Consider the following 107,054-nt stretch of genomic DNA (forward strand, 5'->3'; position numbering starts at 1 on the left):
GGAATAAAATTCATCTCTTGTGGAAGGTAACAGGCAAGATGCCTGTTCCACAGGAATAAAATTCATCTCTTGTGGAAGGTAACAGGCAAGATGCCTGTTCCACAGGAATAAAATTCATCTCTTGTGGAACGGGCATCTTGCCCGTTCTTAAGAATAGTGCAACATCTCAGATTCAATAAATATGGCTAACAAAAAGACCAATAAAAGTGAACAAACCCTGCAATTTCACGCTAAAGAAATGCTGTCTGACTACGTAACTGCTGTTACTTGGTCGCCGGATGGTACAACTTTAGCAGTCTGTTCTGCGGCAGGCGAAGTGATGCTGGCGGCAGTAGGGGCAGTTAATGAATTGTCCTTGCAAACGCTACAAACTGCCACGGGTAAATCAGCCGATTGCTTGTCTTTTTCCCGCGACAGTCAATTCCTAGCTGCGGGCGGACAAGACGGAAAAGTGCGAATTTGGCGCGTTAATTCTGGGGAATTGATTGCTGATTTGGATAACCAGCGTGTCTGGGTTGACAAGTTAGCTTGGAGTCCCAACTGCAACCAGTTAGCTTTCAGTATGGGCCGCTACGTTCAAGTATGGAATGCTGAGGATAAGGTTGTTGAAGTAACGCTGAATTTCGATTCATCATCTATCTTAGATTTAGCATGGCATCCTATGGTTCAATATCTGGCAGTTAGCGGCTATCAAGGCGTCAAAGTTTGGCATGGCGAAGACTGGGACGAAGACCCGGAAATTTTATCAGTACCCTCTGCAACAGGTGCAATTGCTTGGTCGCCACAAGGGGAATATTTAGCTTGCGGCAATATGGACAATACTCTAATTGTTAATGAATGGGGCAATTTTGAACCGTGGGTAATGCAGGGTTTTCCGGGGAAGGTTCGGGAGTTAGCTTGGTCGGATAAAACTAATTCTTTGGGTGCACCTTTGTTAGCTGCTTCGAGTTCTCAAGGCATTTCTGTCTGGGAAAGAGACGCTGATGAAAGAGTCGGTTGGGATTCTTGGGCGTTAGAGGTGCATGAAAATGTGGTAAATGCGATCGCGTTTCAACCTAACACATTTTTATTAGCTTCCGCAGCCGCAGACGGTCAAGTTTGTTTGTGGTCTGAAGCAGAACAATTGCTGCAAATTCTAGAAGGTGCAGAGGGCGGTTTTTCCTGTCTGGCATGGCATCCCGAAGGCCAGTTTCTGGTCGCGGGCGGCTGTGGAGGTGAATTGCTGGTTTGGTCCAAGTCTATGCGCGGCCAAGGCTTCGGGCGGCGCTAAGTTGGCATAACGGGCGCACCTGTTTGACCAAAAGATAAAAATTGAAAACTTGGTCTTGACAAAATGCTAAATTACAATACCATTTTAGTGGCTGCACTATCCTCAAAGGCGATCGACAATTATCACCCAGCAGCAATTTCTCGAACAACTCAACACTATTATCGACCAAAACCACCTGCTGAAACACCCGTTCTACTAAATGTGGAACGAAGGTAAACTAGACCTCGCAATCGCACAACAGATAGAGTGCGTCTAGGACTGTTATCCTCTCTTTCTTGTCAAAATTCCTTGACTGGGGCTGAACAGCAAAGCCCCTAAAAATAACCCAAAAATAACTAATACAATTGCGGCCCCAGACGGCATATTAAAATAATAGCTGAGATACATACCAGTTACGCTAGCTGTAATTCCAATAATTGCTCCCAATCCCATCATTAAATGTAGCTCTTTTACCAACAAATACGCCGTTATTCCCGGCCCGATTAACAGAGAAATTACTAACAGCGCCCCCACAGTTTGCAAACTCGCAACAATCGTCAGCGTAATCGCCGAAATCATCCCCAAATAAATCCAGTTTACAGGCAAACCGGACGCTTGCGCCCCCAGCGGATCAAAAGTATAAAATAGCAATTCTTTGTAAAGGAGTTTAACCGCTACCAAAATAATCAAAGTTATGACAAAAGTCTGCTGCACGTCAGCAGGTGCAACTGACAAGATATTCCCGAACAAAAAGCCGTCTAAGTCTAATTTGGTTGTCCGCAACAGGCTAATTAGCGTGACGCTAATTGCTAAGAATGTAGATAAAATTAATGCCATCACAGCATCAATTTTTAGACGAGATTGGGATTGAATCCACGCCATAATTACCGCGCTGATAATTCCCGATATAAAGGCGCCGATTGAAATATTGAAACCTAAAGAAAAAGCTACTGGCAATCCTGCTAATACTGAATGGGCAATCATGTCAACCATCATTCCCATTTGCTGTACAATCAAGTAGGAGCCGACAACCGCGCAGAGAATTCCTAGCAAAATGCCGACGCCGATCGCATTTCGCATGAACTCGAATTTGAGTGGCTCAATTAGTAGGTTTAACATTGAATTAGGTCAATAATAGGATTTTTTCAGCTACAATCAACTGCACAGGCGGGACGCCCGTTCCACAATCAACTGCACAGGCGGGACGCCCGTTCCACAATCAACTGCACAGGCGGGACGCCCGTGCCACAATCAACTGCACAGGCGGGACGCCCGTTCCACAATCAATTTTAAAGATAAATCTTTTTTTGCTTACGCTGAAACTAAACTTAAATCGTATCCATAGGCTTTTTGAATATTGGCTGCGGTGAGCACTTCCCGGCAGGAACCAGTTGCAATTAACTGCTTATTTAGCAATAATAAATTGTCGTACTGTTTTAACGTTTCGCCTAAATCGTGGCTAATTACTAGCAATGTTTTATTTTCAGCTTTGAGTTCGGCAAAAATATCGAAAATAATCTCTTCTGTTGCTTTGTCGATCGCGTTAAAAGGTTCGTCGAAAAAGAATAAATCGGCTTGTTGGGCGATCGACCTTGCTAAGAAAATCCGCTGCTGCTGCCCGCCAGACAGTTCGCCAATTTGCCGATCGCGCAAATCCCACATTCCCACCCGCAGCAAAGCAGCTTTGACCAATTCTTGCGACTGCTTCGACGGCGATCGAAACCAACCAGTCTGGACAGTTCGCGCCATCATCACCGAATTCCACACCGTAATCGGATAATCCCAGTCAATTTGCGATCGCTGCGGCACATAAGCCACCCGCGACAACTGTTCCTTCAGCAGTCGCCCCTGATATTTGACCAAACCCCGACAGGTGGGGATCAATCCCAGCATCGCTTTCACCATCGTGCTTTTCCCCGCGCCGTTGGGGCCGAACACACCGGTTAATTGTCCGGGATCTAACTGGAAATTCACGCTGCTGAGGGCCGCAATTCCGCGATAATTGACAGCCAAGTCTTGCACTTCTAGCATAATTAGAGATTTTGAGAACGATTCTTGTTCGTAGCTACTAGAATAGGATAACTCGAAAAAGCAATAACGATTATCGTTCCAAAGGTGAAAATGTTAAAGAACTTGGCTGGAAAAACCGGCAGATTGTGGGGTACGGCTGTTTTGGCAATTGGCTGCGGAGTGGTTGCGTGCAGTGGAGGACAGAACGCCAGCAATCGGGCGCCAGAGAGTCCCGCCACAACTCAAACTCAAGCCAGTCCCGGCGGCAACTTGCCCAAAGTCGTGGCTACGACGGGTGTTATCTGCAACCTAACTAAAGAAATCGCTCAAAGTTCGATCGACACCACCTGTCTGATCAAGCCGGGAGACGACCCTCACGCCTATCAAACCAAGCCGGAAGACCGCAAAGCGATTGAAACAGCAAATCTGATTTTATACGGTGGCTACAACCACGAACCCAGCATCATTAAATTAATTCAATCCAGCAGTAATCCAGCGCCCAAAATCGCCGTCCACGAAGTCGCCGTTGCCAAACCGCTGATGAGTCAACACGAGCACGAACACGGTGAAGAGAAAGCGGAAAATACACCCCACGCAGAAGGCGAAAAAGTCCCTGACCCTCACGTTTGGCATAATCCTCAAAATGGTCGGCGCATGGTAGAAACAATTCGCGATGAATTGATCAAAGTTTCCCCCAACAATGCTCAACTTTATACAAAAAATGCAGCAAGCTTAACAGATGAGTTGCAAAAAATAGATACTTGGATAAAAGCTCAGATTGCGACTATTCCCGCAGAAAAACGCAAGTTAGTAACAACTCACGATGCTCTGAGTTACTATGCCGATGCTTACGGTTTGGAGATTGCTGGAGCTTTGCAGGGTGTGACGACAGAGGAACAGCCCACCGCCGCAAGAATTGCGGAATTGTCATCAGAAATTAAGACCGCAGGAGTGCCGACAATTTTTGCCGAAACTACAACTAATCCGAAGTTGATGGAGACTGTGGCGAGGGAGGCCAATGTCGAAATTTCCGACAAGGAACTTTACAGCGACGAGTTGGGCGGCCCGGGCACTGGCGCTGATACATATCAGGGAATGCTGAAAAATAATACTTGCGCGATTATTTCTGGCCTCGGTGGCAATTGTACTTCCTTTGCAGGAGAAACAGCACCAAATCCCAAACCATAGAATTTCTAAAGTGCAGCAAGCACCTTACATTTGCGGGGTACACAGCAAAACGCAGCGCTCCCAATCGCAGGGGTTTTCGATTCCAAACGCTGCGTTTGCAGCGATAACTTTAAGGTGAATTTGGCTCCTCGGTACTGGGGGGTTTTTGGCCAATTCCCAATTGCTTCTTAGAGGATTTTAAGTCTTTCCAAAGCGCCTTAATATCTTTATAGGCTTTCTCAGCGCTAATTTTTCCCCCAGTTTCGAGCGAGCAAATATAAGTTATTTTCTGAGCAAACTCCTGCAAGTTGGCATTAAACGCCAAGTTTTCTGGCGTGAAATCACCGTAGTAACGATTGCGAGGATGTAAAAAATCTTCCCGCTCTTTCATTGCCCCCTCCTAATTAAACTTTTGGTAGTCAGCTTTTGGTTCGGTCTCTGTTTTTAATAGCACTATTGGTACTCAGTATCGCGGCGCTAACTTGCTTCTATTGTATGGCGTAAGTAGCAATTGTGCTTTTTCGCTCTGTATTGAGTCTATTAATGCAATCTTAACCTTAATTTAGCTTTATTTTAACTTTTCTTTAACCTAAAAGCAAAAAAATGGGAAATGCGCTTTTCGCATCTCCCTTTCGATATATCTTAGAGTAGTTGATTAATCTTTTTTGCAGCCGAATATTTATTTGTGGCATTCGCAGCCGGTGTGGCCGCAGCCGCTGCCGTTGGGGTGGCCGTCAGCGCAAGCGCTGGAACAGTATGTTTTGCTGTCTTTTTCAATGGCTTCACTGGGGCTGACAACGCACGAGCATGAAGGACAGGCACATTTTGTTTGGGTGGCGGTAGTCATTTTAAATTCTCCTGGTGGGGTTGTTTGTCTATACTAATATCTGAACATATATTCAGATATTAGTCAAGGGAATGTAAAAGTTTTGTTACAAAAGGTTTGTCGATCGCACTAAAATGAAAATGAGAATTAAAACCAGGCGGGAAAAGATGTCACCCAACTCTGCTGTTAATGGAGCGATAAGTCAGCCTCACGCACAAAACGATACACCAACGTGCGATCCATCGCACCTAGTTGACTGTTGGCGGGCCGGGGACATCCAAACACAAGTTCTCAACACCGCAAAAGCCCAGCGGATGGCTGAGTTTTTCAGTCTTTTGGGAGATGCGAACCGCCTGCGGCTGCTATCTGTATTGGCAAAACAAGAACTGTGCGTGTGTGACTTGGCTGCGGCGTTGAGTATGAGCGAGTCAGCAGTATCGCACCAGTTGCGGGCGTTGCGGGCGATGCGGTTGGTAAGTTACCGCAAGGTTGGGAGACAAGTTTTTTATAGTTTACTCGATCGCCACGTTTTTGAACTTTACCAAGCAGTCGCCGAACACTTAGACGAAGCCGATTAAGCTTTTGGGCGAGGGGCAGTGGCCAAACAGGGCATTGATAATGGATTTCAAATTGTGTAGGGGCGGCTTTTACCAATAATTTCGGCCTAAGACCAATAATCTCGTAAACCCGCCCTCACCAAACTCAATATCAATCTTGGACGGTGTGGCCCGTAGCAACAACCGCCTGTGAAATTGACTCTTCAGAAGCTTGAGCTTCAACTGTAACAGTCTTAGCTGCGACATCCACATTGACAGTAGCATCGGAGTCAACAGTTTTGATGGCTTTGGTAATTGTATCAGCGCAGCCGGAGCAGACGATCGAGGGAACGTTAAGTAGTATTGCCATAATTCAGCAAATTTTCGTAGATGACAGTATTATTTTTTATTTTAATCTAAATTCGTGAAACACGCGCTTTTCCCGATTGAGGCAGGGGTTTAAACCCCTGCCTCAAAGCTCAATTCGCTTAAAACCGACTTGAGAGTTTGACGTTAAAAGTTATACATTATCTCCTACAAATATCACTTCAAACTTAATACCTGTGAAGGCAAATTAATCTCGGGTATGCACCGCCCAACGGCTGCGGCTACAGGCCGCAAACTCGCAACTAAATCTACCATATCTGGCAAAGAAAGAGCTTGTCGCGCGTCAGAAACCGATTTTTCGGGTTGCGGGTGACACTCAATAATCAATCCGTCTGCACCGCAAGCAACCGCTGCTTTGGCTAGTGGTGCGACTAATTCTCGCTTGCCGACGGCGTGAGAAGGGTCTACAATTACTGGCAAATGAGTTAACTGTTTCAGCGCTACCACTGCACCTAAATCTAATACATTGCGGGTGTAATTGTCGAAGCTGCGGATGCCTCTTTCGCAGAGAACTACATGAGGATTTCCGTGACTGAGAATGTATTCGGCGGCCATCACAAATTCTTCGATTGTGGCTGACAAGCCGCGTTTTAGCAGGACTGGTTTTCCGGCTTGACCGATCGCCTTTAGTAACTCGAAGTTTTGCATATTCCGACTGCCTAGTTGCAGCATATCAGCATAGGTGACAACTGGCTCGATTTGGGCGATCGACATTACCTCTGTCACGACGGGCAAACTGTAACGCCGGCTGACATCGGCTAAAATTTCTAGTCCCTCAATTCCCATCCCTTGGAAAGCATAGGGAGAAGTGCGGGGTTTGTAGACTCCGCCTCGCAAAGCTTGCACCGATGCGGCGGATAGTTGGCGGGCGACTGTTTCCATTTGGGCGGAACTTTCGACGGTACAGGGGCCGCCGATGATTAATAATTCTTCGCCGCCGACTGAGACTGTTTCTGAGAGTTTGACAATTGTTTGGTGTTCGGGATGAGATTTGGTTACGAGTTTGGCTTCTAACATGATGGTATTTTCCTGGAAATTTATGTGGGTGGTTGACAACAAAAAACCCGGAACTTTTAGGAGTTCCGGGTTGGTGCGAAAAGACAGCGCGACAATTTACCCAGAACTTTTGTTGGGCCAAAAATAAAAGCTGTAGTACCAGTTACTGAATAATGTCATTGCTGTTTTCGCTTGTACTCGATTGGTTGTTGGGAAAAGAAGTAGAAAAAACAAAACCGCAGGTGTTAATCTGCGGTTCGCCCGGATGTTCACAGTGAATTGCCAATTCACTCCGGGCGAACTTGGCTGTACCAAAAATAAAAATAGCTGTTGGCTGTGAACATAGTTGAGGTGCTGCGATTTGTGGATTAAACACAATACTATTGGACAAGCTAGCACAGGGAGAGGGGGATGTCAAGTTATTTTTTCCAAAAGTTTTGTAGAGTGGGCGCTCTTGTCCCCCCCTTGTTAAGGGGGGCTAGGGGGGATCGAGGGGCTAAGTAGTAAGGTGGAGTTCGATCGCTCTTTTGGCCCCTTAATCAGGAATATGTCTTGTTTATAGCTTCGTTTCAATAGTCCCTAACGGCTCTTATTAAGGGGGGCATGAGTATTTAAAGTCCTCATCTATATCTCGTTTCTAGCGCAGTTTAGCTCCCCCCTAACCCCCCTTAATAAGGGGGGAACAAGAAGCACTCAAATTTAACCCGTTATCCCCTTATTAAGGGAGATGCGAGGGGGAACGATACTGTGATGCAAGGGAGAGAGATTGATTAATCCCAGCCGAAATCTCGATCGCACAATTCGGCTAGTCTTTGGTTGTGCGATCGAAAATATGCTCTCAATTGCTCGTATACTGTCTCGCTGATGGGGGGATATTCGTTGGAGTTGAGCTTTCCGTAGGTTTTTAGTTGGTGAGGCGGTAAGCCTAAAAATTCGAGGACGCTGTTGAGGATTTCCGCTGGGTTGCTATACAAGTCTTCGCTTTTGATGATTGAAATTTGTGATTTGGGAAAAAGTTTCATCCAGGCTGGGAGTTGATCTGCGTAAATGCCGCGGGCTAGATAGCTGTGGTGTTGGTGTTCGTAACTATAGTATTTGGGGTTGGCTAGGAGTTTTTCCATTTCGCCTTTGAGTCTTTCGGGCTCGGCGGCGATCGCCTCTTCTAATGAGAGAGATTCGTATTTTATTCTGATATAATGATAGTAGTGGGATATGGCGCGATCGACTGGGTTTCTCAGCAGGGCGATGATTTTAACTTTGGGACATAAATCATAAATTCGCTGGGGAACGTGGGGGTGAAATATGTAGTAAGGACTGGCTTCTCCGGTGATTTTTTTGGGGCCGTTTTTGGGCAGGGGAAATTGGGCATAGTACCAGTCTGGGCTTTTGTCGAAGTTTAAGTCAAAATAATGTACTTCTTTTTCGGTGGCATGGGCGATTTGGGGATGTTCGGTGAGATAGGCATAAAGCGATGTTGTTCCGCCTTTTTGGGCACCGATGATGATGAAGTCTGGGGGTTTGGGAGTTTGTTTCATGGGTTGTATGTTTTATATTTTGCAGTTGTACTGACAGTGCCCCGGAGGGCATTACCGAAATTCGATCGCACTTGGGGGAATTACGGAAATTCGATCGCACTTGGGGGCATTACGCCAATTCGATCGCCCAATTTAGATTGGATTGCACCGATACGCCTAACCATAATTCCATTGCCCGATCTTGATTGTAGATTGCGGTGATTGAAACCGCTAGCAAGGCGAGTACACAAATAAATTCTGCAAGGGCTGGGCAATATGTCGGATAAGATCGCGATCACTGTTTTGGGGTGATCTAATTCACTCTCCCTCTTGTTACTGACATTTCAATTTAACTCGATTAGAGTAGAGTTAGGGAACTCTCATCCTTGCTGGGCAAATCTTTCGCTGAGAAATATATGATTGGCGGTGGTTTTGGTTGGGGGTTTGTGGGTTTTATTTTTCAGCCAAAGTACAGATTTAAATTTTTGCAACAGGGTGATATGCAAGTTGCAAAAAATGGGAACAATAAAGATGGGATTGTACTGTCGAGCAGTAACTACCTGCAATACCATCACTGAAATTATTCAGGAAGGCGTCAATGTTTAAGAGCAAATTATCCAAAGTTATCGTGTCCCTGCTGCGGCGGATTGCTGGTGTTACCAGATCCGGGGCGAAGCGGCTGATGAGAGCAATGCTGCAAGCGCTGATGGCTATGGGCCGCAGGGCAAGACTACCGATGGCGGGGTTTGTGCTGCCGACGGTGACGATGGTGTTGTTGGTAGTGATTTTGTTGACAGTCGCGATTACGCTGCGATCGTTCGATCGGGCGAATACGGCGCGTAACGTGCGCGTGAACCAGCAGGTGCTGGCGGCCGCCACTCCCGCGCTCGATCGGGCAAAAGCGAAAATTGAATATGTGCTGGGTGAAGGCCGGCCTGTGACGGGTACTCCCTCCGATCAACAATTGTACCTGGCGATGTCATCTTACCCAGCCACCCCAACTCCTACAAACCCAGATTTGTATACATTTGGGGGCGAAGAGCGCCTAAAACTTAAAGCTAACCTAGACTCTGCTCCAGCCATATCTCCCGACCTTAAAGTTACAGATCCAGGTTTTAATCTCGAAACAAATGAATCTATAAATACTGCTTGGAGATATCCTGTCGATACAAATAACGATGGTAAATTTGACACTTTTACCCTCTACGGCATATTCTTTCGCAGCCCCCCCCGGATTAAAGGAGGTGCTAATGCAGGCGACTTCACGAGGGAAAGAAAACCGCTGGAAGCAAGAACGCCACCGATGTCGCTTGGGGTATTGAAAGAAGGATGCGAGGCGGCGGCAGGTAATAGTGCTAGTTTGGTAGGTGAATCTGGCTGGTACAGAATAGACGGCAAACTTAAAAAAAGTTTCTTTGTTTACACGGTTAATGTACCGATTACATCGACCGATATATCAGGAAACGGCTTAGACACCAGCAAGTATCAACCGTTCACAGGAACTACCAGCATATCCGCTCTGGAATACCAGCAAGACCAAAGTCTCCTTCCCCTCAGCAACAACGCGGTTGTATATGAAGACGACTTGGATATATCGCCTGGGCCTGAGTTCAATCTAAACGGGCGGATATTCACAAATAGTAATTTGTTCGTTACCAACTTAAATGGGCTAAATAGGACACGACTATATCAAGTCAGCAGTAAGAAATCTTGTTTTTACGAGCAAGAAAATAGCAAAATAGTGATTGGAGGCAATGTTGTTAATGGATGGATGGGGAATACTACCAACACTTCCCAGATCAATGCCGTGGATGTACATCTTTTCAAAAAAACTAGCGACCCGGAACCAAATGTAAGCCCGCCAGCAATTGCAACCGCAACTCAATCTGTAAAAGAAAAGAGCCTTCAGGTACTTTACAACAGCGACGCTTATTCCAAGCGGTTAAATGCGCTAGTAGCAGCTCAAACGCTAGCAGCTCCAACAACTGACCCAGTATCCGTTCAACGAGCGCAGCTTTCTCCTACGAACCTGTCGCGCAAAGATGCCTTAGAATCCTATTTTAAAGATCGGCTGCGGAAAGTTACTTTTGCAGAAGCACCCCTCGGAAGTGACGGAGGAGTAGTGTCTGGGGGTTCTTACCTTCAAGGCAGTGGGGACACTCTCAGACCCCCAGATGACTGGAGCTTTCCTACCCAAGGAACTGCGACGGTAGGTGCTGTCGCCGGAGCGACTGGACTTACTCTGGAACCCAATCTGCCGCCAGCCAACAACCCCGCAAACGTAGAACCCACTGACAGCGAACCGGAATTGGGCAATCGAGTCATTATCGGCAACAACTTGCCAGCACTGCGGTGGGACGGCAGCAAGTTTCTCGGTAGCAATGACACACAAGAAGTTGACGGCGCAGCCACATGGAAAGATGATAATACCGTAAAACGCACCCGCACAACACAAGTGACCAAACTTGCTGACGTGGGGGCGACAGACCGCGGCAACGGTTTAGGGGAAGATAACCCCGCAACTCCTTTCAAAGACGGTTTCTGGGAAGCATCAGCAGCCCAAATACCTAAAACAGCAGTCGATGGCACTGGCGGTTTGCGCGTGATCACCAGTGCAGGAGTTTACGATCGCACTAATTCCTTCCTACCGCCGCCTAAGTGGATAGATGCTGGTGGTAATTTGGTAACAGCTCCCGCTACTTACGACGACCCGGCAACTGGTGTTGAAGAGAAGTACCCAGTCGTCTGGCCCGACTCCATGCCAATGTCACCGCTGGGTCCGGGGTCGCAAGTATATAATAATGGCACCGGGGCCCCTGGTTGGATGGCTTGGCCGACAACAGCAACTGCAGACGGCACGAACTTGCCAGACCCAGACTCAAGTCCTAATTTTGTTGTTGAAACCAACACTAAAAAATTTGCCAAAGGCGACTTGCGGATGCGGGCAACAGCAGTGTATCACTACGAACACAGCGCCTACGACCCACTAGCAGCAACCCAACCAAATCAAGAACCCTATGCCTGCGTCAGCAGCTACTACGACCCCAGCAACGCTTCCACAGCAAAAAACATCACAACGGGAAGCCTACCCGATGTCAGCGGACAGGCAGGAGTGGGTTCACAGCAGGCATTTATCGGCTCCAACAACGGCATCACCTACACATTCCCTCCAACAGCCAGACCGGGTGTTTCCGCTATCGGGGCTAATGGCTTGCTGAGTGGTGGCGATGCAGTTTTGGCTAATCAAGCCAACTTAGTATTCCCCGACGGTCGGTTTGCCAACGGGCCTTTGAGATCGGCTCTCCAAGTGCCCGAAGCCAGTCGCACTTTGGCACAAAAAGCTGCTATTGACTCAACGATTTGTGCCCTAAAAATACTTGAGGGTGACGCCTCGTTCACTCCCGATGCCACATTGATTCCTCACGGGGCTATTCAAGAAGTAGCATTTGTGAACGGGAGAGAAGTCAAGGCGGTCGATCGGGACGACCCGACTACCATCGTCAACGAAGCCTTTACCCTCAGCAGTCCAGTGGGTACAAGCGCAGCAGCAAAATTAACAGGGAATTACAACCAATCTCTAGAAGAACGAGAACCTCTAGAAATTCGTGCTACTCAGCTAGATATCGAACTCTTGCGCGGCAACAGACCTAAAGGTAGTACGACCGAGTGGTTGTTGCCGAACAGCGGGATTATTTATGCTACCCGGGACGACGCATTGCCCGATCGCAGCAATAGAGAAGATCCTGACAGCAGCAAAAGAAAAAGTCCTACAGACAGCCTGTTAGATCCCACGCGCAAGCCTAACGGCATAGTCCTGATTAATGGTCAGAAGCTATTTCGCGGTGGCGCCACCCCCACAACACCAACGAGCATAAACGATATAGTCAGAGAAAAAGGGCTGATTTTGGTATCGAATTTGCCAGTTTACATCAAAGGATTCTTTAACCTTCACGGCACCATCCCGACTCCTCCTCCAGGTGGTACACCCACTTTGGTCAAAGTGGAAGAGTTTACTGATGAGCTGACGCAACCAAGTTGGGGAAATTTTTACTCCCGCGCTGCCCTAAACGACAACTTTGCCTGTCGTGCGGGCGATCCGAGGCTCCCGAAGTGTAAGGACGGCGACTTTTGGAGACAGGCAACTGTGCTGGCAGATGCAGTCCACCTTCTATCGCAAAGTTACCGTTTTGGCTTCCGCAACGAGGGAGATTTTGACCTGAGAAATAATGCGGGCGCTGCTGCTGTATTGCCCCGCAGACAGCAAGGATTTTTCAACAACAACTTTGTTACTAACGGACTGTCCAGCGGAGCGTTTTTAGCTAATGGCAATTTAAAGGCGCCAGCAGATGCGGTAACTGTGACAGACGCTACCTACGCCAGTACCACCACCTCTCCCCCCATTACAAGTTCTTACTTCAACAACTTTGTCACTCCCGTCCAGCGGCGGGGGCCTTTCCCAGAGTATTTGATGGAAGTTTGTACAAAACTGCCAGTTTCTGAGTGTACGGATGCCGACTGGTTTGTCGATCTGACACCGGGAGCACAGCGAACGGCACCCACTGCGCCCAGTACGCCTTATGTCGCACCTAACCCTATTGGCGCTTCTTTTCAAGCTGGCTCGACGGTAGATCCCCCATTGCCGGCATTGCAGCGATTCGCCCGCCGCGTGGCTTTTCAGAGACCTATAAACCCCGCCAATCCACAGCCTCTGGGGATTAATGGAGGAAATATCGCACCAGGTCTCGGCGCTGTCAGAGGCAATAACGCTCTGTGGTTTGCTGCAGTGAATAGTGCGAGTAATGTGGTTTACAATGCTACCAATCTTCCGTATCGGGTCAACACCAACACTACTGCTGCCGGCGCTACAGACGGCAACAAAGTACCTCTACCAACTCTCGCAGCAGCAAGCACTGTACCATTACCAGCAGTAACAGTACCGCCAGCAACGTACAGCTATCGGGGGTCGCAGCCGCTATTGGTGCCAGTTCCGCAGCTCATGGGGGTAACAGCAGTAACAGGCTCAGGCCCATCATACGACCCCCGAGGTACTAAACCCGTACAGGAAACAGGGTGGATACCCAAGGCTGTAGAGACTACATTCAATCTGATTGTTGGAGCAGGCGACACTCCTTCGAGGGCGCTAGACACTGCGTCGGGTGACTTTAACGGCGGTTTGCAAAACTTGCCCCGATACTTGGAACTCTGGCGCACCGGACCAGCAGCTTCTTTTACTTCAATTTCTAATAACGTCCAAGGGTCTTTCATTCAGCAAAACCGCAGCGCTTATAGTACCGCACCCTATCAGCCAATTTTGCCTGATGGCTATCCGACAGCGGCAGTCGATAAGCTCGCCACTTTGTTTTCCACATCCGCCAGTCCTACTACAGCACCTACTCGTCTTACTGGTAGTGAGGAACTAATTACATATAACACGACGAACGGCCCAGCTAGAATTCCATACTTCACCCCGCCCACCCGGAACTGGGGTTATGACGTGGGCTTGCTATCTCAGCCACCTGACTTATTTACCCAAAAGTTCACTACTCCTCCCAAGACTAAGCCGACGGAGTATTTCCGCGAAGTACCTCGCAATGACGATTGGGTAAAAACTTTGATGTGCGGAGTCACGGACAACACTGCTGCTACGCCGGCTACCCAAACCGTCGATCCTACCAATACAACTCAATGCCCCGCTTAACCCTCTAACTTTCCGCCGTGCAATTACTGGAGTCCTATTTATGACTAAGCAAAAACAACACCAAAATTTATCCCAGTCACGAGATGGTGGCTACACGATTATCGAGTCATTGGTAGCGATGATTGTAGTTTCGGTGCTGATGATCGCGATCGCCCCTGTGATGGCTTACTCAGTAGCGACTCGCGTACAAGCGCGGCGGATGGAACTGGCCACCCAGGCGGCGAGATCTTACATCGACGCTCTCAGGACGGGGGCGATCAGACCTAATGATCCAAAAAGCCCAGCAGGTTTTCCTGTTGAAAATTCTGCGCCTCCTACAAGCTCTAGTGGCTTGTATTGCGTTGACTTGGATGGTGGAACTCCCCCCTGTAGTGATGGTAGTAAAAAAGACTTTTACGTTCAGGGTGTTCGTCCCACTGGTGTTAAGCCCACAGACACAGGCTATGCTTTGACTGTTCGCGTTTACAGAGCCGATGGGTTCCCGGGTACGATGACAACTAAACAGCAATCAGTCGCTAATTCCGCTCTTGGGAATCCCCAAGCGCCTTTGGTGGTAATGCAAACGGAGATTCCCCCTACTACACGAGGAGGTACCTCCGCCTATCAATCATTGTGCGATCGGACCGGTGGCTGTAAGTAATAATCAAAGTCGCCGTTATTAAATTTAAAATCGCTCCCCCCCATTTGACAAAGGAAATAGTCAAAATGAAAACTTTACCCAGGTTGCTTCTCAAAAGTCAGCACCAGAAAAACCGCTCCGGGCCAGCTCAAACAGAAAATGGCATGACTCTGGTTGAGCTATTAGTCGGAGCAATTATGGCGTTTTTAATCATTACGCCGATGCTCGGTTTTGTAGTCGATATGCTCAATACCGACAGGAGGGAACAAGTCAAGTCAAATACCGAGCAAGACCTTCAGGCGGCCGTTGATTTCATCGCCCAAGATTTGAGCCAAGCTATTTATATTTACGATAACGATGGAATTACGGCTCTTAAAAACAGCAACAGCCTGCTTCGACCTACTACCGAGCCTGCAGGAACTCCAATTCTCGTATTTTGGAAGCGACAGCTTCAGCCAAAGGCTCTTCCCGTTAGTCCAACAGCCGCGGACACTCCTAACCCAACTAATTGCAAGACTAATACACCATGTAATGACGCCTATGTTTTATCGTTAGTCGCCTACTATCAGATTAATGATAACAATCCTGCATCTATTTGGTGTCAACCATCAGGAGCCAATTGTCCTACCCGTATAGTTCGGTATCAAATTCGAGACGGGCTGAAAGACCCTAAAGCAGTAAGTCCAGCTACCGATCCTTACTATGCTACGGTAGAGCCAGGACAAAAACGCAGTCTAGCTTACAATCCACGTTTTGACCTCAGTAAGCCCCTGGAGAATGTGACGGCATCAAACGAGGATTTGGGGTCTGGTGAAGTATTAGTTAATTACCTCGACTACGGCAAAGAGCCGAAATTAATAGGGGATGAATGTAGGACCGCTTTGGGGAACCCCACTACCCAAACAGGATCTACAACCTCCCCAATTCAAGAAGACACTCTAAAAGTAACAGATAGAACAAACGAGATCAACAGCTTCTACGCTTGTGTTGATACAGAAAGAAATGTAGCCAGAGTTACTATCCGAGGAAATAGCCTGCGCCGCATTCAAACTGATGCTGATTATGACGCCAAGAAATCGGCATATTTCCCAACAGCAACCGTGCAAGTACAAGGGCTAGGTTCGTTAGGAAAGTAACTTAGGTATGAAACACATTTCCCAATCGCAGTCGGCTGAGAAACAATAGGAGATTACCATGAAAACCCCACCAATATTATTAAAACTTTTGCATAACTCGGCTGCCAAGCCCAGCCCTAATTTCAACAAAACTGCATCCAGAAAAAGCGATGGAGGATTCACCCTTTTAGAAGTGCTCGTGATAGCATTAATCATAGGTATATTCAGCTCGATCGCCGCTCCAAGCTGGGAGGCATTCATCAACAGACAAAGAGTTCGCACTGTGAACGATCGCGTTTTCCAATCATTACGACTGGCACAAAGCGAAGCAAAGCGAACTAAGAGCAGTGTCACAGTTACATTCCATTACGATCCTAATCCGGCAGCTAATCCGGTAGCTGACCCACCAACAGTTACATTTAGCCCCCCACTACCTACGGGAGGTAGTACGCAGACGTTAAATGCTGGAGGCGAAATTAAGCCCGGCACTATTGCGCTTACCTTTAATAAACCTGATTCTACAGATCCTAAAAAATCATCGCTCGTTTTTGACTACCAAGGCAATCCCTCCACAACTCAGTTTGTAGTCACAGTTGCTCCATCTCGCGGTGGTGCTAAGCAGTGCGCGAGGGTAGAAACTCTCATAGGAGGAATGAGAACTGCTGAAGGAACAGAATGCAACTAACTGGCTGTCGATGGTAGCTTTCAATAAATTTAATCTTAATCTCTAACAGCAATTCCGCATAAGTTCGGTCTTGCTAAAAAATATTAACTTAAATTATTTTATATTTCAAATCCTCTTAAAACTGTCAAAAAATGTAGCTAGAACTAAAACAAATAATCATCCAGCCAGGAAATTAACTATTACTAAAAGACATAAGCTGGCCGATGTTTAAAACCCTACTAACAGAATTAGGAGAAAGTCACGCATCCCGACTTTCATACAGCAAAGCAACATTAGAAATCATGGTTCCGCTAATGGAACACGAAGTTACCAAAGTCCTGATTAGCGACTTAGTAAAAATTCTCCTTAAAAAATTAGACATCGAATTTTGACCTCTGGGTTCTACCACATTCAAAAATGAAAACATCGCTGAAGGAGTAGAACCAGATACCTGTTTTTACATCCAAAACGAAGCCGCAGTCAGAGGCAAAAACCGCATCGACTTAGAAACAGACCCACCTCCCGATTTAGCCATAGAAATCGAGCTCACCTCCCGCACTCTGTTCAACAACTACGAAGCATTAGGAGTTCCCGAATTGTGGCCCTACAACGGCCGCAACCTGCAAATGGGCGTATTGCAAAATGGAAAATACATACAGTCCGATCGCAGTCTCCAGTTTCCCAACCTCCCCATCACCGAACTCATCCCCCAGTATTTAGAACAAAGCAAAACAGCCGGCCGAAACGTCGCCATGAAAGCCTTTCGATATTGGGTAAAAGCGCAAATTTAGCGGGGCGATGACAAAATTGCAGTAGCGAAACCGCACAACCGTTTCCTTACCCGCTTTTTGAAATTGGTGAGGACGAAGACCAACAGTCACAAATAAAAGTTAAATTTTAGATGTAGTTGCGCTCGATTCGCTCTTTTCTAAGATTAAGAGCGAATCGAGCGCAACAACATACCTTCGGGCGATTTATGCGATTTGGCGATTTATGCGATCGGGCGATTTATGCGATCGGGCGATGACAAAATTGCTGTAGGGAAACCGCACAACCGTTTCCTGACAACCGTTTCCTTACCCGCTTTCTTAAATTTGCATAAATTTTCAGTAAATACCGATCTATGCACTCCCCAAACCCAAAAGTTAAAATATAGCCAATAAAAAATAGCTCCTCCTAGCTGTTTTTTTTGCCCGCTAAATATCAGGGAGTGCATCTACGTGTCAATAAATAAAACGCTCAAAGGCAGAGCCACTACACCTGCCGCAGGTTTTACAATGATTGAGCTATTGATAATTATTTTAATCATAGGAATATTTAGTGCGATCGTCACCCCCTCCTGGCTGATGTTCATCAACAACCAGCGTTTAAAGGCATCGCTCGATCGAGCTTATTGGGCAATGGAACTTGCACACAGCAACGCCAAACGTGACAAAGTTTCATGGCAAGCCAGCTTCAAACCAGTAGGAGAAAATGTACAAATAGCAGTTCACCCCGCCGACATTTCCCCAGCCCAAGTCCCAGTCAGTCAATGGAAAAACCTAGAACCGCAAATTCAAATAGATACACTTATCAACGACAAAGGAGGATATGAAACAACACTACTCCCAGTAAATGAAAACAACGAGCAAAAAGAAAACGGTACAATCCGGCGAGTCATGTTCAACCATCGAGGTTGCCCCGTATCCCGAAGCGACCACGACTGCACCCTAACGAGTATAAGAGCCAAAGGAACCCTAACGTTATATCATCCCAACTTAAGAAACAGCCAACGCTGCATCATCATTTCCACTCTCCTAGGCCATAAACGCATCTCCCAAAGACAACCCAAAGCTCAAGACAAAAGATATTGTTACTGAGTCACTGATGTAGGGTGCGTCAGGGAAAACGATATTACCCGAAATCAGAACACGGCAGTGCCCAAGGCGTGTCAACCTCAGCCAACCATCTGCCAGTCCGCGAGTCCGCCAGGGAATGAATTCCACCGGGCTTATAGCTAAAGTCCTCTCAAAGAGGACTGAAGAACTCATGAGTCGTCTTCAGACGACTTTAGCTTTGAGGCAGGGGTTTCAACCCCTGCCGGACTATTGGTTGTACGTTAATTTGACAGCAATGGGCATTGCCACGTCCTCAATAGCCCTGTTGTTGATCGTTATCTTCGAGGTCAATTCCTGACGCCACATCTCAGATATAATCAACTACTTCTTACTCGGCGCAATCTTCTCAATAGAAATCAGCGACTCCATCACCGACTCCACAATCGGCGCCGCCACCGTCCCCCCCGAACCGTCCTTAGGCTCGTCAATCACCGCCAAAACGACATACCGAGGAGCCTCCACAGGCATAATCCCCACAAAGCTAGTAATAATCGCCTTGTCAGAATAACCCCCACCAGCATTAGCTTTTTGAGCCGTACCCGTTTTTCCAGCAATCCGATACCCAGGAATTTGTGCAGCTTTCCCCGTACCACCATCAACCACAGTTTCCATCATTTCTAACACCTGTTTAGTAGTTTCCGGCGAAAAAACCTGCTTCGGAACCGGCCTCGGAAGCTTCCAATAAGCTTCACCGTCCCTATCAAAAAGTCCCCGCACAACGTGAGGAGTCACCAACTTGCCACCGTTAGCCAAAGCGCCGTTAAGCTGCACCAACTGCATCGGAGTAATCGAAAAACCTTGCCCAAAAGCCGTAGTAGCAACTTCCACCGGAGAGTTAATAAATTGCTCTCGATTTTTAAGCTGACTGGTTACTTCAAAAGGCAAATCAGTTCCCGCAGTTTGTCCGAGTCCGAGTTTTTCTAAAGCTTGATAGTAAAGAGAAGCTTTCATACTTCTCATTACGTGCACCATCCCCACATTGCTAGAATGTTTCAAAATCTCAGTAACAGTCGAAGGGCCGCGCGCCCCTGCTTGTTTGTAATCGGAATTTTGGATAGTCCAGCCATCCATGAAAATCCGACCTTCGTCTTTAAACACACTATTAGGTTTCACCGCACCCGCTTCCAGAGCGATCGCCACATTAATCGCTTTAAAAGTCGAACCAGGCTCATAAACATCAGTTACAGCCCAATTTTTATAGCGCGACAAATCGAAATTAAAATATTGATTCGGGTCATAAGAAGGTTCCGCTACAACTGACAGCAATTCCCCGTTACGGGCATCCATCACAATCACCGTGCCCCGCTTCGCATCGTGTTCCTTCATTTTTTCCTTAAGCGCAGTTCGGGCAGCCCGCTGCAAGCGAGTGTCGATCGTCAATTGCAATTTCAAATCATCAAGCTGCACAAATCCCGCCGTCAGCCGATCGGGAACCCAACTCCCATTGCTCGACCTGCTAAACTGAATCGACGGCATCGATCGTTCCAACAAATTCTGCTGGCTGTATTCCACCCCAGCTTGTCCCTTCCGTTCCCCGTCCACATAACCGAGGATATCCGCCGCCAACTCCTGCTGCGGGTAAAAACGCTGCTGCTGCCGCAGCAACTCCAAGCCATCCACCAGACTATCTTTAATTTGCATCTGAGCGACGCGATCGGCAACCTCTTGAGGCAGAGACTCCGCAATAGTAATACCGCTTTCAGCAAGATTAAACCTGCGTATCAATTCAGTTTCCGACGTAGTGCCCGGACTCAGTTCGAGCGCCAGCATCGGAGCCAATGTAGCAGCAATTTCCGCCTTGGAGTGGTTAAACAACTTCGGGTGAGCGTAGAGCGTGTACACCTCTCTGTCGATCGCCAAAACATTCCCTGCGCGGTCAACTATCGGGCGTCTCGGTACAAACGGCTTCGTTTTGAGAGTTTGCTGCTGCTCGGCCTGTTTACGCAGCGCCGGAGCTCGCGTCACCTGCAAATAAAACAAATTCACAGCCAGCCCCAGCCCCCCCAGCATCAACACGGCCCACACGGCCCACAAACGGAACTTGCTGCGCTTTAAACGCTCCACCGGCCGCCCCCAAGATGCAGCCGTCTGTTGTGGCGATCGGCCGAAACTGCCCGAAGATCTAGGTTTGGCTGGTTTTTCCCACCCTGTGCGAGCGCCTGCCTGTTTTGTGCGTTTGAAATTCGGCGATCTGTAGCGGTCAAAACGGGGGTCGTAGCTCATGGCATTAAAAATTCAATAGCAAGTTAGAGCGTTTTAGAAGTTATAATTTATAACTTAAATCTTAAAATATAAAATTCACGACTTGGGAATGAGCAGTCCCTATCAAGGTTGGGCTCACACCTACAGTTGCATTCTGTTTTTTGAAGTGGTGTTAATTATTTTTAATTTGTAACTTCCGGTTGGAAGCAGAAAATCGATCGCGACTTGCAAAAAAGTCAAAAAGGAAATTAGATCCTGGAATTTTCAGGCCCGCGGACACTCAGGCCCTCGGGCGCTCTACGCTTTGACACAGGTTTAATAGCCCAGCGGTGTTTCCACACCGCCTCCCTTCTTGAGAGCGGGCTCAGAATTTGGTGCCGCAACGGGCGATCGAGTTTCAGGGGCCGGCTGCAAGAAAATTGTGTCCCCAGGATTCTGCGGAGCCAAACCGGTTTCTGGATTTTGGGCTTCTTTAGCAAGTTGGTGTTTCAAGACTTCACTAGAAGCACTCAATTGCTGTTCCCGGAGGCGCAGAGTTTCCAGCTTTTGATACTCCTGGCTCCAGCGCTGCTCGCCGTAAACTGTCAAGCCGTAGAGACTCAGAGCACCGCCCAAAAGCATAAGTGCTGCCACTGAGGAGGCGCGCTGTGCCTGCAGGAGCGATCGCAACCACACTGGCTGCTGCTGGCGAGCTGGCATGACTTTCAGCACCGATGCGGACTGCCGAACCTGAGCCTGTTCGTCTGCTGGCGAGTAGTTGGGCAATACCGGCCCTGTCTTCGCCCGCCTAGCCCGGGCAATAGAAGTAACTTTGCTTTTGGCTGGGCCAGCAGAGGGCTTGCGGGTCGATCGGGAGCGGGGAGAATCCGGGGATCTGATAGCAGCGGTCATAGAGTTCACCAATACGTAAAGTGGGGTAGCTTCAGCTTGATTGAGGTTAAGAGTTTTTTGTCTCCAGAGCCCCAGTTGTGGCAATCTGGGTTCGATCGGTTATCCTTACCAAAGATACCTCACAAGCCAACCAACCCATCCTACCACTGGTCTCTTTGACTTCAGGATTTGCCAAAAAAAAAGAAATCTTTGCTGGTTAGCGATAATCTATGTGAAATTTATGAATAAATGCAGTATTGTAATCAACGAGCGAATCGTTGAGCTATTCGTGCCAGCATTGTTTCTGAAGTACACTATTCCCTTCCTTGCGATGGGTTTTCAGTCTTAAGGAGTTTTTATGAACAAGGGATTAATTCGTTTGACTTTGGTAGTGGGCTTGGCAGTAGCCCTCGGCGCCTGCGGCGGAGAGGGCGGCACTGGCGGCGGTGGCTCTAGCCCCTCTCCGGGCGGCGCTGGCGGCGCTGGCGGCACTGGCGGCGCTGGCACTACTACTTCTCCTACTTCTTCCCCATCTCCAAAGTCCACTCCTGGGAGTGGTGGAGCTGGGGCTGGTGGGGCTGGTGGAGCAGGGGCTGGTGGAACAGCTTCCCCTTCTCCTAAAAAGTCTCCCTAACTAGGGCGATCCGAGAGTGTTTGCCCAACGAGCCTAGCCTCCAGGTGAAAAATCGTTCGCTCCTCGCATTTTTTCATCTCAGGGGTCTAGGTCTCAAGTTGGGTGTTAGTTGTAGTCTGATGCTTTTACTAAAGTTTCAGTACGTCCCCTTAGTGCCGCAAAGTCCGCTTAGCGCTGGGTTACAAGGGCTTTAGCTTTCAAGTGGAAAATTTGACTCCCGGGGCATGGAGGTTTTGAAACTCAAGCCTCTGACGGGAGGTTTGAAGACAGTGCCAGTGCTGCTGCCTCAACTCGAAGGTCAACCGGAGGCGATCGCAGACTTGAGGCAAATTTTGCACTGTCGATCGAGTCTCGCTTTCTTTCCCCGCCACTGTGGCTCGCAGACGAGAGGAAAGCAAGTTGAGCTTTGGATGCTCGTCGAAGACTTCCTCGATGAGAGCATCCGCATGGCTACTCGATTTGTTTACTAAGAGTTTCGCATCGGTGCGGGCAAGCAAATCGACCCGTCTGTTTAGAGCCAGTTTAGTGATTCAATTGGCGCCGCGCCACTTCGGTATTAACCCTGCCTCGCCAAAACTCGCTCCAGTTGCGCCTGAGTGCTGCTTTAAACCTATAGCACCGTCGCTGGTAGGATGGTGCTAGTTTGCTAGGCGATGCCTTGAGCATGGCTGATATTCCTTGCTGCTGTCGCCATGCTGAGTCCTTTAGCTTTAATTCCTCAATACCGAGTTGAGCATCCTTGGCTGTTTGAGCGTATTGCCCCAATTCACCGAATTTGTGGGGAAACCCAGCCTCCGTGAGGTGAAATTCTACCGATCGGGCGATCGTGCCTGCCTGAAAATTCCCGGTAAACTATTAACTGCTGCCCAACACTTACAGTGTTGACCCTCCTGCAGTGGCAAATAGACAATAGTTTAAAAAAATTTAATATCACATTTTAAATAAGAAGTCAAGGACATTTGGGAGAGAAGATAAATTTTTCAATTTGTTTTAATATTTCTATACGATGTTAGCAGTAAAACCCCAGCTCGGCGGCCGGCAAGGCAACAGCCGGCTGTGTGTGCAAGGGCGCGCGCTGGATCAGCAGCAGGCAAGATCGTGCTAATCAGTGGTAGGATCAGCGATCAAAAATGTATCGAAATGTAAAGTGCAGTGCCACTCTAGGTTTTGAAAGCCATTTAGTTAAAAGATTGAGGTAAGTAGTTTTATGCCCGCGACCGTCCCCTTTGAACAGATTGACCGCATTGTTGGGAATCAGCACCACGATCCATTTGAAGTGCTAGGTCCTCACGCGATCGAAGAAAATGGCAAAAAAGTCTGGGTCGTCCGAGCTTATCTGCCGAATGCGGATGCGGTATCGGTAGTTGTGCCGGAGGCCAGGGCCGAATACCCGATGAAATCAGAGCATCACCCTCACTTTTTTGAATGTACGATCGAAACCCCAGAACTAGCAAACTATCAACTGCGGGTCAAAGAAGGAGAACACGATCGCTTTATCTATGACCCCTACGCCTTTCGATCGCCCAAACTCACAGAATTTGACATTCACTTATTCTCAGAAGGCAACCACCACCGGATTTACGAAAAACTGGGAGCACACCTCACCGAAGTAGACGGCATCACAGGAGTATATTTTGCCGTTTGGGCCCCGAATGCCCGAAATGTATCAGTTTTAGGAGATTTCAACTATTGGGACGGCCGCAAACATCAAATGCGGAAATCGCAAAACGGCATCTGGGAATTATTTATTCCGGGACTATCCGTGGGAACTTCCTACAAATACGAAGTGAAAAACCAAGACGGACATCCCTACGAAAAGTCCGATCCTTACGGTTTCCAGCAAGAAGTGCGGCCGAAAACAGCATCAATTGTCACCGACTTAAACACCTACACTTGGAACGACAGCGCTTGGATCGAAAAGCGGCGGCACACAGACCAACTGACGCAGCCGGTTTCGGTTTACGAATGCCACATCGGTTCTTGGCTGCACGCCGCTACTGACGAACCCGCCGTGCTACCAAATGGGGAAATACAACCCGCCGTGCAAGTTTCGGAACTGAATCCCGGGGCGCGCTTTCTGACTTACCGGGAATTGGCCGATCGGCTGATACCCTACGTCAAAGATTTAGGATTCACTCACATCGAAATGCTGCCGATTGCCGAGCATCCTTTCGACGGTTCTTGGGGCTATCAAGTCACCGGTTATTTCGCCCCAACTTCCCGCTACGGCACACCTGAAGATTTCATGTATTTTGTTGACCAGTGCCACGCCAACGGCATTGGCGTACTCGTGGACTGGGTACCGGGACATTTCCCCAAAGACGGCCACGGTTTGGCTTTCTTTGACGGAACTCACTTGTACGAACACGCCGACCCCCGCAAGGGCGAACACAAAGAGTGGGGAACCCTAGTATTTAACTACGGCCGCAACGAAGTGCGGAATTTCCTAGTATCAAACGCTCTGTTTTGGTTTGACAAGTACCACATCGACGGGATTCGCGTAGATGCGGTAGCCTCGATGCTTTATTTGGATTACTGCCGCGAACCCGGAGAATGGCTGACCAACCAATACGGAGGGCGTGAAAATATCGAGGCGGCGGATTTTCTGCGTCAGGCGAATCACGTCATTTTTAGCTATTTCCCAGGTGCGCTGTCGATCGCCGAAGAATCTACCTCTTGGCCGATGGTATCTTGGCCGACCTATGTAGGCGGTTTGGGCTTCAACCTGAAGTGGAACATGGGTTGGATGCACGATATGCTGGACTATTTCCACATGGACCCGTGGTTCCGCCAGTTCCACCAGAACAACATAACTTTCAGTATGTGGTACAACCACAGCGAGAATTTCATGCTGGCTTTGTCCCACGATGAGGTAGTCCACGGCAAAGCCCACATCATCGGGAAAATGCCAGGGGACGAATGGCAAAAGTTTGCAAACGTGCGCTGTTTGTTTACTTTTATGTTTGCTCATCCCGGAAAGAAAACGATCTTTATGGGCATGGAGTTCGGCCAGTGGCACGAGTGGAACGTTTGGGGAGATTTGCAGTGGCAGTTGCTGCAATTCGAGCCGCACCAAAAGTTGAAGCTGTTTTTTAAAGATTTGAACAATTTGTACCGCAGCGAAACGGCACTTTACAGTCAAGATTTTGCTGAGGATGGGTTTGAGTGGATTGATTGCAGCGACAACCGGCACAGTGTCGTGGCATTTGTGCGCCGAGAGAAGGATGGCGACGAGTTTGTGGTGATCGTGTGCAATTTTACGCCCCAGCCGCACTCTCACTATCGCGTAGGAGTGCCGGAACCAGGTTTCTATACGGAGTTGTTTAACAGCGACGCCCGGGAATACGGCGGCAGCAATATGGGGAATTTGGGGGGCAAGTGGACTGAGGAGTGGTGGTTCCACAACAGTGCTTATTCGATCGACTTGTGTTTGCCACCTTTGGGGGTGTTGATTTTAAAGCTCGATCGGGCAAAAACAACCGCCAAATCTCAAGAGTTTTAAGTTGTGAGTCGTGAGAGTTTTGAGTTAAGAAAAATCAAAACTTTATCAAACCTAAAAATTTGAGGGTATTCAGAAACCCGGTTTCTCCAAGAAATCGGGTTTTTTTTGTTTTGTTGTTGTGGTGAATATCTCGACGGGGTGACAAACCCGTCAAAATACCTACTGAGGGCGGAGCGTTGCATAATAGCGGGAGGATTTTGATTTTTTTTGTAGGTGTGGCCATACCCCCGAAGGCGTGTATTTTCACAGCAGGCGGGACGCTTAACCCATACTCCCCACAAGAATCATCCTCCAATTGTGCCAAGCCGAATTAATGATAATTAGGCGCAATAAACTACCCTTTTTTCAGATGTGTATCAGGGCTATGTTCTTGATTATATCTATGTTCTGACGGGGTTGTCATCCAGGGAAGTGCGTAAATCATGTTCTTTTGTAAGTGGTATTAATTACCAATGCCAATTTTTCATGCCCAATTTTTACTTCTCAAATTTTAATTTCGAGTATCGGAAGCGCCAAGATTATAAGAAACTTTTGACGGCTCAACTGTTACAACTTCCGAAATAGATTGTTCTGCCACTGCCTCTAAAGTTGGCAGTGGTAGATGCTTCATTTCCCAAACTTTCAGCAAAATTAGATATTCATAAAAAGCTTGCAGCGTGCACCAAGCCAATCCCGCTTGGCCGTCAAGAAATCCGCCCAGTAAAATATACATATAGAAAAAGCGCACCACAGGCCGCAAAGGCAAGCGCAAAGAAAAATCTTTCAAAGCGCGGCGCCTTTCCACCTCCGACGCGCCAAACAATAAATCCCACCAATTTACTTGGCCCGCTTCTAATTGACGGAGAGTTTCAGCCGCCTCGTCAGTCGAGTAGCGGTTGTGCTTTTCAATCCAGCGGGAAAGACCTTTGCTGCAAGTATAGTGAGGGTAAGTTTCCTTCAAAAAGTGAGTGGGCCCGTTGCAGACTTCCCGTTCAGTGTGACCGTAGTCAGTAAACCACACTCGGTCTTTGCGAAAGAGACGCATTTGATAACGGGGATATTGAGTGCTGCGGCGAATCCAGCGCTCCATAAATATTACTTTTTCAGCTACGTAATAGCCGATATATTCTTGACTTTCGATCGCCTTTAAGCATTCAGCAAACAGTGCAGGCGTCATCCGCTCGTCTGCTTCGAGGATGTAAACCCATTCGTACTTGCACGGGACTTCTTGGAGCATCCAAGTCCGCTGGCGTCCGTGAGTTTCAAAGCGGTGCTGCACTGTTTGCACGGCATAGTTCTGAACAATCTCAAGGGTGCGATCGGTGCTGAAAGAATCAACTACAATGATATCGTCACAAAGCAGTGCCGATTCAATGCAAGCGGCGATATCAATCTCTTCGTTGTAAGTCAGAATATAAATGGAGAACATTCCCAGCTTTCAGTAAGGGCAAACTATTGGGTAAACAAACTATTTCTCAGGGATGTCTCGACCAGCGCGATCCCTGCCAGCGCCGGTCAATTTTTGCGGCGGCCGAACCGCATAATTCCCATACTTCTCAATCCCGTCCAACCAACAGTAATGTAGCCGATCGCTAACAGCAAACTGGTGATTCCCGTCTGCAAACTCGAATTTCTCGATCGAGTTCTTAACTCTTTCTCTTTTTGTTGCTTGCGGGTGCGAATCTCGTTGCGAGCTTGATTGGGCAGTTCTTGGGCTTGCTGTTCGAGGAATTTGTCGAGGGCTTTCGGGTCATTTTTCGACTCCTGAAGCACAGCTTTCCATTCCTTGGGAACCTCTGGACTCTTGAGTGCTTGTTGCAGCTTCCCGTCGTCTTGTAGCAGTGCGGCTATCTGGGTGCGACGCTGGCTTTTGAGCTCTTCTACCTGAGTTTTAAATTGAGCGCTTTTAAGTTGCGCCTCAAGTTGACCTTCGGCTTGTCCCGCTTCTTGATCGACTTGAGCCAGAGCATCCTTGAGTTCCAAACGAGTATTGTTGAGGTGAACGGGAACCAGAGATAGGTAAACTAGACCTAACAAGCTGGAAATCAACAGCGCCCAGAATCGCAAGTCCAGCCCAACATTGCGTCGCTCAATAGAGACTCCACTGCTGCTGTCTACCCAAAAGCCAGTCATCAGCAGGGCGATACCGATCAAAGGAATAATGCCCCTGTCAACTATCTGAGTTGCAGCAGCCAACTGCCAGCCTCGATTGAGAAGGTCTGAACTTTCTCCCGGCAGCGACAGAACAATGCAGTCAAGCAAAGCAGAGAGAATCAAGATAATCCCGACTACTTTTAGAGTTCGAGCAGCTACTGAAGAAAATTGACGGCTATTACTTGCTTTCATAATTCGTGTTAGATAATTCTACACCTTTAGATTCAAGGGGGTAGTTGAGTGGATTTTGTTGAAGGAGTTAAGCTATTTTCCACCAAAATAGCTGCTTCGGGTACCGAACTCGACTTTCCTCTGGGTTTTCACAGACTGCAGTTGCGAGCCAAAAGGTCGAGTTTCTGAGCAGCTATGCAGAGTGGGACACAGGAGGCTGTAGGCTTCTGGGCTGGCTGTAAAGCTTGGTCAAGATAGCGTCCAGAAACTCCAGCAAGCAACTGCTGGCTTCTTCTATAGTCTGACGAATCCAGCGTAAAGATGAGCTCTACACACTTGGGTTCCTGGTTTTAACTAGCTTTCGCTCGCGCGGCCGTGCCAGAAATAATAGACACAGGAGGAGCGCGTTTCGTTGGGTTTCACCCCCTAGGGCTCCCACCACCCGATCGCCTGCCCGAGGGGGTGGAACTACATCCCTTGTCTTATAGTAATTGATATAAGAGAGGGCGGGAATAAATAATTGTTTACCAACCTTTTTAACCTCCAATTACCAACAGCACGATACCGCAGTCACAAATACACGAGTAGCGGTTTTTTACTTGGGAATTCTGTTTACTATATCACGTTGTTGCAGGTAATTTTTACTTATCCCTTCTTGCTTAATAGTCACAAATTACTAATCACTATTTACTCATCGGCAACTATTAATTATGGTCAGGTTGAAGAATTTATTATTCAATAGTAAAAGTGCAAAGCTTCACATTTTTTGGTAGGATAATTTTGACCGCTGTTCAAATTGGGTGGTAATGACTGCAATGATTTCTGATGTTTACACGTTGAGAGAACTGGAAAGATCGATCGCATCCGATCCGGACAAGTGGCGTCCGATCGTGTTTACTAACGGCTGCTTCGATATCCTGCACTGCGGTCACGTCCGCTATTTGCAGGCGGCAAAAAATTTGGGCCGATCGCTCGTTGTGGGTTTGAATAGCGACGCCAGCGTGCAAGCTATCAAACCGCAGCAGCCGGGATTGCCGCCCCGCCCGATCGTACCGGAAAATCAGCGAGCCGAAGTGTTAGCCGCTCTCAAACCAGTAGACGCCGTAGTAATTTTTTCGGAGATTACAGCAACTAAACTGATAAATATCCTGAAGCCTGATATATACGTTAAAGGAGGCGACTATCAAGTCGAAACTCTGCCGGAAGCACCGGCCGTTATCGCCGGAGGTGGCAAGATTTCCTTGATCGAAATAGAAGTTCCGAGTTCTACCAGTGCGATCGTCAAACGCATTTTACAATTAGGTACTTAACCCTTGATCGCAAACAGCAAACAGTGAGCTAAACTCAGAAGTTGCCCCATCAAAAAACACGCTTGGTGCGATATCTCGTACAACTTCATCCCAATTGCTAAGCAGGAGATAATTTTAATGGAACTCACAAGCAATAACACGATCGCGGAAATCATACAAAGACACAAAGCAGAGTTACTAGCAGACTGGCTCAAAGAACTGCAAAATACCGGGCTGCGGCGGGACGACTTGATGAGAGCCAAAGAATTGCGCTCTGAGTGTCAAGAGTTCTTGCAATTGCTCCACATTGCAGTCGGACACGGTAACTTTAGCGACATCCAGACACCCGAATGGGAAAATATGCGGGTGTTGCTAGCAGAAGTTTCGCGATCGCGCGTTCAGAGAGGCTTTACTCCCTCAGAGATAGCGAGTTTCATTTTATGCTTCAAAAAGCCATTGTTCGATCGGCTTTGTCATGAACTGACAGAAAACCGCGACGCACTTGTCGAGCAACTTTGGCTTTCCACCAGTTTATTAGACCAGCTTGGCCTTTGGGTGACAGAAATCTTTCTCAAAGCTCGCGAAGAAGTCATCGAACGCCAGCAGCAAGAAATGCTGGAATTGTCAACACCCGTAGTCAAACTTTGGCAAGGCATTCTCGCTTTACCCATGATCGGGACTCTCGACAGTGCCCGCACTCAAATAGTAATGGAAACTCTGTTGCAAGAAATCATGGAAACCGGCTCAGAATTTGCGATTTTAGACATTACAGGCGTGCCGACTGTTGACACTTTAGTTGCTCAACATTTATTAAAAACTGTAGCAGCCGCCCGTTTAATGGGTACTGAGTGCATCATCAGTGGCATTCGCCCGCAAATAGCTCAAACCATAGTGCACTTGGGAGTTGACTTGCAGGATATTCTCACAAAAGCTACTTTAGCAGATGCTTTTAAAGTCGCGTTGCAGCGCCAAGGTTTAATTATAAAAAATCTTAAAGAGGAAAAGTAAAAATATTGCTATCTGACATGATAACTCAAGTAAATGTTAGCAAGTAGGGGAATTTATGGAACGAATACCGATTCTTCAAATGGGAGAATTTTTGCTAGTAACAATTCAAGTAGATATGCACGATCGCTTAGCAATGACGCTGCAAGATGACCTGACGAACCGCATCGTCAAAACAGGTGTCAAAGGTGTGTTAATAGAAATTTCTTCCCTCGAAATTGTTGATTCTTTTATCGGTCGCATTATCAACAATATCGCTAGTATGTCGCGAATTTTAGATGCGGAAACAGTTGTGGTCGGGATGCAGCCAGCGGTTGCTATTACCCTCGTTGAGTTGGGGCTTTCCCTGACAGGAGTTCGCACAGCTTTAAGCGTTGAAAAGGGCATGATTTTGTTAAGAAAATCCTTGGGTTGGTCTCTTGACGAGCAAGGGTAAGCAATCGATTAATTGTCCCCTGACTGAGGCACAGGCAGTCAAGAAACCTAGTTTGTTTGTAGATACCTTGTTGACAAACAGAAGATTTCTTACGAAAGGGCTTACGCACTCAAGGGGGTTAAATCAAGGGTTTAAGATTCCTGCACTATGTTCTATTTTGAGAGAAAATCGTAGTAAGTGCGTAAGTCCTATTAGGAGAAACTAAGTTGATGAGCGTAAGTCCTATATTTTGGGGAGAAGTTCTATTTTGGTACAGTAGCCGCCATGTCAAAACGTGAGATACTAGAAATCCGATCGTCATCCGATATAGTCCACGTCCGACAGCAAGTGCGAGCTTGGGCTGTAGCAATGGGATTCGGTTTATTAGACCAAACGAAAATCGTTACCGCAGCCAGCGAACTCGCCCGCAATACTGTAGACTACGGCAAAGGGGGAACTGTAACTCTCGAAACGCTCCAATTAGGAACCCGCAAAGGGCTGAGGCTGATATTTGAAGACAAGGGCCCGGGAATTCCAGACATCGAATTGGCAATGACTGACGGTTATACTTCTAATCACGGTTTGGGTTTGGGACTCAGTGGTTCTAAACGGTTGATGCACGAATTTGAGATTGTTTCCAAAGTGGGTAAGGGAACTAAAATTGCGATCGTCCGCTGGCGCTGAAGAAGTAATACGATTTGAGAGTTGAGATTTTAGATTAAAAAATTGGGAATGAGTGAGGACGATCGGGGTTTGGAGCTTGCGTATAGTTGTATTATTTTTTAAATTGGTATAAAGAGTAACCAGCAAAGCCAAGAAGTGATTCTTGGAATCCCACACCATACCCGCAGAGGGTTGGCGTATGGAGGATTTCATTATGAGAACTGATAAAAAATGATAGATGCCGTAGCCTTGCCCGTAACAGAAGAAAGTCAAGTCGGAGAAGCGCGGCGAATCGCAGTCGCCCTGGCGGCCGAAGTCGAATTTAACGAGACCGATCGCGGTAAAGTCGCAATTGTTACCACCGAAGCAGCAAAAAACGTGGTCAAGCACGCCCGCGAAGGAGAACTTTTGCTGCGAACATTAAAAACAACGGCAGGATATAGCATTGAAATAGTAGCGCTAGACCGGGGGCAGGGCATGGCAAATGTCGCGCTGTGTCTGCGGGACGGTTTTTCTACAGCGGGAAGCCCTGGAACAGGACTGGGGGCAATTAAACGCCTCTCTAATTTTTTTGATATTCATTCTGTACCAAAACTCGGGACAGCCTTATTAGCGCGGCTGGAACCGACCCAAAATAGCCGGGAAGCCTTCCAAAACAGCAATTACTTGGAATTTGGGGCGATCCACTTGCCGAAAGTAGGAGAGCAAATTTGCGGGGATTCGTGGGCGACAGAAAATCACCTTGACAAAAACCTGATTTTAGTTGCAGACGGGCTCGGCTACGGGGATTTGGCGGAGGAAGCGTCTCGCGAAGCAGTGCGCGTATTTCAAGAAAACGCCAAACTCGGGCCGAAAGCAATTTTAGAGAAGGCGCACGCTGCTTTAAAAAATACCAGAGGAGCGGCTGCGGCGATCGCCCAAATAGATCCTACCCAACAAACAATTTGTTTTGCCGGAATTGGCAACATCAGCGGTGTAGTTGTCACAGATAACCAAAGCCGCAGCATGGTTTCCTACAACGGCACAGTTGGACATATGATGCGAAAAGTAGCAGAATTTGTCTATCCTTGGTCGCAGCAGTCCCTACTCATCATGCACTCTGACGGTTTGGCGGCGCAGTGGAATTTAAACCGCTACCCGGGTTTAGCCTCCAGACATCCTGCTTTAATCGCAGCCGTGCTCTACCGGGATTTCAAACGCACTCGCGATGACATGACAGTTATAGTAGCCAAGGTGAGAGAAGCAGCGTGAGTTACCCAATCCTGACGACGGAAGTCCGCTTTGAACAAGACATCGTACAAGTACGCCAAAGAGCTCGCCAAATTGCTAAAGGGCTGGGATTCGATTCCCAAGTACAAACCCGCATCGCCACAGCAGTTTCCGAAATTGCCCGCAATGCTTTCAAATATGCCGGCGGTGGCAAAGTAGAATTCATTGTGGAAGGGGAATCGCCCCAAATTTTTCGGACTCGGATTTCCGACACCGGGCCGGGAATTGCTGATTTACCCGCTGTGTTAAGCCCCAATTTTCGATCGCAAACCGGCGCGGGACTCGGTTTAGCAGCAGCGAAACGGTTGATGGACGAAGTGAAAATCGACTCTGCGCCCGATCGCGGAACGGCTGTACAATTAATTAAACAGTTTTCCAAACATATGCCCGCGCTGAGAGCGATCGAACTAAATCAATTAGTTGACAAACTAGCGCGCCAAATTCCTGAAGATCCCTATGCCGAAATTCAGCAGCAAAATCAAGAATTACTACGCACTTTAGACGAACTCCGCCAGCGTCAAGAAGAACTCGTACAATTAAATCAACAACTAGAAGATACCAATCGCGGAGTCCTGGCACTTTACGCTGAATTGAACGACAAAGCCGAATCTCTCCGGCGCGCCAGCGAACTCAAGACCAGCTTTCTCTCTAATATGAGCCACGAGTTTCGCACTCCGCTAACGGCCATTATGAGCCTTTCGGAAATATTGTTACATCGCCTCGACGGAGAACTTTCCCCTGAACAGGACAAGCAAGTAAATTACATTTACAAATCCGCCGAGTCTCTCGCAGAACTTGTCAACGACTCGTTAGATTTAGCCAAAGTAGAAGCCGGAAAACTAACTGTTCGCGTGGCTGATTTTGAAGTCGAAGATTTGTTCAGCGCGCTGCGAGGAATGATGCGCCCCCTGGTTCCCCAAAACTCTGCCGTTTCTATAATTTTTGAAGATCCTCTCGAACTTCCAATCCTTACAACCGACGAGGGCAAAGTTTCTCAGATTTTGCGAAATCTGATTTCTAATGCCCTCAAATTTACCGAAGCAGGTGAAGTTCGAGTTGCTGCGGAAATAGGAGAAGAGGGAACAGTTACTTTTTCAGTAGCAGATACGGGCATCGGCATTGCCCCAGCCGATCAAAGGCGGATTTTTGAAGAATTTGTCCAACTCGAAAATCCCTTGCAGAAGGGCGTCAAAGGCACAGGATTGGGATTGTCTCTGTGTAAAAAACTGGCCGAATTTCTGGGGGGAAGCATTGAAATGACAAGTTCACCCGGAGTGGGTTCGACTTTTTTTGTAACACTGCCGATTCTGTATCCTGGAGAGGAAGAAAACCCTTTGGAAATGTCCCCTGCTAAGGGAGATGAAATATCGCTGGCAAGCGCAAATTCTCGTAGCTTGCGGGGTTCCGGGGCATCGCCAGCGGCGGATTCAGCAGCCAAAGTTTTGATTGGGGAGGATGAAGATAATTTTTCGGTATTTGCTGAAAAAATTGCCACCACTTCATTGTACTGCGATATAGGTCGCCAACGGCGCTGAAGGTGGGTTCGGCTGCTCTTTGAGCAACCGCAAGCAATTTTTACCGACATTGTGATACCGGAGCTGACCGAATTTGAGGTTTGGGAAGGGTTGAAATGCGATCGGACTACTTGTCAAATACCTGCTATCGTGATGAATTCAAAACATTTTGGGTTACATCACTTTTTTGCTGTGCGGGATGCTAGGACTGCACGGTTAAAAATATTATTCCGATGCAAAGGGAAACAATATCAGGCCTTGTAGCTTTTGAGAACTGAAGTCCGATGCTGCGAACCTAATTATATTTTTTTCAGCGCATTTTATATTGTTCGTAAGAGAATTAATTTATCGCAGGCAAGATTTATTTAATTTGCAACAGCATTTAACCTTTGTGCTGTAAAATGTAGCAGTTCTCAGTGGCCGACTGTATAGTAGGAACTTACCGAGGGCCTATTTTCGTGTCGGCTATCGGCTAAAATCCATGATAAATCTTGTTCTTAGCAAAGTCTCGATTAATAAAAAGAATGCAACTGTAGGCGCGTAATCCAAACCCATACAAAAAAAGCCATTCCCAATTCCCAATTCTAAAATCTAAAATCTAAAATCTAAAATGGTATGACTTTCATCTCCCTTCAATATGCCCTGTTTTTGTTAGTTTTGTTCGCGGCTTACTGGTTGGTTCCGCTGCGGTGGTGGCGGCTGTTCATCATGTTGGCAGGTAGTTTGATTTTTTACGCTTCGCTGCAAATTTGGTACATTCCTCTGCTGTTAGTCGGTGCTTTGTTTAATTACTGCTTGGCGATGGCGATTGGGGAACCTCTGGATTGGCGGATTGCTAATGAATCTTGGAACCGCCGCCGTTTGTTGCTGCTGTGGATAGGCATCTGCCTGAATGTGTTGCTGCTTCTGGGCTTTAAGTATGTGCCTTTTTTATTGAGTTCGATCGGCACTTTGTTCAATTGGCCTTTAGCTATCGACGGGGCTGACTGGGTGAAAAGTCACGTCATCGCACCTTTGGGATTGAGTTTCTTTTGCTTTGAGTGCATTGCTTATTTGATTGACGTGTACCGAGGCGCGCCTGCTGCTACTTCGCTGCTGCACTTTGCTGCTTACAAGTTGTTTTTTCCAAAACTGATTTCCGGCCCGATTACTCGGTATCACAACTTGATCTATCAACTGAAAACCCAGGAATTTCCGACGCCCGATCGCATTTCTGAGGGACTTTGGACGATCGCCTTTGGTGCAGTAAAAAAAGGTCTTTTCGCAGATAACTTGGGAATTTATGCCGATTTAAGCTTTACCAACTTGCAGCGGGCGGGTAGCGAGGATTTGTGGCTGGCTATTTTTGCTTACGGGCTGCAACTTTATCTCGATTTTAGTGGCTATGTTGACATGGCGCGGGGTACTGCTTTGCTGCTGGGTTGGTATTTGCCACCAAATTTTGATTTTCCTTATTTTAGTGCCAGCATAGCTGATTTTTGGCGGCGCTGGCACATGACTTTAGGCGATTGGCTACGCAATTATTTGTATTTTCCTTTGGGCGGTTCGCGAGTCGGTTTGTGGCGCACTTGTCTGAATTTGTCGATCGTCATGTTAATTGCGGGAATTTGGCACGGGGCAGCTTGGGGATTTATTGTGTGGGGAGGTTTACACGGTTTGGCTTTGGCGGTTCACAGGCTAACTGATGTGCTGTTTAAGCGGTTGCGGATCGAGTTTTTGTGGGAAAATCCGATCGGTATTGCGATCGGTTGGCTGTTGACTCAGGCGATGGTTTTTGCTAGTTGGATATTTTTCCGCCTTCCCGATTTAAAGGATTCGGGATGGGTGATTTCGCATTTGTGGGGACACACTGCTGACGTGCAGTTTGCTGAGAAAGTTTATGGCGAAGCTTTGGGTTTGGAAAGAGTGCATTTAACTTGGATGTTGGCGGCTTTGGCGGCGGCGATGGTGGGGAATTATGCGTTGAGTCGGGGTTTGAAATTGGAGTTAAATTGGCCGCTGAAATTGGTTTTAGTGCCGCTTTGTTTGTATGCGGTTTGGGTGTTAGCTCCCGAAGGGGGTTTGCCTTATATTTATTTTGATTTTTAGGCTATTATTTAATTCGCTGTAAGGTGCAGCGCACCCTACAACTACATTGATGGGCGCGGAAGTGATTGCCAGCTACCTATTAGTGTCAACTTAAGCTTTTAGTTCGCCAGTCCTCTCGCTCACCCAACAGTCTGCCAGGGAATGAATTCCCTGTCTCATAGCTAAAGTCCTCTCAAAGAGGACTGAAGAACTCATTAGTCCTCATAGCGAGGAATTTCGCTTTGAGGCTCTTGTTTCAACCGCTGCCGGACTGAGGGTTTAAGGTTAAGTTGACACGAATGCCCGCTACCATAAAACTCACAGTCAACAGTCAACAATCATTTCGCTCCTGGGCCCTACAACTGATAAGAACACCAGTCACTCCAACTACCGACATAAAGTTTAGCATCGGGAATTCCGGCGATTTCTAAAGACAGTAAATTAACGCAAGCCGTCACCCCGGAACCGCAATAAACAATAATTTCTTCGGCTTTTTCTAATTCCGTCCACCGCTGTTTTTGTTCGGATGCCGATCGCACTTTTCCAGTTTCATCCGTCACCCCTTGCCAAGGATAGTTAACCGCACCCGGAATGTGACCTGCAATGGGGTCGATCGGCTCCCGCAAACCTTCATATCTCTCGCTTTCTCGCGAATCAACCAAAACCTTTCCCGGCAAGTCTTTACGCTCTTTTACCGCCTCAATATCTACCGCCAAATCCTGCTGCAAGTGGGTCACAAATTTACCCTCCCGGGGTTCTGGCAAAATATTTGTTACGGGATAGCCCGCCGCTTTCCAGCCGCTGAAACCGCCGTCTAACAAAGCCACTTTGCTGTGTCCCATATATCGCAGCAGCCACCACAAACGAGCGGCAAAAGCCAGCCGTGAATCGTCATAGGCGACGACTAAAGTTTCAGGTGAATTAATGCCGAGCGCGCTCAACTTCTCAGCTAATTCTTCAATATTTGGCAGCGGATGTCTACCGCCGTGTTTGCCCACTGAACTCGCGAGATCGCGGTTTAAATCTAAATAGAAAGCTCCCGGAATGTGACTTTCTTGATATTGTTTTTGTCCCAATTCAGGGTCGGCAAGGGAAAACCGACAGTCAATGATTACAACTTGCGGATTGTCGGTATTGGTGGCTAACCATTCAGGAGAAACGATTAAAGTGTTGTCAGTCATAATTTTTCCAATCTATATTTGAACATTATCTAGATGGAGATTTTTTCTCGGGTTCTGCTTTGTCGGAAGGAGATTTCTCTGAAGCTCTATTTTCAGAATTGGATTTTTTAGGAGTTGCTTTTTCCGGAGTTTCTTTGGGCGAATTGGATTTTTTAGGAGTTGCTTTTTCCGCAGGTGATTTTTCGGCGGGTGCGGGAGTTGGAGTTGGCAGAGGGGGAGTTACTGCTGCTTCTTGAGCGTAAAGCAGATATTTCTGATACTCGATTACTTTTGCTTGAGCTAGTTGATGGTTGGGGCTAGAGACTGGTACTCTTCTCATTAATGAGACGGCTTCTTGCCAACGATCGGTAACTGTAGTCCAATCTTCCTTGGTTTTTGCCGCTCGGCCTAATTCTGCTGCTTTGAGTGCGCTGTTAACGGCTTCTCGAAAAGTATCTGGTGCAGTTGCTAAATTTGCTGTTTCATCGGGATTCTCCCCCGCAGTTGCTGCTGGCTGGTTCAAAATTTTACCGACAAACGCCACCACGGCGATCGCCAACATACCCGTTACTAGCCCGACTACAATGAAAGTCGATCGCAGCCGATTCTCAAATGCAGCAAGTTCCGGCGGTTTTTCCTCCTCCTCAAAATTGTTCTCCATCTCTGTGCGATCGTCCATATTAGCAACCGCAGTATTTGGCACAGATTCTCCCCCAAAGCTCTGTGGTTCAAAATTGCTGTTCTCCCAACTAAACTCTTGACTCCAAGCAGCAGCAATCTGACCGCTTTCTCGGCCCTCAACCTTCACTTTACGAATCGAATCCGGCTGCAAATTCGTCAGCTCGGTGCGGACAAAATCAACTAATGTATTTTCTATGGGTACCTGCTCGGCCTCAAGAATTACATCCAAACAGTCGCCGTCGAGATTCGCGGAGGCGGTGATGCCTTCAGATTGCAACTGGCTGTTTAGCCAAGATGCGATCGCCTCCGGGTTTCCCTGCTTGGCAAGTTCCTGAAAATTAAGCTCTGTCATAGCTAGACACCTGATAATGCAGAAGGTAGAAGGCAGAAGGAAGTTCGGTAACGGATTACGTAACAGATGTAACGGATGGAAGAAGTCAGAAGGCTTTAGTTATTTAGCACAGAAGTCAGAAGCAATATGATAGCTCATGTTTCAGCAATTAAGAACATCTTAACCTTCGGGCGCGGTTGCTATAGAAGGCAGAATTAATGAAAAAGTCAGAAATAATTTTTTTAAAGTTGAAAACACCCTCACTGAAATTCAACAAATAGTATAATGTATCGTGGCAAATCCCAGCTCAAAGACGCAAATTATCACTCTCGCTCCGCCTCCGAACCCTTGGGAAAAGACTCGCAGTCCTGACTCCCAAACGAACTCAGGTTTGTAGTGAGGAATGCAAGCCGTCTTGCTCAGCCGCCAAATACTGCTGCTGCAACCAGGTTTTTGATACCGGGCGCGCCAGTCCAGATATTGCAAGCATCGCCCCTACAACCAGCATCCGCCTGGAAAAATCCTCGATCGCGCGGGTGCGAGATGAGAAATTTTAGAGAAAAAATTTGTGCGATCGCAGTGCCATCGGCGGACAGCGAGTGATATCATCAGTTAGTCAATATTCAAGTTTTTATAGCAAATAACTCGATCGCACAATGGTAGCAATAGCAATTTTAGCGGCGGGACGCGGCACGCGCATGAAATCTGACTTGCCCAAAGTTCTACACGAATTAGGCGGTCGATCGCTAGTTGAGCGAGTCCTCCAAAGTTGTCAAGAAATTCAAATTACCAGGCGACTTGTCATCGTCGGTTATCGAGGCGAACTCGTTAAAGAATCTCTGATTCGAGGTCAAGAAATATCAGGGAAAAATCTTCAGTCTCCTCCCCTAGAATTTGTAGAACAAACTGAACAATTGGGCACCGGTCATGCCATCCAACAATTGCTGCCTCACTTAGAGGGATTTCAAGGAGACTTGCTGGTCTTAAATGGGGATGTACCTTTGCTGAGGGCAGAAACTATCAAACAATTGATGGCAATTCACAAACAGCACCAAAACTCTGCTACTTTATTGACAGCTAATTTACCTAATCCTCAAGGGTACGGCCGAGTATTTACCGACAGTCAAAACTTAGTCCAGCAAATTGTCGAAGACCGCGACTGCACACAAGCTCAAAAGCAAAATCACCGCATTAATGCAGGTGTTTACTGCTTTCATTGGCCGGATTTAGAGAAAATTTTGCCAGAATTGAAGGCAGATAATGACCAAAAAGAATATTACCTAACTGATACGGTAAATTTCCTCAGTCCGGTGATGGCGGTAGATGTGGAAGATTATCAAGAAATATTGGGAATTAACGATCGCAAACATTTAGCCACAGCTTGCGATATTTTGCAAACGCGGGTAAAGGACAAGTGGATGACGGCGGGAGTGACGCTGCTCGATCCCAACAGCATCACCATTGACGATACAGTAGAGTTGCAGCCGGATGTGGTAATTGAACCGCAAACTCACTTGCGGGGAAACACTTCGATCGCCTCTGGGAGTCGCATCGGCCCCGGCAGTTTGATCGAAAACAGTCAGATTGGGGAAAATGTGACTGTGCTTTATTCGGTGGTTTCTGACAGTATGGTTGCTGAAAATTCGCGGATTGGCCCTTACGCCCACTTGCGGGGACACGCAGAAATTGGGGCGAACTGCCGCGTCGGCAATTTTGTAGAATTGAAAAATACTCAAATAGGCGATCGAACTAATGTCGCTCACTTGTCTTATTTAGGCGACGCGACTTTGGGAGAAAAAGTCAACATCGGTGCTGGGACAATTACGGCAAATTATGACGGAAAAAACAAGCACAAAACTCAAATAGGCGATCGGAGTAAAACGGGTTCTAACAGCGTGCTGGTTGCACCGGTAACTTTGGGGGAAGATGTTACTGTAGCGGCGGGTTCTGTGGTGACAGAAGATGTGCCGAATGATTGTTTAGTAATTGCCCGTTCCCGGCAAGTTGTCAAACCAGGTTGGAAGTTGAAAGAACCTAAAAAGTGAACGAGTGTTCAGTTTTTAGATGATGAGTTTCCACCCGCGAGTTTCGCATTCGATACCACAGAAACGGGGTTTTTATAACGGGGGCGATCGCGCTCTAGGAGAGATTTTGGTAAAAAACCCCGTTTCTGCATAAGTCGGCAAGCTTGAGAAATCGGGCTGATGGCGATCGGCTATTTTTTGTTATTTTTGCTGGTGCAGATAGTTGTTAATCGCTTTGGCGATTTTTTCTTGCTCGTAGGGACTCATAGTGCGGGGTAGGGAGATGCGAGAGCCTCCACAAACTAACAGTCTGACTTCGTACCAAATGTCCTTATCCAGATCTTTTGTTCGATCGACTTCCACGCCATAAATCTCGCACAGAGAGTATTCAACTACTTTACGTCCCAACAAACCCTGCTGTTTAACAGTCAAGGTGTTTAAATTTCCATCGAAGCTGTAGGTTTCATTATTTCTCAAGACGATCACTGCGGCTGCTGCGAGCAAAAATATGCCTCCTGTCCATCCCAACCAGCGATCTTCTTGGCTTAAGCGCAGCAATCGCTTTTTTGCATTGTTAACAAAAAAATTGATGTCAGAAGCCACAGCGTCTTGGGTTCCCCAATTAGTCGAGTTAGCAGTGAAAGGAACATTGCCAACAGAAGTCAGAAGTACAACTCTGGTTTTATAGCCGCATCTTTGAACTTTAGCTCCCTGCAAAGAAGCCAGCTCAATTTCTTGAATTTTTGAACCCAGTAAATTCGATCGCACAATCTGGCAACTGCCTTGTTTTGCCTGCAATCGCTGGCAGCTCAGGGTTGCTTTATGATAATCAAAAGCCAGCCCGAACAGTCCAAGGGCTATGAATAAACAACTAGCCAACCAAAAATCAAATATGCTTTGAGTCTGAATTATTAATTCACTTGCTGTTTGCTTGATTATTTTCATTTATCTCGCCTTAAATTCCAAAAATGATGTTACAGATGCCTTACTAACCCCGATCGGCAGCATTGTTAACTTATATATTATTTGAAGTCGTCCTCTGCGATGACCCCTTTTATTTTGGTAATAGGTTACCAATAAAATTTCTGACAGACACCAAATGTCGCGCGTTTACCTGCTGGGTTTAAGATAGCTTTCCATTATTTAAAATAGATGAATCTTAAAAATATATTAATTATGTTATGGGGAATAAAACCTTAGTTTCGCGCTCCGTAGGAAAGTAATCACCCAGGTGATTACAGGTTTACATTTTGTTACATTTAGGTTTATTTGCGCCTACTTAATTATCGTTAGTTATTAACTTGGGGGATTCCCTACAGGATAGCTACGATTCACGGACTTGCAGGGCAAATACATTGCTAAGCGTGCGATTATCGCTAATCGATATATAGCTGCGAATCAAGTCAGCCATTTGGTGTTGTTCTGTTAGTGAATAGCTTCTTAAACAGATGATATCGCCCCCTAACATCCACAAATCAACATAATAGCTACGATTTCCCTCGCTATCTCCTATTTCCTCTAATTCTACCGCAGAAATCTCGTGCGTTGGGCATTCGGTAACATCATGAAGCCATACACCCCGTCGTTTAATGGTCATTTTGCTAAAAGTTTTATCAAAAATGTATGTTTCATCTATCGCGCCGTCCAACAAAGACAGCGAAAATAACAGAAATATGCCTCCACCTATCCAATTTGAAGCTAAAATAATCTGCAATAGTCCAATGACGATGAAGGGAGAAATTAATAGCAAACCATCCCGGGCGCTGGAAGTTTGAATTGTTAGTTGAGTTGGTGTTTGCGTGAGAATTTTCATCAGTTTATTTGGGATTTTCACAAACAAGGTGAATTACTTATCTATCCGCTGTATGCAATTTTTAATGCACGGATTATTATTTGACAATGCTTTGGACGATCGCACTTTTGGTGTTGTCAACAGCCTTGACAGCATAAGCGTCGCCCGGACGTAGCTGTAAAGCTCTGTTAAAATTGATTAAAGCCGTTTGATAGTCTCCCTGCCCGTAGTAAATATAACCGAGTTTCATCGATTGTTTGAAGTCATCTTTTTGAGCAGCAACAGGTGCTGCGGAAGCAGGAGATGACTCGGCAGCAGGAAATGGCTCGAAAGCAGGAGATAACTCTTGATATGGTGATGGAGAAGTATTGAAATCAGAAGGAAAAGAAGAGGGCGATTGCTCGTTAGACCCCTGCTCTACATTAGGCCCAGAGTCAGAAATCTTTACAAAATTTTTGCCATAAAATACTGAAGTAGTAATGCCTCCCAATAAAAGCATTAGCAATCCAGCACATTGAATTAAGAATGTTTTTCGGATTTTTTTATTGCTCCAATTTTTGATATAAAAAACCAATGAGGCACATGGGACAAGCAAGTAAAGCACTCCCCAAAGAGTTTCCTGTCCAAAAGCTTGAACTAATCCCCAAAAATAGCCAACAAAACTTAAAACTAAACCTAGGATGAAAAATAAGGCGATCGCAATACCAGGCATTTTCTATTTCTCCGATTGATGTATAGTTATTTTGCAAACTGTAAAGGAGCGGATTTTCTACCTGAAACTCATTCCCCTGTTTGCTGTGTTAAAAATAGATTAGCGGTGAAAACAGTTCGATCGCGCACAGCGAATGTTAGGATTTTGGTTAGGAATTTGACTAGGAACTCGATCGCGACTGCCGCAAATGATACCCTCTACCCTCGATCGACCAGAAGAACCATTTGCACAGCCAAGCAACGGCTGGGACATCCAAAAGCTTTATACCGACTTGGCAAATGCCAAACAAGAATTAGCCCCCCACACCAGAAGATGGCTGACACCCGTAGAAAAGCGGCATCTCTGTGGCTTGTTGTGCGGCTACAGCCCAGCGGAAATTGCGGTTTTTCTCAACAAACAAATCAAAGGTGTCGAAGTTGATTTGTCAAAAAGTTTGTACCGATACATAGAATTATTGACAAATCGGCCGCGAAATGCGCTCAAAAATTGGAGAGATGCGATCGACTGGCTAGAAATAGCCGGGTATAAAACGCAGCCAAAAACCTCAACCGGCGCCATCTTAAAAGCCACTCTTCACCATTCAGACAGGATTTTGTCTGCAGCTATCAGTCCCGACGGACAATTCCTCGCAACGGGATCAGAGGACACTACAGTGAAAATTTGGAGTTTGCACAGCGGGGAACTGCGGCAGACGATTTTCGGACATTCAACAGCGGTATTGCTAGTGGCTTTCAGTCCCGCCAGCAAAACGCTGCTGACACGATCGCGCGCGGGCACAGTCAAACTCTGGAACCTGCAAAACGGCCAACTGCTGAAGCGTTTGGCAGACGTGCACCGCCACGAATCTGTCGCCGTTACGCCATGCCTATGGGTTTTATCTAGCATCTATTGGTCATGACACCAGAGCTATTCAGGCTTATCTGGGACACAAGAATATTCAACACACTATTGGCTACACGGAGTTATCGCCAGACTGCTTCCAGAATTTCTGGCTCGACTGAAACTATTTTTGGTTCAAAATCTCTACAAATCAATGGTTTCAACTGCCTTGCTTTACAAAATTTTACAACCTGTCCTCTTTTGCGCGTATCCCGGCTGAACCCCATTGAGACTGTGGTTTAATTAATGTCTAAAAAGTTACACAAAATTTTTTTGGTTCTAAAAAGCTTTCACAGCAATGGTTTTAGCCTATCTTGCCTCTGGTAACAGCTTCGCTAGCTTCTCGCCACCCTGCAATTTTCTTGACATCTTCCTTAAGGAGGAAGTATATTTATTTATGTTGTAGTAAGTCTACTTCGGTTTTTGCTCATATCCCTAACTAGGCTCTGATGATGAAAAATCTATACAGCTTCCCTTCCTTGACAATGAATTATTCAGTTCCAATGGCTAAAATCCTTCAGAGTTTAATGGTTGCTACGGCCTTAGCCTTACCACTATCCGTAATGACAGCAAAAAGTGTTTTAGCTGAAGCTTTGGGGTTTAATATTATTAACAAGACGCGTACTAATATAACACAATTTTATACCAATCCCACAGGAATAGATAGTTGGGGGGAAGACATTCTTGGTATAGATATACTTAGACCTGGAGAATCTGCACTCATAACTATTCGAGACAGTCAGAATGTCTGTACTTACGATATCAAAGCTGTTTTTGATGATGGGGAAGAAAGTATAAAATATAAAGTTAATCTTTGTACACTAGAAAACTTTACGTTCAACGACTAATAACGCAAGTTGCTAGTTATGCGAAGCGGTTTCCGAGCGCGTAGCGCCTGTCGTCGGGCGCTACGCGCTGTCAAGCTGTTCAATAAATCGCGATAAGATGCTTCGATTGAGTCATTTAAGCCATACAATTGGATCTATGAATAGAATTTGGATAGTTAAAGGCTGGCTGAAAAAATTGCTATTTATGCGATCGTACCCCCTTCCCGCTGTCTGATTATAGAATCAGGTTGTATATCTGCTGAATTGTCTTGGCGATTTGACTTTGTGTCTGCAATTGTTCCGTTTCAAATAATTATTTTATTCGTTTTTCTACCTTTTATATGCTGGTTCCCACTGGCAAATGGTGTAGTAGCCTCAGTCTTAGTAAATGAATTAGATATTCTGCTAGATTGAAGTTCGGTGAGTAGGTTGGTGTATAAATTAACTCTACTGTGAGATTTTATTCTATCTCTGATGCTATTTGTTCAGCTATTAAATATTTCTCGATCTTCTTTCTATTGGTCGAATTATTATCCAACAATATCGTTATATGATGCGCTTTTTATTTGATACTTTGTGGGCACAATTCTCCTATATATAATGCTATATCTTCGGTTTGGGCTGTAGGTGATATAGCCTTTCTCAGAAAGATGGAGTACGTCGAAACCCTGTGTTGTCAAGCTTTTGAAGTTTAATTGTGTACCTCATCTACCCAAGAACCGCTATAGTCTGACAAACTTTTTTCCGCTTATAGCATTTACCGCTAAAAGTCCATTCAGCTTCTCTCTTTTTTTCCCTTCATTTGATGCCACTTCTGGTCGCGTATTTTTTTCTGCCCATCCATAGTATAGGCTTGGTCGATTCGTGACTGCAAATTCATCCAAAAATACTATTCTATTCCCACTCTTTCTCTCTGCTATTTTTTTTTAGGACTTCCACATACTCCTTCTGTTTCTCTGGCGATGCCTTTGCCTAATCTCGCTGCGCTTTTTGATGAGATATATTTAGGCTAAAATTTCATAGATTCTCGATGTTTTTAGCTGTACTTTCCACCGTTGATTTATTACCGCCGCCAGGATTTTTCCTGTCCAAATTTCTCGGTCTATCCCCTACTTTGTTGGTTTATCCTCTAAAATCATTCTCTTTAATTCTTGCCGTTTTTCTTTCTCCAGTCTTTATTTTACCTGGTGCTTGATTGGTTGGACTATTCCCTCTAACCCGATTTCTAAGTACGTTTTGACCCATCTTGCCAATGTTATATCTGTGCAGCCTAGTAGCTTCGTCACTTCTGTACGACTTTTTCCTTCAATTAGATGCCTAATTGCCGATAACCTTTGCCTGATATAGGATTGCTGATTATTGTAGTACAGTCGTTGCCACTGCTTTTTCTCTAGCCTTACCAACCGCAATTGTTGGCTCAGATTCATTTCTATTACTCCCTTTTTTTTTCATTTTACCTCTATCTATATTCTTTGGGCGGGAAGGGAGTAAGCATCGCCAGATGAATTGTAGGGAAACGGCACAGCGCCGTGTCCTGACTGTGGATAATATCCATTCTGATGCCCCCAGATTTGATAGAAAACTAACGCCGATCGAGATACCCGAATTCTTCAAAAAGTCAGGTATCTGAACCGCATACTGACAATTTATATCGCTTTTTTAAGCAATAAAAATCAGCTTTCCCTTGCTCATTTCCAAAGTATCGCCCATTTGCATACCGTTGTGAAAAGCACCCAAAATCACCTCGCTAGTTTTGCCGAAAGCGATCGCACCGCTAGCATCAATTCCAATTGCGCCAAAATCCCGTTGACGATCGTCAGCTTCAGCAAAAGAACGCTCAAAAGCAGCTTTCAAACTCAAACCATCCGTTACCCGAATCACAATTCGCGGGGCCAAACACTCGTCCATAATGTGCTCGCCAATCCCCGTACAGCTTACCGCCGCATTTCCAGTCGCGTAATTTCCCGCCGGCATCGCCGAGTCGCTAACCCGGCCAATCCGCTCAAAACCCTTGCCGCCAGTCGAAGTCCCAGCAGCCAAGCGTCCATTAACATCCAAAGCTACGACTCCGATCGTACCCATACCGGCCGGTTCCGCCACCACGTCAGCCATTGCTTTGCTAAAATTGCCTTGGCGTTCCTGCATCCACTCGTGCAAGCGCAAATCCGTCATCGGATCGTAAATCGGCAATTGAAGTTCTCGCAGCAATTCCGCCGAACCAAAATCAGAGAGAACCCGATCGTCCGAATGCTGCAAAAATTGAGCAAGTTCGATCGGATGTTGAACGCGAGAAACATTAATTGCCCCGCTGAAACGCTGCATCAAACCGTCCATCAGCGAAGCACTCATCCGAATTTGACCGTCCGACTGCACCACAGAACCAGTACCGGCATTGAATCGCGGGTCATCTTCCAACAATTGGCAGCCCCGCACCACTGCATCTACGGCACTTGCACCGTCTTTCAGCAGCGGATAAACTTCCTCCAAAACATCGTAAAGCGATTTCCGCACCGCCTCAATTCCGCCTTTACTATGTAGAGAACTGCCCGCACCGCCGTGAATAACTAACTTTGGTTGCACTTGTTGCGATGCCATAATTTATAACCTAATACCTAAAATTTTTCCTTTGCAATCTTAGCTTCGATCGAGCAACTTGCCCTAAATTCTTAATCTTGAGCCGCCAAACGGCGGCGGCGACAACGTTCGGAGCAGTATTTGACCTCATCCCAGCAGTCAGCCCATTTTTTGCGCCAAGTAAAAGGTCGATCGCACACGGGACACATTTTTGTCGGTAAATCAGATTTCGATCGTTGCTTGGCCATGCTAATTTGGACATTACATTAGTTAGTGATTAAATTTTAATCAAAACAAACAAAACAACCAATTTCTGCCTAACACCTCCCCAAATAAAAATGCTCGAAACGGCCGACGCCAACATCCGAATCGTCTTAGTCGAACCTGCAGGCCCATTGAATGTTGGTTCTGTTGCCCGCGTCATGAAAAATATGGGTTTGCACCAATTAGTTTTGGTAAATCCCCAGTGCGATCATTTAGGGGAAGAAGCCCGACTGATGGCTGTTCGCGCCGCCGACATATTGGAAACTACCAAAGTAGTCGAGAGTTTGCCCGCTGCTTTGGTAGGGTGTGTCAGAGCGATCGCAACTACAGGGGATGATTGTCGATCGTTGCCAACACAACTAGAAGAACCCGCAGATGCCTTGCCTTGGCTCCTTGAAGCCCCCAGCGCCCTAATTTTCGGCCGAGAAGACTGCGGCTTGACCAATGCCGAATTAAACCGCGCTCAACGCCTGATCCGCATTCCCAGCAGCGATGCCTACACTTCCCTAAATCTCGCCCAAGCAGTCGCTATCTGCTGTTACGAACTATACAAGTCAGTTGTCAGTTGTCAGTTGTCAGTTGTCAGTGGCCAGAAGGAATCGGCTCCCTTGGAAAATTTAGAGGGATATTACCAGCAACTAGAAACGCTGTTACTCAAAATAGGATATTTGCAGCAGCACACAGCAGCAAGCCGGATGGAAAAATTTCGGCGTTTGTACAACAGAGCCTATCCAACAATTGATGAAGTCGCCATGCTGCGGGGCGTGCTCCGCCAAACAGAATGGGCAATCAAAACTTACCCACGAGAGGCAAATTCTGATACTCTGGATGGGGCGTTGCCGGAAAATCCAACGGATAGCTAGGAGAAATGCTGATAATTGGGGATGTGAGATTGAGGATTTTTTTCACAGAGAACTTTCCTGCCCCCACTTGTCACCTTCATAACAGGGTTTCTTGACTAAAAACCTAAGCTTTGCGATAATTTGCGAGCAATAAACTTGGTTGCTGATACCATGCAGCCTCTGGGGCAAATCTAAAATCTAAAATCTAAAATTGATTGGCTGGCAAGCTGAAAAATCTTAAACTTGAAATTTACAGTAGTGATGAAGGAGTAAGACGTGGCAGAGCGGTTTCCCAAAGGATCGATATTATCGGTGATATCTTCGTCGATATCCTCTCCCAACTCCGGCTCAAAGCAGCCTAAGTCCGGCAAAGCAAGCCAGTCTGGCAACTCGGGCCGCCGTCGCCCTCCGCAACCGCAAAACGGCAATTCAGAAATTCGATCGCCCGAACCTGCGACTTTGCCACTGCAACAGGGCCGCGGCAGCAGAATTGGAGCCAATTCTCCCACATCTTCGGAAGAATTTACTACACAAGACTTTTTATCCGATCCCCGATCGGCAATTAACCCCAGAAAACCCAGAACCAGCAAAACTCCGCAGTCGAAGACTCGCCAACCAGGGAAAAAAGGCCTCGCTGCTGTCGATATGTTCGAGTTTCCGAACCCGAATCTGGAACGGGAAAATGTAAGTTCGATCGCCAGCAATCCCAACACCCAGCTCCCAACTGCCACTCCCCCTGCAACCCGTGGAAGTCGTCCCAGTTCGCCCCCAGTTCGCATTTCAGACACGGTAATCCCCGCAAATGCCAAAAAACCCCCCGTGCCTAAACCGCGCCCACAAACGAGTCCGAGACCGGGTAAACGATCTGCACCTCGGAGCGTACCGCCGTTGGTGTATGCTACTCGCTTGCTGATTTTGGGAGTTGGGATAGCGGTGATTTGCGGTACGCTGCTGTCGGTGGTAAATGCTGTGAGTCGAGCATCGACTGTAGCGACAGAAGAACAAACCACCGCAGGGCAGAACAACCCAGCCGATAGCGCATCTGCGGCACCCGCAACCCCAGAAGTGCTGCAACTGAATCAAGAATTAGGAGCTTTAAAAACGCAAGTTCAGGTTTTAGCAACAGAAAATCCTACTTTGACAGCCGGAATATTTCTAGTTGATTTAGATACTGGAAGCTACCTAAATTTTAATGGGGATACTGCTTTTGCTTCAGCTAGCACAATTAAAGTGCCAATTTTAGTAGCTTTTTTCCAAGCAGTAGATGAGGGGAAAGTGCAGTTAGATCAGATGCTGACCCTGAAGCCCGAACACATTGTCGGCGGTTCTGGGGAGATGCAAGATCAGGCTCCTGGCAAGAAGTATTCCGCTTTGGAAGTTGCCCAAAATATGATTGTTGTCAGTGACAATACGGCGACAAATATGATGATTGAGTTGTTGGGAGGTGCTGAGGTGTTGAATCAGCATTTTGCAAATTGGGGTTTGAGTACCACGGTTCTGCGTAATAATTTGCCAGATTTGGAGGGAACTAATACTACCAGTCCGAAGGATTTGATTAATATCATAGCCCAGGTCGATCGGGGTAATTTGGTATCGGTGAAATCGCGCGATCGCATTTTGCAAATCATGCGCCAAACTCAAAACGCTTCTTTGCTGCCGAAAGGTTTAGGCGAAGGTTCAGTTATTGCTCACAAAACCGGCAACATTGATACAATGCTAGCGGATGCGGGGATGGTGGATTTGCCGAACGGTAAGCGTTATTTAGTAGCGGTGATGGTGAAGCATTCACCGGAAACGGAGAAGCCAGCTCAAACATTGATTCGGGAGATTTCTCGGATTAGTTACCGCTATTTGAACGGTGAGGAAACCCCAGACGATTCACAAATGAAAATTAAAAATTGAAAATTCAACCGGGTTTTTTCGGACAAGTCTCGTAGACTTTATCAAACTATAAATCAGTTTGTATTATGAAACTAAGCATCCGCCTTGCTTGTCTGGTAGCGCTCTCAACTTTATCCGTTGGAGTCTCCCCCTCCTTGAGTAATGCTAATCCTGCTCCTGAATATGAGACGGACGGCGTGAGAGCGATCAACAATAATATCGAACTCAATCGGGCAAAAAACTTAGCTCGTCAAGCAGCAGAAAGGGCTAATGGGGGTTTAGGCAACTATCGAGCTGAAGCTTCTATGCACGGTACTTCTAAGGAATCGCCGTTCGTTGACAATGGCGATGGAACTTGGACTTTTACTTTTAAGGGTTCCAAGCCTGGTTCGTCTGTCTTTACTGTAGAAACGGTTGTTACGGTTTCCCAAGATGGGAGGGTGAGAGTGGATTACAACGGGCAAATTCGCCAGTGATCTCAATTTTGAACAACTTTGCAAAGAGCTAAGTAGATCGACTTGCAAACACATAATATCGTTTCCGGTTAAACGAATCGCACACCGGAATTGATATAACACCGAGATAATAATAGCCCAGTATACCCGGCTATGCAGTTTCAATCCCCGATCGGGATTTAAGTTAACGGCATTTTTTCCGTTTGTTACAATCAAGGGAATTCCCATCCTCACATCAGCACTAATGCAAATTATCCTAGAAGTTCCCGAGATCCTTGGCGAAAAACTGCAACAATTGGGCGATCGTCTCCCGGAAGCCCTGGATCGCGCACTTCGGGAACTCGCCCCCGCAGAAACCATCCCCTACCAAGACGAGCGCCAAATCGTCGAAGTGCTAGCCAGTCAACCCAGCCCAGAAGAAATCCTCGCAATCCGCCCCACACCTGCATTGCAAGCCCGCATGAGCGAACTGCTCGATCGCAATAAATGTGGCACTCTTTCGGCCAGAGAGGAAGTCGAACTCGATCGCTATTTGCTGTTAGAACATTGGGTGCGTTTAGCTAAAGCTCACGCCTACAAACGCTTACAGACAGAAGCATGAGTTATGTACCAGCATCTCTGCGTCGGCTAGTGACCCAACGCGCCGGAGACCAATGCGAGTATTGTCGATTTCCCCAAACGGCTTCACTCTTTGCCTTTGAAATGGAACACATCATTGCTGAAAAACATGATGGGATCACCGAAGCTGAAAACCTAGCGTTATCCTGTCCTTGCTGCAACCGTTTCAAAGGAACTGACCTAGGTTCGATCGACCCTGAGACACGACAGCTAACTCCCTTTTTTAATCCCCGTGTCCAGGAATGGTCAGACCATTTTCGGCTAGAAGGAGGAGCAATCGTCCCACGGACACCAGAAGGGCGCGTAACCGCTAAAATTCTGCAATTTAACCTCCTAGAACGCATCTGCGAGCGCGAGCAACTTATCAGTATTGGGGAATACCCAGCACCCCACCCACAAACCACATAAACAGTAGGTGATTATATGAAATCAACCCAACGATGCAGATTGTAGCAAGGATTTAGAGAATGGGTATTACAAAACAAATGAATAATTTTAATTGTGAAAAAACCTTATAACTGGAATAGTCTTATAAACTCATTGGGAGATTGTAATTCCCCGTATGCTTATATAGTAGCTTATTATCTTTCAAGATTTGATAGAGATGGTTATCAGAAATTGGGATTTGGTAACATGACTGATACCCATGAAAAAATAGGCTCTCTACTTGGAATTTCCGCTAATACAATCAAAAATTTTAGAGATGCCTTTGATCCTTATCATGAAAATAGACGTAGAGGCTGGTGGCAGAGAGAGTTATGGCGTTTTGAGAAAGAAATTTATGAAGGATTTAAAGAATATTCTGAAGAAGAACTCTATGTTTTAGTTTGCAAAATTTTAACCACACCAAAGCTGGATTTTGAACAGCTTTTTGATTCTTTTAGTGTATCAGATGATACGCTAATCTTTCCTGATGAAGTCGGAGAAGTAGAGGAAACTCAAACTTTTAAAGAAGGTTCTATCCGTCAAATACAAGTTAATGCTTATGAAAGGAATAATCCCGCTCGCAAAAAATGTATTGAATATTATGGGCTAAATTGTTATATTTGCCACTTTAACTTTGAAAAACTTTTTGGAGAAATAGGTAAAGGTTTTATTCATGTTCACCATATAATACCTTTATCTGAAATTAATCAAGAATATGAAGTTAATCCTATTCAAGATTTACGTCCACTATGTCCTAACTGTCATGCGATGATTCATAGGAAATATCCTCCATTTACTATTGAAGAAATTAAAGATTTACTTAGTAAAAACTGACTTTGTAGATAGATGTCCAAGATCTTTTCTGAGACCAGAGAGGTTCAAACCCTTGTCCTACAAGCCATACAGCCGAAAGATTTGACCCCCTCAAAAAAACACCTACCCATTCACGGAAATTTTAGGAACCGGAAAGTGATTAAACACTCGCGACGGCTTCGAGTTCCGCCGCCTCTTTCTCGTTCATCTCGTCGAGTTTTTGCCAAACTTGCTGCATCAATTCATCCAATCCAACTCTACTAACGGCGGAAATCAACAAAACAGGAGCGCCGCTAATTTCTTTAAGTCGGCTGATTAAATTACCGATTTCTTCGCTTTCAAGGTCGATCGCATCTACTTTATTAAAAGCCAAAATCTGCGGTTTATCGGCTAAACCACGCCTGTAAGCCTTCAATTCTTCCTGAATTGTGACATAATTGGCGATCGGATCTTCATCCGTAACATCGATCAAATGCAGCAACAACCGAGTCCGCTCAATGTGCCGCAAAAACTCGTAACCCAAACCAGCACCTTCGTGCGCTCCTTCAATCAATCCCGGAATGTCTGCAAACACCGTACCGTCGCCAGTCGGTTTTTTGACTACGCCCAAATTCGGGACTAAAGTTGTAAACGGATAATCTGCTATCTTGGGGCGAGCTGCAGACAAAGCAGAAATTAAAGTGGATTTGCCAGCATTCGGCAGCCCGAGAATTCCCACCTCAGCTAATAGCTTCAATTCCAAACGCAAAAATTTGTGTTCACCTTCTTTTCCCGGCATCGCATAATCTGGAGCGCGGTTAGAATTAGTTAGAAAACACTTATTCCCCAAACCGCCTTTGCCGCCTTGGGCAACGCAAAAAGTCTGTCCGGGCGTTACTAAATCTGCTAAGATTGCCTGAGTTTCCGCGTCGTAAACAACTGTACCGCACGGAACTTCGATCGTGCGATCTTCCCCGGAAGCCCCCGTCATATTCTTCGGCGCGCCGCGCTTCCCGTCTTCGGCTTTAAAAATCCGGTTGTACTGAAAATCTAGCAGCGTTTGCAGACTTTCCACCGCTACCATAAACACAGAACCGCCCCGCCCGCCAGTGCCGCCGCTCGGCCCGCCAGCCGGTACATACTTTTCTCTGCGAAAAGCTACCATACCGTCGCCGCCTTTGCCCGCTGCGACTTGAATATCTGCTCGATCGATAAATTGCATAATTTAGTCAGTAGTCAATAGTCAGTGTCAATAGTCATTACTTATTATTATACCAGATGCAAGTACCATATCCCCCTTTTCCTTTAGTCCGCGTCGGCGGACGACAGCCAAGTTTAGTCGTGATTTACAATTGCCGGAAAAATATAATTATACCAATTCTGAAAAGTAGTGCAGAGTGAGAGATGGTACGCGAGCATCTGTAGGGAAACGGCACTGCCGTGTCCGGCTTATAAATATGCGACTTTTAATAATTTGTATAAGATTGAGGATTGTACCAAGACTTTTGTTGAATTAGTATTATCAAAGCCGATTTTATATTAGCCGGACTCACGCACAAAAACTGAATAAGCCGGATTTTTATAAGGAGGCGGATAGCTGTAAAAATATTTTTTGTGCCAAAAATAGGTTTCTAAATCCTCGAAAACACTCTACTGAAACTTAGTAATTGCTACTTATACCAATTTTTTATGAGGCTGCATAGAATCCGATCCCCCCTAGCCCCCCGCGTCCGGGGGGGGACAAGAGTCCGATCTTTCGTCCCCCGACTATCAGGGAGATGCGAGGGGGATCGAGATATGTGCAACTTCACATTAAATTGGTATTACACGAGTTCTGCAAATACTGATTTAACGTGCTAATTATAGCGGTAAGGTGCTTATGGGCGCATCCTACAGATAGAGGTTTTGCGCCCTGGAATGAATTACCAATTAGCAATTACCCATTCCTATTAACAATAGGACGATACATCTTCCTTACATTCATCTGCCAAATAGCAGAGAGCTCGAAAGCGCATCCCGACTAACTGTTCGTAAAGCGGGTTAATCTGGCACATCGCCGGAATATGGACGATTTTGCGACCAAATAACACGACATCTCGCTCAAACGGACACTGGGGCGGAATAATTTTACAGACAAAGTGTGCCAGCTTGGGGTCGTGAATTTCCCACCCGTCAAGCCAGTCTTTGACGGGTTGCAGGACATTTTTGTGGTGAGGTTTAGGTAGCCGAGATGAAAGGGGTGTTCCGGCGACGGGGGCGACATTCGCATCAAAGACGATTTGGCTGCTGGGCCCCTGCGGCTCATCGCACTTGCTGTCTTCGATGGTGTGTCGCAGAGCTTCGAGCGCCTCTACATTGTGCCCCAAAGCTGTGCAAAACTTATAGATTACCTCGTCTTCGCTGAGCGAGTAGGTACCGTCTGCCAAAGCTACCATGACTGCTGTCCTCAAAAAATCTTCGCCTTTGGCGGTGTCTTCCCCTAACACAGCGGCTAATTCCTCTGGGGCAATCGGTTCAAAACCCGCCTCAAAAGATACCGGGTGGAGTTCATCCTCAGTTAGATTTGCAATCATTTTTTGCTCGTCTTCGTCAAAGTTGCCGTCTGCCCAAGCAATTGTCAGCAATCCCCGCAGCCAAGCAGTAATCTCTTCGTTGGTGCAGGAAGATTTAGCGTTACTCATTAGCATTTCCACTTGGATGTACCAGTCAATTTGTTCGTTTACAGCGGGCTCAATATTCCCCTCCCAATAATTTTTACTGGTTTTTTGGTCGATGGATGATCTATTTGTGGAAGGTTGGTGCCCGAAGATTGCTCCAAACGCTTGTAGTGGATGTGTTAAAAGCATATTTGTTTCTCAGCAGCATGGCTGACTAGCGAGCTAATCTATTGGGTAATCCTATTCCCTAAAAAGTCATCTATCGCGAGGAATAGGTTTGTTGAATTCATCTTAACTCTAGTTGCACCAATCGAGATGACGATCGAATTTTATGCAAGCTCGATGGCCCTTAGCAACCCAATTTTTCGCAAGAAATCAAAGGTTGGCAAGCGTTGGATCTAATTAGACACTGGGTTTGTCACCCAGGGGCGATCGAACTTCGCTCTGTTTACATTTTAATATAAATTTTTGTAACTTTTTATGTGCAGGCTGCACAATATTAACAGCGAGTTGGCTTTAAGCTGTTGAAATAAAAATATCTGAGGAAACAGTTACTGCCGATTAACAGTTGTGATTGCTGTGTCCGCCTACAAATGACAAGTTTTTTTAACTTCGGCGACACAAAATCCAGCGCAATTCCATGGGCGGGCGTGCGTTTGCCATTGGGAAGACATCTCGACCGGTGGCCCAACTGGGAAACCAGGGCGTCGGTGGCCAGGCTCCTTCCGGCAGGTGGTGGCGTTCGTACTCAAACACCAATTCATCGGATATTTGGACTAAGGGCAACCCTTCCATTGCGGTGGCGAGTTCTTGGGGCGTAAATAAAGTAGACCAAGAGAGTTGGGCAACTTGTCGCACGAGGGCATCCGGCTGGTAGTCGCCGACGGTTAAAAACGTGCTGAACAGCAACAGGCCTCCGGGACACAGGGAATCGCACATTTTAGCGAGGAAAAGCCGTACTTGATCGCTATCTCGAAAATGTGAAATGACTTCGGCGGCAACTGCCAACTGGTAGCGGGCCGGTTTCATCCGCATTAAGGGATCGAGCACATCGCCTTCAGTCACTGTCACGGGAAGGTTTTCGGCTGTTACTGCCGCTTTCAATTGTTCTGCAAAAGCTGGAGTTAGTTCGATCGCATCCACAGAATAGCCCAATCTCGCCAAGGGCAACGTATTCCGGCCGGTACCCGCCCCCACGTCTAAAATCCGCACTCGATCGGGTGTGCCCAATTTAGCAGCCGTTGCCATCAATTTTGCGTCTGGATGAGAGCCGAAAAGCGGAGGTTCTCTGGTGTCTACCCAGCTTTTGTACTGTTCTCCAACTGTTGAGGTAGTAACAATGACTTTGCAAGCTAAACCGGTTTGTGGCGGCTGCACTGACTCGTATTGCAGAATCAGCATCGATGCTGTGGAGGTGCGGTAGCCTTGTTCTAACTTGGTGGCTAAAAGCTTGCTGAGTTCGTCTCTGCGGTCTTCGGGCAGGGGTCTGTCGAGAGTGCTAAATAGCTTTTCTATCGACTTGAGATAGTGGCTTAGCATTCCCGGTACGCAGGGGAAAATTAATTCTCCGCGAGCGTTTATGCGAGTATTAATTTTGTAGAGGATAGCTTGCTGGAGAATGTCGGGATTTACTACCAGCGGTAGCTGTTCGGTCTGGTTGATTGTACTTTCGGCGCCCATAGATTCCGCGAAGAAGGAAGAAGGAAGAAGGAAGAAGGAAGAAGGAAGAAGGAAGAAGGAAGAAAGAAGTTCAACAAGGAAGCCGTGTACAAGATTTAACGAATTTAACCGATGGATTTTGAGGCTTGAGGTTGGAGGTTCGGGGGAATTACGTTGAGAGCTGACTGTACAATTTAAAAGTATAAAAAAGCCGATTTTAGATTTATTTGGTTTGATTGCTTAGTCTTTTTAGATTGTATTAAATCAGATTTGAGAGCTTTATTTTGGATAAATCTCAAATCTCAAATCTCAAATCGACCAAGCCCCAAACCCGAGTAAGTCCCAAAATCGGAGTTAGTATCAATATAAGCTGTAGCGCATTTAAATTGTATGTTTCACGGCGAGGTGGAAAAAGCGTCAAATCCTCTCGCCTTCTCCCCTCTCTCCTTCCCCTCGTCAGCCATAACAGGCAATGTATATGGGTAGCAACTTAAAGCTGGGCTTAGTTGCTGCCGGTAAAAGTCACTTGGGGGAATCTTGACTGAGCTTCAGTCATCGGGCGCCGTCTGCCTTCTTCTTGCCAGTAGTTGATTACTTCTGTCGCTTGGTTGAGGATTTCGACGCGATCGTTATCAGCAATCCAGTGTTTGGCTTCGAGTTCGTTTTTGAGGTCTTCCCACGCATCTTTGCGAGGCCAGAAAAAGTAGGATGTCAGCGGGCTAGTTCCTTTGCCGACAACTTGGTCAACGGCGAGGGCAACATTCTCTTCTAGCCAGAGAACTTTTAAGATGAACTTGGACAAGCAAACCTCCAGGGTTCCGATCGAACTTGTTAAAAATTTCTACAATCGCTAAGCGTAGCACACTCTGTTCGATAATTGGTCATCGCCCATGAAAAGTTTTGTGGCGCGGCTGGTTTTAGCGCCACTCAGGGGCTGGGAACAGATAAAATTTGGGTTCTCACCCGCCCTAGGTACAAGGATGGTTAAGTTGTGAACAGAGTTATTGTAGTCTTCGACATTGACGGTGTGGTGCGGGATGTGTCCGGTTCCTACCGGCGGGCGATCGCCGATGCGGTGGAACATTTCACGGCGGGTGCTTTTCGCCCGAATTCTCTCGATATCGACTCTTTGAAGTCTGAGGGAGTGTGGAATAATGACTGGCAGGCATCTTTCGAGTTAGTTTGCCGTTATTTTGAGGGGATTGGGCGATCGAGAAACGAACTCGCTCTCAACTATGACGAATTAGTGGCTTTTTTCCAAAGTCGCTATCGCGGGCCCGATGAGAAAAATTGGACTGGTTACATTTGTAGCGAACCGCTGTTGTTAAGTCCGGCTTACCTGGAAAATTTAACGGTTGGGGGCATTTTTTGGGGCTTTTTTAGCGGGGCGATGCGGGATGAAGCTGCTTATGTTTTATCAGGGAAACTGAGTTTAAATTCCCCTGTGTTGGTGGCGATGGAAGATGCACCGGGAAAACCCGATCCGGCTGGACTTTTCGCGGCAATTGAACAGTTGGAAAACCTGCACGGTTTAGAAAAAAATTTGCCCGTGATTTACGCGGGAGATACGGTTGCCGATATTTACACGGTGGTGAAGGCGCGGGAAGTGCAACCAAATCGGGTTTGGCTGGGAATCGGAATTTTGCCGCCTCATGTTTTGGATAATTCTGTGCGCTGCGAGGCTTATGCTGCAGCGCTGAAAACTGCTGGTGCAGCAGCGGTTTTGAGGAAGGTCGAAGAGTTGACGGCTGCGCGAATTGGAGAATTAGTCAGTTGTTAGTTGTTAGTTGTCAGTTGTCGAAATAACCAATAACCAACAACCAATGACAACCGCCAACTTTCCCTTTAAGATTATTTCAAGTGCAAGAATTTGTCTAAGGCGCTGACTACAACTGGCGGCCAGCGGCGGTTATTGGCAACCCAATCGATGTCTTTGTAGCGGGGATCGAGGCCAACCGCAGCTACCCAATTGCTCTCAGCTTCGCCGCGCTTTCCTGCTTCCCAAAGACAAGCGCTGAGGGCGGCTCTCATGTCGGCAAATTGGGGGTATCTGCGGACGATATTTTTCATGTTGCGAATGGCTTCTTTGGTTTGCCCGTTTTGATAAAGTGCGAGGGCATGGTTGGCGCGGGCAAAGGCGTATTCGGGGGCTAATTCAAAGGCTTTGCTGTAGTCGGCAATAGCGGGTTCCCATTTTCCTAAACCGGCTTCGGCGTTGCCTCGGTTGTTGTATGCGGCTGGATCTTTGGGGTCTAGTTCTAGCACGTGATTGTAATCGGCGATCGCTTCTTCCCAGCGTCCTAAACCTTCTAAGGCGGTGCCACGGTTTAGGTAGGGATCGGGGGCGTCGGGAGCTAGTTCGATCGCTTTTTCGTAGTCGGAAATAGCGGCTTGTAGTTTGTTTTGGCTGACTCTAGAATTGCCTCGGTTGCTCCAAGCGGCGGCTTGGGAGGGAAATTTGTCAATAATTTGAGTCCAAAAAGTTTCAGCGGCGGGAAATTTGCCTTCATTTGTAGCTTCAAAAGCTTTTTGAACGAGTTCTCCCAGTTCCTGTTCGGGAGTGGCGATATCTGTTGCTTGTACTTGTGCGGCAACGGGCGCGATATTTCCCAACCAAACTAACCCGGTTACAATTAATACTGTAAAAAATGTCAAAAGTGAGCGAATCATCGTTGTTGGCAGTTTAAACTTTACTAAACATATTATTAACCGAAATTGCGGGCGTTGCTTGGATAGTACCAGTTTCAAAAAAGGATGTGACTGTAGGCAACCTCCCAACCCTTATTTGATCAGTCATTTACAAATTTAAAATCTAAAATCTAAAATCTCAATAAGTTAGGGAGAATTTGGTGAAAAAACGGTTGCTAATTTTGGGCGGGACGGGGGATGCTGCGGAACTGGCGGCAAGAGCGTCTCAAATTGCTGAAATAGAGGTGGTATCTTCGCTAGCAGGACGCACTCAACAGCCTTTTACCCCCAAAACGGGTACGGTGCGAATTGGGGGGTTTGGTGGGGCGGCTGGACTGGCAGCGTTTTTGCTCGATCGCCCGATCGACTTGTTAATTGATGCTACTCATCCGTTTGCGGCTCAGATTTCTGCCAATGCTGCTGTTGCTGCTGCTGAATGTAATGTGCCCTATTTGATGCTGGTGCGTCCAGCTTGGGAGAGGGTGGAGGGCGATCGCTGGATTGAAGTTGCCAGCCACTCGGAGGCTGCAAAAGCTTTATTAGGGCTGTCTCAGCGGGTGTTTCTCACGATTGGTAGGCAGGAATTGGCTGCCTTTGCTGGTTTGGATGCTATTTGGTTTTTGATGCGGGCGATCGATCCTCCTGCACTCAATTCTCCTGTTCCTAACGGTAAATTGTTATTAGCAAGGGGGCCTTTTTCTTTGGAAGACGAGCGTAGATTACTATTAGAATATAAGATTGATGCAATTGTTAGTAAAAATAGCGGGGGATCTGCTACTTATGCCAAAATTGTCGCGGCTAGGGAACTGGGAATTCCCGTGGTGATGGTGCAGCGGCCGCAGATTCCCGATGTTGAGCAGGTTGCTGATGTGGAAGGGGCGATCGCTTGGCTGAAGGAGCAATTGAATTAATTTAATCTTACTCACATCTTGCATCAATTTTAGTAACAGGCAAGATGCCTGTTTCACAAGACATAAATTTTTTTGTGGGGTGGGCATCTTGCCCGCCCCCAAAGGTTACTAACAGGCAAGATGCCTGTTTCACAAAACATAAACTTCCTTCCCGCCTCTGCCTGAAAATACAAATTGGTCGGCACTGCCTCGAATACCCAATTACTTAGATTTTTTGTGACTCTCCAAAGAGTTAAGATGATTGTTCATATCCTGCAAATATTTTGATAAAACCGGATACTGTGAAGTTGCTAGTAGTGCATCTTTTTTCTGGCTGACAGTTGTTTCTAAGGGCAAAACGCGATAGTTCGTTTTATTGTTCTGAGTATAGCGGTGTACCCAAGTTGGAATGGTTTTGATGCTGGTAATTTCTGTAGTTTTTTCGGGAAATGTTTTGCGAATATTTACTTGCAAAATTACGCCTAAGTCTGTATATTTTTTATTCTGACCGGAAATGAAGTTTCCCATTGAATAAATTGCTACAGCTTTGCGAGTTTTGCCATTTTTTCCGGGAAAGTTAAAAATTTTGTAAGGTTGGACGACGTGGGGATGGCTGCCGAGAATGATGTCTGCACCAGCTTTTAATAGGTTTTCCACTAATTGTTTTTGTTGGGGGTTTGGCTGTCGCTGATATTCATCGCCAAAATGCAGGGAAATTGCGATAATATCTGCTCCTTGCTTTCGGGCTTTGGCAATGTCTTTGACTATCTTTTTTTCGTCTATTAGCGAAACTAAGTAGTCTTTGCCTTTGGGTATGGGAATGCCGTTTGTGCCGTAGGTGTAGGCTAGCAGGGCTAGTGAAATGTTGTTTTTGGTGCTGATTAAAGTGCGTGAAGCCTCGGCGGCTGATGTGGCTGTTCCTGTTGAGGCAATTTTGCGATCGCTCAGATTGGCGATCGTCCTAATTACTCCTTTTTCTCCACGGTCTAAAGCATGATTGTTGGCGGTTGTCAAGATATTAAATCCGGCTTTTTTAGTCGCATCCGCTAATTGAGCCGGTGCGTTAAATAGCGGATATCCCGTATATCCGCCCGCATCTTCGCCCGCTAAAGGTGTTTCGAGATTTCCGATGACCCAATCGCCTGTTGATAGGATACTTTTAACTGGTGCGAAGAAAGTGTCAAAATTGTATGTTTTCTTTTTTGCGTCGTAGCCCGATCGCGTTTGGGTACTGTGCATCATGATGTCGCCGACAGCAATTAGTTTCGCTTCTTTGATCTCAGACTGTGGTTTGGGGGGAACAGGGGTTGCTATTGGCGATCGACTTTCTGTAGGCTGTTTATTGGTTTGTGGCGTTTGGATATTGCAGCCTGCGATCGAAAGCATGGCAATTACCGAGAGCAACCGACGAAAATTCATGATTTTTGATAGTGATTTGTCGGCTTATATGGTATCATAAATAATTTACCTACTGCTAAAAAAATGAAAAAAAACTATCTAATTCTTGCCTTAATTGTTTTTGTAGCAATTACGGGTTTTGGGGTTTTAACTTACGCTCAAACTTCGGGTGATAGACCTTTTGAATTTGCCTTAATTGGCGATTTGCCCTACAGTGCCGAACAAGAAGCAAAATTTCCGAGTTTAATTGCAGATATCAATCGATCGCCCGCAGCGTTTGTCGTCCACGACGGCGACATTAAAAACGGTTCTAGTGTCTGCGATGATGCAACTTTTGTCAGTCGCAAGCAGTTATTTGATAATTTTAAAATTCCATTTATTCTAGTTTATGGTGACAATGAATGGACGGATTGTCACCGTTCAAATAACGGCAGTTACGATCCTGTAGAAAGACTCGCTAAACTGCGGGAAATTTTCAACCAAGGTAATCAAAGCTTGGGAAAGCGCACCTTCACTCTCACCCGTCAAAGCGAAAACCCGCAGTTTGCTAAATTCCGCGAAAATGTTCGGTGGACTTCTCATGGAGTTGTGTTTTTCGCGATTAATATGCCGGGAAGCAACAACAATTTTGGCCGCACTCCCGAAGCAGATGGAGAATATGCCGATCGCAATTCAGCTAACTTAGCCTGGATCAAAGAATGTTTTGCTTTAGCCAAACGCAGCAACAGCAAAGGAATTGTGTTAGTTGCACAGGCAAATCCGGGATTTGAACTCGATCCGACGGACAAAAGAAGAAGTGGCTACAACGATTTTATCGCAACTCTGGAAACAGAAACAGGCAATTTCCCAGGACAAGTGGTATTCGTCCACGGCGATACTCACTATTTCCGCATCGATAAACCTTTACCCTATTTTACCGATGAGACTCAACTACCGAGAATGAAAAATTTTACTAGAGTAGAAACTTTTGGTTCTCCCAACGTGCATTGGTTGCGGGCTTTTTATGACCCTACCAATCCTAATTTGTTTGAATTTAAACAGCAGATTGTTCCGGAAAAGGAGGCGATTTAACACCATTTTTATGCAAGATAAATATTTTTTTGATTACACTGAAGATAGGTAGAATCGAGGAATTTATTTATGACAATTGCAACTGAGCGCCTTACTCTTGAACAATTTCTGAAACTGCCAGAAACTAAACCGGCTAGTGAATACATTGAGGGCGAAATTATCCAAAAACCTATGCCGAAAACAAAGCACAGCCTATTGCAATTAAGAACCTGCAACGAAATTAATCAGGTGACGCAAACTCCCAATATAGCTTATGCTTTTCCAGAGTTGCGGTGTACCTTTGGCGGTCGATCGATTGTTCCAGATATTGCGGTACTATTGTGGGAACAAATTGAATTTGATGAGAGCGGTGAACCGTTGGATGATGTGCTAATTGCACCGTATTGGGCGATCGAAATCCTGTCGCCACAGCAAAGCTCAAATCGCGTAACTAGAAAAATTATTCACTGTCTTCAACATAATTGTCAGTTGGGGTGGCTAATCGATCCAGACGATCGATCGATTTTAGCGTTTTTGCCCAACCAACAACCGCAATTCTGCGAAGGTAGCGATGTCCTTCCTGTGCCCGAAATGATTCCCCTGAATATCACCGCTGAACAGGTGTTTAGCTGGTTGAGAATGCAACAATGAATCAGGGCGATCGTCTTTTTTGTACCACTTTTAAAAATCTCCCGGTGTGGTTTGTAGTGAAGACTTTAGTTTTCATCTCAACTAAGGACTGAAGTCCTTACTACAAACTAAATTCCCTATTTCCGCCACCTGTCAAATTGGTCTTCGGAACAGCCATTAATAAATTGATTGCTCACCCAACCGTCAAGGATTGTAAAAGTTTCATTAGGAGGATTCCCCGAAAATCTGGCCGCAATTTTCACCCAATTACCTTGTCTGCTGACAGCCCTAACTCCGTCTCCCAATTTTAGTTTAGCAACAACGGGATACTTAGTGCCCGGGCCTTTGCGAATGTTAACAGCGCCGCCATTACCCGTAATAAACGAGCATTGAGTTTGCTTTTTTAAAGCTTCTGCTTTTGCGGGAGCAAGGTTTTGCTGCTTGCCGAAAACAGGGAAGCTGTAAAGTGAGAAGCTAAAACTTGCAACTACGGCTGCAATAAAAAAGGCTTTTGATTGAGTAAAAATTAGCATTATTTCATTTCCTGGGATTGACCGAACTGAAGTCCTGACTATGATTTTTGGGAGAAAGACTTCAGTCCTTACTACTAACTGTTATTTGACAGAGGCAAACCATTCGGTAACACCTTGGGCGATCGCCTCGGCTAACTTCTTCTGTTCTGTTGGATTCACAATCCATTCAAACTCTTCAGGATTTATGAGAAATCCCAATTCCATTAAAACAGATGGAGCAACGGCAGGACGAGTCATGGCTAAGTTGTTCCAAAATACACCATAGCTCGGACGGTTCAACTTGGCAACTAAATAATTGTGCAAAAAGGTTGCCAAACTGTGCGCTTGCGGGTGAAACCAGAAAGCGCCGACGCCTTTAGTCTTAATGGCGTCGCCGTTATCCGGCAAAGCATTGTAGTGAATTGAAATTGCGATCGCAGGTTCTTCTTTTTGAATCATTTCCACCCTGGGTGGCAAATCCAAATCGACATCTTCTACCCGCGTCATTAGCACATTCGCGCCCCGATTTACCAATTCTTCTCGCACCAATTTCGACACAGTTAAAGCTACTGTTTTTTCTCTAATTCCCACTGGACTCACAGCACCTCCATCCTCCGGCCCGCCGTGTCCCGGATCGATGAGAATCTTAATTCCCGACAGCGGCTTTGCTTGCGAATTGGGCACTGCGCTTGTATTGGCCGGCGGGTGTTTTAAAGACAACACTAAAGTTGTGCCCTCGTATCTCAACTTGTAACCCCACTGCTGGGCGGATTTGAGATTAAAAGTGTATTGTACTTGCAGCGGCGATATTTGTTGCCATTCCAAACGCGAAATTACGGGGTCATCCTGGATGCGAATAATGTCAGTTTGAGCGGTAGTATTGTACAGGGTTAAAGTGAAAGTGCGTTCTCCTTCTTGCACCGTGACGGGCACGGGTATTTCTAAGGGAAATAAGACCTCTGTCCAGCCGGAAACTTGACGCGAACTGGCGCTGCGAATAATCGATCGCGGAGGCACTGCATCCTTGACAACTCGCACTTCTGATGCTTTAATCCAAGCACCGTAATCGAGCCTGAGCCATTCTCCCTCGCGCCCGATAACTGTTGCTCGCGTTCCCTTCGGCAGCGGTGTCATCCGCGAAAAATCTGTACTCGCGCCGGTTCGGGCAACACCTGGATCTGCTGTTACTTCGGCTATTTCTAAGTCAGCCGGAGAAAGAATAGAAATCTTGCCAGTACCCTGCTGGCTGATAGTTTGATTATTCATTGTTAGCTCAAATACAGGCACTCCTAAATCAATTTTCTCTCCTTTTACTAGCGAGGAGTTAGACTCATTGCCCCCCCTTGCCAAGGGGGGGTTGGGGGGGGTTTTACCGCAGCCTTGATACTGTTCGCTGCCGCCTTTTTTGATCGGGGAGTTTTCACCTAACAGTACAGATTTGTTGTCGGGTAGTTCGACTTGCGATCGCGCTTTTAAAGGAATAGTAACGCCCGCCAATTTTACTGAAACTTGAGCATTCGCAGGTGCGATCGCCCCAAAGCAAATATATTCCCCCGGCAAACTCGCCACATCGACTTTCGGCGTCAGGGAATCTTTAGCAAAAGCCAATCCTACAGGGACTTGCGGCTGATTCGACTCGCGCGTCACCTTAATTTTGACTTCCTGATTTTCGTAACGCAAGGTAAAGAGATTTTCGCCGAGTTGCAGCGGAAAAGTTGGGGCGAAATGCCCGGATGCGGTGCGCGAAATTTGGTTGCCATTTACTAACACTTGTCCCGGTGCGGGCGCTGTGCCGATTAAAAAGATGCGATCGGCTGTAGTTTTGTGGTTGGCTGGAGGATAAGAGACGAACAAAGGTTGAGCCGCCACAGCTACAGAGGCGATCGCCATTATCAGCCCAAACACACATAATGCTAAAAATTTTCTCATTCTAAACTGCAACTAATTGAGACTCTGTTGGTTATTTATACTAGGACTTGCGCTAAGAAACCCGGGAGAAATCCGGGAATAAACCGGGTTTCTGAGAATTAGCCGTAAGTCCTATTTACTATACAGGCCCCATTTTATCAGGTTTGTAGTTGCAATTGAGCGATCGGCAACATAAATTCCCGCGTCAAACCATTAAGTTTTAATTAATTCCGAGGTCGTTCTCCACAGTTGATCCAACCGATTCGCCGGCATCGTCAAATACAAAACATCCCCCGTACTCAAACAACAATTCAGTAAATCCCAGCCGTGGAGAGTTTGACACTTAGTTTCCGCATAAAGAGGCACAAAATCCGCAGACTTAGCAGCATCTTGAATGCGCTGACCGCAGAAAGGATGTTTTGGCGTAATCAATGTGGCCAAGCAAACCCACAGACTATCAGCCGTCATTCCGTTCCCCAAAATTCTGCCTCCAATCGCCGCCGCCGCGAAAGCAGGAGCCGCCAATTCCGTCGGGTTCAAAACTCCTTCAAACTCAAAAACTTGCTGCACCATCAAAGCAAAATGTGGGTCTTGATTGCGGACAATAACTGATATTTTTGGTGCCAATCCTTTAGCGCTCAAGGCAATTTCGACATTAGACATATCGCTGCTAGTTACCGCCAAAAGTGCTGCCGCTTGCTTAACATTAGCAGCTTCCAGAGTTGCGGGCAAATTAGCACTTCCCTGAATGACCGGAATTTTCATTGAGCGAGCCGTGCTCAGAAATCGGCTGTTCGGATCTTGCTCGATCGCCACAATATCGTAACCGTTAGTGTGCAGTTCTTTTGCAATTTGGATGCCAATTCCTCCGAGTCCGCAAATAATGTAATGATGGCGCTGCGGAACTCGCGCCACATCCCAATATTCGGTAAAGCGAGTTCCCAATACATAATCGTTGAGCAGTGCGTAGCAGATGCCGATGATGCCCGCTCCAACTAACATCATCACAACTGTAAATAGTTTAATGCTTTCGGGAGCTTGTTCCGCCACTTTTTCATGGCCTCCGGCTCCGGTAATCATCCCTACTGAAAAATAGAGAGAATCAACAATTGAGATATTATCGTCAACACAAATATAGGTAGCAGTAGCAACGGCAATCATTGACAGCAGCGTCAATACAACAATTACTGCTGCTTGGCTGTGCTGCTGAAATCTGTGCAGCCTAGTTAATGTTTTGAGCAGTTTTTGAGTTAAAGTCTTTTGGGGACTGTGGATAGTCGGCTGAGTGGCAACAATTAGCCGATCGCCCTGCTGACACTGCCGATCGGCAAGCACCGCCGATACTAAATCAGTTTTGTTAGCAGCCGGTAGATAATAAATCAACATTCGCGATCGATCGTCCCACAAATCGCTCAGTTTGCGATTTTTCCAAGGATGTGTGTCATCGATATATTCTTCGTGAATCGGCCAAGTGCGATCGAACAAACGCAACTGGCCAATCGCCTGATTTCCGAGAGCCGCAAAGGCAAAAACCGGAGCCGCCAATGATGAAACGCTCATGGAAGCGTGATCGGGCAAAGTGTGGTCAATCCTGTCGCCCAAGCTAGTATTGAACAATCTGTTGATGATGCGAATCTGAGGATTGAGAATCCTCGCTTGCATCAAAATTGCCAAATTCACAGCATCATCGTCTGCTGCAATTACTAAAGTGTGAGCGTTTTGAATGCCCGCCACCAACAAAGTAGAAGCTGCTTGCAAATTGCCGACAACCACATCAGAAGTTTCGCCGCGAATTGGGCGATCGCTAATACCAACCACAATCGCTCCTTGCTGTCTCAACAAACAAAAAATCTTGTGTCCCGTGTGGCCCAACCCGCAAACAATGATTCGAGGTTTCATAAAAAGTTATTTGCCAGCCAATTTCGGAGCTGTCCTTGTAGTTTTACTTACCATTGTTGACTGCCCAGGCTTTGCAGAATGTAGCTAAAAAGACTATCTAGGAAACTTGTGCCGCCGTAACCTGGAAGTTTTGAAACAAGGACACGAGACTGCCGTCTCCCTAAAGCCGCGTTCCAAAGTTTTGAAACAAGGACACGGCAGTGCCATGTACCTACAGATATGAGGTGCAACTAACCTAATTTAATACTGGAAAAATATCCGGGTGTGACAGCCAACCAGCAGAATCTGAATAGGTAGGGACATGACACTGCCCTGTCCCTACAACTATGACTTCCTACATAAATTTAGCTGCCTTAGCGGCAGGAGTTATTATGAAATTGACTGCACCCTTATTAGCATCCGCTTTAGTGTTCGCCGGTACTGTCGCCTTTGCAAGCCAAGTGCAAGCAGCTACCAGCAACTCTGGGAATAGCACTAGAACAACATTTCAGTGAGTTACTTCCGGCCGAAATTTTGTCACAATTGCACGGCGGGGAAATGTCACGACCGATCCAATGATTCTGTGGAAATCTACCGAGTTCGGCCGCGAATATACACCTTGGCAGCGCTGTCAAATTGTTTCCAATAGATTGACCAAAGCTGTTGCCCAGAATGGCGGAAGATTGAGCAACTTGCAGTTAACAACAGGAATTGTTAATAACTTGCCAGTAGTTTGTTACGTGAACGGACGGGGGCGCTGCAACTCTCAAAATCTGCTGTTCACCCTAGACAAGCGCAATGCTAAAAATCCCGGTGATGCTTTAACGAGATTGATTAATTTTGCCCAAGACGGCAGCGGGCCCGTGACAGTGTTCAGAACCGGAGCTCAATCGTCTGCACCGCAGTTTGTTCCCTTTGGAGATATGGTCGATCGAGCTTTTAATTCTCCAAACAATAAACCGTCAATTCCTGTAGCAAAACCGCAGGGCGATCGAGGTATTTAATCTCCAATTCTACTCGTTATCTACTCGTTACCAGGCAGAGCCTGGTAACACCGATCCGGAGGCTCTGCCTCCAATTTTCATGGAAGCTGGCGAGGCAGAGCCTCTGAATATCGGTTCCCAGGCAGAGCCTAGGAACCAGTTAACTAAAAAAACTACACTGTCACCCCTTCAATTTTCTCATCAGTCAACTCGTACAACTCGCGCAACTGCTGCAACTTATCCGCATCGGGCAGCCAAAAACCCCGCCCGTTAGCCTCCAACATTCTGCCGACAATATTGCGAAAAGCTTCAGGATTAGCCTCGCGCAACTTCTGCGCCATTTCCCGATCCAAAGCATAAGTATCAGCCGCCTGATCGTAAACCCAACTATCAGTAAAATCAGCCGTTCCGCCCCAACCAATTAACGCCGTCATCCGCTGCGAAATTTCATAAGCGCCGCCAGAACCTTGATTTGCCATCGCGTTAGCCCACTTAGGATTTAGCAACTTAGTTCGATATTCCAAGCGCAGCAAATCTTCTAAATTGCGCGGAGTGGTATCCTGAGAAAAACTTTCTACAAAACTGGTATTGACTTTTTTGCCGCGCTGCTTTTCTGCGGCTTTCTTCAAACCGCCAGTATTCGCATAATACTCTTGAATATCAGTCAAACCGTATTCAACAGAATCAATTTCTTGAATTATGCGATCGCACCCTTGCAACAACTGAGTCAAAACCTCCGGCCTCGCTTCCCCCTTATCCTTCCTCCCGTAACTAAAAACATTGCGACTTTCCCAAGTTTTCCCCAACTCATCCCCCGATTCCCAACTACCATCAACAACCCTATCGTTAACCAAAGAACCAAAATCACCAGCCGGATTAGAAAACAACCTTGCCGAATAATTCTGCACACCTTGTCCCTGCAAAATTAAAGCGTGTTTGCGAATAAAATTCTCCGCTTCCGGTTCATCAGCATCCGCCGCCCGCACGAACAAATCATCCAACAATTCAATAATATTCACAAAGCTATCTCGGAAAATCCCCGAAAGATTTCCCAACACATCAATCCGGGGATGACCGACATCAGCTAACGGTTTTAATTCATAGCGAACAATGCGGCCAGTGCCCTCTTTCAGAGGTTCAGCCCCCACCAATTCCAGCAGAATTCCAATAGATTCGCCCCGAGTCTTAATCGCATCCAAACCCCACAACATCACCGCCACAGTCTCAGGATATTTATCATGTTCCTCAAGGTGCTTCTCAATAATTTTCCGAGCAATTTCGCGCCCCCTTTCATAAGCCGCCGGAGAAGGCATCCGATAAGGGTCTAAAGCGTGAATATTCCGACCAGTTGGCAACACCCCAGCCCCATCCCGCAACAAATCCCCACCCGGTGCAGGCAGAATATATTCCCCATTCAAACCGCGCAAAAGATTAGTCAACTCATCCGTCGTTTGCAACAACAAATTCCGCACCAGCAACCCCTCCTCAAAAACCCCACCAAACCCCTCTTGCTCTTCCTCTCTGCGCCCTCTGCGCCTCTGCGGTTCATTTTCTTCAACAACCAGTTTTTGCAACTGTTCCTCCGACAACCTATCCCCAAAATAAGCCTCAAGATAAGAGGTCATTTCCTCAGAATTAGGCGGTTCCCCGAGAACGTGCAAACCAGAAGAAAACAAGCGACATTCCACCACCTGCAAATACTCGTAAAGCTTCACCAAATAGCGGTTAAAAGCATCAGGACTGAACATTCCCACATTCTCAAAACTAAAAGCAATCCCCAACTTGCGAGCCTCATCAAACGGACAATCAGCCTCCAAACCGCTATCTAAAATTTTCTTGCAAATAGCCTCTTTCAGCACATAATTCTTTGCCGTATCTTCCCGATATTCCGCAATCAAATCCCGCAAAGCCATCAATTCTTTGTACAAGCCCGCGCGGCCGTAGGGCGGCACGTTGTGAGAAATCAAAACACCGTAACCCCGCCGTTTTGCTAACATCGATTCCGAGGGATTGTTGGCAGCATAGATATAAAGATTCGGCAAACTTCCCAACAAAATATCCGACCAAGAATAGCCAGTATTTCCCAGAGGAGAACCCGGCAACCATTCAACAGTTCCGTGCATTCCGAAGTGAACCACAGCATCAGCTTGCAAATCATTTTGCAGCCACTTGTAAAAAGCAGCGTATTGAGGGTGAGGTGTCAAATCGCGATCGAACATTAAGCGCATCGGATCGCCCGAAATTCCCAGCGGCGGCTGCAAACCTATCCAAACATTCCCCAGTTGAATGCCACCGATTAGGAACTCGTCGCCGTCTGTCTTAATGCCAGTACCAGTCAGAGATTCCCACTGTTTTTCGATACGACTTGTTAACAGATAGCCCAGCCATTTTTCTAAAGTTTTGACATTAACAGTCTCTTTTGTGGTACGGGCATCTTGCCCGTCACAAGTAGCTTCATCCGCCTCTTTCACCCTGCGAATTAACTCCTCACCGTCAGCCGGAATTTCTCCAACTGTATAACCTGCTGCTTGAAGTTTGTGCAGGAAATTTAGCAGCGATTTCGGTACATTTAATAAAGCAGCCGTACCCGCCGCACCGTAACCGGGAGGAAACCCGTAGAGAATAATCGCAATTTTCCTTTCAGATGGCGGAGTTTGGCGCAATTTCACCCAATTATTAATTCTACTTGTCAGGCGTTTGGCGCGATCGGGCACCAGATAAATATCCTCACCCACCAAACCGCCCAGGGGCACTGGATCGATCGCACCATCCAACTCAGGCAAAGCATACAATACCACACTTTGCAAACCCCCAATCCCCTGACGAGTCCAAGAATGGATATCCTGAATCAGCAGAGGTGCGGACACAAAATAAGGTACATTTTTAGCAGTTAAAATGCGCTTAGCAACTTCCACCTGCCTTCCACCCTCCATCGAACCAGCAGGCCCGCCAACCAAAGGAAAGCCAATAGTAGAAACAATCGCATCAACTTCCACAGCATCTTTAGAAAGCGAAAGAGTTTCAATATTGCCTTGTTTTCGCCGCGCAGTTTCATCAGCAGTCGTCATCCAATCCCGCACCGCCACATGGCCTTCAACGCCATTGATAAAAATCGGCAAGGGCACAATTCCCGCATCTTCAAAATAGCGAATTAATTGAGGAATATAAGGCTGCTTGGTGATAACGTGTTTGCGGTAAAGCAAGATGCCCACAACAGGGGATTTTACTTGCTTGAAATTAGGGAACCCATTGGTTCCAAACTTTGTGGATCGGGCATCTTGCCCGTTAGAAACCTGGCCAGAATTTTGAGACCAATTCGTCTCAAAATTTGTGGAACGGGCATCTTGCCCGTTATAACCCTTTGTATCAAGATGTCTAGCCTCTTTTGTGGAACGGGAATCTTGCCCGCCCCTAGCACTTTGATGACTCAGATACCAATCCAAATATTGCCGAGGCGATTCACAATAACCATTATAATCAGGATGCAACAAACCCATATTGGGAGTTTCCACAGGCGGCGGAATTTCTGCAACCTTCAGCCCCAAATACTTTTCGGAAATAATCCAAAACATTGAGACAACATTATCCGCCCCGCCCGCATTCCAGTAACCATAAATAATCAGCCAGTTGCGTAAATCCTGCACTTTTTGCACCGGCACATATTTTAATAATTTCGGCCCCACCTTCAAAAAGCTGATGTAACCAGCCAGCTTATCTTCTTCTCGCCCATTGCTGAACTTATCCAGAATAAACTTAACCGGCTTCGGCATTCCCTTCGGTTTGTCGCCAATTTTAAAAGCGCCGATTTGAGTAAGACTCATCAATTCCAAAGCCGACTCAAAAACCAGGCGAATCGGGATATGTTGCACCCTTTCTCGCAGCCACATTACCGCATCGTAATCAAACAGCAAACTCCCGAAAAACACATCAGCATTCGAGAGGGCGGTTGCTACAGCGTCGGGTTCATCTGCGAGGGCGCGATCGCTAAAAACGCGCACTTCCAATCCCTGACTCCCAGAAACAGCCAACTCAGCAGCTTTGCGGTACAAATCAGCATTAAAAGATTCAAACCCTGCAATTAAGACAATGCGTTTCACAGCCCTACCTCGAAATATTTGCTTCTTTTAATGATAGACTAATTGCAGAAAAACACAGGCAAGATGCCTGTGCCACTTCCAGACAGAACAACACAAAAGATAAACTTCTTCCTTCTCTTTCTTCGCGCCCTTCGCGCCTTCGCGGTTCGTCAAATCTAAGAAAATATTAAAATAATCAGACCAATCCAAACACAAGCATAATTAAAACAGTGAATCGAATTCCTCCCGCAATAGTTATATTAGGTCAAAACAGCCAGCCGATCGCAAAAAAAATCTCCGCACATTTCCCCGGTTCCCAGATTTACGGTTTAATCGATCGCACTTCCGACACAGACATCAACTTTAGCAACTTCGGCGAAACATTGCGGGAATTGTTTGCAACAGAAACCCCCATAATCGCTATCTGCGCCGCCGGAATAATCATCCGTACCCTCGCCCCGCTGCTGTCAGACAAACGCGCCGAACCGCCAGTTTTAGCCGTCGCAGAAGACGGAAGCGCCGTCGTACCGCTGCTGGGCGGTTTGCACGGCGTTAATGATTTGGCCAGAGAGATTGCAGCAGCCCTCGGCGTACAACCTGCAATTACCACCACCGGAGATATTCGGTTTCGCACCGCGTTGCTGAGTCCTCCCCAAGGCTATTATTTGGCGAATCCAGAGGACGCGAAGACTTTTATTTCAAATTTGCTCGCCGGGGCAAAAGTACGCCTAGAAGGGGCTGCAAGCTGGCTTTCCGAGAGCAATTTGCCGATCGCCCCCGACGCCCAATTAACTATCCGCGTCACCGAAAAAGCAATTGCGCCGACGCCAGATTGTTTGGTTTACCATCCGCAAATTGCAGCAGTTGCACTCGCGAATCTATCGAATATTCAGCCAGAAATAGCCCTGTATTGCGTGCAGGAATTACTGGCAAAAACTAATTTAGCAGCAGCTTCTGTTGCTGGATTTTTTGCATTAAAACATGAGATGGGAAATCCGGCACTTGAAGCAGTTTCACAATATTTTAAAGTCCCCATCCGCTTTTTCAATCTCTCCGAACTTGTCGAATTAGACTCAATTGAATTCATCGAAAATAAGGCTGCACAAATTGCCATGACAGCAGCAGGTGCAAACAGTCAGTTAATCGAATGCGATCGCACTTTATCCGTGAATTGCGCGATCGCCCTGGCCACCCAACCCTTTGATGCTAGGGCGATCGGAGTTAGCCGCGGCAAACTGGCGATCGTCGGTACCGGCCCTGGAGGCGCGCCCTGGATGTCCCCGGAAGTTAAGGAAATTCTGCGCGAAGCCACGGATTGGGTGGGTTACAAGTTCTATCTCGACTTAGCCGGAAGCCTGCGCGAAGGACAAAAGCGGCACGATTCCGACAACCGCGAAGAGATCGATCGCGCGCGTTTTGCCCTAGATTTAGCAGCATCCGGCAAATCTGTCGCCGTCGTTTCGTCGGGAGATCCGGGTATTTTTGCGATGGCGGCGGCGGTGTTTGAGGCGATCGACTTTGATGCCAAACCCGAATGGCAAGGCATCGATATTCGGGTGGCACCGGGCATTTCAGCCATGCAGGCGGCCGCTGCTGCGATCGGAGCACCCCTCGGACACGATTTTTGCGTGATTTCGCTTTCGGATATTCTCAAGCCTTGGGAGGTCATAGAACAGCGGATTGCGGCTGCTGCTGCGGCCGATTTAGTTATGGCATTTTACAATCCCATATCGAAAGAGCGGATTTTGCAACTCTCAAGGGCGATCGATATTTTGTTGCAAAGTCGCGATCCTAAAACCCCCGTCATACTTGGGCGAAACCTCGGCCGGCCCGGTCAATCTGTGCGCGTTTGCACCCTCGGCGAATTCCAGCCGCAAGACGCCGACATGAGAACTTTAGTTATTGTCGGTTCGAGTCAAACTCGGATTATTCCCCGCAAATATGGAGATGTTTGGGTTTATACGCCGCGCAGGTACGAAAAATAAGTAAAGCAGCAAAAACTTTGGAAATAAGTAAATGATTGAAAGCTAAATGACTTTGACAAGGAAATATTTTGAGTTTCCTGGGGAGAGTCTAGCTTAACAAATAATGGCGAATCACTCGATCGCGATCGGCCTGTTATTTCATCTCATAGTTGTCACTCTCGATATTTGATTACAAAAATCCTCGGTAATGAGGGTTCTCGGCTTCCGGAAGCCGAGTTTTTCTCGCAGACATTGAGCGAATTTAGAACTAGACTCAACCCTAGTAAGGGTTTCAGCTTCATTTTGGGAGAAATATAATTTAGTTGTCAGTAAATTTTTTATTATTATATAGCCACCCTAAAATCAAGGGCGATCGAGGTCGGTTAAATTCCTTAATCCTACAATAATCCTAAGGTTACAAAAAGAGGCTTTCACCTGCAGGAGTCTTTTGTGTCTTTGGGTAGACCGAATTCTTTTTTTCTTTTGATACACTTTCCTTAAATAAAGCTTAAAATAACAGTTAAAAGAACATGAAATTCCAAATTCCTTTAGCTCCTGGGGCTGTAACCCAATTTTTGCTTAGAGTGGTGACCTGTCTAGCTGTACTCTCTTTCTTAAGTCAGATGAGTCTGTACTACTTGCCGGAATACCCGTTGAGAGAGTACTTTGCAAAAGTATTTAACGTTGATGCCGAGCGGAACGTTCCAACCTTCTACTCATTTTTGGCATTGCTGTTTAGTTCTCTCTTGCTGGGTACGATCGCCTATGCGAAAAATTTGGATAGCGATCGCTACAAGAATCACTGGAAAATTTTATCATTCATATTTTTATATTTATCGTTAGATGAAGCTGGTCAATTGCACGAAAGTTTTATAGATCCGATGCGAAGCCTGCTAAATGCCTCAGGATTTCTTTACTTTACTTGGATTGTGCCGTTCGGTTTTCTGGTAGCGATATTTCTATTATCCTATAGTAAGTTTGTGTTTCACCTTCCTGTTGCTACAAGAAAATTATTTGTTGGAGCCTGCGCTCTTTATATTGGGGGAGCAATCGGCATGGAACTTCCAGGGGGATACCTATTTTCTACCACGGGGATGGAGAGTGTACCCTACCTGATAGTAGCGACCCTTGAAGAGTCATTAGAAATGCTGGGCATCGTTGTATTTATCCACGGATTGATTTCCTATATCAAGACATATTTAGGCGGCGTAAGTTGGAATATTTACATACCAGGAAAAAACTCACCAGCTACCGAGCATCAAAATATCGGCATACCTGCCCTTAGCGAACCAGCCAACACAAATATATCAAGGTAAATCACTTAAAACCGGGTTTAATGGACGACGAAAATACTGCATTATGGCTTTTTATCCGAATAAAAAACCCAGTTTTTTTGGTACTGATGCGTCCTGGACTGGAGGTTATGCGATCTTCGGCGCACAAAACGACTAATATATAGGCTGCTTGGTGGACTAAAAGACTAATTAGAGGTGGAACAGCTTAGTTCACAGATGACATCCTCACCTTTACCAGAAAATCGTTAAGAGCAACCTTTGCATTAGGATTTGACGGCAAATGACTTGTAAAACTTGCCTCTTCTAATACATTAATTAGCCGATCGCGCTCTTGCTGATAAAATTCAATATCTGTATCTTCCAGCACTGATTTTTCCTCCCCAGCCAGCTTGCGATCGATCAAATCAGGAATATACGACAACTGGAACTTCTCGTTAAGTTTCACCAAATTCGCCTCGACTTCCCCCGTTTGCATCAAGTGAATCCCAGCCAGCAACACCCGATAAACGTACAGCAGCGGCTTAACCCGACGCGGGCGTTCTTTCTCAAACAATTTCCATTGAGTTTTAGCAAAACCGAGATAATGGTGGCTGTGGTGCTTGGTAATGCAGTTCGAGGCGAGCTCCTTTAATTCCTCGTGTTCCTTTGTACTGTAAACTATCAGCGGCGAATACAGTTGTTCTAGCACGTAGCCGTTGCGCTTCAACAGCATCTCAAAAAATTTCTTGATGTCGTGAGTTACTAAATCGAGTTGCATTCCATCCCGAACTTCCGACACTTCGATTGTTTCTTCAGCAGAAATCAGTCCAATTACTTTCGGTAGCGGTAAGATGTGTACTCCCCGCAAGTCGAAGTCAGAATCGGCGGAAGGAAAGCCGTATAAGTGCGAACCGCTGACAGTCGCAAACAGCAGCGGATAAGGTTGAACGGAGATAATTTGGGCGAGATTCGAGATGTATTCTGTCATTTATTGCAGTCCATGCAGGCGGGCTTTGTTTCACAAGAAGCGATTTCAATATCCGATTTCGATCGCACCTCTACGAGATTTAATCAAAAACAGGTTCGCTTTCTCGTAATTAGGACGTTCTGGCAACTTAGTTGCAGCAAAAGCGCGATCGAACTCAGCGTGCAAGCTCAACCGCCAGCGATTCACCTCATCCCAGGATATTTCTTGGTTGCGGATCGATAAAAGTTGCGATCGATAATCCTGGACGCGAACCGGCACAAACCCCTCCTTGAGGACAGTAATTCCTGACAGCAGCAAGCGAATTAAGTGCATCGCGTGCTTCCAACGAATTTCCCCGGTATTGCGGAGGTCTTGCTCCATTTTTTTAAATTGAGACAAAACGTAGCTATTGTAAGTTTGATAAACCAATTGAGAAAGAAAGATTTCCTTAATTTCCAGCAATTCTTGTGCGACCGGAGAAACCGTTTCTACCAAAGGCGTGTATAAACATTCTAGCACATTTGGATTAGCTTTTAGTGCCAAAACTAGAAACTTTTGCAGTTCCCAATAGCATTCCTGATTTTCCTTGTTTTCCAATTGTTCTGGAATGCCGTAAAGCGACCAATGAAGTATTGCAGGCGGCAGGTAAATCCCGCGTCTGTCTGTATCGGATTGCTCGTTATCAAGACCGTAGGCTCTCGAACCAAGAATGCAGCGGTAAATTACAGAATCATAGAGGTTGTATTCGGCGAGAAAATCTCCTCCTGACTGCAATCCTTCGCTCTGAAACTGCTTGCGGATGCTGAGTTCGTGCCGCCGCAGACTAACTTCTGTTCCGTCTGGGAGTTTAACTAAATATGCGTGGGAATTGTCGGTAGGCGATTGAACGATGACACCTACTAATCCCGGTTTCCAAGATTGGTCGCTGGCGGGCTTTTTGACCTCGATTCGGGTGACAATTTGGGTTCCTGCGGGCAGGATTAAGTTGAAATTTTGGGAAATATTGGCATTTGCCATGAGGGAACCTCCTGCGGGGACACGAGCTACAATGTTAGTGTAGCATATGTGTAGTATCCAAGGCAAGTTTTGGGCGATTCCCTTCGGGATAGCTTCGCTTCATGCGGATTTGACCTTGTTGAAAATTGTCTAATTATCAAAGAGGAATATCGCCAGGGAGTTGAGGCGAAGGTATTGGAGATTTTTGAGACTCACCCGACAATTGCAGCAATTCGCAATGGGGAAGCAGTGAGGGACTTGCAACTGGTGGCCTTAGAACGTACTCTGAGGCAAGAATTGGGCGGGGGGAACCTGCATTTTTCGGAGTCGAATATTCGCAAGGCGTTTAATCTGAAGGTGAATAGTTAATTATCATTTCTGCGAGAGTTGTTCGAGATTGAGGCATTGCCGGATTATCAGGAAGTGGTAAGGCGGAATTTTGAGTATTTTATTGGCCAACGGCACTTTAACGCCAATCTGATTCGGTTTTTAAAGGCGCTGCAGAATGTGTTTTTGAAGAAGCGACAGTTGGAGTTCCGGATTTGTATGAGGCACCGTTGGATCAGTTTCCAGAAGAGGCTGTGGAACGCTGGTTTACTCAGAAGTGGATGAGTTGATTGAGTTTACTGAAGAGTTAGCAGCTTAACTTTTTAAATTCAATAGGAGAGATATGAAATTTATTTCTTTAACACTGGTGGCTGCGCTTGGAGTTTTAAGTCTAGCAATGAGAGCTTCGGCCATTTCAGACGTTGTGTGGAAACCTGTTCCTGGAACAAAGATTAATAATGATTTTTGGTATGTAGGAACTAACACCATAAATAGACAAGGCGCTCGTATTACCTTTGATGTGAGGACGAACTCAAAACAATACGTGCTGTACTCGGCTAATTGCCAAACTCGGATGATGCAGAGACTAGCAGAGGGAAGCGTTAAAACAGGAAAAATTGTAGTCTATGAAAGATATCGAGAAGCGTACTTTCCCCCTAATCAAGTTCAAAAAAAGGTGCTGAACTACGCTTGCACTCAAAAAAGGTAGTAAAATCAGGTTTCACAAGTCCCTGGTTTTAAATTGTGCTCGCTGGCGCCGAACTTCAATCGCCAGTTGGCCCCATTTGGGAGAGATTACGATCGTCGGGATTCTCCAACCCAAAGCAGGATGAGGTTTTTGATTGGGGGCCCAGGTTACAAGGAAGTGATTGCTGAAGTTAAAGCATATTATGGGAATAAAAGTGCCGGATTTGATGAGTTTTATAGATAAAAAAGGCAACTTAAACAAGTTATTAAAATGTTAGAAGATGATGGTGGATATTTAGCTAGAACAAAGGACAGTCATCGTTAATTTAAACACGCTGAAAAGGCTGGAAGTTTCACTGTGTCAGGTAATTTAGGCTTTGATATGCCAATTAGTACGCTTAAAGTGGAAATTTTGAGAAAGATTGGCATTGGCCATGAGGAAACCTCCTGCGGGCACACGAGCTACAATTACTGTAGCATATGTGTAGTATAGAAGGGCGTTTTGGGCGATCGTTTGGACATAGGTTACATCAAATCTAGCAAATTAGTTACAATTACGACAGAAAGCCCAGTTTTTGTCTTAATAAAAAATTGGGCTTGTGCGATCGCAGCAACTTAGTGTTGATTTCAGGTGCTGCAAGTTGTCGCGAAAGGCTTAACTGTTAGAATCTTCTCAAGCAGCCTAAAAAAACGACCGCTACCAACGGTTGCCATCAGTAAATTATTTTTTTGATTAAGATGATCGTACCACATTTCCAATTACCCGAACAAAAGCAATATGATCGTATTTCCTTGGAAGATGCAATCAGATTATATGAGCACCGGTTATTGACGACGGCGGGCTTTATTTACACCATCACCAAAATCTATAGCGCAAATGGCCAGAAGCTAAATATCCCGAAACCACGCGAATTTTACGAGTATTTTAACATACCAAAATCAACTTTCTACCGAGCACTTGCTCAGCTCGAAAATTCTCCAGAGTTAGAATTTCACTGGGAACCGGTCGTGGGAATATCTATCTGGTGCGGCGACGAGGCTCAAGAAGTTGTAGGGTGCGTCAGGGCAGAATGTGACGACAACAAACTAAGAATTTCCCCCTGACGCACCCTACTGTTAGCTTACGCACTGCGAGAAAGAAACCGGGTTTTTTAACAAATCTGCGGGTCACAACGAAGTATTCTCGTAAAAACCCGGTTTCTGGCCACCCGTGCGTAAATCCTAAAATTGTAGAAAACGGAGAAAAAATTGATAGAAAGCACAGAAAAAAAAAGCACGAGTTTGAGCTAAATCCCTGTAACTCTTGATAGATATACTTTTGAGAATATGGGCGATGCAGGATTTGAACCTGCGACATCTACCGTGTGAAGGTAGCGCGCTACCACTGTGCCAATCGCCCGCAGATAACTACCATAACATACTGACTCCCAATTAGCAACTAAAATTGCCAAAAAAAATCAGCCGCTGGTTTCAGAGTTAAACTCGACATAACGTGCGATCGCACTTTTGCCCGATCGCACTCAAATAATCATCAGTTAACCTGCCACCAACCCGCCGCTGGGCCGACAAATCGCACTAGCACCCACCAAGCCACCAACAGACCAATCCCGATCCAGCTTCCGCGACTTGTCCACTTGACAAAATCTTCGCTTTGGGTTTTCGTGATTGGCAGCCAAGAAACGATGCGTTCTTCTTTACCGTATTCGTCGCCGATCGCCTCTTTGCGACGCTTAGATTCACCCATAATCTTTGTCTACTAAATTAGATTTCAACTGGATACCTAACCAAATTATACGCCAACAGGTCATCTCAAGCCTGCGTCAGCCAAGTCGTATCCAAATAATCAATCCTCGCAAAAGGACTCAAAGCCGCTAAAACCTGCTGTCCGTAACTGCGGTGAATCACCCTGCTGTCGAATATCGCCACAACCCCTTGGCGTTCTCGCACCGGCGCGATCGCCCGCTGCAACTCATTCAGCGCCGCCGGCAGCAAATACAACCGAAACCAATCCTTGCGCCGTTCCTTATAATAAGCCACACGCGCCGTCACCAAAGGATTCTCCAAAGAAGGTAGCGGCAAAGTTGCGATCGCCAGCAAGTGAGGCGCCCTCAATTCTCCCTGATGTTCCCGCCAAAACTCCCACCCCGTCACCAAAATCGCATTCTCGCCCACATCAGTCTTTTCTACCTGCACCCGAGAACCGAACTCAGAAGCCAAAATCGCCGCCAGCCGAGCCTTGAGCGGTACATCACCAACAATCAGCACCGTTAAACCGGCCACCGACGCGCTCATCAACAGCAAAGTCCGAATTTCTTCAATTAAAACACCCTGAAATTCCGGCGTATTCGGCAGCGGCAGCCAGTTGGGAATGTACAGTTGAATTAATTCGCTTTGTCGATCGGGCGAAAACTTAACGCTCGTCAATTCTGGCAGTCCCAGCATTTCCCGGAAAATCGGAGCCTTCGGTTCCACATCCACCGCCCCGCCAATCAACACCACCGGCTGATCGTCCCAAATTTTGCTCAAAACCTCAGCCACCTGCACCGGCGCGCAGTACAGAGAAAATGACCCAGCCTCGCGATGAATTTCCGCCCACCGCAGTTTTCCGTTTGTTTCCCACCGCTGCCAAAAATTGCTCCAAGCAGCCGGAATTAGGGGGTTTGGCTCGATTTTTTCAAACAGCCCCTGCAAAATATTTTGCTCTGCCGTTTCCAGCAAATAGCACTCCTCTGGTTTCGCCGGATGCCGAAAGAAAGCCCGCGTTAGCATTACCCGCCCTTGAAGGATTGCATCGGCTTCCAAAGGCTGAGATTGCATTAAATCATTCCAATCAGCCGGTTGCAAACCCGCCGTCAATTGCTGGCGCGTCCAAACTTCCAAGTCATCCACACCGTCAATAATTGTCGGAATATTCCTGTGCAGTTGCGAATTCCCCGCCAAGCGAGCCGCCAGCCAAGACTCTGGATCTGCTAGCATCAATCCTCGCCCAGTGGCACGATCCGAATAAGTCTCGATCGACCCCTCTGTTTGCAGCCACTCTTGCAAACGCGGAATTTCCACGGCTCTCAAATGCTCGATCAGCGGTGTCGGCGCCACTAAAATCACAGGCTCCGGCCACATCAAAATCGGCATCAAATAGCTGACTCGATACCGCTGTTGGTAAGCTCCAGCGGGAAGCCCTGTTTGGATCAGAGCGCTGCGCCCCAAGCGCAAAGCCCGCGCCACGAGCCGCGCCATCGTTAAATGGTGTGGCCAGTGCGGCTCGGAGTGCGATCGCAGGAAGCGGAGCAACGAGTTGTGGACTTCTACCTCAATCAATCGGTTTTAAAATTGATATTTCTCACTCAACATAATCAAAACTGGCCAGAAAATCAACTACTTTTTGACCGAGAGGCAAACTGAACTTACTGTCCTGATGAGTTGCACCTCCCTTCCCAAAATTCCCGTGAGAATTCACCATCAAACTCTCCTGTCCCGAACTAATTAAAATAGTTTGGGTTGGTGACTCAAAAAACTTTGTGGGCTGACTAACCCGTGATATATTAGAGACAAAATTTATCAACTCGTTTAATTTATTTGTAGCTGTACTCAATGCTTTACGCAACTGCACTATTCGTTTCTCTTCCAAATTTTGACTTTCGATATTTTTCCCGATAACTATAATATTTCTCTGAGTTTGTACAGCATCCTTAAAAGGAAGAATCGCTAAAAAAGCTGCTGGCAATAAATGCTCATCGCTCTCAAATCTAAAAGTTAGAGTTGTGCGGCGGTAGCCGACTTCAATATTAGGAGGAAAATTCATTGCCCGGTAATGCCGAGCTATTTCGCTGTAAACTGTTGCTAAAGTGCTGTTTGCTGAGTAGTCTAAAAGTGCGTCAACCACAATTTGCACTAACCCAGGCGTGTGATTTAAAAATTTTCTCGATTCTGACGGCGAATTAAATTGTTGAATCTGAGTGCGATCGCCTGCAGGGCTGAGGTCAACCCACTCGCAAGTAATATCCTCTGCGATGATCCCACACCTAGGAACCAAATACAGTTTTGCTCCTGTTAAAGTTGCTCCCCTCAAATCAGCGCCCACCCAATCTGCATTAATCAAATTTGTTTCTGTCAAATCAGCGTGAACGAAACTAGCACTTCCTAAATTAGTATTTCTTAAATCTGCTCCGTTAAGGTTAGCTCCGCTCAATTTAGCACAGCTCAGATCGGCGCCGTTGAGGTTAGCTCCCGTCAAATCCGCCCATTTAAGGTTAGCTCCGCTCAAATTGGCACTGCTGAGATTCACCTGTTGCAACGAAGCTTGTCTCATATCGGCATTGCTCAAATTGACCCCGCTAAGTTCTGCTTTCGTCAAATCTGCGCCGTGTAAGTTAGCTTCTTGAAAGTTAGCTGAAGAAGCCGAAGCACCTCTGAGATTTGCCCCGGAAAGATTAGCACCGGACAGGTTAGCTTCCGTCAGTTTTACCTCTCTTAAATCTGCTTCAGTCATGTTAGCGCCGCTGAAGTTAGTTTTGCTGAGTTCGCAGCGGACTAATTCGCTTCTAATCAGGGATGCTCGGATTAATTGAGCTGCACTTAAATCGGCTCTCACTAAGTTTGCTACGTTGATAGTAGCCCCGTTTAAGATTGCCCGCGAAAGATTAGTGCTACTGAGTCTCGCCACATTCAGGTTAGCTTCGCTCAAGTTAGCGTCGCTCAAGTTAGCGCCGCTGAGGTTGGTTACAAATAAGCTAGCCCGCCTTAAAATTGATTGGCTGAGGTTGATGCGGCTGAGATTAGCTTCATTCAGGTTGATTCCTGTGAAATCTCTGTCACCTTCTGTGTATCTCTTGACGAGTGCAAATCGTTTGAGCAGTTCTTCAGCTTCCATTTTTTTCTTTAATGAAATGGCAATTGGCTAACTTTTATATGGCATGAATAGAAATGATATCAAATTAATTTATAGTATTTACTCACCGAGCTGATAAAAGCTTTTGACAAACTCAATGACCGTATTTAGCGGCGGGGTGGTAAATCTTTGGGCTTTAATTCCAGGACTGATAGACGTTTTGTTGACTCCGGGCAAATTTGTCAAGTTTCTGCCAAAATCTGGGTGATAGTGAATCATCAAAGTTTCGGCGCTGGAGTTAGCCAGTACAGTTTGGGTAGGCGATTGGAAAAAACTTGACATCGGTTCGCGATCGAGGCGAATCGGCTGAATTTTCATTTCCCCTATTTTTCTCATTGCTTTGGTCAGAGCTACGTTTAATTGCACTACCATATTTGAGACTCTGACGCCCAGGTTATTACCACTTTGGGGTTGAATCATCTTGATCAGAGTAATCAAATTTTTCTGAGTAAATGCTGCATCACTAAAGGGAATAATCGCAACGAAAGCTGTGGGAAATAGTTGCTCGTCCTGCTCTATTTTAAATGATATGATTGTGCGTCTGGAATTAACTTCGATACTGGGAGGATGGCTCAAAGCAGGGTATTGACGGGCAATTTGGCGGTAGGTAGCTGCAAGGACAAAGTTAGCATCGGGGTCGAGGGGTCGATCGACAATAATTTGAACTGTCGGTGGTGTAGCATTGAAAAACCTTTGAGATTCTTCTGGGGTAAAGCGCTGAATGTGGCTGCGATCGCCGTTAGGACTGAGGTCAACCCAATCGCAGGTAATGTCATCTGCTTTCACATCAAACCTAGACACCGCGTAAATTTTTGCCCCCGTCAGAGCCGCCCCCGTCAAATCTGCGCCCACCCAATCAGCGTGAATCAAATTTGCTTGAGTCAAATCCGCGTGTACCAGAGTAGCGTTCAACAGGTTGACATTGCTCAAATTTGCCCCGTACAAGTTGGCCCCGCTCAATCTCGCTTCATCGAGGTCAGCACCGCTCAGGTTCGCCCCGCTGAGGTCAGCCCACCGGAGATTAGCGCCTCGCAAGTCAGCGCCACTGAGGTTTGCCTGAGACAGATTAGCTTGTCTGAGTTCGGCATTGCAGAGGTTGACTCCTCGCAAGTCTGCCCTGCTGAGGTCGGCTCTGTGCAAGTTGGCCCGTTCCAAGTTGGCCGCTATTAGGGAAGCGCCTCTCAGGTGAGCCCCGCTGAGGTCGGCTTGCTCTAGATTGGCTTCTCTGAGGGTTGCTTCTCTCAAATCTGCTTCGCTGAGATTTGCACCGGTCAAGTTGGCACTGCTGAGGTCGGCTCGGATCAGTTCGGATCTGATCATTGTAGCTTCGACGAGTTGGGCTTCTCTGAGGTCGGCTCGAATCAAGTTTGCCACGTTGAGGATAGCGCCGCTGAGGTTGGCTTTGTAGAGATTGGCACCGCTGAGTCTGGCAACATTGAGTTTGGCTTTTCTCATGTTGGCGTTTGACAAATTGGTGCCGCTCATGTTAGTCAGGCTCAAGATTGCCTCACTGAAATTAGCCCCGCTGAGATCGATCCTGCTGAGATTTGCCTCGCAAAGGAGGATAGCAGTAAAGTCTCTTTCTCCTGCGGCATATTTGGTGATGAGTTCTTGGGCATCCATGCTTTTCAATTTCCCTGATGTGTTAGCTAGAACAAAGCTTTGTTGTGCCAACCTTTAAACTAGAATAAGCATTTTTTGTAACTTGATGCAATATGCCTAGACATCTATATTATGGAAGCCTTTTATAAAATCCAAAATGCTAGTGATATTAGCTTGACCTAATTTTGTGCTTTCGGCTAACTTACCCGAGGTTGAGTTGCTCGGCTCGTATTTTTTAATCAGGCGCTTGCCGAAGCCTGGGTGGTGATATACGCTGAGTCTTTGGTCGCGCGAATTAATTAAGATCATCTGTGTAGGAATCTGAAAAAAATTGATGCTTTCGCCGATTTTTGGAAAAGAACTGGAAATTTTGATTTGGTCTACTTTGCTAATAGCTTGGTTGAGAGCTTTGCTGCATAACTGGACGTGTTTTGATTCCTTGACGTTAAGTTTACCTGCATCGTGGGATTGAATCATTTTCATCAAAGCAATTAGGTTTTTTTGAGTTATGGCAGCATCGTTAAAAGGAATGATGGCAACGTAAGCGGTGGCAAATAATTTATCGTCGCTGTCCATTTTAAAGGCGAGTACGGTGCGCCTGGAGCTGACTTCGATCGTGGGAGGCTGACTTAAACTCGGGTATTGTTGGGCAATTTGGTAATAAGTTGCAGCTAGGGCAAAATGAGCGCCTTGGTCTAAGGGCGAGTCAATCACAATCCGAACAGTGGGCAAGGTTTCGTGAAAAAATTCGTGGGTTCCTCCAGAGTTCAACCAGTAAATTTGGCTGTGGTCGCCGTTGGGGCTGAGATCGACCCACTTGCAGGTCATGCCTTCGGTTTTGATGCCGAGCCGCGAAACTGCGTGGAGTTTGGCTCCGGTTAAGGTGGCTCCGGTTAAGTCGGCTCCAATCCAGTCGGCGCGGATTAGATAGGCATTTGTCAGGTCGGCGTGAACTAAACTGGCATTTGACAGGTCGGCGTGACAGAGGTCGGCTCGGCTGAGGTCGGCACCGCTCAATTTGGCTTCGCTCAGGTCGGCCCAGCGGAGATTGCAGCCGCTGAGGATTGCCCAGCGCAAATTGACGCCGCTGAGGTCGGCGCCGCTGAGTACGGCTTGAGTGAGGTTGGCTTGTCTCAGTTCTGTGCCTCGCAAGTCTGCGCCGCTGAGGTCGGCTCGGCTGAGGTCGGCGCCTTGCAGGTTGGCTTGTTCGAGGTTGGCTTCTGTCAAGCACGCGCCACTGAGATGAGCGCCTCGAAGGTTGGCTTGAGCGAGGTTGGCTCCTCGAAGGGTGGCTTCGGTGAGGGTGGCGCCGCTGAGGTTTGCGCCGCTGAGGTTTGCGCCGCTGAGTTCGGCTCGAATGAGTTCGGCTCTGATCAGTTTCGCTCCTATCAGTATGGCTTTTTTGAGGTCAACTCGCACTAGGTAAGCGACGTTGAGGTCGGCGTCGGTGAGGTCGGCGCCGCCTAGATGGGCGCCACTGAGTCTGGCAATGTTGAGTTTGGCACCGATGAGGTTGGTTTTGCTGAGGTTGGCTCCGCTCAGGTTTGCTACACTCAGATTCGCACCCTTGAGGTTGGCTCCGCTCAAGTTGACGCCGCTGAGGTTGGCCTCAGTCAGGTTGATTCCGGCAAAGTTTCTTTCTCCGGCGGCATATTTTTTCAGGAGTTCCTCGACTGTCATGGGGGCGGCACCGTATCAAATATCCCCATTTTATTGCTATGAATATCGGTATTGTAGGACTGGGTTTAATTGGCGGCTCGATCGGGCTGGATTTGCGATCGCGCGGGTTTAATGTTTTTGGGGTTTCCAGTCGGCTGCAGACTTGCTCTCGGGCGCAAGCTCGCGGTGTTGTCAATGAAGCCAGCATACACCTGTCTCTAATGGCAGCAGCCGATGTAGTTTTTATTTGCACGCCGCTGGGGTCGATCGAGCCGATCGTCCGAGAGTTGGTGCCCTATCTTTCCCGGGATACTATTGTAACGGATGTCGGTTCCGTAAAAACACCCATAGTGCAGGCTGTGTCTTCTCTGTGGCCGAACTTTGTGGGGGGACACCCGATGGCGGGGACTGCTGAAAGCGGAATCGAGGCGGCGGTGCCGGATTTGTTTGTCGGGCGGCCTTACGTGGTGACGCCGACTCCCCAGACGCCGGCGCTTGCGGTGGATAAGGTTGAGGAAATTGCGCGGTTACTGGGTGCTAAAGTTTACCGATGTGAGCCGGAAGAACACGATCGAGCTGTGGCTTGGATTTCTCATTTGCCGCTAATGGCGAGCGCGACGCTGGTTGCTGCCTGCGATCGAGAGGGCGATCGGGATATTGTTAATTTAGCCCAACATTTGGCGAGTTCTGGTTTCCGGGATACGAGCCGCGTTGGCGGTGGCAATCCCGAGCTGGGAGTGATGGTGGCAAAGTACAATCGAGAGGAATTGCTGCGATCGCTCTCTATTTACCGCGACAGTCTTGACGAGTTCATCACCGATATCGCAGCCGAAAATTGGCAAGCTCTCGAACACAAGCTGAAGCTGACTCAACAAGCGAGACAAAATTACAAATTGTGAGCCAAAAAATACTTAAAACTTTCCCCGTCTCGATTATGATTTGTGGATGCCTATATATTGAGTTTCAATGTACACTTATTCTCGACTCAAGCGATTTTTACTAGGTGAATCTCTCCCCACTAGCGCATCTATTCATGAACGCCTAAGCAACGCTGCAGGACTAGCTGTTCTGGCTTCAGATGCACTTTCGTCTGTTGCCTACGCTACTCAAGAAACTCTGCTGGTGCTATTACTAGCCGGGAGTAGTAGTTTGAGTTTATCGCTGCCTCTTTCTGGAATTATTATTTTACTGTTGGCGATCGTGGCGCTGTCTTACCGACAGACAATTAAAGCGTACCCCAACGGCGGCGGTGCTTACATTGTGGCGCGAGAAAATTTAGGTATTTCTCCCGGTTTGGTCGCAGCAGCTTCACTGATGATTGACTACATTTTAACTGTAACAGTCAGTATTTCGGCTGGGGTTGCGGCCTTAACTTCAGCATTTCCCGGATTGGAACCGTATAGAGTGGAACTGTGTTTATTTTTTATTGTCTTAGTCATGTTTGCCAATCTCAGGGGCGTGCGAGAATCTGGCAATATATTTATGGTTCCTACCTATGCGTTTATCGTGGTAATTTTTATCTTGATTGGCACGGGTTTATATCAACAGGCAACAGGTCAGGTTTTCCAGACCTTAGAAAATATTCCGGCTAAGGAGCCTTTGGGATTATTTCTGCTGGCGCGCGCTTTTGCAGCGGGCTGTACTGCCCTGACAGGAGTTGAAGCCATATCAGACGGGGTGTTAGCTTTTAAGCCTCCTGAATGGAAAAATGCGAGCCTGACTTTGACCTATATGGCGGTAATTCTGGGAGTGATGTTTGTGGGAATTAGTTACTTGGGTAATATTTATCACGTGATTCCTAACGAACATGAAACGCTCCTTTCTATCTTAGGAAAAGATATTTTTGGAGTCGGCATATTTTACTACTATTTGCAGGCCGCAACTCTGTTGATTTTGCTGTTGGCGGCGAATACGAGTTATGCGGATTTTCCGCGACTTTGTTATTTTTTGGCACGGGACGGGTTCTTGCCCAGGCAATTGTCGCTGTTGGGCGATCGCCTGGTTTATTCTAATGGCATTAATCTGCTCAGCTTCTGCGCTGCTCTTTTAATTATCATCTTTCGAGGCAATACGAGCGCGGTGCTCCCCCTGTATGCGGTTGGAGTTTTCACTTCTTTTACTCTCTCCCAATCGGGAATGGTAATTCACTGGTTTAAGGAACGAGGTAAAGGTTGGCAAGTTAGTGCTGTGATGAACGGTATTGGTGCAGTGGCAACAACGGGAGTTTTGGGTGTAATTCTCGCTACAAAATTCCTTTTGGGAGCTTGGGTTGTCGTAGTAACTATCCCGATCGTAGTCAGTCTATTTTTAGCTATTCACCGACACTATCGGTATGTCGCGGCTCGGTTGAGCATTCAGGGAATAGAACCGAGGTCTTATCTTCGCAGACCTAAAGTTAAGACGGTGACACATCCGGCAGTGGTGTTAGTCGGGCAGTTGCACCGGGGAACTTTCGAGGCCCTTGATTACGCTCGTTTAATTGCTGATGAAGTTGTGGCAGTTCACGTAGATATTGGTTTGACAGATCGAGAAAAATTACAATTAGCTTGGAAAGATTTGCAGTCTGACATTCCTTTGGAAATTCTCGAATCGCCTTACCGTTCTGTTGGTGAGGCTTTGACGCACTTTTTGACTTTGTTTGAAGAGCAGCGACCGGGAGTATATTTAACGCTGATCATTCCGGCTTTTGTGACGCGAAATTGGTGGGAGGGACTGCTGCACAATCAAACTGCTTTCTTTTTGAAAGCGGCTTTGCGGGCTAAAAAAAGTCGGGTTGTAACAACGGTTAGATATTATCTTTAAGCGAACTCTAGTTGAAAGTTGGCTCTTTTTCGACTGTCAAACAAACTTATTTAGGACTTGCGCAGCAAGTCGGTTTCTTCTGACGGGGTGACAAGCAAGTTGAAAGACATATTAGACAAGGGTTTGAGTTGCTCTGCCTCAAAAAAGATATGTGCGTGCGATCGCGACTTTTTCGGGGGTAGATAACGGAGAATAAGGAGCGGCGGTGATCGCTACTATCATAATTGTCAATGAGCCCAGGAATAATCGCTGATATCTTTTTGGAGGTTCAGGAGCCTTAACGCTTTGCCCATAAAGGTTTCATCTGCATTGTCACCCCGTCAGCGGTTTCTTTCTGGAGGCTTTGTTGCTCAACCTAAGATTTATCGGAGAAACCGGGTTTATTGGACCCCACAATCCTCCGTGTAGCGCGAGAGATATCGGTTAAAAAACGCGGTTTCTTAAGTTTCTGTGCGTAAGTGATGTATTAACTTTACAAGTCCACCGACTAGCTGATCGGCGCGGAAGAAACCGGGTTTTTTGCGTCCAGGACTAGGTTAAAAAACCCCGTTTATTAGCGCAGGAGTCCGATCGCGAACTGTTGCTGTTACAAATTTTATCAAACACACAGTAAAAGTCTCAGTATTTTTACGGTAATGATATTATTTAAAATTGACAATCCTCTAAAATTTTAGTAAGTTTTAAGGAACCAGCAAAAGCTATATTCCTTGAGGAAATAAATTATGATCCAGCAATTAAGCAAACTCAGCGAAGTGTCGATGGTTTCAGCCAATTTTGGCAATGGGCTAGCCTATAGAGAGATTCTCCTAGATTGGTTTAAGTTTTTAGGCGGCAAACCAGGGGAAGTTATTGTTGTGGACGGTGGCAGCGATAGCGACACTCAAAAAGTTTATTGGGAACTGTATCAAGAGGGTTTAATTGATAAGCTGCAAATCATTGCACCGCACCATCAAGACAATGACAAGGAGAGATGTTTTATTCAGGAGTATACAGCGGGAGCAATCGCTAGCAAGCCGTATGTATTGTGGTTCAAAATTGACACGTTACCTTACAGAGAAGGTCACGACGGTTGGTTAGAGGAAGCGATCGATTATCTCGATCGAGATGAAATTTTTGCAGTCGGCGGAGCTTTTAATAGAACCTTTAAACATTTCGACGCTTGGCCAGGGTGGTACTTCATTCAAGCCTGCACGATCAATTTTTGTTTGATGAAACGCAGTACCTTCGTTGCAGTCATGGAAGAATGTGCGGGTGAATATATTGCTTCAGGATTTCAGGGAGAACACAAGTTTGGCAGGTATTTGCTGGAAGAAGCATTTATCGCATATATGGAGGCCCACAACCAATATACTTTGTGTAAGGTGGAAGATCCGAGCTGGACGGTATTTCACACAAATGCTCAAGACGAATATTTGCAGGAGGTTCGGGAGAAATATTTGGCTCGCGAAGATGTTAAAACTTTCATGAATCCGTGCCTTACTAAAGACATCAGTCAATTTCTTTACTACGGAAAGCCACCTGTAAGAAGCAGCATGATTCAGACAATGCGCATGGCTTTCGGAGAAACAAAACTTGGGGGTTATTGGCGGGACTTGAAAAAAAGTCTGGTTTCTTGGAAAAGTGAGCCCAACGCTTAGTTAGCTAATTTCAATTTAATAAAAAAAGATAGGAAACGAGCTTTGAGATGTGCTGACATCGCTGAAAAACAGCAGAACAGGGAAGAGGTTCGCAAATAGTGGAGCCCTGGCGGTGGCAGATCGTTAAGTTGACAGGGCAGCAATGATATGTCATAAACTTAGTCATGAGACAAGTTGCCTTTCAACTTATCTTGAAAAAGATTGCGGCTGCTGAACCCAAGTCTTTTGTTCCCTCAAACATCTCTTCAACTCTTGGGGGTTGCATAGCAACCCCCAAGAGACTATTTATGCAGCAGCCAAAAAACTTGAACAGGCTTTTGCGAGCTTTGTCTCGGCAAGGTCTTGATGTTAGTTACGACAATAAAGTCTACTCGATTTGTCTCAATAGTTCTCTGAAAGAATACTGGCAAGATGCCACTGCTACAACAGCAGAAGTTTTGCTCCCAGAGGATTTTCCTGTGGAAGCAAAGGCGCTCAAACAGTTAGCAAATTTGGCGAATGTTCGACACCCTCAAGGCGGCTGCGTTTGCCGCGCTTGCGCTACTCCAGATTTCCATCCGGGGGATGCGGGAGTGGCGATCGGCTCGATCGTCCAAACAGCAGGAATGGTGATTCCGGCGGCTACCGGTTCCGATATTAACTGCGGGATGCGGTTACACGTTGCGGATTTGTCGATCGAACAATTCCTCAGTCAGCGCGATCGATTTGTAGAATTGCTCAAAGGCGATTATTTCTTCGGTACTCGCGATGTCAGCATGACTGCAAAAACTGCTCGCGCGATGTTCCAACACGGGATTCCCGGATGGCTGGATGCTATGGTGGACAACGCAACTGGCAGTGTGGCAAATTCGGATTTCGAGCAGTTGGCCACAGAGTGCGATCGCACTTTCCTCGGCGGTTCCATGAATGGCGATGTCAAATGGGCTCCCGAAGAATTAGTCCCAAATGACGGCCTAGTCAGGGATGGCGGGTTAGCTACCATCGGTGGCGGCAATCACTTTGTCGAAATTCAAGTGGTTGAGGAAGTTATCGATCGAGCTACGGCTTATACTTGGGGAGTTCGATCGGGACAAATCGCTTTCATGATTCATTCGGGTTCGCGGAATGTCGGCAAATATATCGGCGGAATGTGGCGCGATCGAGCTTGCGAGGCCTGGCCGAAAACTCTGAAACATCCTGAATCCCGGCTTTTTCCGCTGTCTGTCGCAGCAAATCCCGAACTTGTGAGCAGCTACCTGCAAGCGGAAGCAACTGCCGCTAACTACGGTTTTATCAACCGTTTGCTGCTAGCAGAAGTTCTGCGCTGGCGTTTGCGGCAAGTTTTCGGCGATGTGGAAGCGCCGTTAGTATACGATTTGCCTCACAATATTACCTTAGCTGAAGGTGCCGGCTGGGTAACGCGCAAAGGCGCTTGTCCCGCACATTCCGGCCAGCCTGTAATTGTACCGGGTTCGATGGGCGCGCCCTCTTATTTGCTGGTTGGGAAGGGGAACGATCGATTTTTGCGATCGGCTTCTCACGGTGCCGGCAGAGCGCGATCGCGCTTCGATATGAGTCGCGCTGGTGCTGACAAAACTGACTCCGCTTTGGGATTAACCGGCGTAGATTGCATTACCTGGCGCGAAGAACGCAGAATCGAAGAAGCACCGGCAGCTTACAAGCCAATTCAACCAGTAATTGACGTTCAGGTTGAGGCGCAAATAGTTGGTGTAGTCGCTAAAATGAAGCCAGTGTTAACGTTTAAAGCCTAGGAACGGGGCTTTTGAGAATTAAAAATTAAACAAGGGTAAGGTGCGCGCGGAGCACCCTACTAATTTTTAATTCTCGGCCCTATTTCCGCTGCCCCATGCCCTATGAATGATTCTCAAGCATCACCAAATCCATCAAAACCTGTCCATCCTCTAAAGCGGCTGCTGAAGTACGGGCGCCGCTACCGCCTGAAAGCTTGGCTGGCAAGTATCTGTTCGCTGCTGAATAAATTCTTTGATTTAGCGCCGCCAGCATTAATCGGTATTGCCGTTGATGTGGTGGTGAAACAGCAAGATTCTATCCTCGCTCAGTGGGGCATAAAAGATGTCTTTTGGCAACTGGCAATTATCACTCTTTTGAGCGCGGTTGTTTGGACGTTGGAATCTATTTTTGAATATGCTTATGATTATTTGTGGCGCAATTTGGCTCAGGATATTGAACACGATTTGCGTCTGGAAGCTTACAGCCATTTGCAGGAATTAGAATTAGCTTATTTTGAAGAACGCAGCACTGGGGGTTTGATTTCTATTCTCAATGATGATATCAATCAACTCGAACGTTTTTTGGACGACGGCGCTAATGAGGTGATTCAGGTAATTACCACTGTTGTTGTGATTGGCGCGGCTTTTTTTGCTGCCTCTCCTGGTGTTGCTGGGCTGTCAATGCTGCCGATACCTTTTATTATTTGGGGTTCGATCGCCTTTCAAAATCGCCTTGCTCCTCTCTATGCTGACGTGCGGGAAAAGGTGAGTTTTCTGAACGGGCAACTGTCGAATAATTTGATGGGAATTACTACTATTAAAAGTTTTACTTCCGAAGATCATGAAATTCAGCGCATCGGAACACAAAGCCAAGCTTACCGCCAAAGCAACCGACGGGCGATCGTACTTTCGGCAGCTTTTATTCCCCTGATTCGGGTTGTGATTTTCTTGGGGTTTATTGCAACGCTATTTCTGGGCGGTTTGGAGGTGGTGGCGGGCAGATTATCTGTGGGAACTTACAGCGTTTTGGTGTTTTTGACCCAGCGGTTGCTGTGGCCGCTGACTCGCCTGGGAAATACTCTGGATCAATACCAGCGCGCAATGGCTTCGACTAATCGGGTGATGAATTTGTTGGATACTCCGATCGCAATTCGCACAGGTGATATTCGGCGGCCTGTTAGTTCGATTAAGGGTGAGTTGGAATTTAAAAATGTTACCTTTTCTTACAATCAAAGAAAACCGATTTTGCAGTATTTTTCTCTGACTCTGCCGGCGGGAAAAACTACTGCGATTGTTGGGGCTACTGGTTCGGGAAAAAGTACCCTGGTGAAGCTAATCTTGAGGCTGTACGAGGTACAGCACGGCAATATTTATCTCGACGGTATAGAATTAAATAACCTGAATTTAAAAGATTTGCGGAGAGCGATCGGATTGGTGAGTCAAGATGTGTTTTTGTTTCACGGTACGGTGGCAGAAAATATTGCTTACGGCAGTTTTGAGGCAACTAATCGAGAGATAGTAAATGCTGCTAAAATTGCGGAAGCGCACGAGTTTATCGCCCAATTGCCGGACGGTTACAACACTATTGTAGGGGAACGCGGTCAAAAATTGTCGGGGGGTCAGCGGCAGCGAATTGCAATTGCGAGGGCTGTTTTGAAGAATCCGCCGATTTTGATTCTTGACGAAGCTACTTCAGCGGTGGATAACGAGACTGAGGCGGCAATTCAGCGATCGCTCGAACGAATTACCAAAAATCGCACTACAATTGCGATCGCCCACCGTCTTTCTACTGTCCGCAATGCCGATTGCATTTGTGTCATGGAAGAGGGGCTGGTGGTAGAATCGGGGCAGCACGAACAACTGATCGAACAGGACGGAATTTATGCGGCGCTCTGGCGCGTGCAATCTGGTATAAGATAGAAACGCAGCGGTTTTGGGTAATTGGGAATTGCTAATTTGTAATTGGGTATGGGGCATTGGGCATGGGTAACTAATGACAACAGTCAACTGCCAACTGCCAACTGCCAACTGACTACTGACTGCTGACTGTAAAATATTAGTTTATACAAACAAGAAGAGAAAATGTTTCTATTTGATAGCCCTGAGTCCAAACCCAACGAAAATAGCTGGAGCCGCAAGTTAGATAAATTTGTGAAAGCTAATCAACATGAATTGGCTGCTTTGGCTTGGGGACTATTTCTGGAAAGGGGAGAGGAAAGCGAGGAGATTTTAGCAATTGATATTGCAGAAACTGCGCGTTTTGTGTATTGTAAGAAAGAGGCGGTTGAGGAGTTGAACCGTCAAGTGAGAAGTCATATTCAGGAAGTTGTAGGTGTGTTGAACGCTCACAAGCCTGAGACAGAAGTGGCGATTTTGGCGATCGGGGAAGGTCAAATTAAGTTAATTTTTTTTGAACCTAAGCCTGAACCTCCTGTGTGTTTTGAGGAAGCCGCAACAGATGTTGATACATTGTTGGCTAAGCTGGAACAGCAGATGGTTGAATATATGAAATAGGAGTTATATCAAATCCGGTGGCATCGGAATTGATATTATTTACACTCAGGATACGACGCCGTGCGGTTTCCCTACAATTAATCGGGCGATTATTACATCTCTTATCCAGGAAAATTGACTATTGTGGGGTAGGCAAACGGCATTGCCGTGTCCTCAGTTGCCGTATTGTCGAGGGCTATATCCGATCGCACTCTGAGGGCAATTTCATCCCACAGTCTGTTTCAATCCCTGGGTGCTCTCAACTTCGTATCAGCAACAGGCTTTCGGGCCTGTTCCACAAAGAGTAAACCGGGACTTATTATAGATATCAGAATAACCAGCAATCAAAATAACCAGCGGGCGGCGAATCGTCATGAAAAATTTGAGCTTTGTCTAAAGTAGGTACCGCCTCCGCCAATTCTCTACCTACTTTTACCTCAAGCGCCCTGTCTGTTAATGGAAAGGAAAATTGATGGCTATCTTGCAAATATTTTGCCTTAGCAACAATCTCATCTTTCTCCAAAATCTGGCTGTTGCTACCAATCAAAATGCTATTACTTTCCTGGCCAACACACAGGCACACCTGAGAAAACACACTTTGAAAAGTCGTGATTTTTTCGGCATAAAACTCATCTCTTTGCAGCAGATTTGCTAGTACAACTCCCTCGCTTGACAAGTGTTTTTCGCAGATTTGATAAAATTCTTTGGTGGATAGGCGGTGCGGAAAGTAGCCGTTGCCAAAAGCTACGTCGATCATGATGATATCGTACTGAGTATCTGATTTTTGGTGCTCTAAATACTCTCGGCCGTCTTGAATTGTTACAGTTAGCCGATCGTCCAATTTTATCCCAAAGCACTGTGTAGCTGCTTCGATCGCGATCGGATCGACCTCCGCACATTCTATAACAGTTTCCGGCAAATAGTGGTGCAAAACTAAGGGAATTCTGCCGCCGCCAAATCCAGCCATATAGATTCTTTGAGGTTGGCTTTGCCACACTAAACCCAACATCATTGCCTGAGTATATTCAGACACTAGATGTAAAGGATTGTTGAAATCGAAAACAGATTGCAGTAAATCTGTGTGCTGATTGACTTTTTCTACTAAAGATAGCTTAATGTGCGATCGCTCTTTTGTGACTGCAACATAGTGAACACCAGACTCTTTGCAAAAAATAAGTTTATCTGGCTGTTGCTGTAGCCAAGCCAGCCGCTGTCCAATAGCGGATAAATTAATAGATTGCCAAGTTTTGTGTTCCTCAATCATCTGATTTTAAATTTTATTTAAACTCGATATTCTCTAAGAATATAGCCTCATAAACCCGGTTTCTACCCAAATCGCGGAGTCGCCGGAGCTGTGCGAAGAAACCGGGTTTCTAGTCGAGGCTGGGGCAAGTCATGTTCTCATTTTCCAGCATGGCGAAGAACGAGAAGACAACAGAAATTCACCCGATTACAGCCGCTTGTACGCCACCAATTCCAAACCTGAAACCGAAAGTTCCACTTTTTCCCAATTTTGCTTGTCACCTTCTAACTTTTCAAAGGCTGCTGAGGTGAGCAAAATCTCTCCGCGTTCCGCCAAATCTTCTCCCAGCTTAGATGCCAGATTAAATTCCCCTCCGTACATATCCTCTCCTTCCAGCATCAAAACATCGCCACAGCCAATACCAATGCAGAGGTAAATATCCATCTCCGGCGGCAGTGTCGTGTTGACAGCCGCTGTTTGTTTCACAGAGTCGATCGCAGCTTCCACCGCTGATTTTACATCAGTAAAAACTGCAAAAATATTGTCTGCTTCCTCCTTAACTAGAGTGCCGCCGTATTCTGAAATTATCGGTTTGACAATTCCGTGCATCCGGTGAATCATTGCCAAAAAATGAATAATTCCGTAGCGGACTGTCGTGCGCGAAAATCCCGACATATCCATTACTAAAATTGCGTAGTTTTTGCGGAAAGTGGCATTAATTTTTTCATCAATTTCAGCCATTCTTTCGGGATGTTCGTTTCTTTCTTGCAGCAACTTTTCCAAGTTAGCGCGGTTATTTGTTTTCATTTTAGTTTAATTAAGTTCCCAATCGCGACACTGTTCTTGAGGGCGGCCAACCGGATGCACCGCACAATTGATGCCATCCTTACCGTAATAATAATCGCACACTTTGCAAGGTTTAGTTTGCTCTAATTTTTTCATCAAGATTGCCCGGATTGTCTGGACTCGGTTGCGATACTTGTTTGCATTCGAGTGACTCGGTTCAATTGCCAAAGCTTGCTCGAAAGCTGCTAAGCTGGAATCGTACAATTTAATAATTTGGGAGCTGTATTTGGTCCAAGCATCGGCATGGCTTTGATACAGTTCGACTGTACTTAAGTTTAAAATTCCGTATTCTGTCCAAGCGTCGGCTGAAGCTCGATCGAACTTAATATTGGCATTGAGCAAAACTTTTTTGATAGTTGCCAAAAGTTCCCTCGGCTGCCAAGGTTTGCTAACATAAGCCTCGGCGCGATCGCCCTGGAACCGAGAAAATAAAGCTAACTGCTGTCCCTTGCCTGTTAAAAATACCACCGGTATGTTCCGAGTTTCGGGATTAGCTTTAATTAAACGGCAAACCCCGTAGCCGTCGAGACGGGGCATTATGACATCTAATAATACTAAATCGGGGCAATTTTTCTCAACTTTAGCCAGCGCTTCCACACCGTCTGATGCCTGAATTACATTCAATCCGCTGCATCTCAACTGATGTGAAATGCACTCCCGCTGGCTGCGAGAATCTTCCACCACTAAAACTGTGCTCATCACTCCCCACCTGGTTTTTGAGGTAAACTTGTTCGCTGCTTCGAGTGGCCGTTGCTGAAATCAGTTTACCCGCCTTGGATGAATTTTTTCTCACTGGCGAGCTAAACTTACTCAAATTGCAACAAATCTTAAACTGGGGAGCGAAGGTGATACTTATCAAAAAATGCGGGTTGCCAATACGCGGATAATTGTTGAAGGTTTGGCCGGCAAATATTGGGCTTTTAAGCCTTAATAACGGCAAATCGTACTGATATCGGACGAAAACCTTGTTGAATTGCAACAGATAATCGGCTACTGTATACGTTAAAGTTCTTAAGGACGACAAATGAATAGATTGCTCCTCACTTTATTGGTAAGTCCAACGCTGTTTGGATCTGTGATGTCTTTAAGCGCGATCGCAAATCCCGCTCAAATTGGCGAAACACCAAGCCAATCGGCTGATTCGCCCCAGTGTGTGCGATCGCCCCACACTCAGCGTCTGACTTGCGTGCGCCTCCCCGCCAAAGCTGCTGCTGCTAATTCTAAAGTAAAAATCAGTTGGCAGCGGCCCGATGATCAGCAGGTGGCAATGCTGGATTTTACGGAAGAAGAAAGTGATGCGGCGGCGGCGCTGTTTGGCTGCGACTGTCAGATGTGTATCAACTCGCTGCGGCAGTTGCGCGGTTTGCCGCCTCTGGATCTAGCTTCTTGAGGGCGATCCGACAGCATAGAAAGTCAGGCTTAAAAACCAGGTTTCCGATCGCTGCGCGCTTTTGAGTGCCTTTAGCTTTCTCACTTTTAGAGAAATTGTAGCCAATTTGTTCCATGATTTCTAGAGATTTTTTATGTCTCAAAATCGGGCCTCTACTTTTTAGCTAGAACTTGTTTAAGTTGAGAAGTTGCTTGCTCAATTTTTTCGATACTACCTGGGTTGACCAATCCGTAGTAGTCAAAAACGTAAACTCGATTATTTTTTGTGGCTGTTAGTTTATTCCAAAATGAATCAGATTTAAATTGGTCTAAAATTCCTTCTCCCCGATCGACTACAATGATAACTTCGGGATTAGCCTCTAAAACCTTTTCCGCTGAAAGCGTCACGTAGCCTCGAACGGGGCTATCTCCTTGCAATTGGGCTGCGACATTTTTCACGTTAAACTTACCCAGCAAATCTCCAGCCCAACTGCTTTGATTCGGCGATAAAATCGGTTGTCTGCTTACCAAAACTAAAGTGCCGGGGCTTTGATTCGGGATGTCTGATAAAAATGTTTGATAGCGTTTTAAAAGAGGTTCGGGATTGGCATTGAGGGATTTAGCTAAAATTGTTGTTAACTCTTCTAGGGATGTCCAGCTATCAACTTGAGTGAGTAAAGTTTTAATTCCAAGCTGCTGCAATTTTTGCATTGTTTGGTCGTGAAATCCCGACGCACCTACTACCAAATCCGGTTTCAGTGCGATGATTTTTTCCAAATTGGGAGGGGTGCGTTCGGCAGTAACTGCGGTAATCCCTGTAAATTTGGGGTTGCTGCTGACTAATGCGCTGCCGGGAATTCCTACAAGTTTGGTTGGGTCGAGTTGATGGATAATATCGGCGGTTAAAGGTGTTAAAGCTACAACTTTTTGTGCTGATTCGCTGTTAGTTGTTTGTGGTTGATTAACTGGCGAACCAGCAGGAGTTGATTGCTGAATTTGGGGTGAAGTGGCGGCGGAGCAAGCGGTAAATGCTAAACTCAGCAACAGGATAGCGGTACGAGCAAAAAAAGTTTTGTACATAGTTTAGGCGGGAGTTACAGCGAATTTAGACTAGGTTGAGACAGAATTGACGGGAAGTTCGATCGCACTCAGAAATGATTGTTGACGGTTGACTGTTGACGGTTGACTGTTTGGATATTTGAACAATACCGATGCAACCGGAAACGATATGACGGGAAGGTCGATCGCACTTTAGCGCTTAATGATTTAAATATCAATAGTTTACGGTAGATTTTGTATAAAAAACCGCATTTATTGCGTGAATGCGGTTTTTTTAAGTATCTCTTAAGTTTTATTCCACCCTTGAAAATCAAGATTAGGCAATAGTTTAAAGCCTGTGGCACTGATATAGAACAGCGAATGGTGGCAATAAGTTAATAGAAATAATTATGAAGAAATTGAGAACTTAGTGCGAGGACATGGTTATACTTATCAGAAAATTATTAAGTGTGAATAGTAGGAGCGATCGCACAAATTTGCAAGCCTACAGAAGTTTCTAAAATTATAGCTTCTACGCCAAAAATCTGAGCTAGATTATCAGGATTTAAAACTTGTGCGGGAGTTCCTACACAAAAAAGTTCTCCTTTATTTAACATAGCAATTCGCGAACTGTACCTGGCAGCTAAATTAATTTCATGCAGCACCGTAATAATCGTCAATTTGTGTTCTATATTTAGTTTATTAAGCAGATCTAACAATTGCAACTGATAGCAAATATCTAAATAAGTCGTAGGTTCATCTAACAGCAAAACTTGCGGGTTTTGAGCCAACGCTAAGGCGAGGAAAGCGCGCTGGCGTTCGCCTCCTGAGAGTTGTTCGACGGGGCGATCGCGAAATTCCTCAATCCCAGTTTGACCGATCGCAACTTCCACCTTCTCTGCATCTTCCTTGCTCAATTCCCACTGCCACCAACCCTGATGAGGAGAACGCCCCAAACTAACTAATTGCCTTACCGTCAAACCTTCGGGTACTGTTTGCTGCTGTGGCAAAATCGCTAATTTTTGAGCAACAATTGCAGCAGGTTCAGTATGAATGGCTTTGCCATCAAGCAACACACTTCCTTGCTGCGGAGTTAGGATGCGGCTAACTAACTTCAACAAAGTAGACTTACCAGAACCGTTGGCACCGATGAGACTCAACCACTCACCTGGTTGCAAAGATAAAGTGATGTTGTGGGCGATCGCAACTTCGCCGTAACCCCCAGTTAAATTTTGAATTTCTAAAGACATTATATTTTGGTAATTGGTAATTGGGTATGGGGCATGGGGCATGGGGCATGGGGCATTGGTTACTAATAACTAATGACTAATGACTACTGACTAGAACGCCGATAAAGCAGCCAGACAAACAGCGGAGAACCCAACAAAGCCGTAACCGTACCCACAGGCAATTCTACCGCACCCAAACGAGCCAAAAAATCAGCAAAAGTCAACACCCAAGCACCGCCGATCGCACTCAGCGGCAACACAAACCGATAATCATTACCAACTAACAAACGCACCCCGTGAGGCACAACCAATCCCACAAAACCAATCAATCCGCCGATGCTGACAGCACTCGCAGCTAGCAAAGTAGCAACACCCCCAATCAACAAGCGCGATCGCACTAGCGACACCCCCAAACCAACAGCTAAATCGTCGCCCAAAGCCAGCAAATTTATCGATCGACCCAAAAAACATCCTAACAGCAAAGCAGCCAAAATATAAGGTGCAGCCACCTGCAAATCCGACCAACCGCGACCGTTTAAACTGCCGATCAACCAATTCAAAGCAGCTTGCAAACGGCTGTCTTCAGCTAACAGCAACAGTGTAGTTTGTATGGCCCCAAACAGAGAACTCACTGCCACACCAGCTAAAACCAAACGTTCCACAGAAATCCCCGTTTTAGTTTTTCCCAAAAAGTAGACCAGCATCGAAGTTAAAATAGCACCTATCCAAGCTGCCAACGGCACCCAAGTTTGAAATATTCCCAAAGTCAGCATGGTAATCGCAACCAACCCCGCACCCGCCGAAATTCCTAATACAAAAGGATCGGCTAAACCGTTGCGGAGTAACCCTTGCAGCAAAGCTCCCGACATTCCTAAAGCTGCACCAACCGTCAGCGCTGCGGCAACTCTGGGCAAACGCAATTCCCAGAAAATAGTCTGATTGACAGCATCACCTCGGTGCAGAAATGCTTGCCACAATTGATCGGCACTCATCGGCACTGCACCAAAAGAAAGCGAAAGGGCTATGGTTAACAGCAAACCCAATCCTAAGAACACAACTGCCTGAACAACTCGATATTTTAGCCAAATTTTTTGCAGAGTCACTACATTACACCACAATCTTCCTTAACAGCACTAAATCCCATATTTCCTCTGTTTTGAATGCTCGAACTCGTTAACTACAATAACAATAACCGATTCACCGGAAGACGGCTGCAGTGGGAACAGATGAGCAGGCGATCGCACCCGCCGGCAAAATTAAATGTATAATATTAACGAAGTAAACCGCTACGAGTGAATCATGTCCGCAAACACCGCGCTACCCGCAGCCCTAGCTAAAATCGTTCAGCGCTTTCAGCGACATTCCGATCCCAAACAGCGCTACGAACAACTGCTGTGGTATGCCAAAAGACTCCCAGCATTTCCCGAAAGCGACAAACTGCCGGAAAACAAAGTTTCTGGCTGCGCGTCGCAAGTTTATGTTACTGCAAATTTGGCAGACGGAAAAGTTTTGTATCAAGGCGATTCAGACGCTCAGTTAGTCAAAGGATTAGTTGGCTTGCTGGTGGAAGGTTTGAGCGGATTAACGCCTGCTGAAATTGTCACCATTACCCCAGATTTTATTCAAGACACGGGGTTGAACGTGAGTCTGACACCTTCCCGCGCTAACGGATTTTACAACATCTTTCAAATGATGAAAAATAAGGCACTTGCTTGTGAATTGAGCAAGCAAGCCGAAGCAAATTAAAAGAATAAACAGCCATGACTCAAACTACAGATTTAACAAAATCAGGTTCTGGCAACTATCCCGCCGCAGTTCAAGAATATCTCTGGAATTGGAAAGACACGCAAATCAAAGTTATTTACGAAACCCGAGGACAGGGAAACCCTGTATTGTTGCTGCCGGCATTCAGTACGGTTTCCACGCGAGAAGAAATGCGTCCTTTAGCAGAATTGTTAGCTTCTAAATTTCAAGTTGTGAGTTTAGATTGGCCCGGGTTTGGCGAATCGGATCGCCCGCGAACCGACTATCAACCGCAATTATACCATCAATTTCTTAAGGATTTTGTTGACGCAATTTTTAATAGTCCGGTTGCTGTAGTTGCTGCCGGTCACGCTGCGGGTTATGTGATGCAATTAGGGCAATCACAGCCCAATGTCTGGTCAAAGATTGTGTTAGCTGCACCGACTTGGCGCGGGCCTTTGCCGACGATGAGCAAACAGCAAAGCGGGTGGCACGGAATCGTGAGAGAATTAGTACGATCGCCCTTACTGGGACAATTCCTATACAAACTCAACACTGCACCGTCATTCCTCAGTCTCATGTACCGCCGCCACGTCTATGTGGATGCAGCTAAAGTCACGCCCGATTTCATCCAAAATAAGTGGAAAATTACGCAAAAACCCGGTGCTCGCTACGGTCCCGCCGCCTTTGTCACTGGTGGTTTAGATACGGCGAAAGTGCGATCGGAATTTACAGATAATTTTCAACAATTAGCAGTGCCGGTGATGGTTGTAATTGCTGAGAATGCGCCGCCCAAATCAAAGGCTGAAATGGAAGCATTAACGGAATTACCGGGTGTTGAGTCGCGAGTTATTCCTGGTTCTTTGGGTATGCACGAAGAGAATGCAGAAGCTTTGGCAAATGCGGTTAAATCTTTTATTTGAGAGAATTTAAGAGAGAATGAACCGCAGAGGGCGCAGAGAACGCAGAGGGGAGAAGGGAAGAGGGGATGAATGCAAGCTGTTTTTTTTACATTAGTTTGGATGGTTTGCTATTGGTTTTGTCTGCCAGTTTATGCTGTCGGAGATTCGCCGATGGTCAATTGGCCAAAGAGTACGATCGAAGGTGCGATCGACTTTCACATTCATTCTTCTCCTGATGTGATTCCTCGCAGGTTGGATGATTTTGAAGTAGCGAAATTAGCTGCTAGGGCGAAGATGAAAGCTGTGGTATTGAAAAATCATTATGCCAGCACAGCAGCGCGGGCAGTTTTGGTTAATAAAATAGTACCAGAAATCGAAGTTTTCGGGGGAGTTGTTCTCAATCATTCGGTAGGGGGAATTAATCCCGAGGCTGTAGGTGCAATGCACCGCATAGGTGGCAAATACGGTAAAGTAGTGTGGCTGCCAACGGTTGATGCTGAGCATCACTTGCAGGTTTTTCACAAGTCGGGAATTGGGATTAAAGTTGCGGAAAATGGCAAGGTTTTACCGGAAACAGCAGCGGTGTTGAAGATGGTAGCCAAAGAGAATTTGATATTGGAAACCGGTCATATTTCCTCAGAAGAGGTGATGGCAGTTGTCGGTGAAGCCAACCTGCTCAACATTAAAAACATCCTGATTACCCACGCAATGGCGGATGTACCCGGCTTGTCTCTAGAAAATATGCAAGCAGCCGCCGCAGCCGGAGCTTTCTTAGAACTCGCATTTGTGAACGATTTGATGGGAGAAAATGCCGCTGATGAGGCACACAAAAACTGGCATCAAGTTTCTATTACTAAGATGGCAGCAGCGATTAAACTAATCGGAGCCGAGCATTTTGTTATGAGTACAGATTTGGGAAGAAAACCCGATCCTTTGCCGGCGGAAGGTTACAAATTATTTGTCGAAAAATTGATAAATGAAGGCATTTCTCCGCACGAAATTGATTTAATGACGAAACACAATCCAGCTCTATTGTTAGGCATTTAAAATTGGTAATTGGGGATTGGGAATCGGGGATTGGGAATCGCTAATTGGGAATTCTCTTCCCTCTTCCCTCTTCCTTCTTCCCTCTTCCTTCTTCCCTCTTCCCTCTTCCTTCTTCCCTCTTCCCTCTTCCTTCTTCCTTCTTCTATTCTTGATTGCCTTTACCGCGCACGTATCCGTTATCTGCAATGCGCCAAGCACCCCCAGCATTGCCCGTTAAATCGCTATCTTCCACGGTAGCAATGCTATCTCTGTAAACGCCGATCGCCGCACCTTCATTACCATTAATCCGACACCGGCGCACGATCAATTTTCCTCCCAATCCCACACCTATTCCCAAACTGCCGTTGTCAAAAATACTGCAATCTTCCACCGTTGCTTTCCCATCATCCGATATAAAAATTCCGTTCCATACCCCATCATGAATTTGAGTGCGGCGGAGGGTAGAATTGGCATCTGGGCCGCAAATTCCCACCACAGAATAGTCCGCAGAAGTGATATCGCTGTCTTCTATGATTAACTCGCCTTTGCGAATATCTACAGCGTAATATTTCCCAGTTGCGCTCAGCGTTAAACCCCGCACTAAAGCAGTATCAGTTACCATTTTAATGCAGTTTGAGCTGAGACTTTCAACAACAATGCGCTCGACCTCTCCGCTGCCGATAATTTCTACCGCTTTGTCGAGAATTAGACTTTCGCGATAAACGCCTGGATGCACGTCAATGCGCGTGCCCGGTGCTGCATTTTTCAGCGCTTCGCTAATAGTAGTATAATCGCCTTGACCCTGCTGAGAAACAACAAATTTTTGACTCTTCAAAACTTTGGGCTCAGAAGTAGATGCTTCAATTTGCCCTGACTTCGAGTCAAAATGCTCAGATTGTCGTGAGCCAGCTTCCGAAAGTTGCGATGTTAGCAGCAAGCGTTCTTGATAAACTGTCTCTAGTTGGTGTTCTAAGTCGGATACTTGAGATTGAAGTTGAGCTTGATTCTGGTTTGCTGTCTCGATTTGACTTTGGAATTCCGAGAGTTGAGAATAAAGGTGCGATCGTTCTCTGTTAGCAGTTTCTAGCTGAGATTCTAATTCAGAGCGAGTTTGACGCACAGTTTCTAACTGATTTTCTAAGTCGGAGATTTGAGATTGAAGTTGAGTTTGATTTGGATTAGCTGTTTCGATTTGACTTTGCAATTGCGAGATTTGAGAAGTTAGCTGAGATTCCAATTCAGAGCGACTTTGACGCACACTCTCTAACTGATGTTCTAACTCGGAGATTTTAGATTGAAGTTGATTTTGATTCTGATTGGCTGTCTCGATTTGAGCTGGGAATTCCGAGAGTTGAGAATAAAGGTGCGAACGTTCTGTGTTAGCAGTTTCTAGCTGAGATTCTAATTCAGAGCGAGTTTGACGCAGGCTATTTAGCTGATTTTCTAACTCGGATACTTGAGATTGAAGTTGAGTTTGATTCTGATTGGCAGTCTCGATTTGAGTTTGAAATTCCGTGATTTGAGAAGTGAGCTGAGCTTCCAATTCCGAGCGACTTTGACCCACACTTTCTAACTGTTGTTCTAACTCGGAGATTTGAGATTGAAGTTGATTTTGATTCTGGTTTGCTGTCTCGGTTTGAGTTTGGAATTCCGA

At 46.4% G+C, this 107,054-nt stretch carries 99 protein-coding genes, 1 tRNA gene and 1 pseudogene; 54 read left to right on the plus strand and 47 right to left on the minus strand.

Annotated features, from left to right (window positions below):
• Positions 1 to 181 precede the first annotated feature (181 nt).
• Together QUA62_RS15105 and QUA62_RS15110 are read left to right on the plus strand one after the other, a co-directional pair.
• Complete coding sequence (locus tag QUA62_RS15105; protein ID WP_333405089.1) at positions 182 to 1,270, plus strand: WD40 repeat domain-containing protein; 1,089 nt, start codon at positions 182 to 184, stop codon at positions 1,268 to 1,270.
• Positions 1,271 to 1,333: 63 nt separating this feature from the next.
• Positions 1,334 to 1,486 (plus strand): hypothetical protein, encoded by a 153-nt coding sequence (locus tag QUA62_RS15110; protein WP_333405091.1) that lies wholly within the window; start codon positions 1,334 to 1,336, stop codon positions 1,484 to 1,486.
• Positions 1,487 to 1,531: 45 nt separating this feature from the next.
• Here the strand turns inward: QUA62_RS15110 and QUA62_RS15115 are convergent, their stop codons facing one another.
• Both QUA62_RS15115 and QUA62_RS15120 read right to left on the minus strand, forming a co-directional pair.
• On the minus strand, positions 1,532 to 2,368 hold the full coding sequence (locus QUA62_RS15115; protein WP_333405092.1) for a metal ABC transporter permease: 837 nt from the start codon (positions 2,366 to 2,368) through the stop codon (positions 1,532 to 1,534).
• Positions 2,369 to 2,560: 192 nt separating this feature from the next.
• A complete protein-coding gene (locus tag QUA62_RS15120) occupies positions 2,561 to 3,280 on the minus strand; it encodes a metal ABC transporter ATP-binding protein (RefSeq protein WP_333405093.1) in 720 nt (239 codons plus the stop codon).
• Between the two features lie 90 nt (positions 3,281 to 3,370).
• Here QUA62_RS15120 and QUA62_RS15125 point away from each other — a divergent pair, with 90 nt between their 5' ends.
• A complete protein-coding gene (locus QUA62_RS15125) occupies positions 3,371 to 4,447 on the plus strand; it encodes a metal ABC transporter solute-binding protein, Zn/Mn family (RefSeq protein ID WP_333405094.1) in 1,077 nt (358 codons plus the stop codon).
• 109 nt (positions 4,448 to 4,556) lie between these two features.
• Here QUA62_RS15125 and QUA62_RS15130 read toward each other — a convergent pair whose 3' ends face one another.
• Both QUA62_RS15130 and QUA62_RS15135 read right to left on the minus strand, forming a co-directional pair.
• A complete protein-coding gene (locus tag QUA62_RS15130; RefSeq protein ID WP_333405095.1) occupies positions 4,557 to 4,817 on the minus strand; it encodes a DUF7219 family protein in 261 nt (86 codons plus the stop codon).
• A gap of 288 nt (positions 4,818 to 5,105) precedes the next feature.
• Positions 5,106 to 5,273 (minus strand): metallothionein, encoded by a 168-nt coding sequence (locus tag QUA62_RS15135; RefSeq protein ID WP_333405097.1) that lies wholly within the window; start codon positions 5,271 to 5,273, stop codon positions 5,106 to 5,108.
• Between the two features lie 146 nt (positions 5,274 to 5,419).
• Between QUA62_RS15135 and QUA62_RS15140 the strand changes: the two genes are divergently transcribed.
• The gene (locus tag QUA62_RS15140; RefSeq protein ID WP_333405099.1) at positions 5,420 to 5,830 is read left to right on the plus strand and encodes a metalloregulator ArsR/SmtB family transcription factor; all 411 of its coding nucleotides are present in this window, start codon (positions 5,420 to 5,422) and stop codon (positions 5,828 to 5,830) included.
• Between the two features lie 130 nt (positions 5,831 to 5,960).
• Here the strand turns inward: QUA62_RS15140 and QUA62_RS15145 are convergent, their stop codons facing one another.
• From QUA62_RS15145 to QUA62_RS15160, 4 genes are all read right to left on the minus strand, one after another.
• Positions 5,961 to 6,158, minus strand: a complete 198-nt coding sequence (locus QUA62_RS15145) for a heavy-metal-associated domain-containing protein (RefSeq protein ID WP_190693645.1) — start codon at positions 6,156 to 6,158, stop codon at positions 5,961 to 5,963.
• Between the two features lie 173 nt (positions 6,159 to 6,331).
• Positions 6,332 to 7,192 carry a 3-deoxy-7-phosphoheptulonate synthase gene (gene aroF, locus QUA62_RS15150; RefSeq protein WP_333405101.1) on the minus strand — a complete coding sequence of 287 codons (861 nt, stop codon included), beginning with the start codon at positions 7,190 to 7,192 and terminating at the stop codon, positions 6,332 to 6,334.
• A 142-nt stretch (positions 7,193 to 7,334) separates the two neighbouring features.
• Entirely contained in the window at positions 7,335 to 7,547 is a 213-nt protein-coding gene (locus tag QUA62_RS15155; protein WP_242717958.1) for a hypothetical protein, read from the minus strand.
• 394 nt (positions 7,548 to 7,941) lie between these two features.
• On the minus strand, positions 7,942 to 8,706 hold the full coding sequence (locus tag QUA62_RS15160) for a sulfotransferase domain-containing protein (protein ID WP_333405103.1): 765 nt from the start codon (positions 8,704 to 8,706) through the stop codon (positions 7,942 to 7,944).
• 577 nt (positions 8,707 to 9,283) lie between these two features.
• Here QUA62_RS15160 and hpsA point away from each other — a divergent pair.
• The 8 genes from hpsA to QUA62_RS15200 all read left to right on the plus strand — a co-directional run bounded on the left by hpsA (position 9,284) and on the right by QUA62_RS15200 (position 18,956).
• On the plus strand, positions 9,284 to 14,383 hold the full coding sequence (hpsA, locus tag QUA62_RS15165; RefSeq protein WP_333405105.1) for a hormogonium polysaccharide biosynthesis protein HpsA: 5,100 nt from the start codon (positions 9,284 to 9,286) through the stop codon (positions 14,381 to 14,383).
• Positions 14,384 to 14,423: 40 nt separating this feature from the next.
• Positions 14,424 to 15,023 carry a prepilin-type N-terminal cleavage/methylation domain-containing protein gene (locus tag QUA62_RS15170; protein ID WP_333405107.1) on the plus strand — a complete coding sequence of 200 codons (600 nt, stop codon included), beginning with the start codon at positions 14,424 to 14,426 and terminating at the stop codon, positions 15,021 to 15,023.
• A 65-nt stretch (positions 15,024 to 15,088) separates the two neighbouring features.
• Positions 15,089 to 16,138, plus strand: a complete 1,050-nt coding sequence (gene hpsC / locus QUA62_RS15175) for a hormogonium polysaccharide secretion pseudopilin HpsC (protein WP_333405109.1) — start codon at positions 15,089 to 15,091, stop codon at positions 16,136 to 16,138.
• 58 nt (positions 16,139 to 16,196) lie between these two features.
• Entirely contained in the window at positions 16,197 to 16,802 is a 606-nt protein-coding gene (locus tag QUA62_RS15180) for a prepilin-type N-terminal cleavage/methylation domain-containing protein (RefSeq protein ID WP_333405110.1), read from the plus strand.
• Positions 16,803 to 17,005: 203 nt separating this feature from the next.
• Positions 17,006 to 17,173, plus strand: a complete 168-nt coding sequence (locus QUA62_RS15185; protein ID WP_333405111.1) for a hypothetical protein — start codon at positions 17,006 to 17,008, stop codon at positions 17,171 to 17,173.
• A gap of 33 nt (positions 17,174 to 17,206) precedes the next feature.
• Positions 17,207 to 17,572, plus strand: coding sequence for a Uma2 family endonuclease (locus tag QUA62_RS15190; protein ID WP_333405235.1), 366 nt, complete (start codon positions 17,207 to 17,209; stop codon positions 17,570 to 17,572).
• A gap of 429 nt (positions 17,573 to 18,001) precedes the next feature.
• Positions 18,002 to 18,640 carry a prepilin-type N-terminal cleavage/methylation domain-containing protein gene (locus tag QUA62_RS15195; RefSeq protein WP_333405113.1) on the plus strand — a complete coding sequence of 213 codons (639 nt, stop codon included), beginning with the start codon at positions 18,002 to 18,004 and terminating at the stop codon, positions 18,638 to 18,640.
• A 169-nt stretch (positions 18,641 to 18,809) separates the two neighbouring features.
• Positions 18,810 to 18,956, plus strand: a complete 147-nt coding sequence (locus tag QUA62_RS15200) for a hypothetical protein (RefSeq protein ID WP_333405115.1) — start codon at positions 18,810 to 18,812, stop codon at positions 18,954 to 18,956.
• A 23-nt stretch (positions 18,957 to 18,979) separates the two neighbouring features.
• On the opposite strand, the gene QUA62_RS15205 is transcribed toward QUA62_RS15200, so the two are convergent.
• Both QUA62_RS15205 and QUA62_RS15210 read right to left on the minus strand, forming a co-directional pair.
• Complete coding sequence (locus QUA62_RS15205; RefSeq protein WP_333405117.1) at positions 18,980 to 20,881, minus strand: penicillin-binding protein 2; 1,902 nt, start codon at positions 20,879 to 20,881, stop codon at positions 18,980 to 18,982.
• A gap of 294 nt (positions 20,882 to 21,175) precedes the next feature.
• Entirely contained in the window at positions 21,176 to 21,751 is a 576-nt protein-coding gene (locus tag QUA62_RS15210) for a hypothetical protein (RefSeq protein ID WP_333405119.1), read from the minus strand.
• A 337-nt stretch (positions 21,752 to 22,088) separates the two neighbouring features.
• Here QUA62_RS15210 and QUA62_RS15215 point away from each other — a divergent pair, with 337 nt between their 5' ends.
• Both QUA62_RS15215 and QUA62_RS15220 read left to right on the plus strand, forming a co-directional pair.
• Positions 22,089 to 22,364 (plus strand): serine protease, encoded by a 276-nt coding sequence (locus QUA62_RS15215; RefSeq protein ID WP_333405121.1) that lies wholly within the window; start codon positions 22,089 to 22,091, stop codon positions 22,362 to 22,364.
• A gap of 233 nt (positions 22,365 to 22,597) precedes the next feature.
• Positions 22,598 to 22,834 (plus strand): hypothetical protein, encoded by a 237-nt coding sequence (locus tag QUA62_RS15220; RefSeq protein ID WP_333405123.1) that lies wholly within the window; start codon positions 22,598 to 22,600, stop codon positions 22,832 to 22,834.
• A gap of 52 nt (positions 22,835 to 22,886) precedes the next feature.
• Here the strand turns inward: QUA62_RS15220 and QUA62_RS15225 are convergent, their stop codons facing one another.
• Entirely contained in the window at positions 22,887 to 23,129 is a 243-nt protein-coding gene (locus tag QUA62_RS15225) for a hypothetical protein (protein ID WP_333405125.1), read from the minus strand.
• 442 nt (positions 23,130 to 23,571) lie between these two features.
• On the opposite strand from QUA62_RS15225, the gene glgB reads away from it, so the two are divergent.
• A complete protein-coding gene (glgB, locus tag QUA62_RS15230; protein WP_190662409.1) occupies positions 23,572 to 25,866 on the plus strand; it encodes a 1,4-alpha-glucan branching enzyme in 2,295 nt (764 codons plus the stop codon).
• Between the two features lie 490 nt (positions 25,867 to 26,356).
• On the opposite strand, the gene QUA62_RS15235 is transcribed toward glgB, so the two are convergent.
• Both QUA62_RS15235 and hpsJ-B read right to left on the minus strand, forming a co-directional pair.
• Positions 26,357 to 27,274: a glycosyltransferase family 2 protein gene (locus tag QUA62_RS15235; protein WP_015177708.1), complete on the minus strand. Its 918-nt coding sequence runs from the start codon at positions 27,272 to 27,274 to the stop codon at positions 26,357 to 26,359.
• A gap of 86 nt (positions 27,275 to 27,360) precedes the next feature.
• Entirely contained in the window at positions 27,361 to 28,191 is an 831-nt protein-coding gene (gene hpsJ-B / locus QUA62_RS15240) for a hormogonium polysaccharide biosynthesis protein HpsJ (RefSeq protein WP_333405127.1), read from the minus strand.
• 794 nt (positions 28,192 to 28,985) lie between these two features.
• Between hpsJ-B and rfaE2 the strand changes: the two genes are divergently transcribed.
• The 7 genes from rfaE2 to QUA62_RS15275 all read left to right on the plus strand — a co-directional run bounded on the left by rfaE2 (position 28,986) and on the right by QUA62_RS15275 (position 36,413).
• A complete protein-coding gene (rfaE2, locus tag QUA62_RS15245) occupies positions 28,986 to 29,480 on the plus strand; it encodes a D-glycero-beta-D-manno-heptose 1-phosphate adenylyltransferase (protein ID WP_333314212.1) in 495 nt (164 codons plus the stop codon).
• Between the two features lie 117 nt (positions 29,481 to 29,597).
• Positions 29,598 to 30,467, plus strand: a complete 870-nt coding sequence (locus QUA62_RS15250; RefSeq protein WP_190662403.1) for an STAS domain-containing protein — start codon at positions 29,598 to 29,600, stop codon at positions 30,465 to 30,467.
• A 55-nt stretch (positions 30,468 to 30,522) separates the two neighbouring features.
• Positions 30,523 to 30,900 carry an STAS domain-containing protein gene (locus QUA62_RS15255; RefSeq protein WP_190662402.1) on the plus strand — a complete coding sequence of 126 codons (378 nt, stop codon included), beginning with the start codon at positions 30,523 to 30,525 and terminating at the stop codon, positions 30,898 to 30,900.
• A 264-nt stretch (positions 30,901 to 31,164) separates the two neighbouring features.
• Entirely contained in the window at positions 31,165 to 31,563 is a 399-nt protein-coding gene (locus QUA62_RS15260) for an anti-sigma regulatory factor (protein ID WP_333285341.1), read from the plus strand.
• A 210-nt stretch (positions 31,564 to 31,773) separates the two neighbouring features.
• Complete coding sequence (locus QUA62_RS15265) at positions 31,774 to 32,793, plus strand: ATP-binding SpoIIE family protein phosphatase (protein ID WP_333405129.1); 1,020 nt, start codon at positions 31,774 to 31,776, stop codon at positions 32,791 to 32,793.
• Entirely contained in the window at positions 32,790 to 34,346 is a 1,557-nt protein-coding gene (locus QUA62_RS15270; RefSeq protein WP_333405131.1) for an ATP-binding protein, read from the plus strand. Before QUA62_RS15265 ends, QUA62_RS15270 begins: the two co-directional genes overlap by 4 nt.
• A 594-nt stretch (positions 34,347 to 34,940) precedes the next feature.
• Positions 34,941 to 36,413, plus strand: coding sequence for an MBOAT family O-acyltransferase (locus QUA62_RS15275; protein ID WP_190662394.1), 1,473 nt, complete (start codon positions 34,941 to 34,943; stop codon positions 36,411 to 36,413).
• Between the two features lie 335 nt (positions 36,414 to 36,748).
• Here the strand turns inward: QUA62_RS15275 and QUA62_RS15280 are convergent, their stop codons facing one another.
• On the minus strand, positions 36,749 to 37,573 hold the full coding sequence (locus QUA62_RS15280) for a sulfurtransferase (RefSeq protein WP_333405133.1): 825 nt from the start codon (positions 37,571 to 37,573) through the stop codon (positions 36,749 to 36,751).
• A 25-nt stretch (positions 37,574 to 37,598) separates the two neighbouring features.
• Positions 37,599 to 38,585 carry a hypothetical protein gene (locus QUA62_RS15285; RefSeq protein WP_333405135.1) on the minus strand — a complete coding sequence of 329 codons (987 nt, stop codon included), beginning with the start codon at positions 38,583 to 38,585 and terminating at the stop codon, positions 37,599 to 37,601.
• A gap of 375 nt (positions 38,586 to 38,960) precedes the next feature.
• Between QUA62_RS15285 and QUA62_RS15290 the strand changes: the two genes are divergently transcribed.
• Together QUA62_RS15290 and glmU are read left to right on the plus strand one after the other, a co-directional pair.
• A complete protein-coding gene (locus tag QUA62_RS15290; RefSeq protein WP_333405137.1) occupies positions 38,961 to 39,167 on the plus strand; it encodes a hypothetical protein in 207 nt (68 codons plus the stop codon).
• A 53-nt stretch (positions 39,168 to 39,220) separates the two neighbouring features.
• On the plus strand, positions 39,221 to 40,609 hold the full coding sequence (gene glmU, locus QUA62_RS15295) for a bifunctional UDP-N-acetylglucosamine diphosphorylase/glucosamine-1-phosphate N-acetyltransferase GlmU (RefSeq protein WP_333285355.1): 1,389 nt from the start codon (positions 39,221 to 39,223) through the stop codon (positions 40,607 to 40,609).
• Between the two features lie 180 nt (positions 40,610 to 40,789).
• Here glmU and QUA62_RS15300 read toward each other — a convergent pair whose 3' ends face one another.
• The 3 genes from QUA62_RS15300 to QUA62_RS15310 form a co-directional block, all read right to left on the minus strand.
• Complete coding sequence (locus QUA62_RS15300) at positions 40,790 to 41,533, minus strand: hypothetical protein (protein WP_333405139.1); 744 nt, start codon at positions 41,531 to 41,533, stop codon at positions 40,790 to 40,792.
• 379 nt (positions 41,534 to 41,912) lie between these two features.
• Positions 41,913 to 42,401, minus strand: a complete 489-nt coding sequence (locus QUA62_RS15305; protein ID WP_333405141.1) for a hypothetical protein — start codon at positions 42,399 to 42,401, stop codon at positions 41,913 to 41,915.
• Positions 42,402 to 42,477: 76 nt separating this feature from the next.
• Complete coding sequence (locus tag QUA62_RS15310) at positions 42,478 to 43,092, minus strand: tetratricopeptide repeat protein (RefSeq protein ID WP_333405143.1); 615 nt, start codon at positions 43,090 to 43,092, stop codon at positions 42,478 to 42,480.
• 187 nt (positions 43,093 to 43,279) lie between these two features.
• Here QUA62_RS15310 and QUA62_RS15315 point away from each other — a divergent pair, with 187 nt between their 5' ends.
• The 3 genes from QUA62_RS15315 to QUA62_RS15325 all read left to right on the plus strand — a co-directional run bounded on the left by QUA62_RS15315 (position 43,280) and on the right by QUA62_RS15325 (position 44,819).
• On the plus strand, positions 43,280 to 43,990 hold the full coding sequence (locus QUA62_RS15315) for a hypothetical protein (RefSeq protein WP_333405146.1): 711 nt from the start codon (positions 43,280 to 43,282) through the stop codon (positions 43,988 to 43,990).
• Positions 43,991 to 44,000: 10 nt separating this feature from the next.
• Positions 44,001 to 44,093, plus strand: coding sequence for a hypothetical protein (locus tag QUA62_RS15320; RefSeq protein ID WP_333285444.1), 93 nt, complete (start codon positions 44,001 to 44,003; stop codon positions 44,091 to 44,093).
• 381 nt (positions 44,094 to 44,474) lie between these two features.
• On the plus strand, positions 44,475 to 44,819 hold the full coding sequence (locus QUA62_RS15325) for a hypothetical protein (RefSeq protein WP_333405148.1): 345 nt from the start codon (positions 44,475 to 44,477) through the stop codon (positions 44,817 to 44,819).
• A 1,154-nt stretch (positions 44,820 to 45,973) separates the two neighbouring features.
• Here the strand turns inward: QUA62_RS15325 and QUA62_RS29380 are convergent.
• The 3 genes from QUA62_RS29380 to QUA62_RS15335 all read right to left on the minus strand — a co-directional run bounded on the left by QUA62_RS29380 (position 45,974) and on the right by QUA62_RS15335 (position 47,620).
• Positions 45,974 to 46,225: a helix-turn-helix domain-containing protein gene (locus QUA62_RS29380; protein ID WP_445301668.1), complete on the minus strand. Its 252-nt coding sequence runs from the start codon at positions 46,223 to 46,225 to the stop codon at positions 45,974 to 45,976.
• 232 nt (positions 46,226 to 46,457) lie between these two features.
• Positions 46,458 to 47,393 carry an isoaspartyl peptidase/L-asparaginase gene (locus QUA62_RS15330; RefSeq protein WP_333405150.1) on the minus strand — a complete coding sequence of 312 codons (936 nt, stop codon included), beginning with the start codon at positions 47,391 to 47,393 and terminating at the stop codon, positions 46,458 to 46,460.
• A gap of 71 nt (positions 47,394 to 47,464) precedes the next feature.
• Positions 47,465 to 47,620, minus strand: a complete 156-nt coding sequence (locus QUA62_RS15335; RefSeq protein ID WP_006631540.1) for a DUF2256 domain-containing protein — start codon at positions 47,618 to 47,620, stop codon at positions 47,465 to 47,467.
• Positions 47,621 to 47,710: 90 nt separating this feature from the next.
• Here QUA62_RS15335 and QUA62_RS15340 point away from each other — a divergent pair, with 90 nt between their 5' ends.
• The 6 genes from QUA62_RS15340 (at position 47,711) to QUA62_RS15365 (ending at position 52,692) form a co-directional block, all read left to right on the plus strand.
• Complete coding sequence (locus QUA62_RS15340) at positions 47,711 to 48,499, plus strand: RNA methyltransferase (protein WP_190662368.1); 789 nt, start codon at positions 47,711 to 47,713, stop codon at positions 48,497 to 48,499.
• A 255-nt stretch (positions 48,500 to 48,754) separates the two neighbouring features.
• The gene (locus QUA62_RS15345; protein WP_333405152.1) at positions 48,755 to 50,380 is read left to right on the plus strand and encodes a serine hydrolase; all 1,626 of its coding nucleotides are present in this window, start codon (positions 48,755 to 48,757) and stop codon (positions 50,378 to 50,380) included.
• A 65-nt stretch (positions 50,381 to 50,445) separates the two neighbouring features.
• A complete protein-coding gene (locus QUA62_RS15350; RefSeq protein ID WP_333405154.1) occupies positions 50,446 to 50,835 on the plus strand; it encodes a hypothetical protein in 390 nt (129 codons plus the stop codon).
• Positions 50,836 to 51,058: 223 nt separating this feature from the next.
• The gene (locus QUA62_RS15355) at positions 51,059 to 51,415 is read left to right on the plus strand and encodes a hypothetical protein (protein WP_333405156.1); all 357 of its coding nucleotides are present in this window, start codon (positions 51,059 to 51,061) and stop codon (positions 51,413 to 51,415) included.
• Positions 51,412 to 51,840 carry an HNH endonuclease signature motif containing protein gene (locus QUA62_RS15360; protein WP_333405158.1) on the plus strand — a complete coding sequence of 143 codons (429 nt, stop codon included), beginning with the start codon at positions 51,412 to 51,414 and terminating at the stop codon, positions 51,838 to 51,840. Before QUA62_RS15355 ends, QUA62_RS15360 begins: the two co-directional genes overlap by 4 nt.
• Positions 51,841 to 51,933: 93 nt before the next feature.
• A complete protein-coding gene (locus QUA62_RS15365) occupies positions 51,934 to 52,692 on the plus strand; it encodes an HNH endonuclease (RefSeq protein ID WP_333405160.1) in 759 nt (252 codons plus the stop codon).
• A gap of 139 nt (positions 52,693 to 52,831) precedes the next feature.
• Here QUA62_RS15365 and obgE read toward each other — a convergent pair whose 3' ends face one another.
• From obgE to QUA62_RS15385, 4 genes are all read right to left on the minus strand, one after another.
• Positions 52,832 to 53,872, minus strand: coding sequence for a GTPase ObgE (obgE, locus tag QUA62_RS15370; RefSeq protein ID WP_333285379.1), 1,041 nt, complete (start codon positions 53,870 to 53,872; stop codon positions 52,832 to 52,834).
• A gap of 727 nt (positions 53,873 to 54,599) precedes the next feature.
• Complete coding sequence (locus tag QUA62_RS15375) at positions 54,600 to 55,496, minus strand: Mo-dependent nitrogenase C-terminal domain-containing protein (RefSeq protein ID WP_333405162.1); 897 nt, start codon at positions 55,494 to 55,496, stop codon at positions 54,600 to 54,602.
• A gap of 417 nt (positions 55,497 to 55,913) precedes the next feature.
• A complete protein-coding gene (locus tag QUA62_RS15380) occupies positions 55,914 to 56,987 on the minus strand; it encodes a class I SAM-dependent methyltransferase (RefSeq protein WP_190662358.1) in 1,074 nt (357 codons plus the stop codon).
• 481 nt (positions 56,988 to 57,468) lie between these two features.
• Entirely contained in the window at positions 57,469 to 57,780 is a 312-nt protein-coding gene (locus QUA62_RS15385) for a 30S ribosomal protein PSRP-3 (protein ID WP_278187374.1), read from the minus strand.
• Between the two features lie 177 nt (positions 57,781 to 57,957).
• Here QUA62_RS15385 and QUA62_RS15390 point away from each other — a divergent pair, with 177 nt between their 5' ends.
• A complete protein-coding gene (locus QUA62_RS15390) occupies positions 57,958 to 58,746 on the plus strand; it encodes a TIGR01548 family HAD-type hydrolase (RefSeq protein ID WP_333405165.1) in 789 nt (262 codons plus the stop codon).
• A gap of 71 nt (positions 58,747 to 58,817) precedes the next feature.
• On the opposite strand, the gene QUA62_RS15395 is transcribed toward QUA62_RS15390, so the two are convergent.
• On the minus strand, positions 58,818 to 59,636 hold the full coding sequence (locus QUA62_RS15395; protein WP_333405167.1) for a tetratricopeptide repeat protein: 819 nt from the start codon (positions 59,634 to 59,636) through the stop codon (positions 58,818 to 58,820).
• Positions 59,637 to 59,815: 179 nt separating this feature from the next.
• On the opposite strand from QUA62_RS15395, the gene QUA62_RS15400 reads away from it, so the two are divergent.
• Positions 59,816 to 60,565, plus strand: coding sequence for a cobalt-precorrin-6A reductase (locus QUA62_RS15400; RefSeq protein WP_333405169.1), 750 nt, complete (start codon positions 59,816 to 59,818; stop codon positions 60,563 to 60,565).
• Between the two features lie 201 nt (positions 60,566 to 60,766).
• Here QUA62_RS15400 and QUA62_RS15405 read toward each other — a convergent pair whose 3' ends face one another.
• Positions 60,767 to 61,963, minus strand: coding sequence for a CapA family protein (locus QUA62_RS15405; protein ID WP_333405171.1), 1,197 nt, complete (start codon positions 61,961 to 61,963; stop codon positions 60,767 to 60,769).
• Between the two features lie 63 nt (positions 61,964 to 62,026).
• Here QUA62_RS15405 and QUA62_RS15410 point away from each other — a divergent pair, with 63 nt between their 5' ends.
• The gene (locus QUA62_RS15410) at positions 62,027 to 63,013 is read left to right on the plus strand and encodes a hypothetical protein (RefSeq protein ID WP_333405173.1); all 987 of its coding nucleotides are present in this window, start codon (positions 62,027 to 62,029) and stop codon (positions 63,011 to 63,013) included.
• 69 nt (positions 63,014 to 63,082) lie between these two features.
• Entirely contained in the window at positions 63,083 to 63,643 is a 561-nt protein-coding gene (locus QUA62_RS15415) for a Uma2 family endonuclease (RefSeq protein ID WP_333405175.1), read from the plus strand.
• A gap of 116 nt (positions 63,644 to 63,759) precedes the next feature.
• On the opposite strand, the gene QUA62_RS15420 is transcribed toward QUA62_RS15415, so the two are convergent.
• The 3 genes from QUA62_RS15420 to QUA62_RS15430 all read right to left on the minus strand — a co-directional run bounded on the left by QUA62_RS15420 (position 63,760) and on the right by QUA62_RS15430 (position 67,941).
• Positions 63,760 to 64,155: an SH3 domain-containing protein gene (locus QUA62_RS15420; protein ID WP_333405177.1), complete on the minus strand. Its 396-nt coding sequence runs from the start codon at positions 64,153 to 64,155 to the stop codon at positions 63,760 to 63,762.
• 81 nt (positions 64,156 to 64,236) lie between these two features.
• Positions 64,237 to 66,063, minus strand: a complete 1,827-nt coding sequence (locus QUA62_RS15425; protein ID WP_333405179.1) for an N-acetylmuramoyl-L-alanine amidase — start codon at positions 66,061 to 66,063, stop codon at positions 64,237 to 64,239.
• 192 nt (positions 66,064 to 66,255) lie between these two features.
• Positions 66,256 to 67,941, minus strand: coding sequence for an NAD-binding protein (locus QUA62_RS15430; protein ID WP_333405181.1), 1,686 nt, complete (start codon positions 67,939 to 67,941; stop codon positions 66,256 to 66,258).
• Between the two features lie 326 nt (positions 67,942 to 68,267).
• Here QUA62_RS15430 and QUA62_RS15435 point away from each other — a divergent pair, with 326 nt between their 5' ends.
• Together QUA62_RS15435 and QUA62_RS15440 are read left to right on the plus strand one after the other, a co-directional pair.
• Positions 68,268 to 68,435 (plus strand): hypothetical protein, encoded by a 168-nt coding sequence (locus QUA62_RS15435; RefSeq protein ID WP_333405183.1) that lies wholly within the window; start codon positions 68,268 to 68,270, stop codon positions 68,433 to 68,435.
• A gap of 24 nt (positions 68,436 to 68,459) precedes the next feature.
• Positions 68,460 to 68,924 (plus strand): annotated as a pseudogene (locus tag QUA62_RS15440) (COP23 domain-containing protein); the annotation flags it as partial.
• 152 nt (positions 68,925 to 69,076) lie between these two features.
• Here QUA62_RS15440 and QUA62_RS15445 read toward each other — a convergent pair.
• Positions 69,077 to 73,000, minus strand: a complete 3,924-nt coding sequence (locus QUA62_RS15445; RefSeq protein ID WP_333405185.1) for a cobaltochelatase subunit CobN — start codon at positions 72,998 to 73,000, stop codon at positions 69,077 to 69,079.
• 209 nt (positions 73,001 to 73,209) lie between these two features.
• Between QUA62_RS15445 and cobJ the strand changes: the two genes are divergently transcribed.
• Positions 73,210 to 74,964, plus strand: a complete 1,755-nt coding sequence (gene cobJ / locus QUA62_RS15450) for a precorrin-3B C(17)-methyltransferase (protein WP_333405187.1) — start codon at positions 73,210 to 73,212, stop codon at positions 74,962 to 74,964.
• A gap of 509 nt (positions 74,965 to 75,473) precedes the next feature.
• Positions 75,474 to 76,259 (plus strand): hypothetical protein, encoded by a 786-nt coding sequence (locus QUA62_RS15455; protein WP_333405189.1) that lies wholly within the window; start codon positions 75,474 to 75,476, stop codon positions 76,257 to 76,259.
• 184 nt (positions 76,260 to 76,443) lie between these two features.
• On the opposite strand, the gene QUA62_RS15460 is transcribed toward QUA62_RS15455, so the two are convergent.
• Together QUA62_RS15460 and QUA62_RS15465 are read right to left on the minus strand one after the other, a co-directional pair.
• Positions 76,444 to 77,205 carry a nucleotidyltransferase domain-containing protein gene (locus QUA62_RS15460; RefSeq protein WP_333405191.1) on the minus strand — a complete coding sequence of 254 codons (762 nt, stop codon included), beginning with the start codon at positions 77,203 to 77,205 and terminating at the stop codon, positions 76,444 to 76,446.
• Positions 77,206 to 77,250: 45 nt separating this feature from the next.
• Positions 77,251 to 78,201, minus strand: coding sequence for a DNA polymerase beta superfamily protein (locus QUA62_RS15465; protein ID WP_333405193.1), 951 nt, complete (start codon positions 78,199 to 78,201; stop codon positions 77,251 to 77,253).
• A gap of 69 nt (positions 78,202 to 78,270) precedes the next feature.
• Between QUA62_RS15465 and QUA62_RS15470 the strand changes: the two genes are divergently transcribed.
• From QUA62_RS15470 to QUA62_RS15480, 3 genes are all read left to right on the plus strand, one after another.
• Positions 78,271 to 78,549 carry a hypothetical protein gene (locus QUA62_RS15470; protein ID WP_333405195.1) on the plus strand — a complete coding sequence of 93 codons (279 nt, stop codon included), beginning with the start codon at positions 78,271 to 78,273 and terminating at the stop codon, positions 78,547 to 78,549.
• 301 nt (positions 78,550 to 78,850) lie between these two features.
• Positions 78,851 to 79,216: a hypothetical protein gene (locus QUA62_RS15475; protein ID WP_333405197.1), complete on the plus strand. Its 366-nt coding sequence runs from the start codon at positions 78,851 to 78,853 to the stop codon at positions 79,214 to 79,216.
• A gap of 707 nt (positions 79,217 to 79,923) precedes the next feature.
• Entirely contained in the window at positions 79,924 to 80,298 is a 375-nt protein-coding gene (locus tag QUA62_RS15480) for a hypothetical protein (RefSeq protein WP_333405199.1), read from the plus strand.
• 223 nt (positions 80,299 to 80,521) lie between these two features.
• On the opposite strand, the gene QUA62_RS15485 is transcribed toward QUA62_RS15480, so the two are convergent.
• From QUA62_RS15485 to QUA62_RS15510, 6 genes are all read right to left on the minus strand, one after another.
• Positions 80,522 to 80,593: transfer RNA gene (locus tag QUA62_RS15485), tRNA-Val, on the minus strand.
• Positions 80,594 to 80,725: 132 nt separating this feature from the next.
• Entirely contained in the window at positions 80,726 to 80,938 is a 213-nt protein-coding gene (locus tag QUA62_RS15490) for a DUF2839 domain-containing protein (RefSeq protein WP_333405201.1), read from the minus strand.
• Between the two features lie 65 nt (positions 80,939 to 81,003).
• Positions 81,004 to 82,512 carry a helicase C-terminal domain-containing protein gene (locus QUA62_RS15495; protein ID WP_333405203.1) on the minus strand — a complete coding sequence of 503 codons (1,509 nt, stop codon included), beginning with the start codon at positions 82,510 to 82,512 and terminating at the stop codon, positions 81,004 to 81,006.
• Between the two features lie 22 nt (positions 82,513 to 82,534).
• Complete coding sequence (locus QUA62_RS15500; RefSeq protein WP_333405205.1) at positions 82,535 to 84,064, minus strand: pentapeptide repeat-containing protein; 1,530 nt, start codon at positions 84,062 to 84,064, stop codon at positions 82,535 to 82,537.
• 78 nt (positions 84,065 to 84,142) lie between these two features.
• Complete coding sequence (locus QUA62_RS15505; protein ID WP_190662308.1) at positions 84,143 to 85,705, minus strand: pentapeptide repeat-containing protein; 1,563 nt, start codon at positions 85,703 to 85,705, stop codon at positions 84,143 to 84,145.
• 96 nt (positions 85,706 to 85,801) lie between these two features.
• Positions 85,802 to 87,364 carry a pentapeptide repeat-containing protein gene (locus tag QUA62_RS15510; RefSeq protein WP_190662306.1) on the minus strand — a complete coding sequence of 521 codons (1,563 nt, stop codon included), beginning with the start codon at positions 87,362 to 87,364 and terminating at the stop codon, positions 85,802 to 85,804.
• Positions 87,365 to 87,402: 38 nt separating this feature from the next.
• On the opposite strand from QUA62_RS15510, the gene QUA62_RS15515 reads away from it, so the two are divergent.
• From QUA62_RS15515 to ccmS, 6 genes are all read left to right on the plus strand, one after another.
• Complete coding sequence (locus QUA62_RS15515; protein WP_333405207.1) at positions 87,403 to 88,242, plus strand: prephenate/arogenate dehydrogenase; 840 nt, start codon at positions 87,403 to 87,405, stop codon at positions 88,240 to 88,242.
• Positions 88,243 to 88,309: 67 nt separating this feature from the next.
• A complete protein-coding gene (locus QUA62_RS15520; protein WP_333405209.1) occupies positions 88,310 to 90,145 on the plus strand; it encodes an APC family permease in 1,836 nt (611 codons plus the stop codon).
• Between the two features lie 722 nt (positions 90,146 to 90,867).
• Positions 90,868 to 91,782: a glycosyltransferase family A protein gene (locus QUA62_RS15525; RefSeq protein WP_333405211.1), complete on the plus strand. Its 915-nt coding sequence runs from the start codon at positions 90,868 to 90,870 to the stop codon at positions 91,780 to 91,782.
• A gap of 287 nt (positions 91,783 to 92,069) precedes the next feature.
• Positions 92,070 to 93,533: an RtcB family protein gene (locus QUA62_RS15530; RefSeq protein ID WP_333405213.1), complete on the plus strand. Its 1,464-nt coding sequence runs from the start codon at positions 92,070 to 92,072 to the stop codon at positions 93,531 to 93,533.
• Between the two features lie 102 nt (positions 93,534 to 93,635).
• Entirely contained in the window at positions 93,636 to 95,432 is a 1,797-nt protein-coding gene (locus QUA62_RS15535) for an ABC transporter ATP-binding protein (protein ID WP_333405215.1), read from the plus strand.
• 162 nt (positions 95,433 to 95,594) lie between these two features.
• A complete protein-coding gene (ccmS, locus tag QUA62_RS15540) occupies positions 95,595 to 96,026 on the plus strand; it encodes a beta-carboxysome assembly chaperone CcmS (RefSeq protein ID WP_333405217.1) in 432 nt (143 codons plus the stop codon).
• A gap of 307 nt (positions 96,027 to 96,333) precedes the next feature.
• Here the strand turns inward: ccmS and QUA62_RS15545 are convergent, their stop codons facing one another.
• The 3 genes from QUA62_RS15545 to QUA62_RS15555 form a co-directional block, all read right to left on the minus strand.
• The gene (locus tag QUA62_RS15545) at positions 96,334 to 97,269 is read right to left on the minus strand and encodes a fused MFS/spermidine synthase (protein ID WP_333405219.1); all 936 of its coding nucleotides are present in this window, start codon (positions 97,267 to 97,269) and stop codon (positions 96,334 to 96,336) included.
• Between the two features lie 186 nt (positions 97,270 to 97,455).
• Positions 97,456 to 98,055: an adenylate/guanylate cyclase domain-containing protein gene (locus QUA62_RS15550; RefSeq protein WP_333290045.1), complete on the minus strand. Its 600-nt coding sequence runs from the start codon at positions 98,053 to 98,055 to the stop codon at positions 97,456 to 97,458.
• A 6-nt stretch (positions 98,056 to 98,061) separates the two neighbouring features.
• Positions 98,062 to 98,793 carry a response regulator gene (locus QUA62_RS15555; RefSeq protein ID WP_333290043.1) on the minus strand — a complete coding sequence of 244 codons (732 nt, stop codon included), beginning with the start codon at positions 98,791 to 98,793 and terminating at the stop codon, positions 98,062 to 98,064.
• Between the two features lie 325 nt (positions 98,794 to 99,118).
• Between QUA62_RS15555 and QUA62_RS15560 the strand changes: the two genes are divergently transcribed.
• Positions 99,119 to 99,484, plus strand: coding sequence for a hypothetical protein (locus QUA62_RS15560; protein WP_333405221.1), 366 nt, complete (start codon positions 99,119 to 99,121; stop codon positions 99,482 to 99,484).
• Between the two features lie 152 nt (positions 99,485 to 99,636).
• Here QUA62_RS15560 and QUA62_RS15565 read toward each other — a convergent pair whose 3' ends face one another.
• The 3 genes from QUA62_RS15565 to QUA62_RS15575 all read right to left on the minus strand — a co-directional run bounded on the left by QUA62_RS15565 (position 99,637) and on the right by QUA62_RS15575 (position 102,832).
• The gene (locus QUA62_RS15565) at positions 99,637 to 100,542 is read right to left on the minus strand and encodes an ABC transporter substrate-binding protein (protein WP_333405223.1); all 906 of its coding nucleotides are present in this window, start codon (positions 100,540 to 100,542) and stop codon (positions 99,637 to 99,639) included.
• Between the two features lie 422 nt (positions 100,543 to 100,964).
• Positions 100,965 to 101,750, minus strand: coding sequence for an ABC transporter ATP-binding protein (locus QUA62_RS15570; protein ID WP_333405225.1), 786 nt, complete (start codon positions 101,748 to 101,750; stop codon positions 100,965 to 100,967).
• Positions 101,751 to 101,833: 83 nt separating this feature from the next.
• Positions 101,834 to 102,832, minus strand: a complete 999-nt coding sequence (locus QUA62_RS15575; RefSeq protein ID WP_333405227.1) for an iron ABC transporter permease — start codon at positions 102,830 to 102,832, stop codon at positions 101,834 to 101,836.
• A gap of 196 nt (positions 102,833 to 103,028) precedes the next feature.
• On the opposite strand from QUA62_RS15575, the gene QUA62_RS15580 reads away from it, so the two are divergent.
• From QUA62_RS15580 to QUA62_RS15590, 3 genes are all read left to right on the plus strand, one after another.
• Positions 103,029 to 103,475: a SufE family protein gene (locus QUA62_RS15580; RefSeq protein ID WP_333290033.1), complete on the plus strand. Its 447-nt coding sequence runs from the start codon at positions 103,029 to 103,031 to the stop codon at positions 103,473 to 103,475.
• A 14-nt stretch (positions 103,476 to 103,489) separates the two neighbouring features.
• Positions 103,490 to 104,395 (plus strand): alpha/beta hydrolase, encoded by a 906-nt coding sequence (locus QUA62_RS15585; protein WP_333405229.1) that lies wholly within the window; start codon positions 103,490 to 103,492, stop codon positions 104,393 to 104,395.
• Positions 104,396 to 104,464: 69 nt separating this feature from the next.
• The gene (locus QUA62_RS15590) at positions 104,465 to 105,421 is read left to right on the plus strand and encodes a DUF6282 family protein (RefSeq protein ID WP_333405231.1); all 957 of its coding nucleotides are present in this window, start codon (positions 104,465 to 104,467) and stop codon (positions 105,419 to 105,421) included.
• On the opposite strand, the gene QUA62_RS15595 is transcribed toward QUA62_RS15590, so the two are convergent.
• On the minus strand, positions 105,410 to 105,607 hold the full coding sequence (locus tag QUA62_RS15595) for a hypothetical protein (RefSeq protein WP_333405238.1): 198 nt from the start codon (positions 105,605 to 105,607) through the stop codon (positions 105,410 to 105,412). The two genes, QUA62_RS15590 and QUA62_RS15595, sit on opposite strands and share 12 nt — an antisense overlap.
• Positions 105,564 to 107,054: right-handed parallel beta-helix repeat-containing protein (locus QUA62_RS15600; RefSeq protein WP_333405233.1), on the minus strand; the 1,491-nt coding region annotated here is incomplete at its 5' end. The genes QUA62_RS15595 and QUA62_RS15600, both read right to left, overlap by 44 nt.

Source organism: Microcoleus sp. MON1_C1, assembly GCF_036701945.1.
GTDB lineage: Bacteria > Cyanobacteriota > Cyanobacteriia > Cyanobacteriales > Microcoleaceae > Microcoleus.

Excerpts from the sequence above, each read along its gene's own strand:
- QUA62_RS15105 (WP_333405089.1), top strand. The coding sequence starts at position 182 with ATGGCTAACAAAAAGACCAATAAAAGTGAACAAACCCTGCAATTTCAC.
- QUA62_RS15110 (WP_333405091.1), top strand. The coding sequence starts at position 1,334 with ATGCTAAATTACAATACCATTTTAGTGGCTGCACTATCCTCAAAGGCG.
- QUA62_RS15115 (WP_333405092.1), bottom strand. The coding sequence starts at position 2,368 with ATGTTAAACCTACTAATTGAGCCACTCAAATTCGAGTTCATGCGAAAT.
- QUA62_RS15120 (WP_333405093.1), bottom strand. The coding sequence starts at position 3,280 with ATGCTAGAAGTGCAAGACTTGGCTGTCAATTATCGCGGAATTGCGGCC.
- QUA62_RS15125 (WP_333405094.1), top strand. The coding sequence starts at position 3,371 with ATGTTAAAGAACTTGGCTGGAAAAACCGGCAGATTGTGGGGTACGGCT.
- QUA62_RS15130 (WP_333405095.1), bottom strand. The coding sequence starts at position 4,817 with ATGAAAGAGCGGGAAGATTTTTTACATCCTCGCAATCGTTACTACGGT.
- QUA62_RS15135 (WP_333405097.1), bottom strand. The coding sequence starts at position 5,273 with ATGACTACCGCCACCCAAACAAAATGTGCCTGTCCTTCATGCTCGTGC.
- QUA62_RS15140 (WP_333405099.1), top strand. The coding sequence starts at position 5,420 with ATGTCACCCAACTCTGCTGTTAATGGAGCGATAAGTCAGCCTCACGCA.
- QUA62_RS15145 (WP_190693645.1), bottom strand. The coding sequence starts at position 6,158 with ATGGCAATACTACTTAACGTTCCCTCGATCGTCTGCTCCGGCTGCGCT.
- aroF (WP_333405101.1), bottom strand. The coding sequence starts at position 7,192 with ATGTTAGAAGCCAAACTCGTAACCAAATCTCATCCCGAACACCAAACA.
- QUA62_RS15160 (WP_333405103.1), bottom strand. The coding sequence starts at position 8,706 with ATGAAACAAACTCCCAAACCCCCAGACTTCATCATCATCGGTGCCCAA.
- hpsA (WP_333405105.1), top strand. The coding sequence starts at position 9,284 with ATGTTTAAGAGCAAATTATCCAAAGTTATCGTGTCCCTGCTGCGGCGG.
- QUA62_RS15170 (WP_333405107.1), top strand. The coding sequence starts at position 14,424 with ATGACTAAGCAAAAACAACACCAAAATTTATCCCAGTCACGAGATGGT.
- hpsC (WP_333405109.1), top strand. The coding sequence starts at position 15,089 with ATGAAAACTTTACCCAGGTTGCTTCTCAAAAGTCAGCACCAGAAAAAC.
- QUA62_RS15180 (WP_333405110.1), top strand. The coding sequence starts at position 16,197 with ATGAAAACCCCACCAATATTATTAAAACTTTTGCATAACTCGGCTGCC.
- QUA62_RS15185 (WP_333405111.1), top strand. The coding sequence starts at position 17,006 with ATGTTTAAAACCCTACTAACAGAATTAGGAGAAAGTCACGCATCCCGA.
- QUA62_RS15200 (WP_333405115.1), top strand. The coding sequence starts at position 18,810 with ATGAGTCGTCTTCAGACGACTTTAGCTTTGAGGCAGGGGTTTCAACCC.
- QUA62_RS15205 (WP_333405117.1), bottom strand. The coding sequence starts at position 20,881 with ATGAGCTACGACCCCCGTTTTGACCGCTACAGATCGCCGAATTTCAAA.
- QUA62_RS15210 (WP_333405119.1), bottom strand. The coding sequence starts at position 21,751 with ATGACCGCTGCTATCAGATCCCCGGATTCTCCCCGCTCCCGATCGACC.
- QUA62_RS15215 (WP_333405121.1), top strand. The coding sequence starts at position 22,089 with ATGAACAAGGGATTAATTCGTTTGACTTTGGTAGTGGGCTTGGCAGTA.
- glgB (WP_190662409.1), top strand. The coding sequence starts at position 23,572 with ATGCCCGCGACCGTCCCCTTTGAACAGATTGACCGCATTGTTGGGAAT.
- QUA62_RS15235 (WP_015177708.1), bottom strand. The coding sequence starts at position 27,274 with ATGTTCTCCATTTATATTCTGACTTACAACGAAGAGATTGATATCGCC.
- hpsJ-B (WP_333405127.1), bottom strand. The coding sequence starts at position 28,191 with ATGAAAGCAAGTAATAGCCGTCAATTTTCTTCAGTAGCTGCTCGAACT.
- rfaE2 (WP_333314212.1), top strand. The coding sequence starts at position 28,986 with ATGATTTCTGATGTTTACACGTTGAGAGAACTGGAAAGATCGATCGCA.
- QUA62_RS15250 (WP_190662403.1), top strand. The coding sequence starts at position 29,598 with ATGGAACTCACAAGCAATAACACGATCGCGGAAATCATACAAAGACAC.
- QUA62_RS15255 (WP_190662402.1), top strand. The coding sequence starts at position 30,523 with ATGGAACGAATACCGATTCTTCAAATGGGAGAATTTTTGCTAGTAACA.
- QUA62_RS15260 (WP_333285341.1), top strand. The coding sequence starts at position 31,165 with ATGTCAAAACGTGAGATACTAGAAATCCGATCGTCATCCGATATAGTC.
- QUA62_RS15265 (WP_333405129.1), top strand. The coding sequence starts at position 31,774 with ATGATAGATGCCGTAGCCTTGCCCGTAACAGAAGAAAGTCAAGTCGGA.
- QUA62_RS15275 (WP_190662394.1), top strand. The coding sequence starts at position 34,941 with ATGACTTTCATCTCCCTTCAATATGCCCTGTTTTTGTTAGTTTTGTTC.
- QUA62_RS15280 (WP_333405133.1), bottom strand. The coding sequence starts at position 37,573 with ATGACTGACAACACTTTAATCGTTTCTCCTGAATGGTTAGCCACCAAT.
- QUA62_RS15285 (WP_333405135.1), bottom strand. The coding sequence starts at position 38,585 with ATGACAGAGCTTAATTTTCAGGAACTTGCCAAGCAGGGAAACCCGGAG.
- glmU (WP_333285355.1), top strand. The coding sequence starts at position 39,221 with ATGGTAGCAATAGCAATTTTAGCGGCGGGACGCGGCACGCGCATGAAA.
- QUA62_RS15300 (WP_333405139.1), bottom strand. The coding sequence starts at position 41,533 with ATGAAAATAATCAAGCAAACAGCAAGTGAATTAATAATTCAGACTCAA.
- QUA62_RS15305 (WP_333405141.1), bottom strand. The coding sequence starts at position 42,401 with ATGAAAATTCTCACGCAAACACCAACTCAACTAACAATTCAAACTTCC.
- QUA62_RS15310 (WP_333405143.1), bottom strand. The coding sequence starts at position 43,092 with ATGCCTGGTATTGCGATCGCCTTATTTTTCATCCTAGGTTTAGTTTTA.
- QUA62_RS15315 (WP_333405146.1), top strand. The coding sequence starts at position 43,280 with ATGATACCCTCTACCCTCGATCGACCAGAAGAACCATTTGCACAGCCA.
- QUA62_RS15325 (WP_333405148.1), top strand. The coding sequence starts at position 44,475 with ATGGCTAAAATCCTTCAGAGTTTAATGGTTGCTACGGCCTTAGCCTTA.
- QUA62_RS29380 (WP_445301668.1), bottom strand. The coding sequence starts at position 46,225 with ATGAATCTGAGCCAACAATTGCGGTTGGTAAGGCTAGAGAAAAAGCAG.
- QUA62_RS15330 (WP_333405150.1), bottom strand. The coding sequence starts at position 47,393 with ATGGCATCGCAACAAGTGCAACCAAAGTTAGTTATTCACGGCGGTGCG.
- QUA62_RS15335 (WP_006631540.1), bottom strand. The coding sequence starts at position 47,620 with ATGGCCAAGCAACGATCGAAATCTGATTTACCGACAAAAATGTGTCCC.
- QUA62_RS15340 (WP_190662368.1), top strand. The coding sequence starts at position 47,711 with ATGCTCGAAACGGCCGACGCCAACATCCGAATCGTCTTAGTCGAACCT.
- QUA62_RS15350 (WP_333405154.1), top strand. The coding sequence starts at position 50,446 with ATGAAACTAAGCATCCGCCTTGCTTGTCTGGTAGCGCTCTCAACTTTA.
- QUA62_RS15355 (WP_333405156.1), top strand. The coding sequence starts at position 51,059 with ATGCAAATTATCCTAGAAGTTCCCGAGATCCTTGGCGAAAAACTGCAA.
- QUA62_RS15360 (WP_333405158.1), top strand. The coding sequence starts at position 51,412 with ATGAGTTATGTACCAGCATCTCTGCGTCGGCTAGTGACCCAACGCGCC.
- obgE (WP_333285379.1), bottom strand. The coding sequence starts at position 53,872 with ATGCAATTTATCGATCGAGCAGATATTCAAGTCGCAGCGGGCAAAGGC.
- QUA62_RS15375 (WP_333405162.1), bottom strand. The coding sequence starts at position 55,496 with ATGCTTTTAACACATCCACTACAAGCGTTTGGAGCAATCTTCGGGCAC.
- QUA62_RS15380 (WP_190662358.1), bottom strand. The coding sequence starts at position 56,987 with ATGGGCGCCGAAAGTACAATCAACCAGACCGAACAGCTACCGCTGGTA.
- QUA62_RS15395 (WP_333405167.1), bottom strand. The coding sequence starts at position 59,636 with ATGATTCGCTCACTTTTGACATTTTTTACAGTATTAATTGTAACCGGG.
- QUA62_RS15405 (WP_333405171.1), bottom strand. The coding sequence starts at position 61,963 with ATGAATTTTCGTCGGTTGCTCTCGGTAATTGCCATGCTTTCGATCGCA.
- QUA62_RS15410 (WP_333405173.1), top strand. The coding sequence starts at position 62,027 with ATGAAAAAAAACTATCTAATTCTTGCCTTAATTGTTTTTGTAGCAATT.
- QUA62_RS15415 (WP_333405175.1), top strand. The coding sequence starts at position 63,083 with ATGACAATTGCAACTGAGCGCCTTACTCTTGAACAATTTCTGAAACTG.
- QUA62_RS15420 (WP_333405177.1), bottom strand. The coding sequence starts at position 64,155 with ATGCTAATTTTTACTCAATCAAAAGCCTTTTTTATTGCAGCCGTAGTT.
- QUA62_RS15425 (WP_333405179.1), bottom strand. The coding sequence starts at position 66,063 with ATGAGAAAATTTTTAGCATTATGTGTGTTTGGGCTGATAATGGCGATC.
- QUA62_RS15430 (WP_333405181.1), bottom strand. The coding sequence starts at position 67,941 with ATGAAACCTCGAATCATTGTTTGCGGGTTGGGCCACACGGGACACAAG.
- QUA62_RS15435 (WP_333405183.1), top strand. The coding sequence starts at position 68,268 with ATGACTTCCTACATAAATTTAGCTGCCTTAGCGGCAGGAGTTATTATG.
- QUA62_RS15455 (WP_333405189.1), top strand. The coding sequence starts at position 75,474 with ATGAAATTCCAAATTCCTTTAGCTCCTGGGGCTGTAACCCAATTTTTG.
- QUA62_RS15460 (WP_333405191.1), bottom strand. The coding sequence starts at position 77,205 with ATGACAGAATACATCTCGAATCTCGCCCAAATTATCTCCGTTCAACCT.
- QUA62_RS15465 (WP_333405193.1), bottom strand. The coding sequence starts at position 78,201 with ATGGCAAATGCCAATATTTCCCAAAATTTCAACTTAATCCTGCCCGCA.
- QUA62_RS15475 (WP_333405197.1), top strand. The coding sequence starts at position 78,851 with ATGAAATTTATTTCTTTAACACTGGTGGCTGCGCTTGGAGTTTTAAGT.
- QUA62_RS15490 (WP_333405201.1), bottom strand. The coding sequence starts at position 80,938 with ATGGGTGAATCTAAGCGTCGCAAAGAGGCGATCGGCGACGAATACGGT.
- QUA62_RS15500 (WP_333405205.1), bottom strand. The coding sequence starts at position 84,064 with ATGGAAGCTGAAGAACTGCTCAAACGATTTGCACTCGTCAAGAGATAC.
- QUA62_RS15505 (WP_190662308.1), bottom strand. The coding sequence starts at position 85,705 with ATGGATGCCCAAGAACTCATCACCAAATATGCCGCAGGAGAAAGAGAC.
- QUA62_RS15510 (WP_190662306.1), bottom strand. The coding sequence starts at position 87,364 with ATGACAGTCGAGGAACTCCTGAAAAAATATGCCGCCGGAGAAAGAAAC.
- QUA62_RS15515 (WP_333405207.1), top strand. The coding sequence starts at position 87,403 with ATGAATATCGGTATTGTAGGACTGGGTTTAATTGGCGGCTCGATCGGG.
- QUA62_RS15520 (WP_333405209.1), top strand. The coding sequence starts at position 88,310 with ATGTACACTTATTCTCGACTCAAGCGATTTTTACTAGGTGAATCTCTC.
- QUA62_RS15525 (WP_333405211.1), top strand. The coding sequence starts at position 90,868 with ATGATCCAGCAATTAAGCAAACTCAGCGAAGTGTCGATGGTTTCAGCC.
- QUA62_RS15530 (WP_333405213.1), top strand. The coding sequence starts at position 92,070 with ATGCAGCAGCCAAAAAACTTGAACAGGCTTTTGCGAGCTTTGTCTCGG.
- QUA62_RS15535 (WP_333405215.1), top strand. The coding sequence starts at position 93,636 with ATGAATGATTCTCAAGCATCACCAAATCCATCAAAACCTGTCCATCCT.
- ccmS (WP_333405217.1), top strand. The coding sequence starts at position 95,595 with ATGTTTCTATTTGATAGCCCTGAGTCCAAACCCAACGAAAATAGCTGG.
- QUA62_RS15545 (WP_333405219.1), bottom strand. The coding sequence starts at position 97,269 with ATGATTGAGGAACACAAAACTTGGCAATCTATTAATTTATCCGCTATT.
- QUA62_RS15550 (WP_333290045.1), bottom strand. The coding sequence starts at position 98,055 with ATGAAAACAAATAACCGCGCTAACTTGGAAAAGTTGCTGCAAGAAAGA.
- QUA62_RS15555 (WP_333290043.1), bottom strand. The coding sequence starts at position 98,793 with ATGAGCACAGTTTTAGTGGTGGAAGATTCTCGCAGCCAGCGGGAGTGC.
- QUA62_RS15560 (WP_333405221.1), top strand. The coding sequence starts at position 99,119 with ATGAATAGATTGCTCCTCACTTTATTGGTAAGTCCAACGCTGTTTGGA.
- QUA62_RS15565 (WP_333405223.1), bottom strand. The coding sequence starts at position 100,542 with ATGTACAAAACTTTTTTTGCTCGTACCGCTATCCTGTTGCTGAGTTTA.
- QUA62_RS15570 (WP_333405225.1), bottom strand. The coding sequence starts at position 101,750 with ATGTCTTTAGAAATTCAAAATTTAACTGGGGGTTACGGCGAAGTTGCG.
- QUA62_RS15580 (WP_333290033.1), top strand. The coding sequence starts at position 103,029 with ATGTCCGCAAACACCGCGCTACCCGCAGCCCTAGCTAAAATCGTTCAG.
- QUA62_RS15585 (WP_333405229.1), top strand. The coding sequence starts at position 103,490 with ATGACTCAAACTACAGATTTAACAAAATCAGGTTCTGGCAACTATCCC.
- QUA62_RS15590 (WP_333405231.1), top strand. The coding sequence starts at position 104,465 with ATGCAAGCTGTTTTTTTTACATTAGTTTGGATGGTTTGCTATTGGTTT.